Raw genomic sequence first — 106,529 nt, 5'->3', positions numbered from 1 at the left:
TGCTGCGCGAGAGCGGCAGGTGGTGCCACGTCGAAAGCAACAGCGAGATCTCGCCGAGCACGCGCTCCAGCGCGTCCTGGGCGACCAGCCCCATCGAGCCCGTCTGGAGCCCGAAGGCGAAGACGAGCGCGTGGAGGCCAGCGATCGCGACGGCGACGTCGACGCCGGCCCAGGCGAGTGCGGCGACGGCCGACGCCGACAGCGTCGCGACGACGACCGGGAACGCTGCGAAGCGCCAGCCGCCGAAGAGCCGGACGTGGAGGCGCCACTCCTCGCGGAGCATCGCACCGAACAGGGCGCGGTTGACCGACATGCTATCGCCCGCCGCCGTCGCCGTTGGTTGCGTCGGAATCCGTGCTGCTGGCCTGGGGCGTCGCGGCCGAGACGCCGCCCGCGCCGTCGGCCGCCGCGCTCGCTCCGGCACCGCTCCTGGCATCCGCGTCCGCCCCGACCGCAGCGGCGTGGCCGTCCTCGACGGCGTCGAGGAACTCGTCGAGCAGCGTCCGGTCAGGAGCGAGATCGCTGGGCGTGCGCTCGGCGACGAGCTGCCCGTCGTGGACAATCCCGACGGTCGTGCAGACCTCCGCGGCGACCTCGACGTGGTGGGTCGAGAGCACGACCGCGTTCTCGGCGGCGTACTCGACGAGCGCCTCCTTCACGCGCTCCTGGACGATCGGATCGAGGTTCGCGAGCGGCTCGTCGATGAACACCGCGTCGGGCTCGTGGAGGAAGGCGGCGGCGATCATCACCTTCTGTTGATTCCCACGAGAGAGGTCAGCTGCGAGCGTGTCGAGGTGTTCGGCCATGCCGAGTCGGCCCGCCCACTCCTCGACGCGGGCGTCGAGGACGCTGTCGTCGATTTCGCGCACTCGGCCGACGAACTCGAAGAACTCCCGTGGCGTGAGGAAGGAGGGCGGGGACTCCTTCTCGGGGAGGACGCCCACGCGCTTGCGGACGCCGATGGGTTCCTCGCTAGGATCGACGCCCAGCACGCTCGCCGAGCCGCCGTCGGCCTCGAGCTGGCCCGTCAGCAGTTCGATGGCGGTCGTCTTGCCCGCGCCGTTGGGCCCCAGCAGTCCGTAGAGTTCGCCGCTTTCGACGGCGATCGAGAGGCCGTCGAGGGCCGCCAGGTCGCCGAAGGACTTCCGGAGCTCCTCGGCCTGGATTGCAGTCATGGCCCGTGGTGCGTACTGACAACCGAAGAAACTCCCGGCCGCGGCGATCCACGACGGTAGCATGGGCAACGCCGTTCGAGTGACATCGATGGCGGAGCGACCGGTGAACTACCGGGTACGTTTCTCGCGCCGTGGCGAACACGACCACCGTTCATTGCTCGTCACCGAGATCGCCGCGATCGACGTCCGCGTCCGTTTCCGACACCTCGCCCGTTCCAGGCCAGAACGCGAGCACGACGAAACACGCATACCAGATGGCGACGCCAGCGATAACGGCCCAGCCGGGGACGTCGCCGATCGCGGCGGCCCTGACGATCGGCTCGTCCGCCCCGCCCAGCCGGAGCACCCATACGAGCAGGATACCGGTGAGTAGCGGGAGATACACACGGCGGAGTCGATGGGCCAGCGCGCCCCGGAGCGAGATCCCAGCAGCCGGATTTCTGTAGTCCTCGCTCAGCTGGCGTCGCCAGTCGCGGTGCTCGACGCCGCGGGAGGGGTCGAGCGCGTTCGCGAAGAAGTTCTGCTGCATCGAGCGGACCCGGGACCGCCAGACGTCGTATCGCTGGAACCGGCGGGCCTCGATTAGCAGGAACACGACGCCGATGCCGATACCGACGAGGAGAATCGAGTGAGAGACCTGGTCACTGGAGAAGGAGTACGCCAGGATCCCCGCGATGACCGTCACCGCCCAGTTCGTCGACGAGTCCATGCGCTGGCGCCAGGATGTCTCGCGGTCGACCTCGGCGCGATAGAGGTGCGTGATCGTCGAGCCGAGCCCATCGTCGCCCTCGAGGGAGGCCCGGCCGGACTCGCGTGCGTCCCCCGCCTCCGGGTCGAAATCGTCGCTCATGACGGCAGTGTTCGGGACTTCGGGAAATTGTTCGGAGGCGATTACCTGCCGAACGCGATCGATGTCGTCCGTCCTCGAACGTCGATCGGACCACGAATCGTTCCGCCAATCACCACGAAGTATTTAGCCCGACGCCGTGGCACGGAACGCATGAACCGGCGGTCGGCCCTCCAGGCGGCGGGGACAGCGACGCTCGCGATCGCGGCTGGCTGTACCGCACGGTTCGTCGAGGGCGAGAACGAGACGCTCGAGATCCGCAACGAGTACGAAACGTCGGTCACGCTCGACGTCTCGATCGAGAACGACGACGGGTCGACGGTGTTCGACGAGTCGATCACTATTCGCGCGAACGAGACGGTTACGCGCGACGTGCTCGGCGACGACCAGTTCTACCTCGACGTAACCTGGGACGAGCAGCGCCACGAGTTCGGAACGCGACCGATCTGTGACGACTCGTTCACCAGGATCATCGTCACCGAGGATGGCACGCTCGACAGTGAAATCGAGGACTGTGAGTGAGTTCGAACCTGCCGAACGTGCTTTGAGTTACCGGCCGATCGAACCACGAGCATCCGCGCTCGCTCCAACGGGAGCGAGCACGGTTCCGAGCGGTCGCTGTCGGGGGTAGCGGCACATTTCCCCCAAGTTTTTGCGAAGAGCGGGTCGCGAGCGACCCGCTGCTCGTAAAAAGTGGGTGCCGGACCGGATTTGAACCGGAGCAAGACGGTCGTGCTCACTCGCTTCGCTCGTTGCGCGCGCTACGACTTGCAGGGTTCAAACCGGCCGTACGTACCTGCCGCTCGCGAACGTTGCTCGCGGCAGGATATGCGTGGGACCGGATTTGAACCGGAGCGAGAAATGCTCGCTCCCGCTGGTCGCTGCGCGTTCCTCGCAGGTTACAAATCCGCTCGAACGACATTTTCGCAGAACAGACGCCTCGCTCCGCTCGGCGTGTCGTTCTGCGAAAAGTGCGTGGGACCGGATTTGAACCGGCGGACCCCTACGGGACAGCGCCCTCAACGCTGCGCCGTTGGCCTGGCTTGGCTACCCACGCGCAAGTGAATCGACGCATCCGAACCTTGCCGACCGGTTGGTAAAAGCACTTTCGTTTGCCCCCACGGCGGGATCACGAGACGGAGTGCTACCGCTCGCGGTCCGAAACGGCGTAGCCTTAAATACGGCGAGCCGATAGCGGTGGTCATGGCCAAGTACTCGACGGGAGGCTCCGGGGGCTCGGGCGACGGCGACGCCTGCGAGCTCTGTGGAGCGGAGACCGACTCGCTCCGGGAGGCAACGGTGGCCGGGGCGCAGCTGCTCGTCTGTCGGGACTGCGCGCCACACGACGACGCGGCGAAGACGCAGTCCCGGTCGAGCAGCGGCGGGCAGGAGGACAGTGGCGGCGGCCAGGACACCGAAACGGATCGGAAGCGGAAGGCCGCCCAGAACGCCGCGAAGGCGAGCAACGTCTGGGACGGCGACTCCTCGCACTGGGAGGAGGAGGGCACGGACTACGACGACGACCCGCTGCCCTACCTCGTCGCTGGCTACGGCGAGACGCTGACGGAAGCGCGCCAGGACGCCGGGCTCCAGCGCGAGGAGCTCGCCGAGGAGATGGAGATCGACGAGTCGGTGCTGCTCGCGATCGAACAGGGTCGGGCGACCCAGGCCGGCGTGCCGGGGTCGATCGTGCGGGCACTGGAGCAGCGACTCGACGTCGAACTCATCGAGGAGTAAGGACGGCCGTTCCGCCGGCGGACTGTCGAACGGCTCGAAGGTGGAGGGCGTCGTCGACGCGTCTGGAGGACCGTGTCAGCGGGCAGGGATCCGGCGGGCGTCAGCGACCCGCCGGTGGGAACGTCACTACTGCATTCGTATCGTGGGCAACCTGCCTCATAGTATTTATCATTCCACTTACCATAGTCTCCTCCGGGAAGGCTGGAGCGTTCCGGCGGCGTCGGAGCGAGGGCTCCGCCGGAATCGCGGCGGGCGGGCTGGCCGCTCCGGTGGACCTGCTCCCGTGCAGGGCCATCCCCCATAGCTATGTGCAACCGGTCGGAATCGATCGGTATGACTGGCGCAGTCTCGTTCGTCCTCGGGTCGGCGGCGCGACGCGAGGTACTCTCCCGGCTCGCCGACGGCGAGGACAGCGGGCGTGGTATCGTCGTCGCCGCCGACGCCAGCGAGTCCGCCGTCTACGACGCCCTCGGCAGGCTCGCCGACCGTGGCCTCGTCACGGAGACCGCCGACGGCACCTGGGGGCTGACGGGCGCGGGCCGGCTCGTGGCCGACACCGTCGAGCGCTGCGAGCGCCTCGACGGCGTGATCGGCGGCGACACCGACTACTGGGCGAGCCACGATCCGACCGGGCTGCCGGCGAGCTTCCGCCGGTCGATCGACCGCCTCGAGTGCTGTGAGGTCGTCCGGTCGCCGGATACCGACCCCTACCGGGCGGCGCGACGCGTCGAGCGCGCGATCGAGGACGCGCGGACGGTCGCGATCGTCGCACCGGTCTACAGCGATCGTCACGCCGAGGCGCTGCTGGAGAGCGACGCCGAGCGCAGCCGCCTCGTGATGACGCCGGGGATGGTCAGCCGGATCGTCGAGGACGAGCCGGCGGGTCCCGAGCCGAACCTCGACGGACTCTCGATTCGCGTCCAGCCCGCCGCGATCTCGATGACGGTGACCGACGGCTCACTGTTGTTCTCCTTGCCCACGCCCGCGGGGAGTTTCGACGCGACCACGGAGGTCGTCGCGGAGGGCGACGCCGCCATCGAGTGGGGCCGCAGTCTCTTCGAACATTATTGGGAGCGGGGCACGCCAGTCGGTCAGTGGCTCGCGAACGAACATCCCGACGCCGGGGATTCCGTCCACGTCCACGAACACGGAACGCTCGCCGAGACCGTCGAGGAGGGTGCCGATGCCGGGAGCGACGGTTCTGCGGGCCGAACCGAGACTCCGGACGGAAGTCGTCCGGTGGACGACGGATAGCACCACAGGGCAACGAATCGACCCACTGCCACCCAGTTTCGCCGTCGGTTCGCGCCTCAACGATTATCCCGGCGTCCGCGCAAGGAGACAGTATGCAGCTGACCGCGGAGCAGCGGGCCATGCGGGACGTCGTCCGCGAGTTCGCAGTCGAGGAGCTTCGACCGGCCGATCGCGAGGGCGACGAGACCGAGTCGTTCCCCGAGGACGTCTGGGACGACCTCGCCGAGCTCGACCTGACCGGGCTGGCGGTGCCCGAGGAGTACGGCGGGCTCGACGCCGACCGCGTCACTTACGCCGTCTGTAACGAGGCCGTCGCCTACGGCTCGCTCTCCGTCGCGACCGCCCTCTCCGTGCACGGCCTGGCCTGTGCCTGCATCGACGCCTTCGCCAGCGACGACCAGCGCGAGCGCTGGCTCCCGGAGATGGCGACCGGTCGGCCCGTCGGCGCGTTCGCGCTCTCCGAACCCGGCGCGGGATCGAACCCCGCAGAGATGAGCACGGTCGCCAGACGGGACGGCGACGAGTACGTCCTCGACGGCGAGAAGCAGTGGATCACCAACGCGACCCGGGCCGGCGTCGCGATCGTCTTCGCGAAGGCCGTTCCGGCGGACGCGACAGCCGACGGTCCGGACGGCGCTCCGTCCCCGGACGACGCCGACGAGCGTAGCTCGTCGAGCCCTGGCTCGCAAGCTCGCCAGGACGCCGAGGGCGAGACCGTCACCCAGTTTCTCGTGCCGACGGACGCCGAGGGCTTCGACGTCGGCGACCCCGAGTCCAAGCTGGGGCTCCGGGCCTCGGACACGGCACCGATCTCCCTAAACGGCGTCCGGATCCCCGCCGAGAACCGCCTCACCGAGGAGGGGCGAGGCCTCGCTGCAGCGTTCGAGATCCTGACCGGTGGCCGGGTCGGAATCGCGGCCCAGTCCGTGGGGCTGGCCGAGGCTGCCCTCGATGACGCCGTCGACTACGCCCAGGAGCGCGAGCAGTTCGACTCGCCGATCGCGGACATCCAGACGATCCGGCACAAGCTGGCGGAGATGCGCACCCAGCTCGAGGCCGCCCGGCTGCTGACCCGCGAGGCCGCTCGGAAGCTCGAGGCCAGCACCGACGACGCCGCGATGGCCGCGAGCATGGCGAAGTACTTCGCCAGCGAGGCGGCGATGACGGTGACCAACGAGGCCGTCCAGATCCACGGCGGCTACGGCTACGTCCAGGAGTTCGACGTCGAGCGCTACTATCGCGACGCGAAGGTCACCGAGATCTACGAGGGGACGACCCAGATACAGAAGGAGATCGTCGCCCGTCACGTGCTCGGCGAGCAGTGATCGCACGGCCCCGCGGTCGGGCCGTCCCCACGCGTCTGCCCGCCGTCTCGTCCAGCGGTCTCGGGTGCGTCACCGTCCGTTCTGTCGTTCTCCGTCGGCGCCGCGGGGACCCCGACGACCGTTTCGCCAGCGTCGACGTCGTCGACGACCACCGCACCGGCACCGACGGTCGCGTCATCGCCGACGGTGATCGGGCCGAGCACCGTCGATCGGGCGCCCAGCGTCACGCCGTCGCCGACCCTGGGATGGCGCCGTCGACGCCCGCTCCGTCCGCGGTCGGACTCGGGATCGCCGCTCGCTCGCGCACCGAGAGTCACGCCGTGAAAGCAGAGCACGTCGTCCCCGACGATCGCGGTCTCGCCGATCACGACGCCGTGGCCGTGGTCGATGACGACGCGCTCGCCGATCTCGGCGCCGGGGTGGAGTTCGACGCCGGTGACCAGCCTGGCGATCGTGCTCAGGACGCGGGCGAGGAGCCGTCGATCGCGGGCCCAGAGCCAGCTCGCGAGGCGATGCGTCCAGCGGGCCCACAGTCCCGGCGAGGTGAGAAGCGCCTCGAGCGCCCGCTCCGTGGCGGGATCGCGCTCGAGAATCGCCCGGACGTCGGCCCGAAACCGGTCACGGCGCGCCATCGCTCCGGCGGCCGCCGCGGGAGCTCCGGCGCTGGACCGTCGCGGAGCACTGCGGACAACACCGGACCCCGCGCTCGCGGGATCCTTGCGTCGCGGTGCGCCCGCCGGTGACGGTCCGGGGCATGGACTGGTGTTCGTGGAGCGAGCCCAAAATCGTTCGGCTTCGGATCGGCGGCGTCCGTTGATCGTCGGCACCCTTCGGTCGGCGATCGCTCTCCGGCCGGTCAACGCCACCCGCGACCGACAACGATTAGACCGTACTCGCGAGTTACTCGGACGTGAGCCACGAGTTCGAGGCCCGGGTGTACGACCTCGACGGGACGCTGGTCCGCCTCGACGTGGACTGGGACGCCGCCGTGAACGACGTCGTCGCAGTCTACGAGGACGCCGGCGTCGACGTCGACGCGGATCGCGGCCTCTGGGACCTCATGCGGAAAGCCAATCGTCACGGCATCCACGAGGACGTCGAAGCGGTGCTCTCCGAGCGGGAGATCGCGGGTGCGGAGGCGTCCGAACGGCTGCCGCTCGCCGACGAGGTCGACTCCACGCGGGAAGCCATCGGCGTCTGTTCGCTGAACTGCGAGGAGGCCGTCGAGATCGCTCTCGAGAAACACGGCCTCGCCCGCTACGTCAACACGGTCGTCGGCCGCGACACGATCCACGAGCAAAAGCCCGCGCCGGAGCCGCTGCTGGAAGCCCTCGATCGCATGGGGGCCACGCCCGTCTCGACGCTGTTCATCGGTGACTCGGAGAGCGACGAGGAGGCCGCCTACCGCGCCGGCATCCCTTTCCAGTGGGTCGAGGAGCGCCTCGACGCACGCCCGTAGCCGATTCGACTTGCACGAACGGCGATCCGGTCGATCACTCGGCCTCGACGCGGCGTCGCTCGAGCAGGAACGTCGCGATCGCGGTGAGGAACCAGACGATCGCGCCGATGCGGATCGCGAACGCGACGCGCTCGTTCCACGTCGGGAGGGCGAAGGGGATCGAGAGCAGCGCCACGAGCGGCGCACCGATCACGATGGTGTAGACGAACGTGAGCTGCATCACGCGCCCGTAGTCGACCCCCTCCGGATCGGTCGTCTCGACGGGCTCAGGCACGGCGAGTCGTTCGACCTGCCCGTATAAGGGCGGTGCGCTTCGGCGTCGCGGGCGTCGATCGCGAACACGACGTGTTCGTGGCCGGTCGGTCGTGATACGGCCGTTAGGGGCCACCTGCAGCGGACGGGCGCGCTGTGGGTGGCCCGAGCGACGCCGCGGCTACCGGCGCTGACGATCGGTGGCGGCGCTGACGGTGGGTTTTTGCGGAGGGAGCGCGAGGAGCCGACACATGACCGCGTTCGACCTCGACCTCCGGGCGGTCGAGGAGCACATCGACGAGGCCGAAGCGAACGAGGACGGCAACGGCGGCGGACGGATCGTTCTCGACGTTCTCGACGGCTCGACGCCGGACGAAGAGTGGCTCGACCTGATCCAGACGGGGAACGTCCTCGTCCTCCACGTCGCGGGAGACGTGAACGAGCTCGCGTCCGGCTTCGCTCGCGACGTCCGCGACGCCGGCGGCGAACTCGTCCACTTCCGCGGATTCCTGATCGTCGCGCCGCCGGGGATCGACGTCGACCGCGAACGGCTGCAGTCGGACTGATCGCGGTCGCGACGGTCGCTGCGACGGCACGCTCAAGTGTCGAGCCGCCCCAGCGACTGCCATGACGGCGACCCCGTACCTCGCGGATCCCTACCGACGAACGATCGAGGCCACCGTCGAGCGCAGCCTGGACGACAGGGTGGTGCTGGACCGTACGATCTGCTACCCCGAGGGCGGTGGCCAGCCCGCCGACCGAGGGACGCTGACGGTGCTCGAACCGAACGAGCCGGCCGAGGAGGACGGCGGCTCGGTTCCGTCGTCCCAGCGCTGGCTGATCACCGACGTGCAGAAGCAGGACACGATCTATCACCATCTCGAACCGGCCGGCGACGCCGATGCGGCGGCCGAAGCGGGGGCCACAGACGCCGAGGGCGCGCTCGAAATTCCCGACGAGGGCGCCACGGTCGAGATCGAACTCGACTGGGCCCGGCGCCTCGGCCACATGCGCCACCACACCGCCCAGCACCTTCTCTCGCGGGTACTGATCGACGAGTTCGACGCCGCGACGGAGGGCAACCAGGTGTACGCCGACGGTGCCCGGATCGACTGCGCGCGAGACCGCTTCTCGGAGGACGACCTCGCGACGATCGAGGACCGGGTTAACGAGCTGATCGCCGACGAACGTGCCGTCGAGTGGTACGAACTCGATCGGGCCGTCGCCGAGGAGCGACTCGATCCCGAGCGAACGCGGATCGAACTCCTGCCCGATTCGATCACGGAACTCCGGATCGTCGAGATCGACGGGTTCGACCGGACGGCCTGTGCCGGAACGCACGTCGAGAACACGGGCGAGTGCGGAAGCTTCGAGCTGACCGGCCGGGAGAGCAAAGGCGGCGACGTCGAGCGGCTGCGCTTCGAGCTGGCGTAGTCTTCGCGAGCGGAATCGAGGAGATCGGCTGCGCTACTGGAACGGCGTCCGATCGAGTGCGGTCCGCGCGTCGTAGTCGAGGTCGAACTCCACACGTCGTGCCGGCCCCACGGAGGACTGCTGGTCGTAGACGACCGCGTCGACGGCGACGTCCTCGGGTAGTTCCCGGCTCAGCAGGAAGGATCGCGCGGTCTCGCCGGGATCGAGTTCGACGTCGTCGCCGCGCCAGCGGTCGGGGAGCCGGCGCTGCTTGGGTCGGTACACCGACGGCAGGTAGCGCTCGCCCTGGGAGCCGACGAACCGGACGCGGCGGGCCTTCCAGGTCACCGGCCGCCCCGTCTCGTTGGTCACGCGAAAGGACGCGCCGACGCGGCGCCCGGGATCGACGTGGCTCGGGAGCAGCTCCTCCGTCGCGAGCCGATCCGTCAGCGCGGTGAGCCGAACGACGAGCCCGTCGGCCGTCGCGACGAGTTCGAGCCCGTCCTCGCCCCGGACCGTCTCGCCGGAGACTTCCACGCGCTGTCGCGTCGCGGTGACTGCCTCGCCGCCGTCGGAGAGCGGGTCGGTGACCGAGCCGCCCTCGACGACGCGCTCGTAGGCGTTCTTGATCTCGAGGAACCGCTCGGTGGAGCCGCCCTGGTCGGGGTGGTGTTCCATCAGCAGCTCCCGGTACGCCGAGCGGACGGCCGCCTCGTCGGCGTCGGGCTGCACGCCGAGTACGCGATGGGGCTCCGCCATCTACAGGACACGTGCTCCCACAGCGGCATATAATTTTCCTTCAGAAAGCAATGTATAATGGGGGATGATGTACTGATTCAGTATGGGAGTATCCGATAGAAAGTCGCGACGTGGGTACGTGCTGGGGCTCCCCTCCTGCTGGTGCGAGCGATGCGTCTCGTCGCTGACGACGTGACTGAGGGACGCTGAACGGACCGTAGCAAGCGGCCGCGGTTGCGGTTATCTTGGCGTGACCTTCCAGGTGGTCGAGCGCGCACGACCCCACTTCTCGATGTCGATATCCTCTGTCTTCTCGTCGAGCTCGGGGAGGCGAACGCCGACTTCCTTCGACGAGAGACCGAGCGCCTCGGCGATGTTCCGAGAACGGAAGTACCGCTCGCCGCGGGCGGCGCTGTCTTGGAGGTAGGCGACGATGCGCCGCTCGGCTTCCGTAAACTGTGCCATCGTTGGGTAGTTTGCAGCGGCAACGGCTTAACGCTTCCTTCCGCGGTGACCGACGAACGGCCGTGGTGGGGTTCTCCGGGCCGGCAGCTCCCCGGTCGTGATCGAACGGGGCCGATGACCGAGCGGCTGAGCGGCCGCCGGTACTGCGCTGCCACCGGCACTGCGCGGCCACCGGTACTGCATCGCCACCGGCACTGCGCGGTCGACGGCGCTACTCGGCGTGGGCGTGGATCGCGACGACCGCGAGGCAGCCCGCCGCGACCGCGCCGGCGAAGCCGGCCGCCGCGAGGTTCGTCGAGGCCTCCGCGCCGAGCATCGCTCCAGCGCCCACGATGGCGAGGAGGACGAAGAAGATCCCCAGGCCGACGCTCCTGTCCGTGCTCGTCGTCTCCATGCGCGTCGCTTCCGGTGGCGCCGACTTAGGTCTTGTCAGTGGCCGTTCCGGATACGGGCGCGAACTGTGGCGCCCGGATCGCCACTGCTGTCCGCCAGGCTACCGGAATCGGGATCCGAGTGCCGGAGGACGTCCGCCGACGACCGTCAGTTCCAGCGCCTCTGTGACGCAGATCGTCGACGCCGTCGCTCGACGTCCGGTCGCGGAAAAAACGGCGACTCCGCCGTGGAGCGATCGACGCCGTCAGTTCAGGACGGTCTGCGCCGCGGCGGCGATCTGGTCGGGCTCGGCGTCGCGGAGGCGCTCGTCGGCGAGGGTCAGCCGGAGTCGCGGGCGGCCCACCTCGATCGGGACCTTCTCCGTCTCGATGAGTCCGGCGTCCTCGAGCGTGGACTTCGTCCGGGAGAAGGTCGCTTTGCTCGCGACGCCGGTGTCCTCGCCCCACCGGCTGATGTCGTAGAGCAGCGCCTCGTTCTTGGCGGCGGCGAGCAGGCTGACGGTGACCTCGTCGAGGTCGTCGTCGTTACCGCGGGCGGTCTCGAGGGAGTCCAGCATCCCCGAGAAGTCGTCCTGCACGGGAGCGCCGAGGTCGCCCTCGAGCTCCTCGCGGACCGTGGACATCGGCGGCGTCCGGAGCGAGTACTCGTCGGCGCGCTCCCAGCGCTCCTGGACGTCGGTGCGCGCAGCGTCGACGAGATCGGCCTCCTCCGAACGGAGACCGCCGACGCGGGTTCCGGCGTCGACCAGCGACGTCACGCAGTCGTTCGCCACGATCGTCGGGTTCGCACCGGGGTCCGCGGCGACGTGGAGGGCGAGCCGGCCGGAGGCGACGTGATCGGCCGCCTCGCTCGCGACGAGGAAGTCCTCGAAGACCGTCTTGAACGCGTCTTCGACGGCGAGGAGCCGGATCTCCGGCACCGTCTCGCTCGACGACAGCGCGTCAACGACCGCCTCGACGACGCTCGCTGGCGCGTCGACGACGTACACCGGCCCGTCGTCCGCACCGAACACGCGTTGCAGTACACCGTCGATCCGGTCGTCGTATACGTTCCGTACCATTACACTACTTTGGTATCGGCCCATACATTTAATTTTTGTTGCCAATATGCAGGTGTTGGTACGTTCTGGTACTGAATTAACCCTGGAGTAATCGAACGAAAATCGAGGGACTGCAACCGATGACGGGCGCGAACGGTCGGGCTGGGTCGGCTCGTCGCGGCGCAGTCCGTGCGTCCCCGGTGAGGCGTCACCAGCGGCCGTCTGAACGGCGTCGATCCGGCGCGGTTCGCCGGCGGCGGTACTGCTCCTCCACTTGGATGCCGGCCGGACGGCGGTTAATATTTGTGGCCAGCGTACCGTTCGTGGGAGCGCTGCCGGCGGTTCGAGGGGCTGCGCACGGCTGGTGAATTCTCAGTTCGGGCCCCTCGGCGGACGCCGAGAACGAGCGTCGCTCCGGCGCTCCGTCAGTCCGCCGCCTGCGCACCGCCCGTCGCGTACTCCCGGGTCACGTCGACGAGCCGCTGCCGGTACTCGCGTGCCTCGGGGTCCGGCGTGAGCTCCCGGAAGTGGCGTTTGAACTGATCCAGCGCGACGCCGGGCGCGTCCTTCGCCGCCGCGTGCGCGAGATCGTAGAGCCGGTGGTCGGGGTCGACGAGGTCGTGGCGCTCGACGATCGCGAGCCCGAAGGCCGCGTTGACGGCCGTGAGTTCGGGGTCGGCGCCGCTGCCGGTGGGCCGGGCGCCGGCCCGAGGGGGATCCGGGCGGTCCACGACGCCCGCGGCGAGCTTGGACTCGAGGAAGGCGACCAGCCGGTCCGGCGGCCCGACGGCGAGGGTCACGTCGTCGGCGTAGATGTCCTTCATGTGGTTGGCGATCTGGTAGCAGTGGGCGACCTTCCGGCGCTCGACGGAGTGGCCCGAGAGGGCGAGAAAGAGCGCCTCGTCCGTCGATTGCGTGTGTGAGACGTGGCCCTCCTCGTTGCGAACCATGTGCGCGTACTCGTGGAGCGCGAGCGGGCGTGCCATCGCGCTCGTCGCGGCCTGGCGCGAAATGTTGAGCACATGGTGATCCTCGTCGTGGGCGGTCCAGGTGCGCTCGTCGGGGCTCTCCCGGACCCTGACCTCGACGGGCCGGTCGAGGTCGTGTTCGGTCTCGAGGAGGTCCCGCGCCGACAGGAACGGGCCGGGGGACGCCGGTCCGCGTACGCGAACGTCCATCAGACACAGGCACGGGAGCGAGGAACTTGACGGTGTTGGCGGTTCCGGGATCGGATCGGTCCCCTCTGAAACTCGTCCCGACGTTGAAGGCGCTACCGAGCAAATAGTGCCCCATGGCCAGACAGCAGCGCCAGGAGCCCACGGTCGCGGTTCACGAAGACCGGCCGATCACCGAGCCGGTCGTGGCCGGCTTCTCCGAGTTCGGGCTCGCCGGACTCACGGCGGTGGACTACCTCGCCGACCAGCTCGAGATGGACGCCGTCGGGCACGTCAGCACCGACGGGCTCCCCTCGATCACGCCGTTCACGGAGGGATCGCCGCGCCATCCGACGCGGTTGCACGCCGACGAGGCCGTGCCGGTGACGACGCTGGTCTCCGAGCAGTTCGTGCCCGCGTGGGCGGCCGAGCAGATGGGCGAGTCGTTGCTCTCCTGGATCGACGCGTCGGCGGTGGACGAGCTCTGCGTGGTCTCCGGCGTGCCCGTGCCCCACGGGCCGGACGACCACCGGACGTTCTGGATCGCGACGGAGGACTTCCGGGAGCGCCGGCTCGCCGGGACCGATCTCCCGCCGATGGGCAACGGGTATCTCGACGGCGTGAACGCGGCACTGCTCGAGCGGGGCATCGACTCCGACCTCGCGGTGGGCGTGCTCGTGACGCCGGTCCACCCGCAGGCCCCCGACGCCGAAGCGGCGATCCGGCTGCTCGAGGGGCTCGTCGACGTCTACGACCTCGACGTCGACACCGGACCGCTCGAGACGTTCGCCGAGCAGGTCGGACAGTACTACGGGGAGCTGGCTGCCAGACTGGAGGACGCCGCCGAGAACGACCTCCCCGACGATCGAATGTACATGTAGGCGCCGGGGGTGCACTGCCTGCGTGGGCGCTCGCTGCCGCGGCAGCCGCTCCACGGAAAATGAACGGCCTTACGGAACGGTGTTGTACTCGTTCCGCAATAAATACGTACGGGTAGCGAGAACGCCGTACAACCGCCATGGCCTCAGACGACCTCCGTGCGACGCTCGAACGGGTAGGGGAGCGCTTCAATCTCGGCGAGTACGGGACGGACGCCTACCTCGCCGTACTCGAACACGGCGAGCTGACCGCCAGCGAGATCTCCGAACGAACCGACATCCCCCAGCCACGGGTCTACGACACGGTGCGCAGTCTCAGCGACCGCGGGCTCGTCGAACTCCGCGAGTCCCGTCCGATGAAGGTCGTCGCGATCGATCCCGACGAGGCCTTCGAGGAGCTGGAGAGCTCCCTCGAGGAGATGATCGCCGAGCTCGAAGCCCGCTACACCGCCCCGACCCGCGAGACCGAGGCCGTCTCGCTGGTCCGCTCGCGAGCGACGATCCTCCGGTACGTCGAGGACGTCATCGAGTCCGCGGAGTACGAACTCTCCCTCTCCCTGACCCCGGCGCTGCTCGAGCGCTTCGAGACCCAGCTCGGGCGCGCCGTCGACCACGGCGTCAGCGTCGATCTCATCGTCACGCCAGGCAACGAGGCGCCCGATCCCGACGACTACGACTACACCCGGATCTGTACGAGCGCTCGGAGTCGCCGCGGCATCACCACGCCCGTCATCGCGGTCGCCGACGGCGAGTACTCCGTCTACGCCACCCAGGACGCGATTCGCGACGACAGCGAGCGCTACGGCGTGATCTTCAACCGCTCGGCGCTCGGCTTCCTGCTCTCGGGGTTCTACGGCACCGTCCTCTGGACGACCAGCGACGAGCTGGTCAGCGCCGGCACCGACCGCTCCTTCCCACGGACCTACGCCTCGATCCGGCGGTGCGTGAAGGACCTCCAGACCGTCGAAGGGCCGCTCTACGCGACCGTCAGGGGGCGCGACGTGCTCACCGGCGAGCCCCGCGTCGTCCGCGGCCGCGTCATCGAGATCACGTTCGAGCACACCGAGGAGGTCGCCGGGCTGACCATCGAGTCCGAGTCCGGCGAGACGATCACCGTCGGCGGCCAGGTCGCGACGCTCGAGGACATCGAGAGCCACGAGCTCTGGATCGGGAAGGAGGCGCCCCCGGAGATCGAGTGATCGGTCTGTCTCGCCCGTCTCCGCGGCAGCAGTAGCGCAGTGAACTACGCCGACCGATCCAGCGCGGTCAGCACGCCCCGGACGTTCATCCGGGTCTCGGCGGCCGCCTTCTCCTCGCTCCAGACGTCGCCGGTGTCGATCGCCGCGACGAACCGCTCGACGACTTCCGCCTCGTCGGCGTCCGGCCCGCCGAGCTCCTCGCGCGTGGCCGCAACCGTGTCGACCCACTCGGAGAGCACGGTCTCGTACTCGTCGAGTCGATCGGCCGTCCGCGCGGGCCCGAAGTGTGCATAACACAGCACCGACGGCTCCAGCGACCGGATCGTTTCGAGGTCGTCGATCGCCTGCTCGGGGTCGAAGTTCGGCGGCGGCGAGGTCGGCTCGACCGCGTCTCGCTGGGGCACGTAGATGCCCGCCGCGTCCGCGGTGAACACCGCGTCGTCCGCAACGGAGTGGAAGACCACCTGGTGTGGCGCGTGGCCCGGGGCGTGGTGAGCGATCAGCTGCCGGTCGCCGAGGTCGATCGCGTCGCCGTCCTCGAGTTCGACGATCCGCTCGTCGGGGATCGGCACGGGATCGTCGTAGTGGCGCCACTGGTCGCCGACGGCCTGCTTGGTCCCCTCGATCAGTCGCGACGGATCGACGAGGTGGGTCGCGCCGATCTCGTGGACGTACACCGTCGCGTTCGGGTAGTCACGCACGAGCTTGCCCGCGCCACCGGCGTGGTCGAGGTGGACGTGCGTGAGCGCGATCACCTCGAGGTCCTCCTCGCCGATGCCGACGGCGTCGAGGGCTCCCTGGACGGCGTCGTAGTCGGCGCCCAGGCCCGTGTCCACGACCGCCGGTCGGTGGCCGTCGAGGACGTAGACCGAGCCGTAGCTCGCGACGTCGTACATCCCCGTGTCGACGTAGTGGATCGACTCGCACTCCCCGATCTCGACGCGTGCGACGTCTCCGGGTTGCATAGGGTGACTGGGGCCTCCGATCGGCAAAAGTTCCGGGGTGCCAGCGGCGAGATGCGTGCGCCGGTCGTGAGGCGGGCCGGATTCGGCGGCGGTCGTTCCGTGATTCGTCCACTGCTGAACGGTCCTTGCGAGCCGTATTCGTCGCTGGCGTCCACCACTCACCGGTCGCGGTCGAGGGCGTCTCCGGTGGACGGCGACCTCGTCGCTCCAGTGATCCCCCGGAGCGTGAGGACCAGCACGCCACCGAGTACGACCAGTCCGCCGGCGACCGCGAACGCGACCGCGTACCCGAACGTGGCAGCCCACCCGCCCAGGACGCCGCCGACGCCGCCGGCGATCGCCCCCAGGGCCGTGTGGACGCCGAGGATCTCACCGCGGATGCTCGCCGGGGCCAGCCGGGTGACGATGACCGTCCCGACGACGGCGATGACGGCCCACGTCGCGCCGATGAGAACGAGGGCGACGCCGGCAGTACCCAGCTCCAGTGGGACGGCTCCGATCACCGGAACGAGCGCCACCAGTGGGAAGAGCACCCCGCGACCGCCGAGCGCGGCCGATTGGAGCACCCGGACGTCGTAGCGCGTGGCGAGCGTTCCCGCCCAGTCGTAGAGCACTGCCGACCCCAGACTGGAGACGAGATACAGCGCAAACACCTGTCCCGAGCCGAACCCGGTCTCCGTGAGAAACAGCGGAAGCGGTGCCCAGAAGGCAGCGAATCCAGTGAAGAACAGTCCCGCCGCGACGAGGTAGATCGCGAGCGTCGGAGTGAGGCGCGCGGCGATCCGGCGCGGACGAAGCTGCCGAGTCGTCCAGAACAGTCGGTTCGGCGAGAACGCGAAGGTGGCTCCCTTGACGCCCCGTCGTGACCGTGCGAGGATGCGGGCGATCCGGCGGGCGTCACGCCCGTCAGTCACGCCCGCTCCGGGGGCGGGGCGGGGAAGGGTCCGTGCGGCACCGACTGCGCTCGCCCCGGCACAGAGCGCCAGTACCCAGAACAGCGTCCGCGTGGCCTCCGTCGGGTCGAAGATCTGACCACCCACGAGCGGCCAGACCGTTCCCAGCACGAGCCCACCCGCCCATCCGTACCCCTGGTACGTGTTGAGACGGCCGATCCGCTCGGTCCACGTTCCCTCCGGCGCGCCGTCGACGACGAGCATGGTCAGCACCGGTGCGACCGACGCCGAGACCAGCCAGAGCGCTGCGTTGGCGACGATGACCGTAGCGACACTCGTCAGCAGCGGGACGACGGCGAGCGCGAGTCCGACGGTCACCAACGTCACGACCACCAGCAGTCTCCGGTGGCCGACGTCGTTCGCCAGCCGGCCAAACAGGATCGCACCCGGCGCGCCGATCACCGCTGCCGTCGATGCCAGGATGCCCAGGTCTACCGGTGAGGCGCCCAGTCCGACGGCGTAGAGGGGGATCAGCAGTGAGGCGCCACCGAAGGCGACGGAGCCGAGTCCCCACGCGTAGAGCCAGCCATCCCGCACGGGCGGCCCGTTGGACCAGACGGCATAAACGATGCCGGTTCACCGCTCGGCTCAGGATTCTCGGCGCTGGTGTCGTGCCGACACGAGCTTCCCCTGGCGAGTGAGCGCGTGGAAGCGCAGGACGGGGACGCTCGCGAGCACGCGTTTCTCCACGTCCCCGGCGACGAGCCGGCGATCGCGACCGGATCGCCGGACGAGCGCTGGCGCTCCACGCCCATCGACCGTCTTCGACCGGCCGCTCCACACCTTTATGACCGATTCCGCGGCGACGCCAGTGCATGTCCCAGGACGACCTCGCGGAGCGACTCGACGCCGTCGAACGCCGGCTCGACGCTGCCTACCCCGACGCCGACGCGGACGGTGCCGATCCCGAGACGACCGAGCGCGTAGAATCGTTTGCGGAGCGGCTGGCTGACCTCGAAGCGGCCGTCGAGGCGGTGGAGGGGTACGTCGGCGAGATCGAGCGGGTCGACGAGGCGCTCGAGGCCCGCACCGACGCGGCGCTCGCGACCGCCGACGGGCTGCAGGAGTCGATCGACGCTGTCGACCAGCGCGTCGACGGGCTGGCAGCCCGCACCGACGAGATCGAGGCCAGCACGACAGCGATCGACAAGCGGCTCACTGCAGACCGCCAGCAGACAGCGGATTTCGACGATCGCCTGGCCGAGCAAGCCGCCGCACTCGACGACCTCCGATCCGACGTCGACGCGCTCGGGGATCGGATCGCCACCGACGGGCCGATGGCGACCGACGAGGCAACGCAGTCGCCTGCGAGTGAATCGTCCGGCGACCAGCCCCGGTTCGAGTTCGCCCCCGACCGGGCGCCAGCGGACGGTCGCGAGCGCACAGTCGGCCGAGAGCACCCGACCGACCGGGCCGACACTCACCGGTGCACCTGCGATGACGGCGACGCCGAGCCAGTAACGTTCGAGGCCGAGCCAGACCCCGCAGACGGCGGCACGGCCAACGCCAGGCCGTCCCGAAAACGGTCGGCCCCCGACGGCGGCGTCGAGCCGTTCGGTACTGCATCGGCTGGTGCGGTGGACCAGCATCGCCCTGCAGGAACCGATTCGGCGGCCGACCGGCGCTCCTCGTCGGCGCCAGCGACCGACGAGCCTCGCACGAACGATTCGATCGAACGAGCGTCGTCGAACCGACGCCCCGCTGCCGGTCCCGGACGCTCCGGAGCGACCGCTGCCGCTCAGACGGAACGCACCCGGGCCCAGGCCGGCGACGGCCCGGCCGTTTCGGGCTGGGGTGATCCAGCGGCGGACGCGCAAGCAGACGGGAACGAGGACGGCCAGCGATCGTCGACCGCCAGCGACCGGTCGCCCCGGTCGAACGGCGACGCCACCGGCGCCGACCAGCGCTGGACGGACTCGAACAGCGAGACGCTGCTGGACCGGCTGCGCTCGATGCTGTGATCCGCGTCGTCGTCACGGTCCTGCTCGCGATCGCACTCCTCGCGGCCTCGATGCCGGCCGTCGAGCACGCCGGGGCGGACCGCAGCGAAGAACAGCTCCGTTCGGGCGTCCGGAACCTCGACGCGGCCGCGACAGCGCTCGCCGAATCGGAGGAGGCCGTGCCGGGCACCGTCGGCGCGCGCCGGACGGTCGCGGTCCGGATTCCGGCGGCAGACATCGGCGCCGCGGGGGTCGAACGGTTCGCGATCTCCGGGTCGGACCGTCGCTACGCGTTCCGGGTCGAGGGCAGGGACGAAACCGTGCGCTTCGGCACCGTTCCCGTCCACACGCTGGACGGCGAACCGCTCGTCCTCCGTGAGCCTGGCACGCACGAGCTCGTCCTCGCACTGGTCGAGATCGGGGGCGATCGTCGCGTCGTCGTGGCCCGGCTGGAGCGGGTCCGGGACGGTGCACTCGGTGGCAGCGCCGGTGCCGAGGTTCAAGACCCATGACGCGGCGATCGGCGTCCATGCACGCGCTACTGGATCGCGTTCTGGGGACCGACGACGGCCACGCCTGTGAGTGCACCGCCGAGACAGCCGGCCAGACGCTCGCCGTCGACGCGACCGACTGCGACGGCGCGCTCGAGAGTGCGCCGGACTGTCGCGCCTTCGTCGCCGAGCAGCTCCCCACCTGCGACGTCGAGCGCCTTCGCGTCCGCTCGGCGGGCGAAGATCGCTACTACGGCGCGGACGCCGTCGATCTACTGTCCGCCGCCGGGCGCTTCGCCGCGCTCGCTCGCGACGCCGACCCGACCATCGCCGACCGAGCGCGGACGGAGCCCCTGGCCACCGCGGACGATGCCGCCGCGAGAGCGCCGCCGATCTCGGAGATCGCAGACGACGTGGGGCTCCTCGACGCGGCATCGGGTGCCCCCGCCGAGCCGTTCCAGCCCGCGATCGCGCCGACCGTCGCCGACGCGCGCCTTGAGACGTCGATTCCAGCCGACGCCAGACTGCGGACCGCCAGAGAGCTCTCCACCGGTGCCACTGCACGGATCTACGACGCACCCGGCGAGGGCGCCCCACGGTACCACCTCGATCCCGTCGAGACGGCACTCGATCCTGCGGCGCTCGCGGTCCTCGCGGACGCCTACGACGAACTCGCCGAACGCAGGGACGAGCCGGCGCCGGTGACGGCGGTCCGGGCGGTTCTGGACGACGGCGACGGCGGGGATCCCGGCGGATCCGGCGACAGCGCCGAAGCCGACCGAACGGACGGCGGTTCGCCGGCCACTATCGGCGACGGCGACGTCCGCACGCTCGCAGCAGTCCTCCGGAAACACACGCGTGGCTTCGGAATCCTCGAGGACTGCTTCGCCGATCCGGCGGTCTCCGACGTGTACGCCAGCGCACCCGCTGCGGGAACGCCGCTGTGGGTCGTCGCCGGCGGCGAGCAGCTCCGGACGAACGTCCGCCTCGGCGAGGACGGCGTCGGCGCGATCGCCTCGACGTTACGGCGCCGGAGCGGCCGCTCCTTCTCCCGGGCGAGCCCGACGCTCGACGCGACCGCGACCATCGCCGACCAGACGGTCCGCGTCGCGGGCGTGCTCGATCCGGCCACCGAGGGCCACGCCTTCGCCTTCCGCTCGGGCGGCGAGACGGCGTTCACGCTCCCGGCGCTCGTGGCCAACGGCACCCTGCCGCCCGCGGCAGCGGGGCTGCTCTCGATCGCGGTCCGTCGAAGCGCCGCCGGGCTCTTTGCCGGGACCCGTGGGGCCGGCAAGACGACCGCGCTCGGTGCCGTGATCTGGGAGCTACCGGCGACGACCCGTTCGATCGTCATCGAAGACACGCCGGAGCTGCCGGTCGCGACCTATCAGGATCGCGGGCGGGACGTCCAGCCGCTGCACACCACGCTGGAGGACGGCCCCGGCGTGACGCCGACCGAGGCGCTGCGAACTGCCCTCCGGCTGGGCGAGAGCGCGATCGTCCTCGGCGAAGTCCGCGGCGAGGAGGCTGCGGTGCTCTACGAGGCGATGCGCGTCGGCGCCAGCGGCGAGACCGTCCTCGGGACGATCCACGGCGACGGCGGCGAGGACGTCCGCGAGCGCGTCGTCGGTGACATCGGCGTGCCCGAATCCTCCTTCGGTGCGACGGACTTCGTGGTCACCTGCGAGCAGTATCGCACTGCCGAGGGGGAGCGGGCGCGTCGGGTCGCCGCGATCGAGGAGGTGATCGCGGGCGAGGACGGCGTCCGGTTCGCGCCGCTGTTCGCGCTCGAGGCGAGCGGTGACGGCAGCGGCGGCGACGAGAACGCGGCCGCCGCGGCCCGCCTGGCCCCGACGGGCCGGATCGAGCGTGGCAACAGCCGGCTGCTCCAGGGGCTCACGCGCCCGGGCGAGTCCTACGCTGCCCTCCGCGACCGTATCGACGACCGCGGAACCTTCCTCGGCTCACTCGCCGATCGCGGGACGACGGCGCCCGACGCCGTCACGACTGCCTACGCGCGTCGCGGTGATCGACCGTGTTGAGCAGTGCGATCACCGAACTCGCACGGCTCTACCCGGTCGACGTGGCGGCCAGCGACGAGCTGTCCCGGGCGCTGGCATTTCTCGAGGTCGACGTTCCACCGGCGGAGTTCGTCCGCGCGGGCTACGGCGCCGGGGGCGTGGTCGGGCTGGCCTGCGTCCCGCTGGCGGTCCTCGCGCCGGCGACGTATCGCCCGCTGGTCCTCGTGCTCGCGATCGGGCTGGCGCTGGGCGTGGTTCACGCCGTCCACCGTGGACCGGTCGCCGTCGCTGCACTCGGGCGTTCCCGGGCGCTCGGCGCGGCACCGGACCTGATCGGCCGCGCGATCCTCCGGATGCGCGTCGATCCGGCGACGGAGGCGGCAGTCGCGTTCGCGGCGGACTCCGGCGATGGCCCGCTCGCGGCAAGCCTCCGGCGCCACGTGCGAGCGACAGCGGGTGCCGCTGGGACGGGGCTCGACGGGTTCGCCGCGGAGTGGCGCGAGTGGTTTCCCGCGCTCGCTCGCGCGAGTCACCTGCTCGCTGCCGCCGGCTCTGCAGGCGCGGCACGACGCGAGCGCGCCCTCGAGCGCTCGCTGGAGGCCGTCCTCGAGGGGACCCACGCCCGGCTCCAGTCCTTCGTCACGAACATGGGCGGCCCGATCACGGGACTCTACGCGTTCGGCGTCTTGCTTCCGCTCGCACTCGTGGCGGTGTTGCCCGGCGCGCGGGCCGCTGGGGTGCCGGTGACGCTCCCGGTCGTTGTCGTCATCTACGACCTCGCGCTGCCCGGGGTCTTGCTCGTCGCAGCCGGCTGGCTGCTCGTCCGCCGGCCCGTCGCCTTTCCGGCGCCCGACCTCGACCGGTCCCATCCCGACGTTCCGGATCGGTGGTGGCCCGCACCGCTCGCCGGCACCACCGCTGGCTGTTCGGGGGCGCTGGCGGCCGACGTGCTGATCGGTCGCTGGGCGGCGCCGATCGCGCTGCTCGGCCTCGGCGCCGGGGTCGCGCTCGTCGTCCACTACCGGCCGATCGTCGTCGTTCGCGAGGAGATCAAAGCCATCGAGGATGGGCTACCGGACGCGCTCTATCTCCTCGGCCGCCGGGTCGACGACGGCTACGCCGTTGAGCGGGCGATGGAGCTCGCGGCGGACGAACTCCCCGACGCGACCGGCGACGTGCTGGCCGACGCCGCACGGCGCAGTCGCGTCCTCGGCGTGGGCCCCGACGAGGCGCTTCGGGGCGACCACGGCGCGCTCGCGACCGTGCCGAGTCGCCGGGTCCACTCGACCGCACAGCTGCTCACGCTCGCGACCCAGGAGGGGCAGCCCGCCGGACAGGCGATCGTCGCGATGGCTGGCCACCTCGAGGACCTCCAGTCCGTCGAGCGCGAGGCCCGCCACTCGCTGGCGCGGCTGACCGGCACGCTGCGGAACACGGCGGCGATCTTCGGACCGCTCGTGGCCGGCGCGACCGTCGCGCTCGCCGACGGCATGGCCGACTTCGGCGGCGAGACGGACGCGATCGGGACGATGCCGACCGCGGGGCTGGGGTTGGCCGTCGGCACCTACGTGCTGTTGCTGGCGGTCGTACTGACCACGCTCGCGACCGGCATCGACCACGGGTTGGATCGGCCGCTCACGGGCTACCGCGTCGGGCTCGCGACCGCGACCGGCACGCTCGTCTTCCTCGGCGGGTTCCTCGGGGCGGGGATGCTGTTCTGAGCGGCCGTCGTCCGTGCTGGTGCCGCCATTCCTCGCAGTCCAGCCAGCCGTACGCTCCACACCTTAAGGTACCATGCCGCGGCGACCTGCTGCCATGCTCGGTCCCCCGATCGACGCCTGGTACGTCTGGATCGGCGTCTCGATGGTCTCGCTGGCGGTACTCGGCGTGGCCGTCGTCGCGACGCCGGAACCGCCCTCGACGGCGACGGCCGCCGCGGAGACGATTGAAGAGGTCGCGGCGAGTCGCGTCCCCGCGAGCGCGACCCACCCGATCGACGCCGATCGGATTCGCGTCGGCGAGTACCGGCTCGTGATCGAGGGCGATACCGTCGAGACGGCGACGATCGATCACGGACGGATGACGCCCGCCCAGCGCGACACGAAGCTACGCCGCGTCGCGATGGGGGCGTCGCCAGCCGACGTGTTCGAGTCGGTCGAGGCGTTCGCCGACGCGATCGAGGCGGCGCGGGAAGCACAGCGAATCGTCGAACCGGTCGGCGACGAACTTATCGTCCGGAAATGCAGCTACGGGGGAGAGAATGTCCTGCTCGTTACGGCGTAGGGCCACTGCCTGGGTCCGCGATCGCCGCGGCCAGGCGGAGCCGATCGCGGCGATCGTCGCCGTCCTCGCCATCGGAATGGGGCTCGCGATGTACGCAGGCGTCGCTGCGGACCGGTCGCCCAGCACCGACCCGACCGACGCGGAGGCGACGATGGCGCAGGTGACCGCGAAACTCGCCCCCGACGGCGTGGTCGCCAACGATGCCGATCTCGCTCCCGAGCAGTTCACGCGACCGGGTGAGGCCGGCAGGATCGAACTGGCCTATCGCAACACGACGGACGCCAGCGGCCCGACGCCGCCGCCCGACGCGGACGTCGCAAGCAGGCCGGTGACCGTGCAGATCGCGCCGAGCTGGCAGGTGGCTGGCAATCTGACCCTGTGGGTGTGGGAATCGTGACCCGCGATCGTCTCCGGAAGTTCGGCTCCGCTCCCAGCGTCGATCGCGCCGTCAGCACGGTCCTCGACGCGGCCGTGTTCCTGCTGCTCGTCAGCGCCGCGATCGGCCTGCTCTACACCGTACCGCAGTCCGGCACCGCTCCGGAGAGCGACTCGGACGTCGCTGCCACCTCGACGACAACGCTCGCGACCACGACGGCGACGATCGAGTACGCGCCTGCGCCGGACGGCGACGCCGGTGACGGTGGTGCGACCAGAACCGACCGCGGAACGGTCGCGGAGCTGCTCGCGGAGACGACGGTCGCGAACGCCGACTTCGACGGCGAACCGTTCTCGCGGGCGCCGAACCACGAGGCCGCCGTCAGGGAGGTAACGCGGCTAGCGATCGCCAGCTTTGACGGCGACGTCGAGATCCAGGTGCGGACTCACTGGCGGCCACTGCCTGGCTCCGGGCTCCGTGGCGGGCTCGTCGTCGGCCCGTCTCCGCCCGACGACGCCGACGTCCACGCCGCGACCGTTGCCGTTCCGATCGACGCGGCACCCGGCACCGCCCCGGCGACGCCGAACTGGACGCTGCCCGTCTCGGACGGTGACGCCGGTGGCGAGAACGCGTCGTCGATCGCTGGCGAATCCCGAGCCACGCTGCAGACGATCGCCGCCGAGGGCGGGTGCGACACGCTTGCTCGCTCGATCGCGGTCCGTACGATCGGTGCCGTCTTCCCGCCGGAGCGAACGGACGCCGCACTGCTCGCCGGCGGCGACGTGACCGCTGCGACGGAGCAACGCTACGCGACGGCCGGCTCCGCCGCCGGCCTCGACGCCGGGATCGTCCCCGACGACGCTGGCGCGCGGACGCGAAACTCGCTGCTCGTCCAGGCGCTGACCGACCGGATCGAGCCGACCGCCTGTGAGGGGTACGCGGACACTGCGGCAGCTGCGAACCGGGCCGCGCCGACCACCGTTTCCGTGTCTATCAGGACGTGGTCGCCGTGAGACTGGCCGACGACGAGCGCGGTCGGGTGCCGTTCGCGCTCGTCGGCGTCCTGTTGTTGCTGGGTTCGGTCGCCATCGCGACGGTCTCCTTCGACGGCGGCCGGGTCGATCGCGACGCCGCGCTGGCTGGCGATCGCGCGGAGTCGGTTGCGGAGACGGCCCTGCGCGACGCGACGCGAGACGCCGGTGCGACGGCGGCAGCCAATCCCGTCGTTGCGCCCGCCGACACCGAGTTCGGGTCGCTGCTCGATGGGGATCGCCCCTACCGCTCCTACCTCGAGTTGCTGATCGCGATCCAGTTCCGCGAAGCGCTCCGGGGTGACGGCCAGCGAGTCGCCGACGCACGCGCGACGGTGAATCTCACGCCGATCACCGACGCCGACAGCGCCGAAGCGGCGATGGACCGGGTGTCCGTCGAGGCGACCAGCCGCGGGATCGTCGCGGTCGAGGTCACCGGGGTGCCGATCGAGATCACTCGCGACGGCCACCTCGTCGACACCCGCTATCGGACGATTACGGCGAACGTGACGACCCCCACGCTGACGCTCCACGACCGGACGACGACCTTCCAGGAGCGACTCAACGGCGAGACGCTCGAGCCCGGCAGTCTGAGCCGCGGGCTGACCGGCGGGCTCTACGGCCTCGGCTGGACCCGCGGCTACGGCCAGTACTCGGGGCTACCCATCGACGACGTGATCGCCAACCGCCACGTCGAACTCGTGACGAACCTCGCCGTGCTCGACGCCCAGCGATCGACGTTCGGGAACTCGAACCAACAGGCCGAGCAGGGGCTGGCTGCCGCGACGGCGCAGGTGGTCGCAAACGAGACCATCGGCGTCCAGGCCGGCGGGTTCCTCGACGCCGCGTTGCCCGGGCCGAACCAGGACGATCCGACCTTCGGCGACGTCGCCTCCCCGCCGACCAGGACGACCGTCGTCGGCGTCAACGGAACCGCCGACGCCGCACTCGCGGACCTCATCGACGAGGGATCGACCGCAGAGGGCGGCGTCGTCCCTCACGACGCGGAGCGTCCCTGGGCGTACCCCCTCGAGACGATCGTCCGGACCGGCATCTCGCTCGAGGCCGAACTGGAGACCACGAAGTCGGTCGGCGAGCGCGAACTGCACGAGCAGGCGCTCTCGACCGCTGGCGACTGGATGCGCGTCGAGACGATCGGGACCGAATCGGTCGAGGCCGTCGACGTCGGTCCCGGCGACGGCTCGCTCCCCAGCGAGACGTACGGCTGGTCGCGGACGCTGACGGAGCGCCGGACCGTCGTGATCGAGGAGACGGCGACCGCGAAGTACCGAAACGTGGTGAACGACAGCGTCCGGTACGGCCAGGTCACGTTCCGCCGACCGGTCGACGTCGGAATCGCCCTCGAGCACCAGCCGCTGGATCGCGAGTGGATCCCCTCCGCACTGGCGCCCGATACCGACGGCTGGCGCTACGAAAGCCTCGCCGAGAAAGCCGAGACGGCGCTGGTCGACGACGCCGGCGGCGTCGACGCGATCGCTCGCTCCGTCGCGACCGACGAATCGATCGCCCGATCCAGCGTCGTCTCGCCCGACGACCTTGCCGACGAGTCCGACACCGTCTACGAGCACCTCGCCACGCTCCGCGACGAGCTCCGAGACGTGCAGACGACGACGGAGCTCGCGATGTTGACGACGGACGCCGACCCCAGCGCCGAGCTTCGCGGGAAACTGAAGGCCGAGGGCGACAGCTATCGAAACGTCCCGACGACGTACGACGACCTCGACCAGCGGGCAGCCGTCGCAGCCCGCAACGTCTACTTCGAACGTGTCCTTCAGCGACTGAAAGCGCGCTCGCTGGGGATGGACGGAACCCAGAGCGCTATCCAGGACAAGGTCGACCAGCTCTCCACGTTGCCGAGCGTCGGGTTGAACACCCTGCTCGAGACGGGGCTGAACTACGCGCGCCCCGAGCCCGCGACGCTCGACACCGAGGCGCCGGCACCGGCCCTGGATCTCACCGTCGACGCCGACCCCGGCTACCTCGACCTCGACGAGGTCAACGGGACGGCGGTGCCCCCGCCGACCGACGAGAACGGATCCTACTACCCGCTCGCGGCGAAGACGACGACCGTCGACTCGCTCCCGACCGACGACATGGCCTCGAAGTTCGCAGGAATCGCGGTGAACCTCTTCGACTCGCCGACGAAGCGGGTTCCACTCGCGATGGCGGCGCGATCCCTCGACGGCGCGAACGCGATCCCCGGTTCCGCCGCGGGGAGCACCGGCTTCGTGGCGAAACGGGAGCAGCTTCGCGAGAAGATTCGCAACGGCGTCGACGCCGTCGACGAGGCCGCGGTCGAGGCGCTGCGATCCGAAACTGGGCTCTCCGAGGACGACGCAGCGGGAATCGTCGACGCCGCGACCGTCCAGTTCGGCGGGCCGGCCGAGCGGGCGCTGGCCTACGACGACGGCTCGGCGCTGACGGCCATCGGCGAGAAGGCTGCGCACCACGAGGACGTCAGCAACGTCACGGCCGATCGCGCCGAGATGGTGGTCCGCGAGCGCGTCACGGCGCGCCTGGGCGACGACGCGGCCCAGGTGAAACTCTCCGTCGTCGAGTCCGTCACCGATCGCGCGAAGACGATCGCGGAGGACGCGATCGCCACGAAGACCGAAGCAGCGGCGGACTCCGTGAAACAGCGTCTCGCCGATCGCTTCGGTCGCGCTCCGGTGATCGGCATGCGGGGGATTCCGCTCGTCCCCTTCCCCGGCTGGTGGGCCGCGACTGGCAACGTCTGGCGCGTGGAGGTCGCCGGCACCTACGCCGGGTTCTCCGTCCGCGCCGCCCAGGGTGGCCCCAGCGGTGGCGGCCACGTCAGCTACGTCCGCGACGGCCAGCCGGTCGCCGTCGACGTGACCGGCGACGGATCGCCGGAGCTGCTGGGTAACGCGAGTCGGATATCATTCGAGGCTTCCACGACGGTCGCGGTCGTTGTCCCGCCCAGCGGCGGTGGGGTCGGCAACGGGAACACCGGGTTCAAACAGACGTCCGACGGGTGGGAGTAGCGTGCGACCGACTGGGAAAGGCACTTGCCCGCACACGAGGAACTCAGCCGCAATGTTACACGAGGAGCGAACCTCGGTCGACGAACCGACGGCCGAGGCGCTCGCCGACGAGTACCGCGGCGAACTCGCAGCGATCGTCGAGGAGCACGGCGTCGAGGCGGTCGCTACCGAGACCGGGATCGAGACCGAGACGCTCCACTCGCTGGTGGACGGCGACGCGCCGGAGCTCTACCTCGAGGACGCCGCCGCGATCCAGGCGCTCGATTCGGCGCTCGACGCGGCGACGATCCACGCCGAGGCGACCGACCACCTCCTGCTCGGCATGTCGATGGCGGTGCTTGACGTCGACACGATCGCCGCGGAGTACGAGGGCGACAGCTCCGGCAAGGGGATCCAGCAGCGCCTCGAACGCCGGGCGCCGGTGACGCTCGCGGAGTTCGCGCGGATCGAACACTTCGTCGCGAGCCGGCGGTAACTCAACGGAGCTGCCACTGACGGGCCGCCGGCCCGTCGATCGTCGCGGTTTTCCACGCTGGCGTGTATCTTCGAACCATGCAGGTCGCGATCCTGGGCTGTGGCTACGTCGGCCTCGAACTCGGCCGCCAGCTGACGGCGGCGGGCCACGAGGCCGTCGGCGTCCGTCGGTCCGCAGACGGCGTGACGGCGATCGATCGAGCCGGCTTCGAGGCGGTGCAGGCCGACGTGACCGATCCCGAAGCGCTCGCGGCCGTCCCCGACGTCGACGCCGTCGTCTTCGCGGCGAGCTCCGGCGGCCGCGGCGCGGAGGCCGCACGCGAGGTGTACGTCGAGGGGCTCGAGACGGCGATCGAGCAGTTCGCTGGTCGGGACGATCCCCCCGACCAGCTCGTCTACACCTCCAGCACTGGCGTCTACGGTGACCACGATGGCGACTGGGTTGACGAGACGACGCCGATCGATCCGACGACGGAGAAGACCGTGGTGCTGGCCGAGGCCGAACGGGTCGCGACCGAAGTCGCTGGCGAGCACGGCATCGACGGCACGGTCGTCCGCTTCGCCGGCCTGTACGGCCCGGATCGCTACCGTCTGGAGCGATACGTCGAGGGGCCGGTGACGGAGGGCTACCTGAACATGCTCCATCGCGACGACGCGGCCGGCGTCGTGCAGTTCGTGCTGGAGCGCGCCGCCGAGTCCTTCGGGACGCTTCCCGGCGACGCGCTACTGGCCGTCGACGACGAGCCGGTCGCGAAGTGGGCGTTCGCGGACTGGCTGGCCGAGCAGTGCGGCGAGGCGGCGCCCGAAAAGCGGACGATCGAGCAGCGGCTGGCGGCAGGTGACCTCTCCGCCCCGGCAGAACGTCGACTGCGCACGAGCAAGCGCTGCTCGAACGAGCTGCTCCGGGAGCTCGGCTACGAGTTTTCGTTTCCCACGTTCCGGGAGGGATACCGGGCGGCGATCGAAGCGTATCGGTCTCGATAGCGCAGAAATAGACGTTTTTGCGGCCAGATACTTCGCCAGGTCACCGATCGAATCTGGGGCAACGGTTTAGTTCATTGGCTCTCTCGGAGGAGTATATGCAGGGCGTCCCCGCCGACGGCGTCGTCGGGCAGATCGACACGCTGACCGGCACCGACCCGCTCCTCCTCGCGGCCATCGTCGTCGGTCTCCTCCTCGTGATCGGCGGAACGGCGTGGACGTTTCTCCGACTCCGCCGGACGCCCGGCGAACGGTTCCAGAAGGCACTGGCCGGGAGCGACGAGGTCGCCATCCTGACCCACCCGAACCCGGATCCGGACGCGATGGCGTGTGCGATGGGCGCGGCGCAGATCGCCGAGGCCGCTGGCGTCGAGCCGACGATCCAGTACGCTGGGCAGATCCGCCACCAGGAGAACCGTGCGTTCCGGACCGTCCTCGAGTTCGAGGCCGAGCAAATCGAGTCGAAGGCCGACGTCGCCTGCGACGACGTCGTGCTGGTCGACCACAACGTCCCCCGGGGGTTCCCTGGCGCGGAAGGCATCGAGCCGATCGCCGTCGTCGATCACCACCCCGGCAACGGCGTCGGGACGAAGTTCACCGACGTTCGCCCCGAGCGCGGGTCCTGTGCGAGCATCGTCGCGGATTACTTCGATCAGCTCGGCGCCGACCGGTACGGTCCGGACGACCCCGCGCCGGAGGGCGAAGGTCTCGCGCTCGACTCGCCGCTGGCGACGGGGCTGGTCTTCGGGCTGCAGTCGGACACGAACCGGCTCACGGAGGGCTGTACCCAGGCAGAGTTCGACGCGTGTTCCTATCTCTTCCCCGCGATCGACAGCGACCGGCTCGAGCGCATCGCCAACCCCGAGGTCACCGCGGAGACGCTGGAGGTCAAGGCCCGCGCGATCCAGAACCGCACCGTCGACGGCTCCTTCGCGGTGAGTCACGTCGGCGAGATCAACGACGCGGACACGATCCCCCAGTCGGCGGACGAGCTCGTCCGCCTCGAGGGCGTCGGCGCCGTCGTCGTGATGGGCGAACGCGACGGCGTGTTGCACGTCTCCGGCCGATCCCGTGACGACCGCGTCCACATGGGCGAGGCGCTCGAGACGGCCGTCGCGGAGGTCCCGATGGCCAGCGCCGGCGGCCACGCGCGGATGGGCGGCGGCCAGCTCTCGATCGACCACATGGAGGGAATCGGCCCCTCCGACGGGATGGACGTCCCCGAGTTCAGCCAGCGTATCTTCCAGTGTCTGCGCGGAGACGTCTGAGGCGCCGCCGAGATCGGGTGCGCGATCGCGGTCGACGACCGATCCCGACGCCGGCGTCCTGGCGGGAGAGCGTACCTTTTTCCCGCGGTGGGCGAGTAGCCCATGATATGCCGACCCGGGTGGTGCTCGGGTGTGGGCCGGAGTACCGGGTGCTGCTGGCGCGTCTCGCAGCCGCTGGCGACCTCCTCGTCGTCGTGGACGACGGGGACGAGGCCGAGTGGCTCACGGAGCGCGACGTGCCGGTCGTCGAGGCGGATCCGACGGATCCCGAGACGCTCCGGTCGCTCGACGCCGATCCGGAGAGCGTCGTCGTCGCGACCGGCGACGCCGACGAGACCTCCCGGATCGCCGTCGCCGCACGTGAGGTGTTCCCCGACGCCAGACTGCTCTCCCAGCCGGGCGTCCAGCGCGAGGGCGGCGAACTCGCGGCTGCCGCGGGCACGACGGACCCCGCCGGCGTCGTCGCCGACCGGGTGCTGGAGTACGTCGCGTCGCCGGGTGGCGACCGATCGCTCCGGCTCCGGGCAGCGCTCCGGAACGCCGAGGAGCCCATCGCCGTCCTCGCCCACGACAACCCCGATCCCGACGCCATCGCGAGCGCCGTCGCCCTCGTCGAGATCGCGGCGGGCGTGGGCGTCGCGGCCGAGGCCTGTTACTTCGGGACGATCGCACACCAGGAGAACCGCGCGCTGGTCAACCTCCTCGACCTCGACCTGCGCACGATCGACGATCCCGCGGAGCTCGAGGAGTACGGGGGGATCGCGCTGGTCGATCACGCGCGCCCGGGCGTCAACGACCAGCTACCCGACGACACGCCCGTCGACGTGGTGATCGACCACCACCCGACGCACGGCCCCGACGAGGCCGGCTTCGTCGATCTGCGCAGCAGCGTCGGCGCGACGAGCACGCTGCTCTCGGAGTACTTCGACCGACTCGGCCTCGAGCTGACCGAGCAGGTCGCGACGGCGCTGCTCTACGGTCTTCGCGTCGACACGGACGACTTCACGCGGGAGGTCGCCGTCGCGGACTTCGAGGCCGCCGCGCGGCTCCTCCCCCGCGTCGACGAGAGCGTCCTCGAACGCGTCGAATCGCCGAGTCTCAGCGGCGAGACGATGGACGTCCTCGCGCGGGCGATCGACCGGCGGAAGCGACACGGGACCGCGCTCACGGCCTGCGTCGGCGAACTCAACGATCGCGACGCGCTCGCGCAGGCTGCGGACCTCCTGCTCGACCTCGAGGACGTCACCACGACGCTCGTCTTCGGCGTCATCGAGGACACCGTCTACGTCTCCGGCAGGGCACGCGCGACCGACCTCGACCTCGGCGAGACGCTCCGGGCGGCGTACGGACAGCTCGGGAGCGCCGGCGGGCACGCCGACATGGCCGGCGCGCAGCTCCCCGTGGGGATGCTCGTCGAACCCGACGAGGAGGATCCGATCACGATCGTCGAGGAGGTCTTGACGAACGCCTTCGTCGAGGCCCTCGAGACGGACCGGTCCTCGCCCGGAGGCGGCTACGCGCTCGCCGGAGACGGGCTCTCTTTCCTGCCGGAGCTCCGCGGGGGCGTCTCGCGTGTCGGCGAGGAAGATCGTCGTGCGCCTCGGGACGAGTTCGGCCGGAGCGTCGACCGGGAGGATCGCGACGTGGAGGGCGGGGCTGCCGAGGATGCCGGGGACGCCGAGGGGCCCGCGAGGGACTGAGGCGCCGGGAACGCGCGGGCAGGGAACCCTTTTGCCGCCGCCGACCGTCCGTTCGTCCATGACCGTCGCGGAGGGCGCTCCCAACGCTCGCGTCGCCGCCTACATGACGAAAGACGTCGATACGGTCGATCCCGAGGAGACCGTCGAGGCCGTCTCGCGACGGATCGTCGAGTCGACCGACCACAGCGGGTTCCCGGTCGCCCAGCGCCGGCAGGTCGAGGGGTTCGTCAGCGCCTCGGACCTCCTGCTGGCCGACCCGGACGCGCCGATCTTCACGGTGATGACGACCGACACCCTCGTCGCCCATCCCGAGATGAACATCACCGACGCCGCCCGGGTGATCCTCCGTTCGGGGATCCAGAAGCTCCCCGTCGTCGACGACGCCGGGACGCTCGTCGGGATCATCTCGCACGCCGACGTGATCCGCAGCCAGATCGAGCGTGCGACCCCCGAGAAGGTCGGGAAGCTCCGCCGGACGCTCGAGGGGATCCACGACCTCGAACTCCGGGAGGAGCGACGGGAGGTATCGCTCGACGAGCTGATCCCCACCCAGGGGAAGGTCTACGCCGACGAACTGGAGGGGCGACGCTACGAGCTCGAACGCGGGCTCGCCGAGCCACTGGTGGTCATCGACGACGGCGGCACCCTGCTACTCGCCGACGGCCACCATCGCGTGCTGGCGGCCGACCAGCTCGACGTCGAGCAGATGGAGGCCTACGTCATCGTCGTCGACGAGTTCGTCGAGCTGGGCATGCTCCGGACTGCCCGGCAGGAGGGGCTCGAGGACATCGCCGACATCGAGGTCGTCGACTACGCGCGCCACCCGCTGATCGAGACGACGAAGCGGCTCCAGGAGTAGGTCGGGCGGCGATAGTCCCGTTCGCGTCGCTCAGTCCGCACCGTCGAGTATCGACCGTACTTCTTCGCGCGTCTCCGCGGCGAGTGCACGCTGCGCGAGTGACTCGGCGGCGTCGATCTCGGTCTCCTGGATCCGCGCTTTCACCGCCGGGATCGTCACGGCGCTCGCGGAGAACTCGTCGAGCCCGAGCCCGAGGAGTAGTTCCGTCAGCGCGGGGTCGCCCGCCATCTCGCCGCACATCCCGACCCACGCGTCGCGATCGTTGCCGCCCTCGATCGCGTCGGCGATCGTCCGGAGCACCGGCGGGTGGAGTGGATCGTGGCGATCGGCGACGCGCTCGTTGTCGCGGTCGGCGGCCATCACGTACTGCGTGAGGTCGTTCGTCCCGACGCTGAGAAAGTCGACCCGTTCGGCGAGTTCCGGGGCCATCCGGGCCGCCGCCGGCGTCTCGACCATGACGCCGAGTTCGGGAACGGCGTGGGGTTCGCCCTCCTCGTCCAGTCGCCGCGCGACCGCGTCGACCCGTTCGAGCGCGGCGTCGAGTTCGGCGACGTCCGCGACCATCGGGAACATGACGGCGAGATCGCCGGCCGCAGCATCCGCCGCGTTCGCCGTTCCGGCCGCCCGGAGCAACGCCCGGAGCTGCGTCTCGAACAGCTCGGTGTCGACGCCCAGCGAGCGCCGGATCCCGCGATCGCCGAGGAACGGGTTCGCCTCGTCCGGTTGATCGAGGTAGGGAACCGGCTTGTCGCCGCCGACGTCGGCGGTCCTGACGACGATGCGTTCGCCGGGGAACGAACGGAGCGCCTCGCGGTAGGTCTCGAGCTGTTCGGCCTCCTCGGGCGGCCCTGGGCGATCGAGGAAGAGGAACTCGGTGCGGAACAGCCCAATCCCGTCCGCGCCGGCGTCGGTGGCTCCCGCGAGCTCGCCCGGGCGGCCGACGTTGGCGGCCACCTCGACCGGCGTCCCGTCGGCGGTCTCGACGTGCTCTTCGATTACGGTTACTTCACGCTCGGCGCGTGCGGCGGCCCGCGTTTCCTCGTCCGGATCGACGATCACGGTCCCGGCCTCGCCGTCGACGACGAGCGTGGTTCCCGTCTCGACGCTCCGGAGCGCCTCGCCGACGCCGACGACGGCCGGGAGCCCGATCGCCCGCGCGACGATCGCAGCGTGGGCGGTCCGGCCCCCGACGACGGTCGCGAGCCCGGCGATTCGGTCGGGATCGAGCGCGGCGGCGTCGCTCGGAGCGAGCCGCTCGGCGAGGAGGATCGTGTCCGCGGGAAGCGCGTCGAGATCGGCGGCCGCACGGTCGGTGGCGTCGCTGCCGGCCAGCGTCCGGAGTAGCCGGTCGCGGACGTCCCGGAGGTCGTCGGCCCGCTCGGCGACGCGGCCGCCCGTGGCCTCGTACTGCTCGATCGGGTCGGCGAACGCCGCTTCCACCGCGGCCTCCGCCGTCGCGCCGCCATCGATCTCGGCCTCGACGGCCGACTCGATCTGTGGGTCGTCGAGGAACTGCCGGTGCGCGTCGAGAATCTCGGCTTCCTCCTCGCCGACCCGCTCCGCGACGCGTTCGCGCTCCGTCTCGATGGCGGCGCGGGCGACGTCGCGTGCGCCCGCAAACCGTTCCCGCTCGTGCTCGGGATCGTCGCTCTCGCGGTCGAACTCGGGGACCGACGGCTCGTACCAGTGGGCGGTGCCGACGCCGGAGAGCGGGGTCGCGCCGACGCCCTCGAGCGTTCTCGTCATGGCTCGGGCTGGGCGAGCAGGTCCGCGAGGGCGTCGAGAGCCGCCTCGGCGTCCGGCCCCTCGGCCGTCAGCCGCACCTCGTCGCCGTGTTCGATTCCAAGCCCGGTGACGGCGAGCATGCTCCCGGCGTCGACGGCCGACGCTCCGTTCTCGGCCCGCCCGACGGTGATCTCGCTGTCGAACTCGCTGGCTGTCTCGACGAACACCGACGCGGGCCGGGCGTGGAGCCCCGCCTCCTGCTCGACGGTCACCACGCGTTCCATCGGGTGTCACCTCGGCAACGGGAGTGGTTGCTTGCCGTGTCCATGGCTGTCATTCACTCTCGGACCTCATGAGGATGCGGGTCGCCGATGCCGCCGTCCGGACTGTTCGTCATCCCGCCGGGCGCCGTCGTTCGTTGAACGCTGACGCCAATCTCGCCATCGAACTGTCACCAAGGGAATGTACCGATTTATTGTCTGGGGCGTGGTAGCGTCTGCCATGAAGAAACTGATCAACGATCCGTCGGACGTGGTCGACGAGATGCTCGAGGGGATGGTATCGGCACACCCGGACAGGCTCCGCAGACTCGACGGGACGGAGGTGCTCGTGCGTGAGGACGCGCCGGTCGACGGCAAGGTCGGTATCGTCTCCGGCGGCGGCAGTGGCCACGAGCCGACCCACGCCGGCTACCTCGGCGAGGGGATGCTCGACGGCGCCGCCGCGGGCGAGATCTTCACATCGCCCACAGCCGACCAGCTCGAGGAGATGGTGGCGGCCTGCGACGCCGGCGAGGGCGTGCTCTGCGTCGTGAAGAACTACGAGGGCGACGTGATGAACTTCGACACCGCCGCGGAGATGGTGGAGATGGACGACGTCGACGTTCGGCAGGTCGTCGTCGACGACGACGTCGCGGTCGAGGACTCGCTCTACACGAGCGGCCGCCGGGGCGTCTGTGGGACGATCCTCGTCCACAAGGTCGCTGGGGCGGCCGCCGCCCGCGGGGACGACCTCGACGAAATCGTCGAGCACGCCGAGGGCGTCGTCGAGAACGTGGGGACGATGGGCACCGCGTTGACCTCCTGCACCACGCCGGAGAAGGGCGAGCCCACCTTCGACCTCGGCGAGGACGAGATCGAACTCGGCATCGGCATCCACGGCGAGCCCGGCACCGAGCGGGTCGACCAGATGCCCGCCGACGACGTCGCCGACCACCTCACGGAGGCCGTGCTCGACGACCTCGAGCTCGATGCCGGCACGGAGGTCGTGACGATCGTCAACGGCATGGGCGGCACGCCGCTCTCCGAGCTGTTCGTCGTCCAGCGCCGCGTCGACGAGCTGATGGACGAACACGATCTCGACGTCTGGGACGCCTGGGTGGGCGACTACATGACCTCCCTGGACATGGAGGGCTGCTCGATCACGGTCTGTGCCCTCGACGAGGAGCGCAAGGAGCTGCTCGCCGCGCCGGCGGACACGCCCGCGATGACCGTCCTGGAGTGAGCGGCCTGTCGTCGTTCGCGGCCTGCGAGTCCTTCGCGACCTGCGGTGATCGCTTCCTGCCCTCTGGTCGGCGCAATACCCAAGCACCTTGCGAACGACCCCCACGTATGGTCGACGAGTCGATCCAGCGCGAGGCGATCGTCGCGGCCGTTCACGCGGTCGCCGACCGCATCGAGGCGGAGAAGGACCACCTGACGGAGCTCGACTCGGCGATCGGTGACGCCGACCACGGGGCGAACCTCCATCGGGGGATGCAGGCCGCCGTCGAGGCGGTCGAGGACGCCGACGACGAGGATCCGGCGACGCTCGTCAAGCTCGTCGGCCGGACGCTCGTCTCGGAAGTCGGCGGGGCGGCGGGCCCGCTCTACGGCGGCTCGATCATGAGCGCGAGCACGGAGCTCGAGGGCGGACTCGACGCCGAATCCAGCGTCGCGTTCGCGGAGGCCTACCTCGCGAAGGTCGAGGACCGCGGCGGTGCCTCCGTCGGCGACAAGACGATGGTCGACGCGCTGACGCCGGCGGTTCACACGTACAAGAAGTCGATCGAGCAGGACGACCTCCCGCCGCTCGCCGCACTGGCGAAGGCCGTCGACGCCGCCGAACGCGGCGTCGAATTCACCACGCCGATCCGCGCGTCGAAGGGCCGGGCCTCCTACCTCGGCTGGCGATCCGTGGGGCACCAGGACCCCGGCGCGACGTCGACGCTGTTCTGTCTCGAGGCGGTACTGGCGGTCGCTACGGAGTACCTCGACGGCGAGATCGACCGCGACGCGACGTCGCCGACGGTGCCCGAGGAGTCCCCGGAGGAGGACGACTGATGGAGCAGTTCGAATCGCTCGGTGGTGGTCTTCCATGATCGGACTCGTGGTCGTCTCCCACAGTGAGCAGGCCGCGCGCGGCATCGCCGAAGTCGCCACGGAGATGGGCGGCGACGCGCGGATCGTCCCCGTCGGCGGCGATCCCGACGGCGGCATCGGCACCAGCGCGCCCGACATCGAGGCCGCGATCCTGGAAGCGGCCGGGCGTGGGCCCGAGGCGACCGACGCGGACGAGGCCGACGGCGTCGTCGTGCTCGTCGATCTGGGCAGCGCCGTGATGAACGCCGAGCTCGCGATCGAGATGATCGACGGCGACACGCCGGTCGTCATCGCCGACGCGCCGATCCTCGAGGGCGCGCTCAACGCCGCGGTCTCCGCGAGTTCTTCGAAGGCGACGCTCGAGGACGTCGTCGAGCGCGCGGAAGAGGCGCGGGACTACCGCAAGCTGGACTGAAGCCGGCTGGCGCGCTCCGAACCGACTACCGGGTTCCGCAGTAGCCAGTGCATCCACCGGGTCTCCGACGTGCTGTGAGCAAACGAAGTAAAGTAGTCCGCAGGGAGAAAAAAATCGGTCGCAGAAGCCCCGCTCAGATGCCGAGATAGCCGGGGCTCTCCAGGATGTCCAGCATGTAGAGCACGCCGATTCCGACCGTGTAGATGACGATCGACATCGCGGGCGGGTCGACGTGGGTGCCGCCGTGTGCGTAGAAGATGCGCTGGGTGGCTTCCGCGAGCAGCGAGCCGATCAGCCCGCCGGCGATCGCGGCGAGCATGACGGTGAGCTCGCTGTTGGTGCTCGCGGCGGCGACGACGGCGAACGTCGAACCACCGAGCGTGATGTGGTGGGTGACCGGGAACTTCTCGATCCCGAGATTGAGGAAGAGCAGGCTTGCGGCGGAGATGCCGTAGGCCATGAAGACGCTGCCGGTCATGATCCAGGTCCAGCCGCCGAGCGCGCCGCCGACGAGGCCGATCGCGGCGACGCCGGACCACTTGTACTGCTGTGGGAGCCACGGTTCGACGGCGAGGCGACCGCTGCCGTCGCCGCGTTCTTCCTCGCGATCGAACGGCCCCATGTCGAAGTAGCCGTCACCTTGCGGGCTGCCGATGACGGAGTAGCCGAACACCGGCCGTGCGATCACCGCGGTCGCGAATACGGCGAGTGCGATGCCGTCGACGGGGAGTTCGAGCGCGCCGGAGAAGCGAGCGATGAGCATCCCCATGACGCCGAACACCGCACCGACCGCGAGGATGTCGGGTTTCGTCCCGAACGCGTAGAGGATGTCCTTCCCGAAGTGGTAGTCCCAGTCCTCCGGTTCCATCTCGCCGTAGCGCCAGCCCGCGTAGGCGGTCGCCGCCACGCCGCCGGCGAAGGCGACGTGGGGACCGGTGACGGGACCGAACCCGATCGTGCCGGTGACCCCCGACGCGAGGTTCGCGCCGCCGAGCTCCGTGAACTCGGTTCCTTCACCGCTCAGCGCAGCGAGCCCCTCGCCCAGCAGGACGACGAACCCGGTGAAGACGAAGGAGGGGAGCGCGCCGATGGATGCGCCGAACGCGCCGCCTGCTGCGGCAGCGAGGACGAGCACCGCGAAGTGCTCCCAGGGCATGTCGAGGATCGGGACCTGGAGGAGCACGTCGGCCATCGCGATCGCCATGCTCACTCACCCCCGTCCTGGGCCCAGTCGAGGGAGCGCTCGACGGCGTCCTCCCACCGGGCGTACATTCGATCGGCGGTCGAGGCGTCCATCTCCGCGGCGAACTCGCGGTCGACCTGCCAGTTGTCCCGCAGACTGTCCACGGTGTCCCAGTAGCCGACGGCGAGCCCGGCGGCGTAGGCCGAGCCCAGCGCGGTCGTCTCGTCAACCTCCGGGCGCGCGATCTCGGTGTCCATGATGTCCGCCTGGAGCTGACAGAGGAAGTTGTTCTTGACTGCGCCGCCGTCGACGCGCAGCGTGCCCATCTCGATGCCGCTGTCGGCCTCCATCGCCTCGGCGACGTCGCGGGTCTGGTAGGCGATGGACTCCAGCGTCGCGCGCACGATGTGCTCCTTCTGCGTGCCGCGCGTGATGCCGACGATGGTGCCCCGCGCTCGGCCGTCCCAGTGGGGCGCACCGAGTCCGGTGAACGCCGGGACGACGTAGACGTCGTCCGTCGAGTCGACCTCGCGTGCGAGGGACTCCGTCTCCGCGGCGTCCTCGATCAGGTCGACGTCCTCGAGCCACTCGATCGCCGCGCCGGTGATGAAGATCGACCCTTCGAGGGCGTACTGGACCGGCTCGCCGGAGCGCTGGAACCCGATCGTCGTGAGCAGCCCGTGCTCGGACTCGACGGCCTCGTCGCCGGTGTTCATGAGGAAGAAACTCCCCGTGCCGTAGGTGTTCTTCGCGTCGCCGGCGTCGAAGCAGGTCTGCCCGAACAGCGCGGCCTGCTGGTCACCGAGCGCGCCGGCGACCGGCACCTCGGCGCCGAGGAACCCGTCGGGATCGGTCGTCCCGTAGGTGTCCTCGTCGCTGGAGGGCCTGACCTCCGGAAGCATCTCCCGCGGGACGCCGAACTCCTCCAGGAGGTCGTCGTCCCACTCCATCTCGTGGATGTTGAACAGCATCGTCCGGGAGGCGTTCGTGACGTCCGTAATGTGCTCGCCCGTGAGATTGTAGATCAGCCACGAGTCGATCGTACCGAAGAGGACGTCGCCGTTGACCGCCCGCTCGCGGACGTCTGCCGGCCGCGCGCGCTCGGTCTTGACCGGGTCGGCGTTCTCGAGGAGCCACTCGGCCTTCGTCGCCGAGAAGTAGGCGTCTGCCTCGAGCCCGGTCTTCGCGCGGATGTCGCCGACCTTGTCGGCTGCCTCCAGCTCCTCGACCCGGTCGGTCGTCCGGCGGTCCTGCCAGACGATCGCCCGGTGGACCGGCGACCCAGAGTCCGCGTCCCACAACAGCGTGGTCTCGCGCTGGTTCGTCACCCCGATCGCCTCGAGCTGGTCGGCCTCGATGCCCGCGTCCGCGAGCGCCTGCGTGACGACGTCCTTCGTCGTCTCCCAGATTTCCATCGCGTCGTGTTCCACCCAGCCCGGTTCGGGATAGTACTGTTCGTGCGTCTCGTATGCGTTCGCGACGACCTGACCGCCGTGGTCGAAGACCATGAAGCGCGTGCCGGTGGTCCCCTGGTCGATCGCGCCCACGTAGGTGCGTGCTGACATTGTCCGATACCCGCATCGTTTTGGTATCGATGCAGGCCTAGCGGCGATAACAATCCCATCTCTCATAAAAGTTTGCCAGCTATTGGCACGGAACCACGGCGCGTCGACCGGCGTGCGATCGCCCTCGTCTCGGGTCCACCGGCGCCGCCTGCTGGCGTCGAACTTCCGGGCGCCCCCACTGACAACGGCGCTCGTACGCTGCTGTAGGCGCCGTTTAACCGAAGTTTGGGCGGTCCTACTCCTTCGGAATCCTGACAGTCTCTCGGCGAATCCCGTGAGATTCTCCTCGACCGTTCGGCACCCTCCGGGGCCACCGCGCCGCGGGGCGGGTCAGCGACCGCCGCCCGTATCTAACACGGTCGACCCCATTCTATACTGCTATTTTGGGGGTGGCGATACTCTAAAGTGCGGGGGCGCCGACACTGTTCGTAGCGAATGGAAACGAACACCGGGGTTCTGGTAATCGGCGGCGGATCGACCGGCACCGGCGTCGCGCGGGACCTCGCGATGCGTGGCATCGACGTCACGCTCGTCGAGAAGGGAAACCTGACCCACGGCACCACTGGACGGATGCACGGGCTGCTCCACAGCGGCGGCCGCTACGCTGTCTCCGACCAGGCCAGCGCCGTCGAGTGTATCGAGGAGAATCGGATCCTCCGCGACATCGCGAGTCACTGCGTCGAGGAGACCGGCGGCCTGTTCGTGAAGCGCCCCGAGGATACGGAGGAGTACTTCGAGGAGAAGCTCGAGGGTTGTCGGGAGTGTGACATTCCGACGGAGGTGCTCTCCGGCGAGGAGGCCCGCCAGATCGAGCCGTACCTTGCGGAGGACGTCGATCGGGCGATCCGGGTCCCCGACGGCGCGATCGACCCGTTCCGGCTCTGCGTCGCCAACGCCGAGAGCGCGGAAAACCACGGCGCGCGCATCGAGACCCACGCCGAGGTCGTCGACCTGCTCGTCGACGAGCCGACGGCCACGGACGGTGTACAGGTCGTCGGCGCCGAGATCCGCCACGAAAGCGGGACCGGCTCGCGGACCCACGGCGCGCCGACGGAGACCGAAACGATCCACGCCGATCACGTGATCAACGCGACCGGCGCCTGGGCGGGCCAGCTCGGCGAGATGGCCGGCGTCGACGTCGCCGTCCAGCCCGCCAAGGGTGCGATGACGGTGACGAACGTCCGGCAGGTCGACACCGTGATCAACCGCTGTCGACCCAAGGGTGACGCCGACATCCTCGTTCCCCACGAGACCACGGCGATCCTCGGCACGACCGACGAGGCCGTGGAGGATCCCGAACACTACCCCGAGGAGCAGTGGGAGGTGGATCTGCTGTTCGAGCAGCTGACCGAGCTCGTACCGATCCTCGAGGACGCCCGCACGCTGCGAACGTTCTGGGGCGTCCGCCCGCTCTACGAGCCACCGGGGACGGGCACGCAGGACACCGGCGACATCACGCGGGATTTCTTCCTCCTCGACCACGCGGATCGGGACGGCGTCGAGGGGTTCACGAGCATCGTCGGCGGCAAGTTCACGACGTTCCGCGCGATGGCCGAGGAGATCAGCGACCACGTCTGCGACAGGCTCGGCGTCGCCGCCGACTGCCGGACCGCGGACGTCCCACTGCCCGGTAGCGAGGATTCGGGACGGCTCGACGACGCGATGGACCGCTACGGGCTACGTTCGCCGATCGCCCGCCGGAGCGCCGAGCGACTCGGCTCGAAAACCGACGACGTGCTCGGCACCGACGAGCCTAACCCCGTCGTCTGTGAGTGCGAGGCCGTCACGCGCGCGGAGCTCCAGCACGCGATCGGCGAGGCGGGCTCCGACCTCAACGACGTCCGCATCCGCACGCGGGCGTCGATGGGGAACTGTCAGGGCGGGATCTGCGCTCACCGGATGGCCGCGGAGCTCGCGCCGGTGTACGAGCCCGATACCGTCCGCGCGGCCCACGATGAGCTGCTCCAGGAGCGCTGGAAGGGCGAACGCCACGCGCTCTGGGACGAACAGCTCGCTCAGGCCGCGCTCAACTACGCGCTCCACGCGACGACGATGAACCTCGATCGCGATCCGGCGCGGACCGATCACGACCCCGACTACGCGGCGTTCGACAGCGGGCCACCCGGCGACGCGAGCGCTGCTTCCGTGTCCGACGACGGCGAAACCGCCGCGGACGGCGGCCTGCCACGTGCGGACCACCCCAGCGATTCCACGGAGGGGAACGATGGCGATTGAATCCGACGTGATCGTGATCGGCGGCGGGCTCGCCGGCCGGTTCGCCGCGATCGCCGCCGCGGACGCGGGCGCGGAGACGCGCCTCGTCACCGCCAACCAGAGCACGCTCCGGCAGGCCAGCGGGCTGATCGACGTGCTGGGCTACCCGCCGACGTCCGCGGCGGGCAGCGCCGACGCCGGCCCGGAGGCGGCCGCCGCGACCGGCGGGCAGGAACGGGCCGACGACACCAGCGCTCCGGACGACCCCCGGCCCGAGGACATACCCGGTGACGGCGGGCCGATCGTCGATCCGTTCGCGGTCCTCCCCGACCTCCCCGAGGGCCACCCCTACGAGCGAGTGGGGGCCACGGCGGTCCGGGACGGCCTCGCGACGTTCGACGACGTCGTCGAGGGGTACGCGGGGGCGCACACCGACGCGAACGCGCTCGTCCCGACCCACGGCGGCGTCCCCAAGCCGACGGCCCGGTATCCCGAGAGCGCCGCGGCGGGGCTGGCCAGCGACGACCGCGACGCGGTGCTCGTCGGGTTCGAGACGCTGACGGACTTCGACGCGCCCGTCGCTGCGTCGAACCTCGCGGCGGCCGGCGTCCCCTTCGACGTCGCCGGGATCACGGTTCGGTTCCCCGGCGAACTCCGTGCGGACGCGAAGGCCACGCGCTACGCCGAGTTGCTCGAGGACGACGAGGTCCCGCGATCGAAGGGAAGCGACGGCGCGGCGGACGCTGGCGGCTCCACGACCGACGCCAGCCAGGGCCGATCCTGTCGCGCCGCGATCGTCGAACGGATCGGGCGGGCCGTCGCCGATCTGGACTTCGACCCAGAACGGGTCGGGTTCCCGGCGGTCCTCGGCGAGGAGGAGTCCGCCGCGGTGCGGGCGGACTTCGCCGATCGACTCGGCGTCCCCGTCTTCGAGGTTCCCGCCGGCCCGCCGAGTCTGCCGGGCATCAGGCTGGAGGGACAGCTCCGGGACGCCCTGCGCGATCGCGGGGTTCGGGTCGCCGACGGCCGGCCCGTCGTGGACTTCGCCGCGGCGGACGGCCGCGTCGAGCACCTGATCGTCGAGTCGGCGGGCGGCTCCACCGTCCCGATGGCCGCAGAGCGCTACGTGCTCGCGACCGGCGGGCTGGTCGGTCGCGGGATCGATAGCGACCGCGACGGCGTCCGCGAGCCGATCTTCGACTGTCACGTACCACACCCGGCGGACCGGTACGAGTGGTTCGCCGACGACGCCTTCGGCGACCACCCGTTCGCCTACTTCGGCGTCGACGTCGACCGCGAGCTGCGGCCGCTCGACGCCGACGGCTCGGTAGCACACGAGAATCTCCACGCGGCGGGCGCGGTGCTGGGCGGCTACGACTTCGCCGCCGAGAACTCCGGCGCCGGGGTCTCGATCGCGACCGGCTACGCGGCGGGCAACGCGGCAGCGGAGGGGAGCTGATCATGTTCGGACACGCACCAGACGACGACACCGACGACGCCGAGAACGGCACCGGATCCCGGAACGACCACGCCGACGAGCGAACCGACGGATCCGCGAACGGCGAGCCCCCTCGCGATGTGCAGGGCGGCTGTGGCTGTGGCGATGACCACGCCGACGCCGGATCTGCCCCCACGGCGACGGACGGCGGGATCGACGCCGACGCGCCTGGCGACCCGGGCTCCACCGGCGGAGCCGGGGCCGGTCCGGACGCGGCGTCGGGCGGCACCGAGGGCGACTTCGAGCCGGTGCAGGTGTTCCCCGAGAGCGACGAGATGGATCTCCGGCCGGGCGCGGACAGCTGCTACAAGTGCTCGACCTGCGACACGAACTGCCCCGTCGCCGAGGTCGACGACGAGTTCCCCGGGCCGAAGTTCCAGGGCCCCGAGCAGTGGCGCCTCTCCCGGGACGACGCACCGGAGATCGACGACTCGATCGACAAGTGTTCGAACTGCATGCGGTGTGACCACGCCTGCCCGACGGACGTGCCGCTCTCCCAGATGCACAACACCGCCCGGGGGAGGTACGTCGACGATCAACTCTCGAAGTTCTCGATCACGTACCTCCGGAAGAAGCTCCTCTCGAACTACGGCCGGCTCGGCAAGCTCGGCTCGATCTTCCCACGGACGACGAACTTTATGATGGGCAACCGCGTCGTCCGGTGGCTCGCCGACCGCACGCTCGGCGTCACCGACGAGCGGGAGTTCCCCGAGTTCGCCACGGAGACCTTCCGATCGTGGTGGGACGATCGCGGCGGCGCGCAGGTCCAGAGCGAAGAGAAGCGCGTCGCCTACTTCCACGGCGACTACGCGAACTACAACACGCCCGAGGTGGGGAAGGCGCTCGTCCGCGTGTTCGAAGACTTCGGGTACGAGGTCGCTGTGCCCCGCCAGCGCTGCTCGGGAACGCCGATGTTCGCCAACGGGATGCTCGACGACGCGCGGCGGGCCGCCGAGGTGAACGTCGCCGAGTTCGACGCACTGATCGAAGAAGGGTACGACGTCGTCTGCTCGTGTACCTCCTGTTCGATGGCGCTCCGCCAGGAGTACCCGGAGCTGTTCGACATCGACGGCATCGACCGGGTCGCCGCGAACACCTACGACGCCGTCGAGTACCTCCGCATCCACGAGGACCTCCGCGACGAACTCGGCGGGGACGCGGCTGCGAGCGACGAAGCCGACGGGGCGACGGAGGGAGCGAACGGGACCGACGTCGACTTCCCCGACATCGCCTACCACGCGCCGTGTCACGCCCGGAACCAGGGGCTGGCCGAACAGGCCCTCGAGGTCGGCGACGCCGTCGACGGCGTCGAGATCCAGGACGTCGGCGACTCGTGTTCGGGCATCTCGGGCACCTACGGCTGGAAGTCCAAACACTACGACACCTCGATGGCGATCGGCGAGGAGATGTTCGAGCACATGGAGGCCGCCGACGCCGACACCGGGATGACGGAGTGTCCCACCTGCGCGATGCAGATGGAACACGGCACCGGCTACGACGTTCGCCACACGCTCGAGCTGCTCGAGGCGAAACTCGTCGGGGAGGGCGAGGCGTGACCCGCCCCGGCGCGAGTTCGGGCGACGAGACCGTTCGCCACCGGCCGGAACGGTCATCACGGCCGACTGGAAACGTGGGATCGAACCCGTAGCACTCGCGAAACGATGGATATCAGCGAACGCATCGAACGACGGCAGCTGCGGACCCGGGACGACAGCCGGATCCTCCTCGATCGCTCGGAGTTGAGTCCGACGGTCCACGTCGAGGAGCCCGTGGGCCGCGCCCCGGTGTTGGAGGCGATCCTCGACGCCGTCGAGCCGGCGTTCGAGGGTCGGCTGCCACCGGAGCTCCTCATCGAGGGGTCGGCGGGCGTCGGCAAGTCCGCCGTCGTCTACGCGCTCTACCGTGCCCTCGGCGACGGGCTGGGAACGGCCGGCTCGATCGCGACGAGCACCCGCGCCGGGCGGCCAGAGCGCTGGTTCGCGCTCGTCGACTGCAGACGCGCCGGCACCGACTTCCGATTCTACCGGCAGCTCCTCCTCCAGCTCGGCGTCGAGGAGGTGCCCGCCCACGGCGTCGGCACCGATCGCCTTCGCGAGCGCGTCGCCGATCACGTCTCACAGCACGGTCAGTGGGCAGTGATCGCCGTCGATCACGTCGAGGAGGCCTCCAGCCTCGACGTCGAGGCAGTCCGGGAGCTCCTGGCGCCGATCGCCGACGACACGTCGGTGACGTGGATCGGGCGGTCGCTGGACGTCGACGTCGAGCAGTCGCTGACGATCGAGCCCTACCGCCACCACGCGCTCACGGACCTGCTCTCCCAGCGGTGCTCCCGTGCCGTCCGGACCGACGCCTTCGAGCACGAGGACCTCCGGGCGGTCGCGGCCCAGCGGGAGGGCAACGCCCACGACGCCCTCGCGGTCGTGCTCGGTGCCGCGCTCCTGGCCGATCACGAGGACGCGACGGCGATCGACCGGCACCACTTCGTCGCTGCGGGCACGGCCGTTCCCGACCCCACAGTACATCTCGATCGCGTGCTCGCGCTGCCCGAGAATCGGCGTCGCGTGCTCGCCGCATTGCTCCGGATCGAGCCGGACCCGACCGTCGCGGAGGCGGCCACCGCGATCGCCGAGCGGACGTCGCTCACGGAGGGAACGGTCCGACGATTCTGCTACGAACTCGCGGACGCCGGCGTGCTCGCCCGCCACGGTGGCCACGCCGACGCGCGCGGCAGGGATCCCAGCCACCTGCGGCCGGCGTTCCCGTGGCTGGCGTTCGCCGGTCTGGACGACGTGGCGACGGTGGCGGACGTCGTGGATCGCGTCCGCCATCACGCCGAGCCCGCGATCTCCTGGTAGCAGTGTCGACGCCGGTGATTCGCTCCGTCCGACAGCACACCATCGCGGCGCCCCAGCCCAGTGCGGTCAGTCGTCGCCGTCCTCGCTCGCGCTCGGCGCTGGCATGGCGGCGGCGCCCGAGGAGAGCTGCTGGCGCGTCGACACCGAGAACTGTCCGACGACGTCGGTGAGGCGGTCGGCCTGACTGTCGAGCGAGCGCGCCTTCGCGGAGACCTCGCCGATCTCGACGGCGGTCGATTCGGAGGCGTCCGCGACCCGGTCGGCTTCCCGGGAGGTTTCCGCGGAGACGGTCGCGACCCGTTCGATGAGCCCGGCGAGCGACTCGACGGTCTCGGCCTGGTCGTTGCTCGCGCGGTCGATCTCCCGGACGCTGTCGGAGACGTGCTCGACGCGGTCGGTGACGGTCACGAGTTCGGCCTCGAGGTCGTCGACGGCGTCCGTGGCGCCGGCGATCCGCCCCTCGACGGCCTCGATCTCGACCGCGCTCTCGGTCGCACGGGAGCGCAGCGACGCGATCGTCCCCTGGATCTCCTCGACGGCCTCCTGGATCTCCGCGGAGAGCTCCTGGACCTCGTCGGCGACGACGTCGAACCCGCCGTCGTCCCCCGCCACGTCGCGATCGGTGCGGGCGCTCTCGATCGCGGCGTTGAGCGCCAGCATGTTCGTCTGCTGGGCGATGTCGTCGATCAGTTCGATCGACTCGGCGATGCGCCGCGCGTCGTCGTTGAGGCGGTCGATGGTCTCGGCGACCTCGGCGGTGTGTTCCTCGGCCTCGTGCATCTGGTCGGCGGCGTGGGTCGCCGTCGAGACGCCGTCGTCGGCGAGGCCGGCGACTCGTTCGGACTGCTCGGCGATCGTCCCCGTCGTCGCGGCGACCTCTTCGATCGTGGCGGAGAGCTCCCGGACCTCGCCCGCGGCGGTCTGGAGGTCGTCGGTCTGGCGGCCGGAGCCCTCCGAGATCTCCCGGACCGCCTGACTTACCGACTCGCTGGCCTCGCCGATCTCCTGGGCGCTGGCCTGGAGGTCGCTGCTGGCGTCGTCGACGACGTCGGTGAACCGCTTGACCTGGACGACGGCGCGTTCGAGTTCGGAGAGCATCCGGTTGCAGGAGGCCGCGATCTTGGCCATCGCCTCGTGGTCGGTGCGGGCGTCGAGGCGCTGGGTCAGGTCGCCGTCGGCGACCGCGTCCATCACCTCGCTGAACCGCTCGGCCTCCGCGAGCAGTGCGTCGTTGTCGCCGGCGAGCGTCTCACGGGCCGCTTCGACGGACGCGCGCTCTTCCTCGAGGGACTCGATCCGGGACTCGGTGGCGTCGCGCAGGCCGTCGACCGCCGCGTAGGCGTCCCCGACCTCGTCGATCCGATCGGTCTCGAACTCCGTCGCGTCGTCGCCGTCGGCGACCGACTCGGTTCGGTCTGTGAGCCGTTTCAGGGAGCGGCTCGTTCCGCGGCCGAGGACGACGCCGAGGAGCCCCAGCGTGAGTGCGACGGTCACGCCGATCGCTGCGAACGCGAGATAGAGATCGTCGGTGGCGACGGCGCCGTCCTCCGCGTTCGTGAGGAGCCAGTAGCCGGCGCCCGCCTGTACTGCCGCGATCGGTGCGCCCGCGAGGAGACACAGGGCGAGGACTTTCGCGCGGAGTCGGCTGCGGATCGCGTCCGGAATGACGGTGTGAGCTTGCATGGAGAGGCGGCTGTCGTTCCCTTCGTTGCTCGGGCTGCCGTATAATGGTTTGCCGTCGGCTCTACCCGATCGTCTGCGTCGAACTGGGTGCCGAACCCGTACTGAGAAACCGGGTGAACGCACCGGCCGCGCGACGCCACCCGAGCGTCGATTGTGGGTCGATCCCGCGCCGTTACAGCAGGTCTTCGATCGCTGCGGCGACCTGCTCGGGCGTCTCGCCGACCTCCGCGCCGGCCGCGTTCAGCGCGTCGATCTTGGACTGGGCGGTGCCCGTGCCGCTGCCGGAGACGATGGCGCCAGCGTGGCCCATCCGCTTGCCCGGCGGTGCCGTGCGGCCCGCGATGAATCCGACGACCGGCGTGTCCATGTACTGGCCGATGTAGTCGGCGGCCTGCTCCTCGTCCTCGCCGCCGATCTCGCCGCACATCACGACGGCGTGGGTCTCGGGGTCGGCCTCGAACGCCTCGAGGGCGTCGACGAACGTCGTCCCGATGATCGGGTCGCCGCCGATGCCAATCGCGGTGGACTGGCCGAGCCCGCGCTCGGTGAGGTTGTCCACGACCTGGTAGGTGAGCGTCCCCGAACGGGAGACGAGCCCGACGTTCCCCGAGGAGAAGATGTTGCCCGGGAGAATGCCGAGCTTCGACTCGCCGGGGGTGATGATCCCCGGACAGTTCGGGCCGATGAGGTTCGTCTCGACCTCGGTGAGGCGCTTGCGGACCCGTGCCATATCCTGGGTCGGAACGCCCTCGGTGATCGCGACCGCGAGGTCGATCGGCGCGTCGAGGGCCTCCATGATCGCGTCGCCCGCGAACGCGGGCGGGACGAAGATGACGGAGGCGTCGGCGTCCTCCTCCTTCGCGGCCTGGTCGACGGTGTCGTAGACGGGGACGCCGTGGACCTCCTGGCCGCCGCGGCCGGGGACGGCGCCGGCAACGACGTTGGTGCCGTACTCGATCATCTGGCCGGCGTGGAACTTCCCTTCGCCGCCGGTGATCCCCTGGACGATGACCTTCGTATCGTCGTCGACGAACACGCTCATGCTTCCACCTCCTGGGCGTACTCGACGGAGCGCTGGACGGCGTCCTCGAGCGTCTGCTCGACGGTGACGAGGCTCTCGTCGAGGATCTCCATGCCCTCCTCCCAGTTCGTGCCCGCGAGGCGGACGACGACGGGCTTGGGGATCTCGTCGAACTGCCCCAGCGCCTCGTTGATACCGCGGGCGACCTCGTCGCCGCGGGTGATGCCGCCGAAGATGTTGAACACGACGGCGTCGACGTTGTCGTCGGAGAACACCATGTCGAGCGCGTTGGCGATCCGGTCGGCCTTCGCGCCGCCACCGACGTCGAGGAAGTTCGCGGGCTTGCCGCCGTAGTGGTCGACGAGGTCGAGCGTCGTCATGACCAGCCCGGCGCCGTTGCCGATGATGCCGACGTTGCCGTCGAGGCGGACGTAGTCGAAGTCGTACTCGTCGGCCTTCTGCTCGAGGGGATCGTCGCTCTTCGTGTCCTCCTCGTACTCGGCGATCTTCGGCTGGCGGAACAGGGCGTCCTCGTCGACGTTGAAGACGGCGTCCGCGGCGATCACGTCGTCGTCGCTCGTGACCATCAGCGGGTTGATCTCGGCGTCGGCGCCGTCGTTGTCGTCCCAGAGCTGGTAGAGCGTCTGGAGGACGCTCGCTACGTCGGTCGCGATCTCGCGATCGACGCCGGCCTCGAAGGCGGCCTTCCGGGCCTGGTAGGGATGCATGCCGAAGGCGGGGTCGACGTGCTCGCGGACGATCGCGTCGGGATCCTCCTCGGCGACCTCCTCGATGTTCACGCCGCCGCGCGTCGAGACCATCGCGACGGGCTTGCCCTCGCCGCGGTCCATCGTCACGCCGACGTAGAGCTCGTTGACGAAGTCGACGGCTTCCTCGACGAGCACGCGGTCGACGTGGATGCCCTTGAGGTCCATCCCGATGATGGACTCCGCTGCCGCGCGGGCCTCCTCGGCGTTCTCGACGAGCTCGATGCCGCCGGCCTTCCCGCGGCCACCGACCTGCACCTGGGCCTTCACCGCGACGGGATAGCCGATTTCGTCGGCAGCTGCGACGACCTCGTCGGGCGTCGACGCGAGCTGGGAATCCGGCGTCGGGATCCCGGCGTCGGCGAAGAGCTCCTTCGCCTGGAATTCGTGAAGTTTCATCGTAAGCGTGTGCGGGATTCTCCCCCGAGCGCAGTTAACGCCACCGAAACGAGGGACCGCGTGGCTCGATCCGAGCGGGTTCGTCTGGACGTTTGTGGGGTTGTGGCCTCGCAGTAGCTACCGCAGCAGCTGCCACCTCGGAAGCCCCCTCCCGTTGGCGTCCGCTGACTCGCTGTGGTCCTCGGCTTCGCTCACATCGTTCGCTCAGCCTGCGGTCCTTACTTCGTCAGCGAACGCCAGCGAGCTTTTCGGAAACAAGCACTGGACCGAGCGACCAGCGGGAGCGAGGGAAGCGCATGGTTCGAGAGAGCGGGGCTCTCTCGTCATCTCGAAAGACGCGGTGCATCTTTCGGCGACAGCGAGATAGAACGGTCCAGCGGGAGGGGGCTTCCGAGCGGTTCGCTGTCGCTGACGAGGCGATCGATCTCGAAACGCCACCTACCACAGACTACTCTGCTTTCTCTTCGGCCTGCGGCGCCACGCTGCGAACGAACCCGAGCGTCGCGGGATTGAACTCGTAGCCGGCGCCACACTCCGGGCACTCCGCGCGCAGGAGCTTGCCGTGCTCGAAGCGTTGCCAGAGGTCCTTCTGGAGCCGATCAATCTCGAGCTGGACTTCGGCGTTGCACTGGCCGTTGTTGCAGGGGAAGGCGACGTACCAGTTCGGGCTGGAGAGCGTGCCGATGGGTTCGAGCTCCGAGCGCAGCCGGCTGAGGAGGTTGAACACCGTCACCTCGGGGTTCTCTGCGTCGTACTGCACGCCGTCGGTGCCCTCGACGTAGCCCCGGAGATAGTCGTCGTCCTCGACGATCGGGATGATCGGGAGCCCCTTGGCCTTCGCGTAGCCGAGCTCCTGGTTCACCCAGTAATCGTCGGCCGCGTCGTCGGTCAGCAAGACGATCACGAGGTCGCTGTTCCGGAGCTGGCCCTCGAGATTGCGCCGGGCGCGTCCGGGCTCGACCTCCTCGCCCGCGAGTGCGACCGTCAGCGGGAGATTCCGGACCGAGGACAGCAGGTTCTGCGCAGCGTCGAGATCCGCCGTCGCGTGGGACACGAAGACGCGGGTTTCCGCCATGGCAGTGGTCTGGACCCCCGCGCAAATATTTCTTCCGTCGGTGGCCTGAAACGTTCGGCCCGTGCGGAGGGGGCCGCTGCTCTGCGTGGCGAGACGCTTATGCCCGGCCGTGTGAATCTCCACCTATGGGCACGAGGCTCCGGACCCCCGAAGATCGCACCTGCGAGCGCTGCGGCCGCGAGGAGTACTGGGACCAGTCCGACCGCGTGTGGCGGATCGCCGCGGACGAGGACGACGAAAAGCAGGTCGGCGACCCCTACTGCATCCACGAGTGGGATATCACGGGGGAGTTCACGCCGATCGAGGAGTACTGACGCGGCCGATTGCTCCGTTGGCGGTCCGTCACAGCTTCCCCGCGAGCACCTTCGCCGCCACCAGTACCGGGTCCCAGACCGGGCTAAACGGCGGTGCATAGCCCAGGTCGAGCCGCTCTACCTCGCCGACCGTCAGGTCGGCCTCCAGCGCCGTCGCGATCGTGTCGATCCGGATCGCGGCGCGATCCTCGCCGGCGATCGTGCCGCCGAGGAGCCGCCCGCTCTCGCGATCGGCGACGAGCGTGACGACCGTCTCCTCCGCGCCGGGGTAGTAGCCCGAGCGCGAGCCGGCGGTGATCGTCTCCGAGACCGGGTCGAAGCCGGCGGCCCGTGCCCGATCGTGATCGACGATCCCCGAGCGGCCACACTCCAGGTCGAACGCCTTGAGCATCGCCGTTCCGGCGATCCCGCCGACCTCGGTCAGCTCGCCGGCGACCGTCGCGCCGATCGCTCGCCCGGCGCGGTTCGCCGTGAGCCCCAGCGGCACCCACTCGTCCCCGTCAGCGACGACGTGGGTCATCTCCGCGCAGTCGCCCGCCGCGTAGACGTCGTCGACGCTGGTCCGGCCGTACTCGTCCGTTCGGACCGCGCCCGAGTCCCCGAGTTCGACGTCGGTGTCGGCCACCGGCCCGACGTTCGGGGCGATGCCGATGCCGAGCAGGGCGGCCTCGATGGCGAGCGTGCTGCCGTCGCCACAGCGCAGCCCGCTCACCCGCCCGTCCGTTCCGGTCAGCCGCTCGACCTCGGTTCCGAGGTGGAGCGTGACGTCGTTAGCGCGGAGTGCGTCGGCCACCTCCTCCGCAACGGCGTCGCCGAACTGCGGCACGAGGGCGTCCCCGCGCTGGAAGAGGTGCACGTCGAGCCCGTGGGCGTCGAAGGCCTCGGCCATCTCGATGCCGACGTAGCCGCCGCCGACGATGGCGACGGTCTCCGGCGGCGCCAGGTCGCCGTACTCCGCGGCACGCGCTTCGTCGAGGTAGGGGTCGCCGCCGAGGTCCGCGACGGTGAACGCGTCGGGATCGGCGAGCGTCGCCCGGATCGCCGCGGCGTCGGGGAGCCCGTGGAGCGAGAACGCGGCGTCGAGCGACGCGCCGGGGATCGGGTCGGTGACGGCGTGGGCGCCGGTCGCGAGCAGTAGCTCGTCGTAGGGCTGCTCGAACGCGCCGTCGGGGCCGCGAACCGCCACGGTCCCTGCGTCCGCGTCGACGGCCGTGACCTCGTGCTCGCGCCGGAGGTCGATGCCACGTTCCGCGGCGTCGGCAGGCGAGAGCGAGAGCAGATCGGTGAGTCGCTCCACTTCGCCCTTCACGAAGTAGGGCGTGCCACAGTGGGCGTAGGAGATCCAGTCGCCGCGCTCGAAGACGATCACGTCCCGCTCGGGCGCCTCGCGTTTGCACTTGCTCGCGGCGGAGAGGCCGGCGGCGTCGCCGCCGATCACGACGAAGGGATCGGGCATACTGCGTGTGTATCGGGAGCGAGCCTCAAAGGTTTCCGGTCGTGGAGGGGCCCCGTCCAACCGGGGGAGTGCGGCGCCGTTCGGCGCTCCGCTGACTCACCGCGACCCCTCACACCTCGTCGATCTCTCGGGCGAGTTCGACGATCTCGACCTTCCAGTCGTGCGTGGATCCTCGCGTCTGGAACTCCCACGCGCCGCGAACGTCGACGTCCGCTTTGATCGCTTTCTCGACTGTGGCTGCGAGCACCGACTCGAACTCCTCTGCCGTCGTAATCTGCGAAAGTGATTAGGAAAATTCAGCTTCGAGCGCTGCAGTTAGCGTTTCTATCTCTAAAACGTCTGACCCGTTGAACATCGACAGCGGGAACGATTTATGGCTATGATCGATCGATTCTCTCCAGAATCGAGCCAACTCCAGAAAGTCCTCTGATCGAACGAGTCGGTTTTGACCTTGTATCGTCGTTTAAGAAGCGCTTCTGTTCATACGAGTTCCAGTCGGCTTCGAATAGCTCCCCAAGGTGCATGTTGACAATCCATAAATCCAATCACAATAACAATTTTGCCAGAACTGATGTCACGTCCGATACACCGACACCCGATTCTCCTCTCCCTTTGATCGCTCCTGGATCTCTCTGAGTTTGAGCCCCTGCCCAAATGGAGGCCTCTACTCAACTCCTGACCGAGCCCAGCCGCGCTAGCTGGAGGACGGACTCACACAAGAACATCTCCTTTTCACACAAGGAGTACGGCAGACAGGTTCATCTCGTTCCACAGCTGATTTTGAGCGATCTGGCACCCGACGAGGTGTTCTTGAAGCTGATTGGGAAAAAGCAACCCTTAACTCCCGGAGGCCGGTTTTCCCGTGCATGGCTGGAACTATCGACGTACTGGTCCCTGGCGGCCAGGCGAATCCGGGACCGCCGCTCGGGCCCGAACTCGGCCCGACGCCGGTCGACGTGCAAGCGGTCGTGCAGGAGATCAACGACCAGACCGAGGCCTTCGACGGCACCGAAGTCCCCGTCACCGTCGAGTACGACGACGACGGCTCCTTCGAGATCGGGGTCGGCGTTCCGCCGACCGCCGAGCTCGTGAAGGACGAGGCCGGCTTCGAGACCGGCTCGGGCACTCCGCAGTCGGAGTTCGTCGCCGACATCTCCGTCGAACAGGTCAAGCAGATCGCCGAGCAGAAGCTCCCCGACCTGCTGGCCTACGATCTGAAGAACGCCTCGAAGGAGGTCGTCGGGACCTGCACCTCGCTGGGCGTCACGATCGAGGGCGAGAACCCTCGTGAGTTCAAGGAGAAGATCGACGCTGGCGAGTACGACGACGTGTTTGCGGAGGAGGCGGCGGCGTAAGCCGCAGACGACGAAGCAAACGCTCGAAAACCGACCGCAGGGAGTTTTTCGGTGTCTTCGCCGAAGAAACTCAGCGTAGCGAGGCTTCGAGCCGAAAACTCGTCAGCAGTGCGAAGCGATTCTGCCGGTATTTCGCTGCGACGGCGAGCGACGCGAGCCGTCGAAGCGAAGAACGCGCGTTGCTCCCTCGACGCGAACGACGTGAGGCCCTCTGGACCCTGTCGTCCACTGGACGACGGATCTCCTCACCAGGTTCGACGATCGGTGGAATTCACGTCGTGCTCCGTCGAACGCGGCGCCGCCGCCGGGTTCTCCGGCGGGCAACGGCCCACGCTCACCGCCGAATCGCACCGACAATCCGTCGCCGTCTATCGATTTCGACGATCGACGTGCAGGAGTTTTAATATCGTCGAAGTAGTCGACGGGAGTAGTGATGGCAGTCGTGGAATCCGAGGCACGCAGCGCGTTGCGTTCCGAGATCGAGTCGCCGACAGCCAAACTGGTCTACCTCTCCCTGGCCGAACAGGGCCGGGCGTCCGTGGCCGAGCTCCAGGACCGCCTGGGCGAGCCCCGACTCACGCTCTACGGCGTGCTGGACTCGCTCGTCGAGACCGGCGTCGTCGAGGTCGATCGCGACGGGAGTGGTTCGGTGTACTCGCCCGCCTGAACGACGGGCGCGATCGGGTCGAGCGGGCTCCTGTCGGCGTCGACCTGCCGCTCTGAGCGCTCCACTGCGGTGGCTTTTTCCAGACGGACGCGGTCGGTTCATCCGATCGCCGTGAAACAGTACTACCGTCGCGTCGACCGGTGGATTCGCGGTCTCTCCCGCGGCGCTCACGCGCTGTTGCTCGGGATCTGCGCAGTCGTCGGCGTGCTCGTCGCCGGGCTCGTCGTGAGCGCGGAGCTGCTCGTGTTGCAGGCGCTCACGACGGGTCTCGTGATCGGCGGTCTCCAGTACGTCTTCGGGCAGTGGTGACTCCCGGGTCGAGACTGCCCCGCCGGTCGTTCCCAGCGCGTTCCTCAGAGTTCGATCCGTTCGACGAGCTGGTCGTCCGTGTCCTCCTTCGCGTTGATCGCGACGATCCGGACGTACTCCTCGAGCCCGGAGTCCTGCAGCTTCGCCTTCAGGAGATTGTCGACCTGGAAGACGCCCGCCGCGTTGGTCATCTGGATCTCGACCATGACCGCGGCGTCATCGCCGGGCATGAGTGACACTTGCTTGATCGCCTGGCTAGAGATCGTGTTGATCCCGCGACCGCCGGTCTCGTAGGGGATCCGCGAGCGCCCCCGCTCCATGTCCAGCGCGTCGGCGACGCGAATGACGCCCGCCTCGAGGGTCAACGGCTCCTCCTCGATGTGGTGACAGAGGATCGCGTGCAGGGTCTCGCCCTTGACGCGAACGGCGTCCCCGACGTCGTAGAACTGCGGGAGGATCTCGTCGAGGATGTCCGCCGCCAGCGGGATCGAGTAGTAAGGATGGTCGTCGCGATGGACGACGTGGCCGATGTCGTGGAGCGTCGCCGCGAGCGCGACGATCACCGCCTCGTCGGCCTCCTCCAGGCCCTGGTCGGCCGCGCCGTTGAACTCGACGCCGGCCTCCTTCAGCAGGTCGTAGAGACAGAGCGCGCGGTGGCGGACGATCTCGACGTGTTTGCGCCCGTGATCGTTGTACCGCTTGCGCTTTACGGGATTGACGTTCTGGGCCTCGAGATACGCCTGTACCTCCTCGTCCTCGTTCACCAGTGCCAGCACCTCGTTGACGCGCTCGTCCGGGAAGGAGTGGTCGGCGTCGGGATCGTACACGTGGCCGCCGTCACCGGTGGCTGCCTGTTCGCTCATAGTAGACGTGCGGCCGGAAGCCGCAAAAGGGCAGCGACCACCAGCTTCCGCCGCCGGCAGTACTTCTCCGCGATCGGACGTAGCGCCCGCGCCCGTCGTCAGTCCAGGGCTTCGACCGCCGCGAGCACCTCGTCGTAGTCGGGCTCGACGCCGGGATCGTCCGAGACCCACTCGTAGGCGACCTCGCCGTCCTGGTCGACGACGAACACCGAGCGCTTGGCGACGCCCTCGACGCCCAGCTCCGCGAAGTCCATCGGAATCCCGTAGTCGTCGACGATCTCGCGGTTCAGGTCGCTCGCGAGGTCGACGTCGACGCCGAGATCGTCGCGGAAGGCGTTCAGCGAGAACGGCGAGTCCCGGCTGACGCCGACGACCTGTGCGCCCGCCGCCTCGAACTGATCGAGCCGGTCGTCGAAGGCCTCGATCTCGTGGCTGCAGACGCTCGTGAACGCGCCCGGGAAGAAGGCCAGCACGACCGGGCCGTCCTCCAGCGCCTCGGTGAGGGAGAACGTCTCGACGTCACCTGTCGCGAGCGGTGCAGTAAAGTCGGGGACTGCGTCGCCGTCTGTTGGCATCGGGCGAGCGTTTGGGGCTGCGTCGGAAGGGGGTTTCGAGTGCGGCGAGGTACGCTTATGGGAGCTTGCACGCAACCGTCGCGCATGGCGGCGTCGGACTCCACGCAGGCGGGGAACGCTCGTTCGCGGACGCCTGCCGGGATCGTCATTCTCTGCCTGCTGTTGACCCTGTACAGCGTCCTCTGGTTCGTTACGGCGGCATTCGGTACCGGAGCGATCGCTGCGATCGCGATACCCGTCGCCGTGAGCGTGCTGGTTCTCGTGTACCTGTTGTACACTGGAAGCGCCGTCGGGTGGTGGCTGGCACTCGTCGCTCTCGCCGGGAGTACGCTCTGGCGATTCTCCCTCGTCGCGCGTGGCAGCGCCGATAATCTCTCGAACGCGCTCGTCGGCCTCGGTCTCCTCGCGTACCTCATCAGCAAACACGAGTTCTATGGGGCGTTTTCAGCGGGCCGGTAGCGAGGTCTGTCGTTGGTGGAGGGTGCAGTCCTCACAGTGAACAAGCGTCGCTAGCGCGCTAAGGCTTGTCAGTCGAGCGAAGCAAGTCTGACGGTGTCCTGCCGAGCGGGGTGAGGCAGGGCTCTTCGAAGCTCACAATTGCTAGCGCCTGTCGTTCTCCTCGCCGATCGACTCGCTCCGCTCGTCGATAGATCTCGGAGAACGACGGTGGGGATGGGATTTGAACCCATGAGTCCGTGAAGACACCTGCTCTCAAGGCAGGCGCGTTGGGCCGCTCTGCCACCCCACCTACCAGTCGATTCCACTGCCTGCCAGTAATTCCTGTCGGTCCAGACGACTCACTCCACGCCGAGGCCCAGCTCCGACACCACGTCCGCCGTCGCTTCCGGCACCAGCCCGCCGGCGCGCATCCGCGCCCGGAGCATCGGCAGCAGATCCTCGACGTCCGCGGCGGTCTGGAGGAGCGGCTGCATCGCCTCGAAGTTCGTCCCGAGCCCGGCGTCGTTCGCGCAGTCCGTGAGCGTCTCGACGGCGGGGTGGTCGAGCGCGTCCTCGAAGTCGATCGGCTCGCCGAAGCCGGCGTAGTAGACGCGGCCGCCGGGCGCCGGGCCGATCACGACGGGATCGCTGCGGAGCTTCATCGCCGCTGCGTCGATCGCGGTGCGGCCCGCGAGCGGCGTTTCGGGCCGGAGCATCGCAGCGGTGTCGACGCCGTCCTCCTGCAGGAGGTGCGTGATCGTGTTGCCGACCCGCGCGGACTCCGTCGACCCGACCTGGACTTCGAAGCGCACGTCGTCGACGTCGTCGCGAACGCCACCAACGACCTCTCGGAGTGCGGCCTCGGGATCGACGTCTCCCTCGAACGCGTCCGGATCGGGGTAATTGACGAGCAGCTCGCCGCCGCTGCGGGTGACTGCCACGACCGTGTCCTGGATCATCGCGGCGTAGAGGTCGGCGGCAGCCTCGGCGGTGCAGACGTCCGCTTCGACGAGGTCTGTCAGGACGTGCCCCGGACGCGGCGGCTCGGCCAGCAGCGCGACGACTGTCATGGCCGCGGCTCGGTCGCCGACGGCCTTGAACGTTGAGACTCGGCGGTGGAGTGCCGGTCGCGCTCGGATCGCCGACGCCCGCGCTTTTCTGCCTGGCAGTCGTCAGCCCTGGACATGGCAGCCACGTTCCTCGCGTTCGTGATCCAGATCGGTACGCAGTTCGCGGACGTCGGCCTCGACGCGCTCACCGACCGCTGGTCGCTGCTCGTGCGCGCAGGCTGGTTCTGTGGAGCCTTCCTGCTCGTGGTGGTTCCGGGCTGGTACCTGCTCGTGCCGGCCGTCACGCGGATCGTCCGCAACCGGAATCGCAACAATCCGACGCTGGAGGAGGCGATCGCGCGCTATCTCTCGCTGTTCCTGTTCCTGCTCGCGGTCTTCCTCGGGGCGGCCGTCGCGGGCTACACCGGTTTCCTGACCAACTCGGCGATCGTCATCGCGGCAGCGACGCTCGCGCTCGGCGTCGCCGGCCAGTCGGTGATCGGCTCGCTCGTCAGTGGCACCGTCCTCGTGCTCGATCCCCAGTTCAACGTCGGGGACTACATCGAGTGGGAGGGCGGGCAGGGGACCGTCCGCTCGATCACGTTGCGGGTGACGCGGGTCCAGACGCTCGACGGCGAGATGGTGACGGTCCCCAACGAGCTGCTGACGAACCAGTCGGTCACCCGGCCCTTCGGCCACGGCCGGTTCCAGGTCGTCCAGCGCGTCAGCCTCTCCTACGACGACGACCTGGAAGCGGCGCTCACACAGCTCGAAACCGCGGCCGTGGAGCTGGAGGCGAGTCTCGACGCGCCGGACCCGCAGGTGTTCGTCGAGGAGTTCGGCGGCGACGCCGTCGTCGCGCGCGTCCAGTTCTGGATCGAGGACCCCGACCGCAGGGACGTGGTGCAGGTCCGCTCGCAGTTCGCGCGGACGGTCAAGCGCCGCCTCGACGCCGCCGGACTCACGATCGCGCCGGCTGCCAAGCGCGACCTCCAGGGCGAGATCGAGGTCGCGGAGCCAGCCTGACACCTGTCAGGAGGCGGGCCGCGACTCGTCTCGGCGCTCCACAGGGACCGCCACGCGGAACGAAGGGCTTTCGCCGGCCCGATTCGAAGCCAGCGTCGATGGACGACGAGCCGCCCTCGGCCGACGAGCTGGCCCGACTCCGGCGCGTGGCGAACTTCCAGTTCGGTCGCGGCGGTGCGGACGCGCTCTTCGCGCCGGGAGGCCACGCAGCGCCGCCGACGGACGGCGACGGCGTCGGCTCGATCACGGTCACCCGGACCGCTTCCGGCCGGGTCGAGCAGTGTTTCGACGACGGCACGCGCCTGTTCACCATGGAGACCAACGGCCGCTTCGTCTGCTCCGTCGCTGCCGGTCGGCGGCTCGTCGCGGGACTCGACGCACCGCGACACCGCGTCGTCGTCGGCGAGGAGAGCGTCGAGTTCGTCCGCGACGGCCGGAACGCGTTCGCGAAGTTCGTCCGATCGGTCGATCCCGGCCTCCGCCCCGGCGACGAGGCCGTCGTCGTCTACGACGACGGCGGGACTCCCGAGGTGCTCGGTGTGGGCCGCGCGGAGCTCTCCCCGGCGGCGATGACGGATTTCGACACCGGCGTCGCGGTGTTCGTGCGCCACGGCGCTGGCGACGAGTAGCGCTGCCCGGGTTCCCCGTTTCTCCGGTTTCTCGGCTCCTCGATCCCCGGTTCCACAGCTCCACAGCCGCCGAAGCGCCCCGACCAACGGTGGGCATCGTGGTACCTGTTCACGAGACTTTAAGCCAGATCCCCACGATCGTTCGTGATATGGATTGGCGGGAGGCGGAACGCGAGTACGACGGACCGGGCATCGGGGAGACGACGATCCCGGAGCTGTTCGAGGAATCGGCCGACCGGAACGAACACCGACCCGCCCAGCGCTACAAGGGCGGCGTCTACGACCGGACGCTCACGGAGACCGTCATGCCGGCGGCGCCAGCGGGCGAGTTCCGATCGATCTCCTACGACGAGATGCGGGACGTCGTCCACAATCTCGCCGCAGGCTTCCGGGAACTCGGCGTCTCGGAGGGCAAGCGCGTCGCGATCTACGCCCACACCCGGATGGAGTGGGCGCAGACGGACTTCGGCGTACTGGCGGCGGGCGGCGCAGTCACGACCGTCTATCCGTCGTCGTCCCAGCGACAGGTCGAATACCTGCTCGCCGACCCCGACGCGACGGGCGTCGTCCTCGAGGGCGACGAGCACCTCGAACGGGTCCTGGCGGTGGAGGACGACCTCGACCTGGAGTTCATCGTGCAGATGGATCGCCCCGGCTCGGGCACCGCCGCGACCGACGGTGGCCAGGCCGAAGCCACCGCGGACGCCGGGGGGCAGGGCGCAGCCGGCGGCGACGACGCGTCGACGTTCGACGCCGAGGCGGTCCACCGCGAGCGCGACGACGTCTACACGCTCGCGGAGGTCCACGACCGCGGCGCAGAACGGTACCATCCGGACGACTACCAGGAGTGGATCGACGGTCGCGACCTCGACGACCTCTGTAGCCTCATCTACACCTCCGGGACGACCGGCCAGCCCAAGGGCGTCCAGCTGACCCACTCGAACTTCCGCGCGAACGTCAACCAGGTGCTCGCCCGGTACGGCGATCGACCGGACAAGGACGTGCCCGCACTCGACGAGACGACCCGGACAGTCTCCTATCTCCCGCTGGCCCACGTCTTCGAGCGCCTCGCCGGCCACTACGTCATCTTCGCTGCCGGTGGCAGCGTCGCCTACGCCGAGTCGCCGGACACCCTCAGGGAGGACTTCGGGCTCGTCGAGCCCACGAGCGCGACGAGCGTCCCCCGCGTGTACGAGAAGATCTACGACGCGATCCGCGAGCAGGCCGCCAGCTCCGAGCGCAAGGAGCAGATCTTCGAGTGGGCCGTCGAGGTCGGGCGGGCCTACCACGAGGCGGAGGCGGCGGAGGGCGAGTCGGCCGGGATCGTCCTGCGGGCCAAACGCGCGATCGCCGACAAGCTCGTCTTCTCGAAGGTCCACGACGCGCTGGGCGGCGAGATCGACTTCCTGCTCAGCGGGGGTGGCAGTCTCTCCGCGGAGCTCTGCTCGCTCTACCACGGCATGGGGATGCCGATCCTCGAGGGCTACGGGCTGACCGAGACCTCCCCGGTGGTCACGGTCAACCCGCCGGAGGATCCGAAGGTCGGAACGATCGGCCCACCGACGATCGATCAGGACGTGTGGATCGACGAGTCCACGGTGCCCGACGGGCAGTTCCCCGAGGACGAGGGGCAGGTCGGCGAGCTGCTCGTCCGCGGCCCGAACGTCGCCGAGGGGTACTGGAACAAGCCCGAGGAGACCGAGGAGGCGTTCGTCGACGCACTGCCCGACGGCGCGTCCCCGGCGCCGGGCCACGACTGGACGGAGTCCGGCAAGTGGTTCCGCACCGGCGACATCGTCCACCAGCGCCCCGACGGGTACGTCGAGTTCCGCGAGCGCGCCAAACAGCTGCTCGTGCTCTCGACGGGCAAGAACGTCGCGCCGGGGCCGATCGAGGACGGGTTCGCCGCCAGCGACGTCGTCGAGCAGTGCATGGTCGTCGGCGACAGCCGGAAGTTCGTCGCCGCGTTGCTGGTCCCCAACGTCGAGAACCTCCGGAGCTGGGCCGACGCCGAGGGGATCGACCTGCCCGACGATCCTGAGGCACTGGCCGACCACGATGCCGTCCGAGAGCGGCTCCAGACGGAGGTCGATCGCGTCAACGAGGACTTCGAGGAGTACGAGACGATCAAGAAGTTCGCGATCGTCCCCGAGGAGTTCACCGAGGAGAACGACCTGCTGACGCCGACGATGAAGAAGAAGCGCCGGACGATCCTCTCCCGCTACGAGCAGGCGGTCGAGGGGCTCTACGAGGACGCCTGAGACTCCGACGGCGACGATTCTTGCGAGACGGACGGTACACGCTTTTGGCGGGCCCGGTGACGGCGATCAAGCGTCGGGTCGTGCTCACTCCTTCCGAGGAACACCGAGCCGGTGTAACTCCGCTCCGCACCGATTTAGTGCTACTCTGCAGAGATTATGACTATCGTATGATGTGATGGATATTTGAGTAGAATCTGTGCCGTCGGTAGTAGTGCCGATCACCATTGCCAAATCTATCAATCATAGTAGAGGATCTCTGACACACTCGTGAGACGAACGCGAAATATTTCGCTACATCCGGAGCAGGCGACCGAATTCAAAATTACTACGTGACGAAGTAATTTTATGTTTTAAATATGGTTGGTAACCAAAGAAATTTTGTTCCGTGGGTGGATGTGGCACAGTCGCCGACGACGAAGCTGCCACACGCTACCACACCACGCCGGTCGGCGCAGGCGAACGCTGCCGGCCGACGAGGGGTACGCGGCGGGGGATCCGGTGGAGTGGTGCTCGACAGTGGCGACCACGCCGTCGGCGGACCAGACACTGCGACCAACGCGACCATCGATCACCCCATGAACGAAACACGACGCAGCATCCTACGCAAAGCATCGGCACTCTCCGCACTCGCGGTCGGCGCGAGCGGAGTCGCATCCGCAGCCACCTGTAGCGACGCCCCCGACTGGGACGCGACGACGCTGTACGAGACGGGCGACCAGGTCGCCCATCCGGACGGCGACGGCGTGAACGCGCTCTGGGAAGCGGCGATCGCCTCCCGGAACGCGGAGCCGTCTCGGTCGAGCGCCTACTGGGATTACGTCGGCGACTGCGGCTCCGGCGGCGGTGGCGGCAACGAGTCGCCGACCGCCACGTTCACCACCGACGTGAGCACGCCCGATCCCGGCCAGGACGTCACCTTCGACGCGAGCGGCTCGGCCGATCCCGACGGGTCGATCAGCTCCTACGACTGGGCGTTCGGCGACGGCTCCACCGGGAGCGGCGCGACGACCAGTCACAGCTACGCGAGCAGCGGGGACTACACGGTCACCCTGACTGTCACCGACGACGCAGGTGCCACGGCCACCGATTCCACGACCGTTTCGGTCTCCAGCGGCAACGCCGCACCCGACGCGTCGTTCACCGTCTCGCCGTCAGCGCCCGATCCAGGCGAGTCGGTCACGTTCGACGCGGCCGATTCCTCGGACGCCGACGGCTCGATCGCGTCCTACGACTGGGACCTGGGAGACGGCTCCACGGCGGCCGGCGAGAGCGTCTCCTATAGCTTCGGCTCCACCGGCGACTACACGGTGTCGCTCACCGTGACCGACGACGACGGCGCGACCGATACGAACGCGACGACGGTGACCGTCGAATCCGGCTCCGGTGGCGGCGGCACCACCGACAACCGCATCGTCGGCTACTGGATGCAGTGGGCGCAGTACGATCGCGAGTACGTGCCCGCCGACATCCCGACCGATCAGGTCACTCACCTGCAGTACGCGTTCATGGCGCCCGAGCCGGACGGCACCATCTCCGGGCTCGGCGGGACGAGCGCACAGAAGTACCTCTTCCCGCAGTCCTGGCACGACGTCACGACGTTCGGCGACATCTCCGCGAACACGGACGTCACTTGCCTGATCTCGATCGGCGGCTGGAGCGACTCCGAGAACTTCTCGGACGTCGCCCTGAACGAGTCGAGCCGGCAGAAGTTCGCCGACGAGTGCGTGCGGATCGTCCGCGAAGCCGGCGTCGACGGCGTCGACATCGACTGGGAGTATCCCGGCGGTGGCGGCCACCCCGACAACACCGTTCGCGAGGGCGACCAGGAGCGGTTCACGAAGCTCATCCAGGCATGCCGCGACGCGCTCGACGCCGCGGGCGCCGAGGACGGCAAGGACTACAAGCTGACCGCGGCGGTGGTCGCGGATCCGGCGAAGGCCCAGGGGCTGGAGCACGGCACGCTCTCGAACCTGTTCGACTTCGTCTCCGTGATGACCTTCGACATGCGCGGCGGGTTCAGCGACTACACCGGCCACGCCTCGCCGCTCTTCCAGAACCCGAACGACCCCTCGAGCAAGGCCGACACGTACAACGTCGACCACGCGATGTCCTGGTGGGTCGATCAGGGCTGGGACCCCGGCCAGCTGAACATGGCGACGCCGTTCTACGGCCGCAGTTTCGCCAGCGTCCAGCCGCCGAGTGGCGGCCTCGGCAACGGCACGGACGACGGGCTGTTCCAGAACTTCACTGGCACCGGCGAGGGCTCGTTCCCGCCGGACACGTCCTCGAGTGGCATCTACGACTACTGGGACCTCTCGACGGTCGGCACGGCGCGTGCGACCAGCCAGGTCGACCTCTCGTCGTCGGCCTGGACGACCAGCTACGACGACACCGCGAACGCTGCCTGGAGCTACAATCAGGACGACTCCCTGATGATCAGCCACCCGACGCCGGACTCCGTCGCCACCCGGGCGAGCTGGCTGGCCGGGACCGACTACGGCGGCACGATGATCTGGGCGCTCTCTCACGACTCCGTCGAGCACCACCTGCTCGGCGAGCTCAGTAACGGACTGCTCTGAGCGCCCCGGGCAGCCGCTCCCTCTCGCTCGACGCGAGCCGGCCGGCGTTCCAGTCCCTGGGACTGCGACGCAGCCGCTCGCCCGACCGGAGCGGAGCGACCGACGTCGAACAGCACGCACACCGATCGATCGACCACACAGTACACGACACATGGACCTCAACAGACGGAGCGTACTACGCAAGGCATCGGCACTCTCCGCGCTAGCGGTTGGCGCGAGTACGACGGCGAGTGCAGCGGACTGCAGCGGCGTCCCCCAGTGGGACGAGACGACGCTGTACGCTGGCAGCGACCGCGTCCAGCACCCGGACGCGGACGGCGTGAACGCGCTCTGGGAGGTAGCGGTCAACTCCCGGAACGCGGAGCCGTCCCGCTCGAGCGCCTACTGGAACTACGTCGGCGACTGCGGCTCCGGCGGCGGTGGCAACACGGCGCCAACGGCGTCGTTCACGACGAGCATTTCGACGCCGTCCCCAGGCGAGAGCGTCGACTTCGACGCGTCGGGCTCTTCCGACGCCGACGGCTCGATCGCCTCGTACAGCTGGGCGTTCGGCGACGGCGCCTCGGCGTCGGGCCAGTCGGTCACGCACAGCTTCGGCTCCGCCGGCGACTACACGGTGACGCTGACGGTGACCGACGACGACGGGGCGACGGCCACCGCTTCGCAGACCGTCTCGGTGTCGAGCGGCACGTCGAATCAGGCACCGAGCGCCTCCTTCACCGTCGCGCCGTCCTCGCCGGAGCCAGGCCAGTCGACCACCTTCGACGCGGCGGACTCCTCGGACGCCGACGGCTCGATCGCGTCCTACTCCTGGGCGTTGGGTGACGGCGCTTCGGCGTCGGGCCAGTCGGTCACGCACAGCTTCGGCTCCGCCGGCGACCACACGGTCACGCTCACAGTGACCGACGACGACGGGGCGACGGACACGAATTCGACCACCGTGTCCGTCGAATCGAGCACCGGCGGCGGTGGCTCGGGCGACACGACGTTCGCGCCCTACTGCCACATGACGACCCAGCCGGGGACGAGCCTGGTCGACCACTACAACCAGGCGGACAACGACGCGTTCACCCTGGCGTTCGTCCTCTCGGACGGCAACGGCAACGCCGCGTGGGACGGCGCGCCGGACCAGCTCGTCGGCGACTTCGGGCTGGCTCCGGAAATCCAGGCCTACCAGGACGCCGGCGGCGAGGTGATCGTCTCCTTCGGCGGCGCGGTCGGGACGATGATCGCACAGGACGCGACCGACGTCGCGAAAATCAAATCGGAGTACGAGACCGTGATGGACACCTACGGCGTCACCCACCTCGACTTCGACATCGAGTCGGTGGACCAGGACGCCGTCGATCGGCGCAACCAGGCGCTCGCGGAGCTACAGTCCGAACGCCCGGAGCTGAAGGTGTCCTACACGCTGCGCTGTCGGACGACCGGTCTCACCAGCCACGGCACCTACGTCGTCGAGAGCGCACGCGACGCCGGCGTCGACCTGCAGTACGTCAACGTCATGACGATGAACTACGGCTGGGTCGAGCCGACGGCGGCCACGGTCAAGGACTCCGCCAACGGCACCCACTCCGACCTGATGAGTATCCTGGGTATCTCCAGCGAGGAGGCCTGGGGCATGGTCGGGATCACGCCGATGATCGGCACGAACAACGTCGGCGGCGAGCACTCCCTGGCCGCGGCCGAGGCGGTCTCGACCTTCGTGGAGGACAAGGGCGTCGGGCTCGTCTCCTTCTGGTCGATCGACCGCGACAATGGCGGCTGTCCCGGCGGCACGGTCTCCGCGACCTGTAGCGGGATCTCGCAGGCTCCCTACGAGTTCTCGGAGATCTACAACGACGTGCAGTAGCCGGCTGTACGACCGACGTCCGCGTGCGATTCCACATTTTTCCGCGACGATCCGGCCAGCCGCCGGCTACGACGAGGGGCCAACCGCCGGAATCAGCCGACCGATCAAACCACAGCCCTGGCGGAATGAATGGGCGAGGGCTTTCGAAGTGGATGCTGGGCGGCCCTGTCCAATCGTTCCCCAGCATCACCGCCTCGCGACTGCACCAACCACTATCACGCATCGCTTCGAATCCCACGAACGATATGGACCGATCGGTGCGGATCCTCGGCGTCCCGACGGACTACGGCGCGAACCGCCGCGGCGTCGACATGGGCCCCTCCGCGATCCGCTACGCCGGGCTCGCCGACGCGATCGCACGCGCCGACGCCGACTGCATCGACGACGGCGACCTCTCGGTGGTCCGCGCGGAGAGCACTGACCCCGACCGCGCGCCGATGAACGACCGCGCGAAGTTCCTCTCGGAGGTCGCGGACGTCTCCGAGCGACTCGCCGACGTCGTGGCTGGAGTCTGCACAGACGGCGAGCTCCCACTCGTCCTCGGCGGCGACCACTCGATCGCCATCGGTTCGATGGCCGGCGCAGCTCGCGACGCCGAGATCGGCGTCGTCTGGTTCGACGCCCACGGCGATTTCAACACGCCCACGACGACCCCCTCGGGCAACGTCCACGGGATGTCTCTCGCCGCCGCACTGGGGCTGGACGAGTTCGGCGATCTGCCGTGGGCGCAGGCTCCCGGCCTCGCCCCCGAGCGGGTCGCGCTCGTCGGCCTCCGGAACCTCGATCCGGCGGAACGCGAGGCGATCCGCGATTCGCCGGTGTCGGCGTATCCGATGTCCGATATCGACGAGCGGGGGATCGTCGACGTCGTCGAGGACGCGCTGGCGAGTGCCAGCGACGGCGCCGACGGCCTGCACGTCAGCCTCGACATGGACTGGCTCGATCCGAAGGAGGCGCCGGGCGTCGGGACGCCAGAGCGTGGCGGCGTGACCTACCGCGAGGCCCACGCCGCGCTGGAGCGGGTCGCCGCCGCGGACACGCCGACGCGGTCGCTGGAGGTCGTCGAGGTCAATCCGGTGCTGGACTCGCACAACGAGACCGCGGAGCTGGCCTGCGAACTCGTCGCGAGCGCGCTCGGCGAGCGAATCCTCTGAGCGTTGCTCGGGTGTGGTACGATCGCGACGGACTGCCAGAACCCTGCCGCTATAGCTGCTCGACGCTGCCCTCGGCCTCGCGCTCGCGGAAGACCTCGCCCTCGAAGAGCGTGACGACGACGTCCTCTTGCTGCCAGGCGTTCGGCGGGAGCCCCGCCTTCCGGCAGGTTCGCTGGAGGTACTCTTCTTCGGTCCAGCGCTGCTGGAGTGGCACCGTCGGGTAGAGCCAGCAGTGCTCGGCACCGGCGTCGACGGCGACGCCGTGGGTGCCGAGTTCGAGGTCGGCGAGCGGGTCGTCCGTGAGCAGGACGTTGGTCACCGCACAGACGGAGACGGTGAGGTTCGAGAGCTCCGGCGGGGAGACCTCCGAGCCCGCGGAGTCGCCGGAGGCCGCCTCGATGGCGGCGTCGACGATCACGTGGCCGAGCCGTTCGCTGGCCTCGTACCCCCCGGCGCAGCCACGGAGACTGCCGCGGCCGCGGGTCGATTCGAGCCGGACGAACGCGCCGGTGCGCTGGTAGAAGGCGTCGCGCATGCTGCCGGGCTGTTCTCGCTGGCCGTTCTTGACGTAGAGTTCCACGGCCTCTCGGGCGAGCTCCACCGCCCGTGCCCCGTCCTCGTAGGAAAGATCGACGGTCTGGGCGTCTGCCATACACTTCCCCAAGGGAGAATCGCCCTTCAAGGTGTCCCTTCTGATCGTTCGTGAGACTGTGGCAGGAACGGCCCCAGTCGGGCGGTCGGTGGGAACCCCATGGAAACGTCTTTGCATCCGGCTCGCAAGTGGCGGATATGGCCCTCGACGACTTCACCGAGTACGATCCCGACGAGGACGACTCCTCAGACGAGGACGGTCCGTCGGGGGACGCTGTCGAGGACGGAGCAGTCGACGGCGACGCGCCGGCCACGTCCCAGCCGGCGGACGACGGCGCTGCCGGCGGGGCTGCGACTGACGCCGACGAGAGGCTCACCTTCCAGTCCGCCGACGGCGCGGCGCCCGAGCGCGTCGATGGACTCGGCATCCTCTCGACGTCCCGCGGACTCCGGATCGACGAAACGGGCGACGAGACGCAGCTACAGGCCTACGTGACAGCGCCGAACCGATCCGACGTTCGCGTGGGCACGTACGTCCTGGTTCCCTATCCCGACGGCGAACGGCTGTTCTGCCGTGTGGCGGGATTGGAGTACGCCCAGGAGTTCCAGAGCGACGACGCCACGGAGCTCCGGGCTCGCCGCGCGATGCGCGACGGATCGATCGACGAGACCGACTACAAGTTCCTCGCCGAACTGGACCCGATCGCGGTCATCTACGAGGATGGCGACGGTTCTGGCGACGGTTCTGGCGACGGCAGCGGCGACGGCGACGGAGATGTCGAGCAAAAACGCCGCGCGACCGACCGCGTGCCCAAGCCCGAGGCCACCGTCCACCGCGCCGCGGACGCCGACGAGATCAAGACCGGGCTCAAGATCCCGGGCGACGGCATCTTCCTCGGCCACCTCGCCGTCGGCGGCGAGCGCGTCAAAACGGCCGCGACCCCGCCGACGATCGACTACCGACTCGACGACGATTACGACGCCGGCGATCCGCTGCTCTTCCGGCACACGCTGGTCGCGGGCGGCACGGGCTCCGGGAAGACCCACGCCGCGAAGAACGTCCTCCGGCAGGTGCTCGCCGAAGAGCGGACCTACCCGATGGGCGACGGTCGATCAGTTCAGGCCGCCGTCGTGCAGTTCGACCCCCAGGACGAGTACGCACAGCTCCACGACGACAACCCCGATCTGGGCACCGAGGCTGCGCGGCAGTACGAGCGTGAGGGCGTCGCTCACGGCGGCCACGACGACACGCTCGCGTTCGTGCCGAAGGTCGGGGCGGCGAGCTACGAGGGCGGCGGCCACCGCGCCGAGCAGGTGGAGTTCACGATCCCCTTCTCGATGGTGCGGGGCAACCCCTGGCTGGTCGCGGGCAGCGGGCTCAACGACAACCAGTACCAGGCGCTCTACGAGCTGCTCGATCGATTCTTCGACCAGTACGGGAGCGATGGCACCTACGACCAGTTCGAGAGCTTCATGGACGACCCCGCGCTCCGGGAGGAGCTCGACGAGTCCGGCCGCGTCCACGAGGCCACCTTCGACGCCGTCTTCCGGCGCATCCGCGGCTTCGGCCACGTCTTCGATCAGGACGCCCGTCCGATCACCGATCAGGTCCGGGACCTCGTCCGGCCGGGCGGACTCTCCGTGGTGCCGACCTACCACATCTCCGATTCCCGCGCCGCGGAGGTCGTCGTGCTCGCCGTCGCGAGCCTGCTCGTCGACGAGAAGCTCTCGAGCGATCCGACCTACGACCGGATCAAGGAGACGCCGCTGGTCGTCGGGATGGACGAAGCGCACAACTACCTCACCGACGCCGAGAGCGTGCAGGCCCGCCACGTCATCGGGAAGTTCACCGACGCGGCCAAGCAGGGCCGCAAGGAGCGCCTGGGCCTGTTTCTCGTCACCCAGGACCCCCAGGACATCGACGACGCCGTCTTCAAGCAGATCAACTCCACCGTCGTCCTCAATCTCGGCGACGACGACGCCATCTCGGCGGTGAACATCCCGACCGCGCTGGAGCAGAAGGTCCCTTACATGGAGCAGGGCCAGATGGTCGTCTACTCGCCGGACAACTCAGAGCCCGTCGAGCTCGTCGGCCTCGATCACTGCCTCGTGAAACACGAGTAGGACGGCGGCGGACGGCGTGTCGCGGTCCGGGGCCGTTCTGTCGGTCGCGTTCGCCGCCCCACTCCCGCGATCCCGGAGCCGGCGCCTGGTTTTATCCCGCCGGCGACCCATTCTTCGGGTATGAAGCGCATCCTCGTCGCGTACGACGGTTCGAAACAGGCCCACGCCGCACTCGACCACGCGCTGGCGGAGTTCCCCGACGCCGAACTCCACGTCGTCACGGTGCTCGATCCCGCGGAGGCGACCTACGCCTCGACGGAGGAGATGCCCGCCGTCGCCGACGGCTGGCACGAGGAAGCCACCGCGGAGGCCGAACGGATCCTCGCCGAGGCCGAAGAGCGGGCCGGCGATCGCGAAATCGTCACCGCGCAGGTCGTCGGCCGCCCCGGCCCGTCGATCGTCGAGTACGCCGAAGAGTACGACGTCGACCAGGTCGTCACTGGCAGCCACGGCCGGACCGGCGTCGCGCGCCTCCTCCTCGGCAGCGTCGCGGAGACGATCGTCCGGCGCTCCCCAGTGCCAGTGACCGTGGTCCGGTAGGGACGGTACAGGTCCGCCTCGACGAACGCTGTTCTACGATCGATTCGACTACTGGGGAATCCAGTCGCTCTCGAACGTCGAACCGAGACGGTCCGCATCGACGGTGCCCAGGCGTCAGTGCGGCGAGTAGCCGTCGATGACGCCGTCGCAGTCGGGGCAGGAGACGAGCGACGCGCCCGTTTCCTTCGCGCCGGGGTTCCCGGACTTCCTCGCGCCGCTGGATCGCGTTTGCCGGACGGTGCCGTTGCCGAGCAGGTCGGAACCGCAGTAGGGACACTCGTTCATGAGGATGATCTCTCCACGTGTTTCGTGGTAACGATACACATGACGAGAGGAATCAGCATAAGCATTGTGTCCACCTGTCACGCTCCATCGAGATCGAGGGGATCTGTCCGTATGCAGCCGATTTCGACGATCCACTAACGGCGCTCGGACGGCAGCCGTTTCGTCTGGAGAACGCCAGCGGTCACCCCTCCATCGCTCCAGACGCACAACTGCTATCGAGAAGATACGTTGCGATCGCTCGACCGATCGGCGCGGTCGAGCCGTGGCCGTACGCGATCGTTGGGATCGCGCGGGGACGCCAGCCGCCGTCAGTCCGAGGCCTCGAACTGCGCGAGCGCCTCCGCGGCGTTCTCGACGGCAGCCTCGCGCTTGGCCGGGTATGCCTCGACCTTGGCACGGAGCGTCATTCCGTCCCCGAGGCGGGCCTCGCCGCCGAAGGCCGCCTGCTTGTCGAGACTGACGAACAGCTCGCAGTTCTCGGTGACGCGGTCGTCGAGTTCGCTCTCGAGGGTGCCGAAGTCGTCGCTCTCGGCCACGACGGAGAGCACGTGCCGGACGTCGTCTGCCGACTCGAGTCGCGTCGAGAGGACGAGGATGCGATCCCCGTGGTGCCCGGTCGTCTCCTGTCGTTCGAGTTCGGTATCCTCGGGCAGGAACAGTCGGAGGGCGTCCTCGACGCGTTGCTCGTGCTCCGTGGCGTAGACGAACGTCCGCAGGTCCACGTAGTGGAACGGGACGCTCGCCATCGACTTACTCCTCGTCGGCGTCGTCCGCGTCGTCGCTCTCCTCGTCGACGTCCTCGGCGGCCTCGAGGTTGTCCTCGGGAACGCCGGTCTCCTGGCCGTCCTCGAAGCTGACGGTGTAGTTCGCGTCGCCGAACATCGTATCGACGATCTGCGTGACCGTCCCCTGCTGGCCGTCGTACTCGCTGTGCTCGTCGTGCAGGACAACTGCGTCGTCCTCCTCGTAGCTCATACGATCGCTACCGCCGTCCGGGGCAAAAAGGGCGCGATTCCGAACCGGAACTGCGTCGCCTCCCCTCCCGGCCACCGGCGGTGCGTGGCGCTCCGTCGCAGCCGCTGCGTCTCTCGGGTTCCGATCCCGGGACCACGACGCACCAGCGCCGATCCGGCCGTCCCGGCGCGTCAGACGTTTGTTGTAGATATTTTCAAGTAAAAATTTTATGCGTGGGATCCGTAGCTAGACCACGTCATGCCCCGCTCACCGGATCGCACGACGGACACGTACCTCGACGTCCTCCGGACGCTCGACGTCTCCGACGCCGCCCTCCGCCGGCACCACGACGCCGGCCCGGAGACGCCCCTCCGCGTCGCGATCGACGGCGACCGCGGCGCGCCAACCGCCGATCTCCTCGCCGCGCTTGCCGGCGTCGGCCGCCTGCTCGATCTCCGGGACGGACTCGCTCCCGACGACGGCGACCGGCTGGCCGCTGCCTTCGGTCGCTTCGGCGTCCGGCTCGACTGCGAGCCGGCGAGCGCGGACGACGCCGACCTCGACCTCGTCGCTATCGACCTCGTCACCGGCGACGTCGATCGCGCGTCGACTGCGGCCGACCCGGCGTCCGTCGAAACTGCCATCGAGTCGCTCCTCCTCGAGGGCACGCCGGTCGAACTCGTCGAACTGCTCGACGGCCGCCACCTCGTCGCCGAGTCCCGCGACCTCGACGCGCTCGCGGCGAGCTACGGCCCGCGGATCCAGCCCTACGACGATCCGCTGCTCGTCCCCGACGCGGCCATCGAACGCGACGACGCCGACTCGGCGTCCGGGGCCGAGGCCGCTGTGGCACCGGACGACGCGCACTTCGATCCCGCCGGCTCCTCCGCGGCAGACGCGCCCGCCAACGACGCAGCCGACGCGCCCACCAACGACGCAGCCGACCCCACCGCCGGCGGCGACGCCATCGGCGACCCCGTCGTGGGGACAGACGCCGACGACGCCGAGTCGATCGAGGCGGCGCTCGCCGACAGCGGCCCGAGCACGCACACGATCGAAGACGACGACGCGCTGGCTGCCGCGTCCTCGACGACCGTCAGCGGGGGCCCGCGACGCACCGTCTCGACGAACGGCATCGACGAGGTGTTCGAACAGCTCGAGTCGGCGAGTGACGACGACACCGCGGCAGGCGCCAGCGACACCGCGGCCGCTGACGGCATTGCGGCCTCCGACAGCACCGGGGCTGCCGACAGCACCGCGGCCGCCGACAGTCCTGCCCCAGCGACCCATCGCTCCACCGATTCGACCCCACGAACCATGTCAGAGTCCACCGATTCGCTCTCCGACGCCAGCGCATCGTCCGACGACGCTACCACCACGCCGAACGGGCTCACCGGGGGCCCGACGCGGACCGTCTCCTCGACCAGCGCCGACGACATCCTCTCGCGTGCGACCGGCGACAGCGACTTCGAGGCGATCGCCGCCGAGGAGGACGGCGCCGATCCGGACGCGGTACTCGCCGACGCCGAGGACGTTCCGCCGGCGCTGGCCGACGCCGAGCCGTCCACCCAGTCCGAGGCTGCGCCGGATGCCTCCGGTGTAGACGACCCGGACGAGTCCGATCGACCAGCCGACGGCCACGCCGACGACGCCTCCGAGGAGCCAGCGACACCGACGACAGCGACCGGCGCGACGTCCGCCGACGCCCCCGACCCGGCAGCACCGGCCGACGTGGAGCCCGCATCGCCGGACGACGCCGAACCGCCGTCCTCCACCGATCCGGAGCCAGCGCCTCCTGCCGATGCTTCTTCAGACTCCGAGCCGACGGCTGCCACCGACGCCGAGTCGGCGCCAACCCCGCCCGAACCGACGACGCCGACGCCATCCGGTCCCACCGAGGTGGGCGCGGACGGACGTACGGAACTCGAGAGCGACCCAGCGGACGGGGAGCGGGACGCGGAATCCGCGACCCAGGACGAGGCCGCCGAGGACGACCAGATCGACGCCCCTGCGACTGCCGAAGACGACCAAATCGACGCTCCCACGTCCGCCGAAGACGGCTCAGCCGATGCCCCAGCGACCGCCGAGGAGAGCGAGGCGGACGACGGCCTCGGCGACGCGCTCCTCGAGGAGGACGCCGAACTCCACCGCGGCACCGAGACCGTCGACGGACCGACGACGCCAGCGCGGGCTCCGGCGCAGGCTCCGAAGTCGTCACCGGCCAGCCAGGACGGCGCCGAAGACGCGGCGGCTGACGCGTCCGCTGCGGCCGATGCCGCGTCCGCGGATCCCGCGGCGGCCGACGGGCCGCTGGCAGCCGCTGGTGGCGTCGAGCCAGCCCGATCGAGCGGCGACTCGACCGAGGGGCGCGAATCCACGGCGACCGACGCGGCCACCGGGGACGACTCCGTTGGCGATGCCGGCACCGACGAGACCGACGCCGACCCGGAGACCGAGGCGGAGCCGGGACTCGTCGGGCGGATCACGTCGACGATCTTCGGCCGCTGAGCACCACTGCGACGGCCCCGTTGGGGCGGCCAGCTACTCGAGGAACGTCTCGATCCGGTTCGTCGCCTCCTTTAGCTCGTCGAGCCCGGTCGCGTAGGAGACTCGCAGGTGGCCAGCGCCGCCCTCGCCGAACACGTCGCCGGGGACGGCCGCCACGCCGGCCTCGGTCAGCAGATCCTCCGCGAACGACTCCGCGTCGCCGCCGGGCACCTCCGGGAACACGTAGAAGGCGCCCTTGGCTTCGAAGCAGTCCATCCCGAGCTCCTCGAACCGCGAGAGGACGAACCGCCGGCGGCGGTCGTACTCCTCGACCATCTCCTCGACCTCGTCGCCGCAGTTCCGGAGCGCCTCGATCGCCGCGTGCTGGGCGGTCGTCGGCGCCGAGAGCATCGTGTACTGGTGGATTCGGTTGAGCGCGCCGATCACGTCGGCGGGGCCCATGGCGTAGCCGAGTCGTAGCCCCGTCATCGCGTGGGCCTTCGAGAAGCCGTTGAACACGACCGTCCGCTCGCGCATCCCGGGCAGGGTCGCGATCGAGACGTGCTCCTGGCCGTAGGTGAGGTCGGCGTAGATCTCGTCGGCGAGGACGACGAGATCGTGCTCGCGGCAGAACTCGGCGACGGCCCGGAGCTCCGTCTCCGGCATGATCGCGCCGGTGGGGTTGTTCGGGTAGCAGTAGAGGAGGACGTCGGCCTCGTCGGCGCCGGCCTCGGCCATGGCCTCGGGGGTCAGCCGGAAGTCGTCCTGGCCGGTGGGGATCGCACAGACTTCACCGCCGGCGAAGTTCACGCCCGGTTCGTAGGAGACGTAGGTCGGGTCCGGGACTGCGACGGTGTCACCGGGATCGACGACGGCGCGGAGCGCGACGTCGACCGCCTCGCTGACGCCGGTGGTGACGAGGATCTCATCCTCGGGATCGTACCGGAGGTCGTAGGCGTCGTCGACGTGGCTCGCGATCTCCTCGCGGAGCTCCCGCTTTCCGCGGTTCGCGGTATAGGAGGTCTGCCCGCGTTCGAGGGAATGGATCGCCGCGTCGCGGGCTGCCCAGGGCGCGGAGAAGTCCGGCTCCCCGACCCCAAGCGAGATGACGTCCTCGGCCTCCTCCGCGAGCTCGAAGAAGCGGCGGATGCCCGACGGCGGCGTCTCCCGGACGCGCTGGGAGATCGAGAACTGGTGGTCCGCTGGCTCGTCGGCTGGCTCGTCCGCCGGCTGGCCGGCTGGCTGGCCCGACGTCGCTTCAGCGGGCTCCGCTCGCTCCTCGCCGGAGGATCGCTCCCGATCGCTCATGGCGAGACGGAGAGGCGATCGTCGTCGTCGCCGTCGCCGAAGTCCACGCCGCGGTCCTTGTACGTGTCCATGACGTAGTGGGTGACCGTCTGCGTGATCTCCGGGACGGGGGCGACCTTGTCGCTGATGAAGCGGGAGACTTCGCGCATCGAGTCGCCCTCGACGCGCATGTCGAAGTCGTAGTCCCCCGAGACCAACTGGAGCGTCTGGACTTCGGGAAAGCGTGCGAGCCGCTCGGCGATGTCGGCGTAGCTGGTCTCCCGGTCGAGCGTGACGTTGAGTTCCACGAGCGCCACGACGCGCTCCTCGTCGACCTCGCCCCAGTCGACGACCGCCTGGTAGCCGCCAATGACGCCACTCTCCTCGAGGCCTTCGATGGCGTCCTCGACCGCTGCCTCGTCGGCGTCGAGCATCCGCGCGAGGTCCTCCGTCGATCGACGCGCGTCGGCCAGCAGCAGGTCGAGCAGCTCCCGCTCGTTCATACCCGTTGTGGGTGCCAGCGCGTGCATAAGGGTTTCCACGCTCGTCGGTGTGGTAGCGAGGACCGTGGACCGGCGAGTCCGTCGCCGGCGCCGTCGATCCTGTCGCCGATGCCGCCGATCGCGTCACCGTGGCCGTCGAGACCGTCTCGGAAACGGGCGCGGTCCGTGAACCGTGAGAACACACTTCAGTCTCCCGCGTGAACCGCCGGCCGATGACGGAGCCCGATCGCGACGCGACGGGCGGGTCGCCGGGGAACGACGGGAACGCCGATCTCGACGCGGCGAGCGGTCCCGGTGCGGCGAGCGGTCCAGACGCGGTAACCGATCCGGACGACGTGGCGGAGACGGACGAGGCGACGTACACGAAGGAGGGCGAACTCGAGCGAACGATCGGACTCAGCGGTGGGCTCTCGATCGGTATCGGGACGATGATCGGCGCGGGCATCTTCGTCTTCCCCGGGATCGCCGCGGGCGAGGCCGGGCCCGCTGCCGCTGCCTCGTTCGCGATCGGCGCGGTCGTGGCACTACTCGTCGCGCTACCGGCCTCCGAGCTGGCGACGGCGATGCCCCGTAGCGGCGGTGGTTACTACTTCATCTCCCGGGGGCTCGGCACGCTGGCCGGGTCGATCGTCGGGCTCTCCCTCTGGCTGGGGCTGGTCTTCGCGACCGCGTTCTATCTCGTCGGCTTCGGCTACTACGCGATCGACTCGTTCGCCGAGATCGGGATCGTGCTCGACGCCGGGCTGGTGGTGCCGATCGCGCTCGTGTTCGGTGTGGGGTTGACCCTGCTGAACGTCACCGGGACCGAGAACGCGGCGAAGCTCCAGAACGGCGTCGTCGCACTACTGCTGTCCCTGCTCGTGGTCTTCCTCGGCGCCGGGATCGTGGACGCCGTCGGGATCACGGGCCAGTCGAGCACGCCCGAGACGTTCGCGCCCTTCGGCACCATGCCGATCATTTCGACGGCGGCGCTCGTGTTCACCTCCTACCTCGGGTTCGCCCAGGTCGCGACCGTCGCCGGCGAGATGAAAGCGCCCGGGCGGAACCTCCCGCTCGCGATGGTCGGATCGGTGGTGATCGTCGGCGTGCTCTACGTCGCGACTGTGTTCGTCGCAACAAGCGCGTTCGGCAGCGCGCGGCTCGCGGAGCTGGGCGAGACCGCGATGGTCGAGGTCGGACGACACTACCTGGGGGCCGCCGGCGCGATCGCGATCCTGCTGGGTGGACTGCTCGCGACGATGTCGAGTGCGAACGCGTCGATCCTCAGCACCTCGCGGGCAGTCTACGCCGTCTCCCGTGACGAGATCATCCCCAAGTGGGCGAGCCGGATCAATCTCCGCTTCGGCACGCCCCACGTCGCGCTGGGGCTCGCCGGTGGCCCGATCCTCGTCCTGACCGCGACGGGGCAGGTGACGGTGCTCGCGGAGGTGGCCTCCTTCCTCCACCTCGTGATGTACGGCCTGCTCTGCGTGGCGCTGCTCGCGTTGCGCCGCGACGAGCCCGAGTGGTACGATCCGTCGTTCCGCGTGCCGGGCTATCCGGTCGTGCCGATCGTGGGCGCGCTCGGGAGCTTCGCGATGATCGGTTTCATGCAGCTGGCCTCCCAACTCATCGGCGTGGCGATCATGCTCGCGACCGCAGGCTGGTACGGCTACTACGCGCGGGACGTCGAGCTCAAGGGGGTGCTCTGAGCCGTGCCCCGCGTCGTCGTGCCGATCGAGATTCTGGAGAACGACGCAATCTCCTCGGGGCTCGCCGGTCTCCTCGCGACTGCTGACGTGACCGTCCTCGGCTACCACGTCGTCCCCGAGCAGACCACACCCGAGCAGATGCAAGAACAGTTCGGCGATCGCGCGACGGCCGCGCTCGAGGACCTCGTCGAGGAGTTTCAAGCTGCGGGGGGTGACGCCGACTACCGACTCGTGTTCACCCACGACCGCGAACAGTCCGTGGACCGCGTCGTCGACGAGGTCGGTGCCGATGCGGTCGCGATCACCGGCACCACCGGCGAGGTGACGCGCCTGCTCGTCTCGCTGTCGGGCGACGTCGCGCTCGACCGGATCACCGCGTTCGTCGAGGCGGTCGCGGCCGATCGACCGATCGAGGTAACACTGCTCTCGGCGACCGAGGATGAGACCGCCGACCCCGGCCGGATCGAGGCCGTCGCCGACGCGCTCGCGGACGCCGGCGTCGACGTCGTCGCGGTCACAGCCGTCGACGACTCGCCGCTGGACGCGCTCGTCGACGCGGTTCCGGGCCACGACGCGGTCGTCCTCGGCGAGCGCTCGCCGTCGCTGTCCTCCGTCGTCCTCGGCGAGTTCGAGGAGCGCGTCGCGGCCGCGACCGTCGGCCCGGTACTCGTCGTACAGCGGCCCACCGCTGCGGCGGAGAGCGTGGATCCGGACGCTGCCGACGCGGAAGCTGCAGACACTGCAGACGCTGTCGACGCTGCCGACGCTGCCGACGCTGCCGATGCCGACGCCGACGATTCTGCCGAGTGACTGCACGATCCGCGAACACGGCGGTTTCGACTCACGGGGCTCGCGGTCGCATCGCGAACGCATAAGCGACCCCCGGTGTAAAGACGGGGTATGAGCGACGAGACGGCCGGATCGGGCTGGTTCGCCGGCCTGGACGATGGTGATCGCGACGCGGCTGCGAAGCGAATCCGGGAGGGGAGCGCCGAGGAATCTGCCGACTGGCCGGCAGCAGCGATCGACGCTGGCGTCGTCGACGACGAGGGCGCGTACTACGACTTGCTCCGCGACGCGACCATCGCCGCCACGCGCGCCGACGTGCAGGCCGCCGAGCGCGCCGACGACCAGCAGCTCGCCCACCTCGTGCGGGCGATGGACGACTGCAACCGGACCGCCAACGAGCTCGCCGAGCGCGTCGCGGAGTGGGCCGGCAGCCGTCTCGACGAGTCCGGCAGCGGCGTCGGCTTCGCACGGCGGATTTCGAACCGGGATGTCGAGGAAGCGGATCCGGGAGAGCGTCGGCTCGTCGGGCTCGCCCAGCGCGTCGCGGACCTCGACGACGAGGGCGAGGAACTCCGCGGGGAGATCGAACGCGCTGCGCCGGAGGTCGCGCCCAATCTCGCAGCGCTCGCGGGGCCGGTGCTCGCCGCGCGACTGATAGCGCTCGCTGGCGGACTCGGCGACCTCGCGAAGTCACCTTCGAGCACCGTGCAGGTCCTCGGCGCGGAAGACGCCCTCTTCGCACACCTCCGCGGGCAGGGCCCCTCGCCGAAACACGGCGTGATCTTCACCCACGAGTACGTCCGCGGCACCGCGCGCGAGCACCGGGGATCGGCCGCCCGCGCGCTCGCCGGGAAGCTCACCCTCGCGGCCAGAGTAGACCACTACTCCGGCGAGCGCAAGCCCGAACTCGACGAGCAGCTCGAAGGGCGTATGGAGCGGATTCGCGCCCGGACCGGGGATGGGGACGGCGGCAGTGGCAGTGGCGCGAGCGACGACGCCGCGGACCCCGACGGAGGTGAGGGACAATGAGCCTCCCCGACGGCGTCGAGCGTCGCACGTTCGACGACGAGGAACGGCTCGCGACCCGCGGGCCGACGGTCTACGGCGAGCCGACCGACGGCGAGTGGCGCGCCTGGGACGCCCGGCGGTCGAAGCTCGGCGCGATGCTCGAGAAGGGCATCGACACGGGGCTGGCCGGCGGCGACGCCGTTCTCTATCTCGGCGCGGCCAGCGGGACGACGGTCAGCCACGTCGCGGACTTCGCCGGGCCCACCTACGCCGTCGAGTTCGCCGCGCGGCCCGCCCGTGATCTCCTCTCCGTCGCCGAGGATCGCGACCGGCTCTTCCCACTGTTGAAGGATGCCCGAAAGCCCGAGCACTATGCCCACGTCGTCGAGTCCGACCTCGACGCGCTAATCCAGGACGTCGCGACGCGCGGGCAGGCCCGGGTCGCACTGGAGAACAGGCAGTTCCTGGCCGAGGACGGCCGGCTCGTCGCCGCGATCAAGGCCCGGAGCGAGGACGTCACCGCCGAGCCCGCCGACGTGTTCGAAGACGTACTCGCCGACCTCGAGGAGGGCTACGAGATCCTGGCGACCGAGCGGCTGGAGCCGTTCCACGACGACCATCTCGCGGTCGTCGCGACGCCGAAGTGAGCTGCGGCCGGCACTGCGGATCTGCCGCCGCACCGCCGCGATCGGTCCTCAGAAGTAATCCGTGTAGTCGACGGTGCCCGCACTGGGCTCTCGATCGCCGACGATCGCGGCCCTGATCTCGGCGGCGACCTCGGCGGGCGAGCGGTCCGTCGTCTCGATCTCGTAGACGGCGTCGCGGCCGTGGCGGTCGACCGCTTCCGCGAGGATCACGTCGAGGGCCTCGCTCTCGGCGTTCTCCGCGATGCTCGCTGCAGACTCGGCCTTCTCGGGGTTCGCTTCGCCGCGCTCCTCCAGTCGGCGTTCGAGTTCCGCCGGTGCACAGCGCAGGACGATCACCCGGTCCACGTCGAGGTGGTGGGCGAGATGTGATTCGACGAGTACGTCGTCCTGGCCGTCGAGATACTCGGTGATGGCCTCGAAGTCGACGACGTAGCTGTCCCGTTCTTTGTCGAGCTCCTCGTAGAGCCCCTCGGGTTCGATCAGCTCGTTGAGGTGGATCACGTCGAGATCCATCGGCACGCTGGGACCTGCTGTGTCGTCGGAGTCGCCCGATTCGAGCGCTTCGACGGCACTGGTCTTGCCCGTACCGGGCGTGCCGGTGACGGCGACCCTCATCGCTCGGTGGCGGCCTCGGCCTCGTTCTCGGATCGGCGATCGAGCACCCCGTTCACCGCCTCGACGGCGGCTTTCGTCCCCCCTTCGGTGCCACAGGTGATCCGGATGCACTCGGGGAGCCCGAAGCTCGTGCAGTCCCGGACGATGACGCCCTCGTGCTTGAGCGCCTCCGCGACCTCGGTGGCGTCGCCGACCTCGACGAGGAGGAAGTTCCCCCCGCTCTCCCACGTTGGCGCGTCGAGATTCTCGGCCATGTACTCGCGTGCCCAGGCGACGGTCTCGACGGAGCGCTCGACGTGGTCGTCGGTCTCCATCGCGGCGAGGCCGGCCCGGCAGGCCAGTTCGCTGACCGCGAAGGGCGTGTTGACCTTCGCGTAGGCGTCCGCCCACTCCTCGGGGACGAGCGCGTAGCCCAGCCGGAGCCCCGCGAGCCCGTAGGCCTTCGAGAACGTCCGGAGGACGGCGACGTCGTCGCGATCCTTGAGGAGCGTCCGGGCGCTCTCGACGTCGGCGAACTCGCCGTAGGCCTCGTCGACGACGACCAGCGCGTCCTCGCCCGTGCGGTCGGCGATCGCCTCGACGTCGTTGAGATCGATCGTCGCGCCCGTGGGATTGTGCGGGCTCGTCAGGTAGACGACCCGCTCGCCGTCGTAGGCGTCGAGGACGGTCTCGGGCGTGACCTGGAAGTCGGCGGCCTTCGCGACCGGATACGTCGCCACCTCGCCGTGGTGGTAGCGGGCGCTCATCGGGTAGTAGGCGAAGCCCGGTTCGGGGGCGAGAATCGACTGGTCGGGTTCGATCGTCGCGCGGTGGAGGAGATCGATCGCGCCGTCGGCGCCCGCGGAGAGCCAGACCTGCTCGTCGTCGAGGCCCCAGCGCTCGGCGATGGCGTTCGTGAGGTCCGAGTGCGCCGAGGTCGGGTAGGCGCTGATCCGATCGGCGTGCTCGCGGAGCGCGTCGACGGACGCCTCTGGCGGGCCGAGCGGGTTCTCGTTCGAGGCGAGTTTGATCAGCGAGTCGGGATCGACGCCGAGTTCGCGGGCCACCTCCTCGATGCCCTCGCCGGGGACGTACGCCGCGTGCGAGGACAGGTCCCGTGGTTCCATGCGCGAATCGTGGCGGTGTCGGCACTTAACGGCGTTCGTTCCGTGGGAGTGGTGGGCAGGGTGTTCGTGATGGAAATCGGGTGCGAATCTGCGCAGGGCCTTCTACGCGCGCTACTTCCGGAACTATCAGAGGCCCGACCGCAAGGCGGGTGAAAGCCCTCACCCGCTCGCGGCCGCTGAGCGACATATCCTCGCTCGCATTGCTCGCTCGGATAGGGGCCGCTCAGCGACGCGCGAACCGGGTTCGCCCTTTCAGTCCACCAGGCAGGGTGTGGGTGGAAGCCCACTGAGCAGCCGCCATTCCTGGCGGAATGAAAGGGCGAGGCGGGCTCGCGCTTGCCTTGGTCGTTCGGCGGCCCCTATCGCGCCGCGGGCGGTGCGGAGAGCGGCGCGATATGTCGCCGAACGGCCGCGAGCACGTCGAGGGCTTTCGAGGCTACTCCGGAGGTTGCTATTCACTGAATAATCCCCGCGACCGTCACCAGTCCGGGGCATTCGCTCACTGTCGAACGTAATACCGAGATGAATGGGTGGACGGCCCGAGTTGCCCGATCGTTCCCGTCCGGGTCAGCCCGGTCGCCTCCTCCACCCCGCGACCCGGCGAGCGACGACTGTCCGGCGGTCCGCTGCTCGCTTCCGCGCCTGACGGCTGCCACCGGTTAACCGCGACGGCTCGCCCCTGCAGGCGATCGCCGCGGACCGTCGTCCCCGACGGACGAGGCTTCGACGTCGGCTTCCGGGGCCCGGTCGGGGGTGACCAGACGCCCCGGGCGTTCGGCCCCCGCTGAAGACCATTTCGCGGGCGGGGAGCAGGGCCTAGCTGCCCGGCCTAGTCCATTCCATCCTTTCCCCCTGTAGGGGAAGTACCTTTCGGAGCGCAGGGAGGGAAATCGACACACGCAACGGGGGCGATTCGCATCGAGCCACGCACTCAGAACAATCGGAGCGCGTAGGCGTACCAGACGCCACACAGCGCCACTGCGGCGGAGCTCCCGACGACCGCCCAGCGATGGAACTCGAACCACTCCTCGGCGGTGATCCCGAGGACGACGTCGAGTGGCACCGCCAGCGCCCACGTCGCCGCGAGCGCCGTTCCCACGACCCCGAGGCCCAGCGCCGCCCCGGCAGCGGTGGCCGGGTCCGCGCGGCCGCGCTGGCCCGACGCGAAGATCACCGCCGTCACGAACGCCACGATCAGGACGGTCAGCCCGCTCACCAGCCCGAAGTCGTAGTACGTCGCGATCGACTGCGCGCTGGCCTCGGGAAGGAGGTACGGCACCAGGATCACCAGTGCCGCGAGCAGCGAAACGACGGTCCCGACCGCCGCGGGGAGCCGCTGCCAGTCCATACCGACGACTGGGGTCGACGGGCGCTTAAGCGCGACGTTCGGCGTAGCGGCCCCGGCCCCAGTAGTGGGGCCGCCCGGGCAGTGACCGTGTCTGCTGGGGACGCGACTGCGACCGGAAGACCCTCAACCCTCGATCACGGACGGGAACCCATGGCACTGGGCGGCACCGCGAAGAAGATTCAGAAGCTCGCGGACACGGCGGAGAAGCTCTTCGAGCAGATCAAGGACCTCCAGCAGCGGATGATCAACGTCGAGGAGTCGGTCGACGAGTCCACGCAACGACTCGACGCGCTGGAAGTCGAGAGCGAGAAACAGCGCGTGCTGCTGGAGGCGATCGCCGAAGAGCACGGCATCGACGTCGAGCAGCTGCTTGCCGAGGCCGCGATCGACGAGGCCGAACCGGTGGGAGAGGATTCGAAGGCAGCCGACGACGGCACAACAGCCGAGGCGGACGGAGCGGAAACCGCCGCCGCGTCCACGGACGGCGCCACCGACGACGGACCGACGGTCGTCGACGACCAGGGCAACACCGTCGAGTAATCGCGGTGCAGGTCGGCCGGCGCGTCACCGTTTCCAGAACACCTCCATCGCGGGCAACTCGCGCGGAGCCTCACTCGCGAAACCCGTCGAACTCCCCAGCGGCGCGTCGCATCGCCGCGTACTCCTCGTCGCTGTAGGCGATCAGTCGAGCGTCCGCGAGACTCGTCGGCTCCCAGCCGTCGACGACGCCGGCGATGATCCGGACGCCATCCTCCAAATCGAAGCCTGCAACGCCACAGCCCAGCGCGGGGAGTACGATCGACTCGCAGTCGAGTTCCTCGGCGCGCTCCAGCGCGTTCCGGGTCGCGTCGCGGATGCTCCGTTCGGTCGCCTGCCCGTCGCCGTAGTGGGGCATCGCCGCAGCGTGGATCACGTACTCCGCATCGAGATCGAACGCGTCGGTGACCGCGACGCCGCCGAGATCGACGGGCCCCTGCTCGACGGCCGCCTCGTTGATTTGGCCGTTCGCGCCGCGGCGGAGCGCGCCGGCGACGCCGCTGCCCATCTGGAGGCTCGTTCCCGCGGCGTTGACGAGCGCGTCCGCGGACTGTGCTGCGATGTCGCCCTGTAGCACGCGGAACTCCATGGCCGTTCGTTCGGCGGAGTCGTCGAAAAACGTGGCGTCGAGTCCGCAGCGGCGCCGAGTCTGCAGCGGCACCGAGTTCGCAGCGGCGCCTTCGTCCAGCGCCGAATCGATTCAGACCAGCCGATCCAGCAGCGCGTCCCAGAGTTTCGGCAGGTGTTCCCACTCGAGGAACGCCTCGGGCGCCCAGTGGGGTGCACAGTCGGTCGCGTACGCGAGCGTCGTCCCCTCGCCGTGGTCGCCGACGACCACCAGCGGATCCTCGCGGACGGTCGCGAGCACCTGGGCGTCGGCGTCGGCGGTCAGGGCGTTGTAGCCCAGCACGTGGGGCCACTCCTCGGGAAGCTCCTCGATCCCGCGATTCACCGGCGTCGCGCCCTCGGGCGTCTCCACCCGGTCGTCGTGGTGGGCGATCTCGACGGGCAGGACGTCCGCGAGTTCGGTGCGGGCGTAGCCCGCCGCGCCGTGCTCGCCGGCGAAGCTCGTGTAGCCGCCGAGCATCCCGAGCGCGCCGCCATCGGCGACCCACTCACCGAGGAGCTTGCAGCGGTTCACGTCCGTCTCGCCGGCGGAGACCTGCGGCGTGAGAAGCAGGGTCTGGGCGCCGATGTCCGACAGCAAGACGAGATCGTACTGATCGAGGGCGGCTTTGCTCCTGGGGAACTCTCGCAACGCGACGTCGGCTGGCTGGTGCGTGACGGACGCGCCAATCGATTCGAGAGCCTCGACGAGACGGTCCGCGGGCTCCGTATAGTCCGTCCCCATCGACACGTCCCGACCTTTCACGAGAAGAGAGGTCGACGACCACGACTCGCCGGCGAGCAGGATCTCGGTCATCGTTCACTCGAACGTCCGCTACCGCACCCTTGAGTCTCCCGGCAGTCGGCGTTCCCTGCCGGTGTTTCCGAGGGATTTACTCCAGTACGTGTGAGCCCTTCGAGCGACGACGCTCCGGGAGTAGAAAAACGGGCGGTCGTGACGAAATCAGGATCACTCCTGATGGGAGGACGGCGTGAGGAGGGATGCACAACTGATCGGACGAGTCGGCCGAGGTCGAGAAACGGCGGTGGTTTCCGTCAGTCGTCGGCGACGGCCGCGGAGTCGGCCGGCGCGGCGTCGGTCATCCCGAGCACGTCGTCGAAGAAGGAAAGCGAGTCGTGGGGGCCGGGATGCGCTTCGGGGTGGTACTGGCGAGTGATGATGTCGTGTTCGCCGGATTCGAGCCCCTCAGGGGTGTCGTCGTTGACGTTGATCTGCGTGACCTCGAGGACGTCGCCGGGCTCGGCGACGCTGTAGCCGTGGTTCTGGGTCGTCATGACGACCTGGTCCGTCCGGAGGTCCATGACGGGCTGGTTCACGCCGCGGTGGCCGAAGGCCATCTTCTCGGTCTCGCCGCCGAGCGCCTCGGCGACGATCTGCTGGCCGAGGCAGATGCCGGCGATGGGGTACTGATCGAGGGCCGCGTCGACGAGCTCGATCGCGGCGTCGAAGTTCACGGGGTCGCCGGGGCCGTTCGAGATGAACAGCAGGTCGGGGTCGATCGCGTCGACGTCCTCGATCGTGGCGTCGTAGGGGAGGACGTGGACCGTCGCGCCGCGCTGGACCAGGGACTTCTGGATCGAGCCCTTCGCGCCGCAGTCGACGAGTGCGACCTCCGCACCCTCGCCGTCGGCGTTGTACGTGACTGGCTCGTCGATCGAGACCTGTGCGCCGATGTCGGTGTGGTCGCTCATCGGGACGCAGTCCTCGAGGGCGTCGAGTGCGTCCTGGGGCGTGACGTCGTCGCCGACCGCGATGCCACACTCCATCGCGCCCTCCTCGCGGATGTCCACGACGAGGTCGCGCGTGTCGATGTGGTCGACGGCGGGGACGTCCTCTTCGTCGAGCCACTCGACGACGTCGTCGGTGAGCTCGCGCGAGACGACTGCCTTGGGTTGGACCCGATCGGACTCGAAGCGCTCCTCCCGGACGCCGTAGTTCCCGATCAGCGGGTACGAGAACGTGAGGATCTGCTCGGCGTAGGAGGGATCCGTCAGGCTCTCTTCATAGCCCGTGTAGGCGGTCGTAAACACCACTTCCCCGTTCGTGACTCCCGGAACGCGACCACGTGCCTCGATCACCTGGCCACCTTCCACCGCGACGTAGGCGTCCATCGTTACGAGATCCGAACGTCGCCGCCGGTGTTAATGCTTGCGTTCGAAGGATCGTTACGAAATTCGTAATCTCCAAGTCCCCCCGGTGGGAAGCTACTGATCTCGATGGACGACCTCGACCGGGAGATCCTCTCGATCCTCCGCCGGGACTCGCGGACGCCCTACACCGAGATCGCCGACGCGGTCGACACCTCGGAGGGCACCGTCCGCAACCGCGTCGAGCGCATGCTCGAGAACGGCGTGATCGAACGGTTCACCGTCTCTACCCACACGGGGAACCTAAAGGCGATGGTCGAGATCGAGGTGGACGTTGACGTCGACACCCACGCCGTCACCGACCGCATGGCCGAATGGTCCCAGGTCGACTTCGTCTGGATGGTCAGCGGCGAGCAGGACATCGTCCTGGGCGTCGACGCGCCGGACACCCAGGGCGTCAACGACCTCATCACGCAGGCCAGGGAGCTTCCCGAAGTCGTGAACACGAAGACGCGCCTGATTCTCGACGAACAGCTCGGCTGATCGGGGTCGCTTCCAGCCGCCCGTGCCGAGCTGTCGAATGGATTGGGCTACCGGCGTCGCGTCGATCCGGTCAGTTTCCAGTCGCCTCGCCCTCCCTGGAGACCCCTTCAGTCAGTGGATCGCGGCGTACGCGGGCGTCAGTTTCCATCGAGCGAGTACTCGCGGACCGCTGGTTCGACCCGACCGTTCCGGATCGCCGCGACGACGCTCTCGGGCGTGAGTTCGTCTGCATCCCCGGGCTTCCGAACGACCGACTTCGAAGGGTAGAGCGCGTCGCTGCCGCCGATGGATGGGCAGTGACGCTCTTCAGCGAGCGGGGCGACGCGCTCGTGGTGGGTGTGCTCACAGTTGCCATCGACGGCGAGATCGAGTCCGCGATCGTGCTGACGGCCGCCGTCCGCCCGGAAACTCTCTGGCTCGCCGTCGGCGACGGCTACGTCGTCGACGCCGATGGGCCAACGAGTCGGCGTAGGGACGGGCCGAGGCGCTCGACACAGCCGCTCGATCGAGGCTGCGCCGTATCGAGTCGAAGCCGCTATCAGTACCCTCGCCGTCCTTCGCCACATGGGTACCACGGAGAACGACGCCGGCGCGTCGGAGCGGACCGACGTCGCGACGGGGGAGGACGCGGAATCGGAGGAGGGAACGCTCGACCACCCCAACGCCGGCCAGGACGTCATCGCGGTCGACGAGAACGACGAGCCCGAAGGGACCGTCAACCGACTGGACGCTCATACCGGCGAGGGCATCCGCCACCGCGCGTTCACCTGCCTGCTGTTCGACGAGGACGACAACGTGTTGCTCGCACAGCGAAGTCCCGACAAGCGTCTCTGGGACACCTACTGGGACGGCACCGTCGCCTCCCACCCCGTCGAGGGACAGACCCAGGAGGAGGCGACCCGGGAGCGCCTCGAGGAGGAACTCGGCATCTCACCCGACCAGTACACCGATCTCCAGGTCACCGACCGCTTCGAGTACAAGCGCTACTTCGAGGACCAGGGCGTCGAGCACGAGGTCTGTGCGGTCCTGCAGGCCACGCTGACCGACAGCGATCTCGACCCCGACGAGGCGGAGGTCGCCGGCGTCCTCTGGGCGCCCTACGAGCGGCTCCACGAGAACCCCCGCTGGTACCGCCAGCTCCGTCTCTGTCCCTGGTTCGAGATCGCGATGCGCCGCGACGTCGACTGAGCTGTCTGTCGTCTTCGCACACGCTCGCGATTTCGTTCGTCGTTCTAGTTCGCCCCGTCCCCGCCGTTCACGTCCCTCCCCCGCCGTTCACGCCCCCGTCGTCTCTCTCTCGTTCGATCCCGTCGTTCGCGCCATTCAGCCACGTCGTTTCGACTCCAGCCCCGCCGCTTCTTCCGATCGATCTCGTCGGTTCCACTGTCCGGCCTCGCCGTTCCTCCGGTTCAATTCCGATCCATGTTAACGTGCCACAAAGACTTTTACCACGACGCCCGAAGATCGACGTGAGGGACGACGAAACCCCTCGGTGCACAGATGAGCACGACCGCCACCCAACCCGCGCCCGACGGACTGGATCTCTCCCGAGCCGAACAGTGGGTGCTCCACCACGTGATGGTCGAGCACGTCGACCGGGCGTACGAGACAGACGACGCACCGCCGTGGTGGGCGGTGTCCATCGCGGGCAAGCTCGAAACGGGCGGCGACGCCGGCCCTTCTCCGGGAACTGGCGTGCAGCTCGGCGACCGCGTGACGACGTTCGAGGCCTGGCGGATTCGGCAGGCACTCGTCGCCTACGCGGATCGCTCCGACGTGCCCGAGGACGACGCGAAGCTGGCCTGGCGTATCGTCGAGCGGCTCGACGCGACCTTCGAGGCCGCGCCGCGAGCCATCCGGTAGCGAGCGGCGTTCTTTTGCGCGGCGATCGCGACGATCCACGGTCAGTAGCGACCGTCAGGGTCGCGTCGTCGCCCAGACGGCGACGATCGCGAGGAAGAGGCCCGGCAACATCGGCAGGATGAGCAGCCGCACCCGCCACTCGATCGCTGGCGGACGGAGGTAGACCACCAGCGGGGCGACGATCAGCGACAGGAAGAGGACGACGAGCAGCAGGTCACCGCGCCACCCGAAGTTACGGTTCGCGGCGTCGGGATGGACGACGTCGTCGCCCGGCCGGTGGGTCGTCGTGCGCGTGGGCTCACCGCTGTCCTCGGCGTCGTCGTCCGCCGTTTCGCCCTCGGTCGTCGCAGACACACCCGACACTCGGCGGTCATGGCTCATAGTGACTTCGGAGCGTCGGCGTCGTGGTCGCCGTCGGACTGTAGCGTTGCATCGTATCAGTCGGCGTGCAGCGACTCGACTCGTTGCTCGATCCGGTCGAGGACGGCGAACAGCACGTCGAGGTGATGATCGGCGTCGATTCCGGACTCGACGACCTCGGCGGACGCGTCCGGTGGCGGATGAAAGTGCGAACGCGGCTCGTCGGGCTTTGGATGTCGGTCCCACCGACACTGCCAGCCACCGTTTCCCGTTCCGTGCTCTGCCTCGTCATCGTCACCGTCTTCTTCCGTTTCGAGGTAGTGGAGGGCGTAATCGCCGCCCTCGAACCACCTGACGTCGAGTCTCGCGGTGTCGATCGACGAGGGATACTGCTCCGCGTCGAGCTCGAGTTCGAGCCGTCGCGGGGACATCGCGCCAGGCTGCAGCGTCCACCGGTCCACGAGCGGATGCGAGACCGCACGCCTGGCCAGTACGGTGAGCGTCGCCACGTCGAGCGGGCCGGTCGGACGCTCGACGTCGGTCACGCTCGCGCTCCGTCACCCAGCCGTGTCTCTGCCCGCTGGACCGCCTGCCGCAATACCCGCACGTCCCGACGGACGGTCCGCCACTCGGAGAGGTCCGTCCAGCGATCGTGGAGTCCGTCGTGATCGTCGACGGCCAGATCGTCGAGCGAGACGGCGTCGGGGTCGGGCACGCCGTAGCGCTCCTGGTAGGATTCGTCTTCGGCGATCAGTTCGTCCACGCGCTGGCGAAGCGTCTCCGGGTCGTGCTCGCGGGCGAGATCTTCGACGCGCTTCCACGTGAGGTAGGCGTCGTTCCGTCGGTACGCGGCGGGCCGGCCGTCACGCCGCTCGACGATCCCCATCTCCGCGAGCTGCTCGAGTGCCTCTCGTGCCCCGGAGTCCGAGCACTCGGCGAGGTCGGCGATCTCGGCCGCCGTCGAGAACGACTGGCGACCGAGGACGATGTCGTAGACGCGCTGGAACGTCGTTCGATTCTCGTGCCAGCGGTCGGCGGCGCTGGATCCGCTCATGGGCGTTCATAGGAGTGCAGCGAATATATAACTTCTGCAGCAGCGATATTCACTCCAGATCCGCGTTCACTCGAGCTCGCTATCGGGCACCAGCACCACCTTTCCCACGCCCTCGCGCTCTTCGAGTAGCTCGTGGCCCCGGGCGGTCTCGCTCATCGGGAGCGTCGCCCGCGTCCGGACCTCGAACGTGCCATCCCACACCAGCTCGAGCACCTGATCCAGTTCGCCGGGGCTTGCCATCGTCGAGCCGATCACCTGCAGCTGGTTCCAGAAGATCCGGTTGATCGACGTGTCGGGGTTCGGTCCGGTCGTCGCGCCGCAGGTCAGGACGCGGCCACCCTTCGCGAGGCTGGCCAGTGAGTCCTGCCACGTCGCCGCGCCGACGTGATCGACGACGACGTCGACGCCGCGCCCGTCGGTCAGCGACCGGATCCGATCCGCGAAGTTCTCGTGCTCGTAATCGATCGCGTGCGTGGCACCGAGTGCTTCTGCTGCCTCGAGCTTTTCCTCGCTCGATCCCGTGGCGTAGACCGTCGCCCCGGCGTAGTTGGCGATCTGGACTGCCGCGTGACCGACCCCACCGCTGGCACCGAGCACGAGCACGTCCTCCCCGGCGGTCACGTCGCCGCGTTCGATCAGCATCCGCCAGGCGGTGCCGAATACGAGCGACGCGCTCCCGGCGGTCTCCCAGTCGACGTGCTCGGGAACCGAGACGAGGTTCTCGGCCGGGACTGCAGCGTACTCCGCGTGCACGCCGGGCCGGTGCTCGCCCAGCAGCGAGTACTCGACGCACATCGAGGGCTCGCCGTCGCGGCAGAACTCGCAGTCGCCACAGCTGACGCCGGCCCAGACGGCGACTCGATCGCCGGGCGCGAACTGATCGACGCGATCGCCGACGGCCTCGACCACGCCCGCGGCGTCGCAGCCGGGAGTGTGCGGCATCGCGAGGTCGGTGCCGGGCAGTCCGCGGCGGGCCCAGACGTCGACGTGGTTGAGCGCGCCGGCCTTCACGTGGAGGAGAACCTCCTCGGGCCCGGGTTCGGGCCGATCGACCTCGGCGTACTCGATGACGTCGCTCTCGCCGTGCCCCGTGAACTGGACGGCCTTCATGCTCCAACAGTTGGGTCGACCGGGGCATAATGCTCGGGGCAGTCTGGGCCCGATCCGGTTGTGATCGCGTGTCTGACCACCAAATATTGATACGGGCCGGAGCGCTACTTGTCGGTATGTACGTCCGGGACGCGAAAAACAGAGAGGAGGTGTGGCTACTCGACTCCATCGAGGCCTTCGGCCTGGACGACGCGGCGTTCCGATCCCGGGACTACGTGGTCGCCGTCGACGAGCACAACGGCGACAAGGCGGGCTTCGGGCGGATCCGGATCCACAAGACGGAGCAGGGCGAGTTCTGCGAGCTGACGAGCGTCGGCGTCCTCCCGGCGTGGCGCGGCCAGGGCGTCGGTGCCCACGTCATCGAACGACTGATCGAACACGCCCGCGACGAGGGGTTCGAGCGCGTCTACCTGTTCACGCCCGCTGCGGACTACGCCACGCAGCTCGGGTTCGAGCCGGTCGAATCCGCCGACCTGCCCGCGCCGATGGCCGAGCGACTCGAGACCGTTCGCGCCCGGGAGGGCGAGAGCGACGCCGTCGCGCTCACGCTCGCGGTCGAGGCGTTCGCGGTGCCCGAGCGACTCCGCGAGCGGTTCAAGAACGCCGCGCCCGACGGCGACGACGGCCCGGACGGCGACCCCGATGAGCAGGCCGAGGACTTCGGCATCGATACCGACCAGGCGACGTACAAGTACGACGTGTAGCGGGACGGTGCGATCTGCTTGCCGCCCTTCTTCCGAAGTGGTGCGATATCGAAACCACGGATGGTTACACAACCACTGTCAGTAACCGGATGTTTATGCATCGCCCTCCCGCAGTTCGCACCATCGGATGCTCGAAGACGAGTTCGGTCGCGAGGTCAGCGGCGTGCGCGTCTCGTTGACCGACCGGTGTAACTTCGACTGCGTCTACTGCCACAACGAGGGGCTGGGCGACGTTCGCGGGCCGATGGAGCCAACCGACGACGAGATCGGCGCCGACGCCGTCGTCGACTTCCTCGAGATCGCCGCCGAGTTCGACGTCGAGGCGGTGAAGTTCACCGGGGGCGAGCCGCTGCTCCGCGCGGACCTCGAGGAGATCGTTCGCCGCACCCCCGACGAGATGGCGGTCTCCCTGACGACGAACGGGACGATGCTCCCCGATCGCGCCGACGACCTCGTCGACGCCGGCGTCGAGCGGGTCAACGTCTCCCAGGATGCCATCGACCCCGACGCCTTCGCCGAGGTGACGAACTCCGGCGCGTACGACCGCGTGATCGAGGGCGTGGAGGCTGCACTCGACGCCGGGCTCGCGCCGGTCAAGCTCAACATGGTCGTCTTCGAGGCGACCGCGGGCTACGTGCCCCAGATGGTCGAGCACGTCGCCGCCAGCGACGGCCTCCAGCTCCAGCTCATCGAGTACATGCCGGAGATCGCCGGCAACCCCGAGTGGGCGGTGGATATCGAGCGGGTGCACGACTGGCTGGCGGAGACGGCCCACCGGATCGAGCACCGCGAGATGCACGGGCGACGGCGGTACTTTCTCCGTGAGGGTGCGACGGAGGCGGCTGCGGCTGGGGATGCCGAGGCCGTCGCCGCGGACGGTGGTGGGGCGGCTGCGACGTCGGCGGACGAAGCAGCGCCCGGCGAGGGGATGGTCGAGATCGTCGATCCCGTCGAAAACGAGGAGTTCTGTGCCAACTGCCACCGGGTCCGGCTCACCCACGACGGGAAGCTCAAGGGCTGTCTCAACCGTCACGACGATCTCCGATCGATCGGCGAGACGAAAGCGGATATCCGGGAGACGTTCCGCGAGACCGTCGCCAATCGGGTGCCCTACTACGGCGAGTACATGATCCAGGAGGACGGCGAGTGGGTCGTCAATCCGGAGTACATCGGCTGAACGTTGGAGTGCTACTCGATCGATAGGGGTAGCAAACCGCTTGGAAGCCCCCTCCCTGCCTGGGTGTCCCAGGAGCTACGATCTGTGGAACGTCCTCCCCGGCAACGTCACAGTACGAGTAGGGACGAAATCGCCCGATTTCCGCTCAGAACGCCGATCCAGGGAAGCCCGTTGGGCGAAACACTATCAGCCGGTAGGCCAAATACGCTGGTATGAGTGGGGACGTTCGGAACGAGCCGGACGACGCCGTCCTCGAGACGTGTCGTCGTATTCTCCGGAGACACGACGTCTCGACCGCGCTGCTGTTCGGCTCCGCCGCCGATCCCGAGCGGGCGGAGTGGCGCGATCTCGACCTCGTGGTCGAGTTCGCGAACGACCGTCCTGGCGACGACGGGTACAGTGCTACGTATCTCGGACTCCTGACTGACCTCGACGATGCGCTGGACGCCGACGTCGACGTCGTCGACGTTCACAGCGCCTCGCCGTCCTTCCTCGGTGTGACATTCAAGAACGGGCGATTGCTGGTCGGGAGCGAAGAACGACGACAGGAACTCCTCGACGAGCTCGGTGACGAACCGCCGACGATCGAGGACGCGCGACGCCGAGTCGCCGACGCGGCGAACAGGCTTCGCCAAGGCACGCATGGCGGATGAGGAGCTTCGACCGGAGGATGCCGCCCGTATTGCGGACGCCGTCGAGTCGATCGAGCGGACGATCGCTCGACTACGATCGGCTCAGTCACTCTCCAGAGCGGAGTACGGCAGCCAGGAGAACGTCGAGACGAGAGAAGCAGTCGAGCGTCGGTTCGAGACGCTCACAGCTGCGATGATCGATATCGCCGAGACGATCTGCCGGGTCGAGCGAGGACGCGTCCCCGATTCGCGGAAGGCTGCGATCACGGCGCTCGAGAACGACGGCGTGCTCCACGTCGATCTCGCCCGGCGGCTCCGAGAAGCAGTCGGATTTCGCGACGTCCTGGCACACACGTACGGTCCGGTCGTCAACGACGACATCGTCTACGACGCCCTCCAAAACGCACTTGACCGCTACGTGGAGTTCGTCGAGGCGATCCGTCAGTATATGGAGCCGGCGTAATTCCGGCCCGGGTTCACGGCCGCTGCTCCCCGTTCGTACCGATGCGGCTTCGGTGTGCTTAAGTAGCCGACTCCGGAAGCTAACACCGCGACACACCTGCAGGGGGACGAGCCCCCGAGTCCGCGAGGGCGCGAGTGACAGAGAGAGGCAGGTCGTGGTAGCCTAGCCTGGCCCAAGGCGCAGGGTTGCTAACTCTGTGGCGCAAGCCTCCGGGGTTCAAATCCCCGCCACGACGCTCTACTGACTCGCCGCCCGCTGTCTCGGCATCGGCCGAGCGCGGTCGGCAGGTCCCGTGTGGCCGAAGTGATCGGCCTCACACGACAACAGAAGCGGGACGCCACAAGCGTCCGAGGCTTCACCCAACACATGAGCGCAGAAGACACACCAGACGACGAAGACGAGGACCTTCGATACTTCGTCCGCATCGGGCAGACGGACCTCGATGGGACGAAGTCCGTCGAGCGGTCCCTTTCGGAGATGAACGGCATCGGCCGTCGAACGGCCCGCATCATCGCCGAGGAGGCAGGCGTCGACCGCCGCGCCACCTTCGGTGCTCTCGACGACGACGTCATCGAATCGGTCGTCGAGCTGGTCGAGTCCATCGACGAGGAGGTTCCCGACTGGATGGTCAACCGCCCCAGCGACTACTACACGGGCGAGGCCACCCACGAGATCGGGAACGACCTCAGCATGACCCGACAGCACGACATCAACCGCATGAAGAAGATCGACTCCTACAAGGGCGTCCGCCATCGCGGCGGCCACAAGGTCCGGGGACAGCGCACCAAGTCCACCGGCCGTACCGAGGGGACGATCGGCGTCAACGTCGAGGAGATCAAGGAGGACATGGCAGCCGAGGCCGCCGAAGAGGCCGAGGAAGAAGAAGACGAGGGGGGACTGTAGATGCCCCTCGGAAGCTCCACCAAGCGATACGAGACGCCGAACCATCCCTGGCAGGGCGAGCGCATCGCCGACGAGCACAACCTCGTCGAGCGGTACGGGCTCTCCAACAAGGAAGAGCTCTGGCGCGCCCAGTCCGAGCTTCGTGACTACCGACGAGAGGCCCGGAAGCTGCTCGGTCGCGCCGGCGGCGACGCCGAGGCCGCGACCCAGGAGGGTCGCGAGTTCCTCGCGCGCCTCAAGCGCTACGGCGTCCTCGACGAGTCCGAAGCGCTGGACGACGTCCTGTCCCTGGAGATCACCGACGTGCTCGAGCGTCGCCTACAGACCGTCGCCTACCGGAAGGGCATCGCGAACACGCCCCAGCAGGCGCGACAGTTCATCGTCCACGGCCACGTGACGATCGACGGCCAGCGCGTCCAGCGCCCGTCCTATAAGGTCGAAGTCGACGAGCAGGCCGACGTCGAGTTCGACGAGGCGAGCCCGCTGTCGGACGAGCTCCACCCCGAACGAGCGGAGGACCAATAATGGCAGACAACGACGACAAGTGGGGCATCGCCCACGTGCACGCATCGTTCAACAACACGATCCTGACGGTGACCGACCTCACCGGCGCCGAGACGATCGCGAAGTCGTCCGGCGGCGCGGTCGTGAAGCAGAACCGCGACGAGGCGTCTCCCTACGCCGCGATGCAGATGGCCGAGGAGATCGGTGAGGAGGTCCAGGAGGCCGGCTTCGAGGGCGTCCACGTTCGCGTCCGTGGCCCCGGCGGCAACCTCCAGAAGAGCCCCGGTCCGGGTGCGCAGGCGACGATCCGAGCGCTCGCCCGCGCCGGTCTCGAGATCGGTCGGATCGAGGACGTCACCCCGATCCCGCACGACGGATCGCGACCCCCGAAGGGCAAGAGCGGCTTCTAACCCATGACACAGGACTACGAGGTCGAGTACATCGAACGCGAGGAACGCGAAGCACGCGTCCTCGTCCGGGGCATCAGCCCCGCCTTCGCCAACGGCATTCGCCGGGCGATGGTCGCCGACGTGCCGACGGTGGCCATCGAGACCGTGCGGATCGTCGAGAACGAGTCGGTGATGTTCGACGAGCAGATCGGACACCGGCTCGGGCTCGTGCCGCTGACGACGCCGGTCGACGACTTCGAGATCGGCGAGGGCGTCACGCTGTCCCTGGACGTCGAGGGGCCGGACACGGCCTACTCCGGGGACATCGTCTCCAGCGACGAGCTGGTCCAGCCCGCCGAGGACAACGTGCCCATCATCGACCTCAAGGAGGACCAGCGGATCGAACTCGAGGCCGAGGCCGTTCTCGATCGCGGGCGCGAGCACGCGAAGCACCAGGGCGGCGTCTCCGTCGGCTACCGACACCTCCAGTACGTCGAGGTCGTCGGCGACCGCGGCGAGTACGAGGACGACGAGCCCCACGTCCTGCGCGGCGTCATCGAGGAGCGTGCACCCGAGCACGCTGCCGACGACGACGCGGCGGAGGGCGATCTCATCGCCACCGACGAGTTCGACAACGACCTCACGAACCGGTATCCCGACAAGGAGCTCGAGGTCCACGACGTCCCCGAGGCGTTCGTGTTCCACGTCGAAACCGACGGCTCGCTCGACGTCGAGACGCTGGTCACCGAGGCCATCGACTCGCTGGGCGATCGGGCCGACGCACTCGAGGAAGCCGTCCAGCTCTGAGGACCGCGAACGAACTACCAACTATACAGCACAGATGACCCTTCGAACCCACCACACGCGGCTCGCTCGCGGCTCGCCTGAAGCCGCGGCCACCGGGAGCGGTGCGCCTGGCCGAATGGCCGGTGGCACCGCTACCGGCGCCACCACATCGGTGGCAGATCGCCGCACCGAAAGGGGTTTGAAGGCCTGCGATCAACGGACGGATGCGCGCAGGGATAGCCAAGTCAGGTCAACGGCGCAGCGTTCAGGGCGCTGTCCCGTAGGGGTTCGCAGGTTCAAATCCTGCTCCCTGCATCCGTCCGCTTCTCACCGAATTCATCCATGAGCAAGACGAATCCACGTCTCACCAGTCTCGTCGCCGACCTCAAGTCGGCGGCACGCGAGACCGACGCCGACGTGTGGAGCGACGTCGCCGACCGTCTCCAGAAGCCCCGGCGTACCCACGCCGAGGTCAACCTCGGCCGCATCGAGCGGTACGCCAACGAGGAGGAGACAGTCGTCGTGCCGGGCAAGGTGCTCGGCAGCGGCTCGCTGCGCAAGGCGGTCACGGTCGCCGCGGTCGACTTCAGCTCGTCCGCGGAGACCAAGATCGAGCAGGTCGGCGAGACCACGACACTCGAACAGGCAATCCAGAACAACCCCGAGGGATCCAACGTGCGGGTGATCCGATGAGCGCCGCCGAGTTCGAGGCGGACCTCGTCGTCGACGCCCGCGACGCCATCCTCGGTCGCGTCTCCAGTCAGGTCGCCGAACGCGCCCTGGACGGCGAGACGGTTGCGATCGTCAACGCCGAGGACGCGGTCATCACGGGCGGCCGTGAGGACATCCTCGCCAAGTATCGCAAGCGCCGCGAGATCGGGAGCGACCGTGGCCCGGCCTACCCCAAGCGGCCGGACACGATCATGAAGCGCACCGTGCGCGGCATGCTCCCCCACAAGAAGCAGCGAGGTCGCGACGCCCTCTCCCGGGTCCGCGTCTACGTCGGCAACCCGAACGACCAGGAGGCCGAGCGCCTCCCCGACACCTCGCTGGATCGACTCTCGAACATCCGCTTCGTCCACCTGGGCGAGGTCAGCGACGAACTCGGAGCCAACGTAACATGGTAACGAACACCAGCGGCAAGAAGAAGACCGCCATCGCTCGCGCGACCGTTCGCGAGGGCGATGGGCGCGTTCGCATCAACTCGGAACCCGTCGAACTGCTCGAGCCGGAGACGGCCCAGCTCAAGGTGCTCGAACCGTTCCGCGTCGTGGACGGCATCCGCGACGACGTCGACATCGAGGTCGACGTCGAGGGCGGCGGCGTGATCGGCCAGGCCGACGCGGCCCGGACCGCAATCGCACGCGGCATCGTCGAGCACAGCGGCGACGCCGAGCTCCGGGACGCCTACATGGAGTTCGACCGGACGCTGCTCGTCAACGACGTCCGTCGCTCCGAGCCCAAAAAGTGGGGCGGCCCCGGTGCACGGGCCCGCTACCAGAAGTCCTACCGGTGATTCATCCATGATGGTCCCAGTTCGCTGTTTCACGTGCGGTAACGTCGTCGGCGAGCACTGGGAGGAGTTCAAGGCTCGCACGCGAGAGGCAGACGATCCGGAGGACCCGGAGAAGGTCCTCGACGAGCTCGGCGTCGACCGACACTGCTGCCGACGGATGCTCGTCTCGCACAAGGACCTCGTCGACATCGTGGCCCCCTACCAATGAGCGGGCAACAGTTCACCCGCTACGAGCGGGCACGAGTGCTCGGCTCCCGGGCGCTGCAGGTCTCCTACGGCGCACCGGTGTTGATCGACACCGACCAGACGGAGCCGATCCTGGTTGCGGCCCAGGAGTACGACGCTGGCGTCCTGCCGTTCACCGTCGACCGGGGTGACGCCTGATGGTCCTGATCACCGACGTTCGGCTGCGCCGGATCCTCGACTCCCGCGGGAACGCGACCGTCGAGGCCGACGTGCTGACCGAGACCGGTGGCTTCGGTCGGGCGGCAGCGCCATCCGGCGCTTCCACCGGCGAGTACGAGGCCATCGAGCTTCCGGCGGCGGAAGCGATCGCCGCAGCCCGCGAGCACGCGATCCCGCGGCTCGTGGGCGAGGTCCACGTCGGCGACCAGCGATCCGTCGACGGGACGCTGCGAGCCGCCGACGGCACCGACGACTTCTCGGAGATCGGCGCGAACTCCGCGGTCGCCATCTCGATGGCCGCCGCGAAGGCCGCCGCCGACACGCTCGGTGCACCGCTGTACCAGCACCTCGGCGGTGCTTTCCGCGGCGACTCCTTCCCGACGCCGCTGGGCAACGTCGTGGGCGGCGGCGAGCACGCCGCCGACGCGACGCACATCCAGGAGTTCCTCTCCGCACCCGTCGGCGCGCCGAACGTCCAGGAGGCCGTCTTCGCGAACGCAGCGGTCCACGCCCGCGTCGCGGAGCTCCTCCACGAGGACGGTATCGCCGCCGGCAAGGGCGACGAGGGCGCGTGGGCGCCGTCGATCGACGACGCCGACGCGTTCGACCTGGTCGAGCAGGCCGTCGACGACGTCTCCGACGAGGTCGGCTTCGAGATCCGCTTCGGCCTCGACGTCGCCGGCGCGGAGCTCTACGAGGAGGGCGAGTACCACTACGGCGAGGAGACCCGCTCCACCGCCGAGCAGATCGACTACATGGTCGATCTCATCGAGGAGTACGACCTCGTCTACGTCGAGGATCCCCTCGACGAGGACGACTACGAGGGCTTCGCGGAGCTGACCGACCGCGTCGACGGCGACCGGACGCTCATCTGTGGCGACGACCTCTTCGTCACGAACGTCGAGCGCCTGCAGACCGGCATCGATACCGGCGCCGCGAACTCCATCCTCATCAAGCCCAACCAGATCGGGACGCTGACCGACGCGGTCGACGCCATCGAGCTCGCGGGCCGGAACGGCCTCGACTCGGTGGTCTCCCACCGCTCGGGCGAGACCGAGGACGCGACGATCGCACACCTCGCGGTCGCCACCGACGTGCCGTTCATCAAGACCGGCGCCGTCGGCGGCGAGCGGACCGCGAAGCTCAACGAACTCATCCGGATCGACGACGACGCAACATGAGCAACAACGACAACGACCTGGAGGGGCTCGACGCGGAGGATGCCGAGGCCGAGGAGGCCGCGGCCGAAGCCGCCGAGGAGCCCGCTGACGCACAGGACGCGGCGGACGCCGAGACCGAGGCCGAGGCGGCCGAGGGCGAGGCGGCCGACGACGAACCACGCCTCGACGACGACGTGCTCGGCGACGAGGAGGCTGACCTGCTGATCCCCGTCGAGGAGTACCTCGGCGCCGGGGTCCACATCGGGACCCAGCAGAAGACCTCGGACATGGAGCGGTTCATCCACCGCGTCCGCACCGACGGTCTCTACGTGCTGGACGTCGCCCAGACCGACGGGCGCATCCGCACCGCCGCGGACTTCCTCTCGGGCTACGATCCCGAGCAGGTCCTCGTGGCGTCCTCCCGACAGTACGGGCAGTTCCCCGCCGAGAAGTTCGCCGAGGCGATCGGCGCGCGGGCCCGCACCGGCCGGTTCATCCCCGGCACGCTGACGAACCCGAAGTACGACGGCTACATCGAGCCCGACGTGGTCGTCGTCACTGACCCGATCGGCGACGCACAGGCCGTCAAGGAGGCCATCACCGTCGGGATTCCCGTCATCGCGATGTGTGACTCCAACAACGCCACGAGCAACGTCGACCTCGTGATCCCCACGAACAACAAGGGTCGCAAGGCCCTCTCCGTGGTCTACTGGCTGCTCGCCAACGAGACGCTCGACCGCCGCGGCGCGGAGCCGACCTACGCCCTCGACGACTTCGAGGGCGGCATCTGAGCCGTCTTTTCGAGTTCTGACCGCCGATATTCGTTCGAAACGGTTTCGCTGCTACCACCTCCGTTCGTGAGCGACTGCACAGCCAGCCTGCCGAGGCGTGAGCGGTCGCCACAGGTCTAAATACGACCGGGACCCAACCTCCGTCCACGATGGCACAGGCGTCCCGCCGGATCGTCGCCGCCACGGACTCCGACGTCCACGACGAGCCCCACATCGCCGACAGTCGGCTCACCGTACGGCTGGTCTATGAACGGGTCGAGCAGGGGGATCTCGAGCCGCGGGAGTTCGCCGACAGGTACGACGTCGATCTCGCGGACATCTATCATGCGCTCGCGTACTATCACGACCACCCCGACGAAATGCACCGCGTCGAGGAGCGTCGTGAAGCGACGGTCGAGGCCAATCGAGACGACGCGATCACCGGTCCCGACGACGTGTGAGGTATCGGATCCTCGCCGACGAGAATATCGACCGTCAGGTCGTTGATGGGCTCCGAGCCGAAGGCCACGATGTCGAACACGTCGACGATCACGAGTCACTGCAGAAGGGCGTCCGAGACGAAACGATCGCGGCACACGCGATCGAAACCGACCGAGTGCTGCTCACTAACGACGACGATTTCCTCCGGGAGTTCGCACCCGACGACCGACTGCCGCTCCTCTTTCTCGAGTCGGACCATCTTCCGAGTTCGACTGTCGTGGCGATCGTCGACACGATCTCTGTCACCGTTCCACAGTCTCGTATCGACCGGGCGCTCTACGTCAGCCGGAACTGGCTCTGACTACACCACGATCGGCAGCCACTCGAACCAGCCCGCCGTCGTCTCCGGATCGAGCAGCGGATCGTGGAGCACCAGCCAGTCGAGCAGCACGAGTCCGAGCCCGTGGGCACAGACCGAGGGCAACAGCGAGTTCGCGTGGTAGTCCGAGAGTCCGAACAACACGTCGGTCGGCCCAGAGAGCAGGAGCTCGATCGGCGGCTTGTTCGCGTGGAGGAGCGCGTAGATCACGGGCGAGATGAAGGCCACCCAGGGCCCGCGGTCGCGGAGGCCGACACAGAACAGGCCGCGGAAGAACGTCTCGCCGGCGAGCACGAGCAGGAACTGCTTGCTGGCGTGGATCAGAAACGGGACCGGCGCGCTGCTCTCCAGGCCCCACATCGGATAGAACTCGCGGACGCCGGGGAGCGTCGAGCCGACGACGTAGAACGGTGCGACGAACGCCGAGAGGAGGAGCGCGTCCTTCACGGCGCGGCGATCGACCCGCCAGCCCAGCCGGCGCTCGTGCGCGAGCGCGAACGCCATCGGGACTGCAAAGAAGAGGAGGCCGTCCCGGAGCAGTCGTCCGTGCAGTGACGTCCACGGGACGTTCATCCAGACGATCGTGCACAGCCCGCCCAGCACGACCGATCGTTGATACCAGCTCGTCGCGCCCAGCCGGCGTCGGAGGATGGCGAGTCGGTCGCCGGCGGCCGTGGACACGGGCTACTCCGTCGGGACGGGCCCGGTACCGATCACGTCCTCGATCTCGCTCCGGAACTCGTCGTCGGTCGCGAAGTAGGTCGTCTCGACGTCCGCGAGCACGTCGGTGATCGTCCGGGGACCCGAGGGCGTCCGGATCGTCGAGCCGCCTTCCCGGCGCTGGATCTCGCTCTTCTGGAGCGGGAAGTGCAGTCGGGCGGTTACCTGGGCGAGCGGTGCGCCCTCGACGGGCGTCTCCTCGCCGAGTTCGACGGCGGGCTCCTCCGCTTCTTCCGCTTCCTCGGCGTCGTCTTCGCTCATGGTCGGGGATTCCTCGGGACGGCAATTGTGCCTTTCGTTTCGACGGGTCGCCCGTTTCGGACGTCCTTCGCTTCGCGGCTCCGTCGCTCCGCTCCCGCATCGGCGCTTCCCCGGCGGCTGCGGCGAAAGCGGGTAGCCCCGCCGCGGTCGGAATACTCAAGCGAGGCAGGCGTCCCAGTTCGAGCGAGTCGATGACGCCGACGGTGCAGGGGTCGAGTCGGGGGTCGCTGCCAGCCGCGGGACCGGCCGCCGACCCGCCGACGGTCGCGCATCCGGTGGGGGTCCGCCGATGCTGAGCGAAGAACGCGGGTTCAAGCTGTTCTACTTCCTGCTGTTTGCTTCCTTCAGCGGCTACGTGATGTTCCGGAACGTGTTCCTCGATGAGATCGGCCTCTCCGGGACGCAGATGGGGCTGATCGGCTTCCTGTTCCCGCTATGTGGCATGATCGCCCAGCCGATCTGGGGGCTGATCGCCGACTGGAAGGGTGCGAGCAAGCCGATCCTCTACGTCTCCGCGATCGTTGCGGGGGCGGCGGCGTTGCTCTACCCGCTCGCACCGATGGTGGGCGCTACGTTTCTCGCCGTCGTCGTCGCGACGGTGATCTTCGCGCTGTTCCGCGCGCCGGCCGTCCCGATCTCCAACGCACTGGTGCTCTCCTCGGGGATGTCCTACGAGGGCGTGCGCGCCTACGGCTCGATCGCTTTCGGGATCGCCGGGCTGGGCTTTGGCTTCCTCATCGGCGTCACCGCCACCGAGGCGGTGTTCTACGCCTACAGCGTCGGGATGGTGCTCCTCGTCCTCCTGCTCACGCGGCTCCCGATGGGCGACACGGACGCGCTCGGCGAGGACCTCGACGTGGCGTCGGTGCGTCGACTGCTCGACCGGCAGTTCGTACTCTTGCTCGGTGCTGCCTTCTTCCTCGGCGTGATGACGCCGGCAAGCGCGGCCTTCTTCTCCGTGTACGTCCGCGCGATCGACCAGCCGGACTCCATCACGGGGTTCGCCTGGCTGATCAAGACGCTCGCGGAGGCCGTCGCGTTCGTCTACGTTGCGCGTCGCGGGGCCGGCTCCTACCGCTGGCTGATGGCGACCGCGGGCGTGTTCTACCTCGGCACGTACGCGCTGTTGGCGACGACCGGCGCCCTCGCGGTCGTCGTCGCCTCGCAGGTGCTGCTCGGGCTCGGCTACGCCCTGTTCAACCTCGCGTCGGTGAACCTCGCGCACTCGCTGTCGCCGTCGGCGCTGAAATCGACGGCCCAGAGCCTGCTGATGGTCGGTGGCGTGAGTGCGGGCCGTGCGGTCGGGGAGCTGGTGACCGGCGTACTTGTCGACGTCGTCGGCGTCCAGGCGATGTACGGCTACGTGGCCGTCCTGGGCGTGCTCGTGGTCGCCTTCTCGCTGGCGATCTCGAAGTCCGCGGCCGCCGACGCCGAGCAAGAAGCGGCCGCGGGGACTTGAGCGGCCGGTCCCCTGCGTCGTCCGGCCGGGCGGATCCGCCACTCTCCGGCGGGTGGGTTCGAGCCGTCCCGTGGAAATGGGACGGTTTGAAGGGCTCCGCGCACCGAATTCGGCTACACGATGGATCCACGCGATCACTTCTCCGACGTCGAGCTTACCGGGATCGCCGTCATCGTCACCGTCGTGGCCGTCCTCGCGTGGTTCACGACCGACACGACGGGCGTCGGTCGGATCGTCACGGTCGCGCTCGCCACGCTGTTCTGTGCGGCTGCGGCTGCTGTCAGTCTCTGGGTGACCGAGGGGAACTTCTGACCGGTCGTCCGGGCGGCTGCACGACGGTTGTCGGATCGGCGGCCCCGCTTTCGTCGGTGAACGGGGCGACGGCTCCGATATTCCTTTACCACACGGCTGCCAATAGCCGTCAAATGCCAGTCGAAGCGACGAGCGCCGGCGCCATCCTCTACCGGGATACCCGGGGCCGGCGGGAGTACCTGCTCCTCAAGAGCCGCCCGGGGGACTGGGAGTTCCCCAAGGGCGGCGTCGAGGGCGAGGAGGAACTCCAGCAGACCGCGATCCGCGAGGTCGAGGAGGAAGCTGGTATCGCAGACTTCCGGCTCCTCGACGGCTTCCGCGACGAGTACGACTACGTGTTCGAGGCCAACGGCAACACGATCCACAAGACCGTCCACCTGTTCGTGGCGAAGTCCTTCGAGGCGTCCG

Annotated in this window: 116 protein-coding genes, 4 tRNA genes and 1 other RNA gene (2 of these 121 cut by a window edge); 73 read left to right on the top strand and 48 right to left on the bottom strand. The window is 69.1% G+C overall.

The genetic code is table 11. From position 1 onward, the window contains the following. The 3 genes from ACZ5KP_RS05570 to ACZ5KP_RS05560 form a co-directional block, all read right to left on the bottom strand. On the bottom strand, nucleotides 1–313 hold the 5' end (the start) of the coding sequence (locus ACZ5KP_RS05570; protein WP_460920768.1) for a hypothetical protein. 1,124 nt of this gene lie to the left of the window's left edge; the window shows 313 of its 1,437 coding nt (coding positions 1–313); its start codon is at nucleotides 311–313; its stop codon lies off the left edge, out of view. A gap of 1 nt (nucleotide 314) precedes the next feature. Continuing rightward, on the bottom strand, nucleotides 315–1,175 hold the full coding sequence (locus ACZ5KP_RS05565; protein WP_460920766.1) for an ABC transporter ATP-binding protein: 861 nt from the start codon (nucleotides 1,173–1,175) through the stop codon (nucleotides 315–317). Between the two features lie 151 nt (nucleotides 1,176–1,326). Continuing rightward, nucleotides 1,327–2,025, bottom strand: a complete 699-nt coding sequence (locus ACZ5KP_RS05560) for a DUF2270 domain-containing protein (RefSeq protein ID WP_460920764.1) — start codon at nucleotides 2,023–2,025, stop codon at nucleotides 1,327–1,329. Nucleotides 2,026–2,175: 150 nt separating this feature from the next. Here ACZ5KP_RS05560 and ACZ5KP_RS05555 point away from each other — a divergent pair, with 150 nt between their 5' ends. Further along, nucleotides 2,176–2,544 (top strand): hypothetical protein, encoded by a 369-nt coding sequence (locus ACZ5KP_RS05555; RefSeq protein WP_460920762.1) that lies wholly within the window; start codon nucleotides 2,176–2,178, stop codon nucleotides 2,542–2,544. 450 nt (nucleotides 2,545–2,994) lie between these two features. On the opposite strand, the gene ACZ5KP_RS05550 is transcribed toward ACZ5KP_RS05555, so the two are convergent. Next, nucleotides 2,995–3,079 (bottom strand) — tRNA-Leu (locus tag ACZ5KP_RS05550). Nucleotides 3,080–3,225: 146 nt separating this feature from the next. Between ACZ5KP_RS05550 and ACZ5KP_RS05545 the strand changes: the two genes are divergently transcribed. The 3 genes from ACZ5KP_RS05545 to ACZ5KP_RS05535 all read left to right on the top strand — a co-directional run bounded on the left by ACZ5KP_RS05545 (nucleotide 3,226) and on the right by ACZ5KP_RS05535 (nucleotide 6,338). Then, entirely contained in the window at nucleotides 3,226–3,759 is a 534-nt protein-coding gene (locus tag ACZ5KP_RS05545) for a helix-turn-helix domain-containing protein (protein ID WP_460920760.1), read from the top strand. Between the two features lie 333 nt (nucleotides 3,760–4,092). Further along, nucleotides 4,093–5,013 carry a helix-turn-helix transcriptional regulator gene (locus ACZ5KP_RS05540; RefSeq protein WP_460920758.1) on the top strand — a complete coding sequence of 307 codons (921 nt, stop codon included), beginning with the start codon at nucleotides 4,093–4,095 and terminating at the stop codon, nucleotides 5,011–5,013. Between the two features lie 92 nt (nucleotides 5,014–5,105). Next, nucleotides 5,106–6,338, top strand: a complete 1,233-nt coding sequence (locus tag ACZ5KP_RS05535) for an acyl-CoA dehydrogenase family protein (protein ID WP_460920756.1) — start codon at nucleotides 5,106–5,108, stop codon at nucleotides 6,336–6,338. Here the strand turns inward: ACZ5KP_RS05535 and epsC are convergent. Together epsC and ACZ5KP_RS05525 are read right to left on the bottom strand one after the other, a co-directional pair. Further along, nucleotides 6,317–6,970, bottom strand: coding sequence for a serine O-acetyltransferase EpsC (gene epsC, locus ACZ5KP_RS05530; protein ID WP_460920754.1), 654 nt, complete (start codon nucleotides 6,968–6,970; stop codon nucleotides 6,317–6,319). The two genes, ACZ5KP_RS05535 and epsC, sit on opposite strands and share 22 nt — an antisense overlap. After that, nucleotides 6,957–7,094: a hypothetical protein gene (locus tag ACZ5KP_RS05525; RefSeq protein WP_460920753.1), complete on the bottom strand. Its 138-nt coding sequence runs from the start codon at nucleotides 7,092–7,094 to the stop codon at nucleotides 6,957–6,959. The genes epsC and ACZ5KP_RS05525 overlap by 14 nt, the downstream gene beginning before the upstream one ends. A 154-nt stretch (nucleotides 7,095–7,248) precedes the next feature. On the opposite strand from ACZ5KP_RS05525, the gene ACZ5KP_RS05520 reads away from it, so the two are divergent. Beyond that, nucleotides 7,249–7,797 (top strand): HAD family hydrolase, encoded by a 549-nt coding sequence (locus ACZ5KP_RS05520; RefSeq protein WP_460920751.1) that lies wholly within the window; start codon nucleotides 7,249–7,251, stop codon nucleotides 7,795–7,797. A 34-nt stretch (nucleotides 7,798–7,831) separates the two neighbouring features. On the opposite strand, the gene ACZ5KP_RS05515 is transcribed toward ACZ5KP_RS05520, so the two are convergent. Further along, complete coding sequence (locus ACZ5KP_RS05515) at nucleotides 7,832–8,071, bottom strand: DUF5822 domain-containing protein (protein ID WP_460920749.1); 240 nt, start codon at nucleotides 8,069–8,071, stop codon at nucleotides 7,832–7,834. A 229-nt stretch (nucleotides 8,072–8,300) separates the two neighbouring features. Here ACZ5KP_RS05515 and ACZ5KP_RS05510 point away from each other — a divergent pair, with 229 nt between their 5' ends. Then, the gene (locus tag ACZ5KP_RS05510) at nucleotides 8,301–8,615 is read left to right on the top strand and encodes a DUF5779 family protein (RefSeq protein WP_460920747.1); all 315 of its coding nucleotides are present in this window, start codon (nucleotides 8,301–8,303) and stop codon (nucleotides 8,613–8,615) included. A 61-nt stretch (nucleotides 8,616–8,676) separates the two neighbouring features. Continuing rightward, nucleotides 8,677–9,483 (top strand): alanyl-tRNA editing protein, encoded by an 807-nt coding sequence (locus ACZ5KP_RS05505; protein WP_460920745.1) that lies wholly within the window; start codon nucleotides 8,677–8,679, stop codon nucleotides 9,481–9,483. Between the two features lie 33 nt (nucleotides 9,484–9,516). On the opposite strand, the gene ACZ5KP_RS05500 is transcribed toward ACZ5KP_RS05505, so the two are convergent. From ACZ5KP_RS05500 to ACZ5KP_RS05480, 5 genes are all read right to left on the bottom strand, one after another. After that, a complete protein-coding gene (locus tag ACZ5KP_RS05500; RefSeq protein WP_460920743.1) occupies nucleotides 9,517–10,221 on the bottom strand; it encodes a J domain-containing protein in 705 nt (234 codons plus the stop codon). Nucleotides 10,222–10,440: 219 nt separating this feature from the next. Beyond that, entirely contained in the window at nucleotides 10,441–10,665 is a 225-nt protein-coding gene (locus tag ACZ5KP_RS05495) for a DUF7123 family protein (RefSeq protein ID WP_460920741.1), read from the bottom strand. Between the two features lie 211 nt (nucleotides 10,666–10,876). Further along, nucleotides 10,877–11,059, bottom strand: a complete 183-nt coding sequence (locus ACZ5KP_RS05490; RefSeq protein WP_460920739.1) for a DUF7525 family protein — start codon at nucleotides 11,057–11,059, stop codon at nucleotides 10,877–10,879. 243 nt (nucleotides 11,060–11,302) lie between these two features. Further along, nucleotides 11,303–12,118, bottom strand: coding sequence for a transcriptional regulator TbsP (tbsP, locus tag ACZ5KP_RS05485; RefSeq protein ID WP_460920737.1), 816 nt, complete (start codon nucleotides 12,116–12,118; stop codon nucleotides 11,303–11,305). A 404-nt stretch (nucleotides 12,119–12,522) separates the two neighbouring features. Continuing rightward, nucleotides 12,523–13,275, bottom strand: a complete 753-nt coding sequence (locus ACZ5KP_RS05480; protein WP_460920735.1) for a DUF5781 family protein — start codon at nucleotides 13,273–13,275, stop codon at nucleotides 12,523–12,525. Nucleotides 13,276–13,388: 113 nt separating this feature from the next. Between ACZ5KP_RS05480 and ACZ5KP_RS05475 the strand changes: the two genes are divergently transcribed. Continuing rightward, nucleotides 13,389–14,132 carry a proteasome assembly chaperone family protein gene (locus ACZ5KP_RS05475; RefSeq protein WP_460920733.1) on the top strand — a complete coding sequence of 248 codons (744 nt, stop codon included), beginning with the start codon at nucleotides 13,389–13,391 and terminating at the stop codon, nucleotides 14,130–14,132. A 137-nt stretch (nucleotides 14,133–14,269) separates the two neighbouring features. Further along, a complete protein-coding gene (gene trmB / locus ACZ5KP_RS05470) occupies nucleotides 14,270–15,328 on the top strand; it encodes an HTH-type sugar sensing transcriptional regulator TrmB (RefSeq protein WP_460920731.1) in 1,059 nt (352 codons plus the stop codon). Nucleotides 15,329–15,372: 44 nt separating this feature from the next. Here the strand turns inward: trmB and ACZ5KP_RS05465 are convergent, their stop codons facing one another. After that, nucleotides 15,373–16,293, bottom strand: coding sequence for an MBL fold metallo-hydrolase (locus ACZ5KP_RS05465; protein ID WP_460920729.1), 921 nt, complete (start codon nucleotides 16,291–16,293; stop codon nucleotides 15,373–15,375). A gap of 158 nt (nucleotides 16,294–16,451) precedes the next feature. After that, the gene (locus tag ACZ5KP_RS05460) at nucleotides 16,452–17,783 is read right to left on the bottom strand and encodes an MFS transporter (RefSeq protein ID WP_460920728.1); all 1,332 of its coding nucleotides are present in this window, start codon (nucleotides 17,781–17,783) and stop codon (nucleotides 16,452–16,454) included. A 278-nt stretch (nucleotides 17,784–18,061) separates the two neighbouring features. On the opposite strand from ACZ5KP_RS05460, the gene ACZ5KP_RS05455 reads away from it, so the two are divergent. The 13 genes from ACZ5KP_RS05455 (at nucleotide 18,062) to ACZ5KP_RS05395 (ending at nucleotide 33,696) form a co-directional block, all read left to right on the top strand. Further along, nucleotides 18,062–19,207, top strand: coding sequence for a DUF7310 family coiled-coil domain-containing protein (locus ACZ5KP_RS05455; RefSeq protein WP_460920726.1), 1,146 nt, complete (start codon nucleotides 18,062–18,064; stop codon nucleotides 19,205–19,207). Further along, nucleotides 19,204–19,698, top strand: a complete 495-nt coding sequence (locus ACZ5KP_RS05450) for a DUF7311 family protein (RefSeq protein WP_460920724.1) — start codon at nucleotides 19,204–19,206, stop codon at nucleotides 19,696–19,698. The genes ACZ5KP_RS05455 and ACZ5KP_RS05450 overlap by 4 nt, the downstream gene beginning before the upstream one ends. After that, nucleotides 19,695–21,719 (top strand): ATPase, T2SS/T4P/T4SS family, encoded by a 2,025-nt coding sequence (locus ACZ5KP_RS05445; protein ID WP_460920722.1) that lies wholly within the window; start codon nucleotides 19,695–19,697, stop codon nucleotides 21,717–21,719. The genes ACZ5KP_RS05450 and ACZ5KP_RS05445 overlap by 4 nt, the downstream gene beginning before the upstream one ends. Further along, on the top strand, nucleotides 21,713–23,419 hold the full coding sequence (locus tag ACZ5KP_RS05440; RefSeq protein ID WP_460920720.1) for a hypothetical protein: 1,707 nt from the start codon (nucleotides 21,713–21,715) through the stop codon (nucleotides 23,417–23,419). Before ACZ5KP_RS05445 ends, ACZ5KP_RS05440 begins: the two co-directional genes overlap by 7 nt. Nucleotides 23,420–23,513: 94 nt before the next feature. Continuing rightward, entirely contained in the window at nucleotides 23,514–23,981 is a 468-nt protein-coding gene (locus ACZ5KP_RS05435; protein ID WP_460920718.1) for a DUF7283 family protein, read from the top strand. After that, entirely contained in the window at nucleotides 23,959–24,378 is a 420-nt protein-coding gene (locus ACZ5KP_RS05430; protein ID WP_460920716.1) for a DUF7285 family protein, read from the top strand. The genes ACZ5KP_RS05435 and ACZ5KP_RS05430 overlap by 23 nt, the downstream gene beginning before the upstream one ends. Then, nucleotides 24,375–25,370 (top strand): DUF7284 family protein, encoded by a 996-nt coding sequence (locus ACZ5KP_RS05425; RefSeq protein ID WP_460920714.1) that lies wholly within the window; start codon nucleotides 24,375–24,377, stop codon nucleotides 25,368–25,370. Before ACZ5KP_RS05430 ends, ACZ5KP_RS05425 begins: the two co-directional genes overlap by 4 nt. Then, complete coding sequence (locus ACZ5KP_RS05420) at nucleotides 25,367–28,414, top strand: DUF7286 family protein (protein WP_460920712.1); 3,048 nt, start codon at nucleotides 25,367–25,369, stop codon at nucleotides 28,412–28,414. Before ACZ5KP_RS05425 ends, ACZ5KP_RS05420 begins: the two co-directional genes overlap by 4 nt. A gap of 52 nt (nucleotides 28,415–28,466) precedes the next feature. After that, entirely contained in the window at nucleotides 28,467–28,889 is a 423-nt protein-coding gene (locus ACZ5KP_RS05415; RefSeq protein WP_460920710.1) for a DUF5791 family protein, read from the top strand. A gap of 77 nt (nucleotides 28,890–28,966) precedes the next feature. Beyond that, the gene (locus ACZ5KP_RS05410; protein ID WP_460920709.1) at nucleotides 28,967–29,872 is read left to right on the top strand and encodes an SDR family oxidoreductase; all 906 of its coding nucleotides are present in this window, start codon (nucleotides 28,967–28,969) and stop codon (nucleotides 29,870–29,872) included. Nucleotides 29,873–29,967: 95 nt separating this feature from the next. Beyond that, nucleotides 29,968–31,137 carry a DHH family phosphoesterase gene (locus ACZ5KP_RS05405; RefSeq protein ID WP_460920708.1) on the top strand — a complete coding sequence of 390 codons (1,170 nt, stop codon included), beginning with the start codon at nucleotides 29,968–29,970 and terminating at the stop codon, nucleotides 31,135–31,137. A gap of 107 nt (nucleotides 31,138–31,244) precedes the next feature. Next, the gene (locus tag ACZ5KP_RS05400) at nucleotides 31,245–32,837 is read left to right on the top strand and encodes a DHH family phosphoesterase (protein ID WP_460920706.1); all 1,593 of its coding nucleotides are present in this window, start codon (nucleotides 31,245–31,247) and stop codon (nucleotides 32,835–32,837) included. Nucleotides 32,838–32,895: 58 nt separating this feature from the next. Then, nucleotides 32,896–33,696, top strand: a complete 801-nt coding sequence (locus tag ACZ5KP_RS05395) for a CBS domain-containing protein (protein WP_460920704.1) — start codon at nucleotides 32,896–32,898, stop codon at nucleotides 33,694–33,696. Nucleotides 33,697–33,726: 30 nt separating this feature from the next. On the opposite strand, the gene ptsP is transcribed toward ACZ5KP_RS05395, so the two are convergent. Then, entirely contained in the window at nucleotides 33,727–35,442 is a 1,716-nt protein-coding gene (gene ptsP, locus ACZ5KP_RS05390) for a phosphoenolpyruvate--protein phosphotransferase (RefSeq protein ID WP_460920702.1), read from the bottom strand. Continuing rightward, entirely contained in the window at nucleotides 35,439–35,705 is a 267-nt protein-coding gene (locus ACZ5KP_RS05385) for an HPr family phosphocarrier protein (protein WP_460920700.1), read from the bottom strand. The genes ptsP and ACZ5KP_RS05385 overlap by 4 nt, the downstream gene beginning before the upstream one ends. Nucleotides 35,706–35,922: 217 nt before the next feature. Between ACZ5KP_RS05385 and dhaK the strand changes: the two genes are divergently transcribed. From dhaK to dhaM, 3 genes are all read left to right on the top strand, one after another. Beyond that, nucleotides 35,923–36,924 carry a dihydroxyacetone kinase subunit DhaK gene (gene dhaK / locus ACZ5KP_RS05380; protein ID WP_460920698.1) on the top strand — a complete coding sequence of 334 codons (1,002 nt, stop codon included), beginning with the start codon at nucleotides 35,923–35,925 and terminating at the stop codon, nucleotides 36,922–36,924. A 107-nt stretch (nucleotides 36,925–37,031) separates the two neighbouring features. Beyond that, nucleotides 37,032–37,742: a dihydroxyacetone kinase subunit DhaL gene (dhaL, locus tag ACZ5KP_RS05375; protein ID WP_460920696.1), complete on the top strand. Its 711-nt coding sequence runs from the start codon at nucleotides 37,032–37,034 to the stop codon at nucleotides 37,740–37,742. A gap of 34 nt (nucleotides 37,743–37,776) precedes the next feature. Next, nucleotides 37,777–38,196: a dihydroxyacetone kinase phosphoryl donor subunit DhaM gene (dhaM, locus tag ACZ5KP_RS05370; RefSeq protein ID WP_460920694.1), complete on the top strand. Its 420-nt coding sequence runs from the start codon at nucleotides 37,777–37,779 to the stop codon at nucleotides 38,194–38,196. Between the two features lie 133 nt (nucleotides 38,197–38,329). On the opposite strand, the gene ACZ5KP_RS05365 is transcribed toward dhaM, so the two are convergent. Both ACZ5KP_RS05365 and glpK read right to left on the bottom strand, forming a co-directional pair. Continuing rightward, nucleotides 38,330–39,388, bottom strand: coding sequence for a DUF7973 family transport facilitator (locus ACZ5KP_RS05365; protein ID WP_460921130.1), 1,059 nt, complete (start codon nucleotides 39,386–39,388; stop codon nucleotides 38,330–38,332). Between the two features lie 14 nt (nucleotides 39,389–39,402). Next, a complete protein-coding gene (gene glpK / locus ACZ5KP_RS05360; protein ID WP_460920692.1) occupies nucleotides 39,403–40,944 on the bottom strand; it encodes a glycerol kinase GlpK in 1,542 nt (513 codons plus the stop codon). Nucleotides 40,945–41,379: 435 nt separating this feature from the next. On the opposite strand from glpK, the gene glpA reads away from it, so the two are divergent. The 4 genes from glpA to ACZ5KP_RS05340 all read left to right on the top strand — a co-directional run bounded on the left by glpA (nucleotide 41,380) and on the right by ACZ5KP_RS05340 (nucleotide 47,511). Next, a complete protein-coding gene (glpA, locus tag ACZ5KP_RS05355; protein ID WP_460920690.1) occupies nucleotides 41,380–43,179 on the top strand; it encodes an anaerobic glycerol-3-phosphate dehydrogenase subunit GlpA in 1,800 nt (599 codons plus the stop codon). Then, nucleotides 43,169–44,617 (top strand): glycerol-3-phosphate dehydrogenase subunit GlpB, encoded by a 1,449-nt coding sequence (gene glpB, locus ACZ5KP_RS05350; protein ID WP_460920688.1) that lies wholly within the window; start codon nucleotides 43,169–43,171, stop codon nucleotides 44,615–44,617. The genes glpA and glpB overlap by 11 nt, the downstream gene beginning before the upstream one ends. A 2-nt stretch (nucleotides 44,618–44,619) precedes the next feature. After that, entirely contained in the window at nucleotides 44,620–46,212 is a 1,593-nt protein-coding gene (locus tag ACZ5KP_RS05345; RefSeq protein ID WP_460920686.1) for an anaerobic glycerol-3-phosphate dehydrogenase subunit C, read from the top strand. Nucleotides 46,213–46,317: 105 nt separating this feature from the next. Further along, nucleotides 46,318–47,511, top strand: coding sequence for a Cdc6/Cdc18 family protein (locus ACZ5KP_RS05340; RefSeq protein ID WP_460920684.1), 1,194 nt, complete (start codon nucleotides 46,318–46,320; stop codon nucleotides 47,509–47,511). A 66-nt stretch (nucleotides 47,512–47,577) separates the two neighbouring features. Here the strand turns inward: ACZ5KP_RS05340 and ACZ5KP_RS05335 are convergent, their stop codons facing one another. The 4 genes from ACZ5KP_RS05335 to ACZ5KP_RS05320 all read right to left on the bottom strand — a co-directional run bounded on the left by ACZ5KP_RS05335 (nucleotide 47,578) and on the right by ACZ5KP_RS05320 (nucleotide 52,456). Then, nucleotides 47,578–49,194 (bottom strand): methyl-accepting chemotaxis protein, encoded by a 1,617-nt coding sequence (locus tag ACZ5KP_RS05335; RefSeq protein WP_460920682.1) that lies wholly within the window; start codon nucleotides 49,192–49,194, stop codon nucleotides 47,578–47,580. Between the two features lie 172 nt (nucleotides 49,195–49,366). Continuing rightward, nucleotides 49,367–50,236, bottom strand: coding sequence for a succinate--CoA ligase subunit alpha (gene sucD, locus ACZ5KP_RS05330; RefSeq protein ID WP_460920680.1), 870 nt, complete (start codon nucleotides 50,234–50,236; stop codon nucleotides 49,367–49,369). After that, complete coding sequence (gene sucC / locus ACZ5KP_RS05325) at nucleotides 50,233–51,381, bottom strand: ADP-forming succinate--CoA ligase subunit beta (protein WP_460920678.1); 1,149 nt, start codon at nucleotides 51,379–51,381, stop codon at nucleotides 50,233–50,235. The genes sucD and sucC overlap by 4 nt, the downstream gene beginning before the upstream one ends. A gap of 448 nt (nucleotides 51,382–51,829) precedes the next feature. Next, nucleotides 51,830–52,456: a toll/interleukin-1 receptor domain-containing protein gene (locus ACZ5KP_RS05320; RefSeq protein WP_460920676.1), complete on the bottom strand. Its 627-nt coding sequence runs from the start codon at nucleotides 52,454–52,456 to the stop codon at nucleotides 51,830–51,832. 125 nt (nucleotides 52,457–52,581) lie between these two features. On the opposite strand from ACZ5KP_RS05320, the gene ACZ5KP_RS05315 reads away from it, so the two are divergent. Next, nucleotides 52,582–52,770, top strand: a complete 189-nt coding sequence (locus ACZ5KP_RS05315; protein ID WP_460920674.1) for an HEWD family protein — start codon at nucleotides 52,582–52,584, stop codon at nucleotides 52,768–52,770. Nucleotides 52,771–52,798: 28 nt separating this feature from the next. Here ACZ5KP_RS05315 and ACZ5KP_RS05310 read toward each other — a convergent pair whose 3' ends face one another. Together ACZ5KP_RS05310 and ACZ5KP_RS05305 are read right to left on the bottom strand one after the other, a co-directional pair. Beyond that, nucleotides 52,799–54,226: an FAD-dependent oxidoreductase gene (locus ACZ5KP_RS05310; RefSeq protein ID WP_460920672.1), complete on the bottom strand. Its 1,428-nt coding sequence runs from the start codon at nucleotides 54,224–54,226 to the stop codon at nucleotides 52,799–52,801. A gap of 109 nt (nucleotides 54,227–54,335) precedes the next feature. Further along, a complete protein-coding gene (locus ACZ5KP_RS05305; protein ID WP_460920670.1) occupies nucleotides 54,336–54,473 on the bottom strand; it encodes a hypothetical protein in 138 nt (45 codons plus the stop codon). 619 nt (nucleotides 54,474–55,092) lie between these two features. Here ACZ5KP_RS05305 and ACZ5KP_RS05300 point away from each other — a divergent pair. The 3 genes from ACZ5KP_RS05300 to ACZ5KP_RS05290 all read left to right on the top strand — a co-directional run bounded on the left by ACZ5KP_RS05300 (nucleotide 55,093) and on the right by ACZ5KP_RS05290 (nucleotide 56,557). Then, on the top strand, nucleotides 55,093–55,581 hold the full coding sequence (locus tag ACZ5KP_RS05300) for a 50S ribosomal protein L11 (RefSeq protein ID WP_460920668.1): 489 nt from the start codon (nucleotides 55,093–55,095) through the stop codon (nucleotides 55,579–55,581). 433 nt (nucleotides 55,582–56,014) lie between these two features. Then, nucleotides 56,015–56,248: a helix-turn-helix domain-containing protein gene (locus tag ACZ5KP_RS05295; protein ID WP_460920666.1), complete on the top strand. Its 234-nt coding sequence runs from the start codon at nucleotides 56,015–56,017 to the stop codon at nucleotides 56,246–56,248. Between the two features lie 111 nt (nucleotides 56,249–56,359). Continuing rightward, entirely contained in the window at nucleotides 56,360–56,557 is a 198-nt protein-coding gene (locus ACZ5KP_RS05290) for a hypothetical protein (protein ID WP_460920664.1), read from the top strand. Nucleotides 56,558–56,601: 44 nt separating this feature from the next. On the opposite strand, the gene ACZ5KP_RS05285 is transcribed toward ACZ5KP_RS05290, so the two are convergent. After that, nucleotides 56,602–57,420 carry an HD domain-containing protein gene (locus ACZ5KP_RS05285; RefSeq protein ID WP_460920662.1) on the bottom strand — a complete coding sequence of 273 codons (819 nt, stop codon included), beginning with the start codon at nucleotides 57,418–57,420 and terminating at the stop codon, nucleotides 56,602–56,604. 98 nt (nucleotides 57,421–57,518) lie between these two features. Beyond that, nucleotides 57,519–57,995: a redoxin domain-containing protein gene (locus tag ACZ5KP_RS05280; RefSeq protein WP_460920660.1), complete on the bottom strand. Its 477-nt coding sequence runs from the start codon at nucleotides 57,993–57,995 to the stop codon at nucleotides 57,519–57,521. An 84-nt stretch (nucleotides 57,996–58,079) separates the two neighbouring features. Here ACZ5KP_RS05280 and ACZ5KP_RS05275 point away from each other — a divergent pair, with 84 nt between their 5' ends. Beyond that, nucleotides 58,080–58,454 carry a hypothetical protein gene (locus tag ACZ5KP_RS05275; RefSeq protein WP_460920658.1) on the top strand — a complete coding sequence of 125 codons (375 nt, stop codon included), beginning with the start codon at nucleotides 58,080–58,082 and terminating at the stop codon, nucleotides 58,452–58,454. Between the two features lie 205 nt (nucleotides 58,455–58,659). Here ACZ5KP_RS05275 and ACZ5KP_RS05270 read toward each other — a convergent pair. Together ACZ5KP_RS05270 and ACZ5KP_RS05265 are read right to left on the bottom strand one after the other, a co-directional pair. Beyond that, nucleotides 58,660–58,743: transfer RNA gene (locus tag ACZ5KP_RS05270), tRNA-Ser, on the bottom strand. Between the two features lie 49 nt (nucleotides 58,744–58,792). Continuing rightward, entirely contained in the window at nucleotides 58,793–59,503 is a 711-nt protein-coding gene (locus ACZ5KP_RS05265) for a hypothetical protein (RefSeq protein WP_460920656.1), read from the bottom strand. Between the two features lie 114 nt (nucleotides 59,504–59,617). Between ACZ5KP_RS05265 and ACZ5KP_RS05260 the strand changes: the two genes are divergently transcribed. From ACZ5KP_RS05260 to rocF, 6 genes are all read left to right on the top strand, one after another. Further along, on the top strand, nucleotides 59,618–60,508 hold the full coding sequence (locus ACZ5KP_RS05260; RefSeq protein ID WP_460920654.1) for a mechanosensitive ion channel family protein: 891 nt from the start codon (nucleotides 59,618–59,620) through the stop codon (nucleotides 60,506–60,508). 98 nt (nucleotides 60,509–60,606) lie between these two features. Beyond that, entirely contained in the window at nucleotides 60,607–61,137 is a 531-nt protein-coding gene (locus ACZ5KP_RS05255) for a PUA domain-containing protein (protein WP_460920652.1), read from the top strand. A 149-nt stretch (nucleotides 61,138–61,286) separates the two neighbouring features. Continuing rightward, on the top strand, nucleotides 61,287–63,398 hold the full coding sequence (locus tag ACZ5KP_RS05250) for an AMP-dependent synthetase/ligase (RefSeq protein WP_460920650.1): 2,112 nt from the start codon (nucleotides 61,287–61,289) through the stop codon (nucleotides 63,396–63,398). Between the two features lie 575 nt (nucleotides 63,399–63,973). Next, on the top strand, nucleotides 63,974–65,977 hold the full coding sequence (locus ACZ5KP_RS05245; RefSeq protein ID WP_460920648.1) for a glycosyl hydrolase family 18 protein: 2,004 nt from the start codon (nucleotides 63,974–63,976) through the stop codon (nucleotides 65,975–65,977). Nucleotides 65,978–66,128: 151 nt separating this feature from the next. Next, nucleotides 66,129–67,829 carry a PKD domain-containing protein gene (locus ACZ5KP_RS05240; RefSeq protein ID WP_460920646.1) on the top strand — a complete coding sequence of 567 codons (1,701 nt, stop codon included), beginning with the start codon at nucleotides 66,129–66,131 and terminating at the stop codon, nucleotides 67,827–67,829. A 245-nt stretch (nucleotides 67,830–68,074) separates the two neighbouring features. Continuing rightward, a complete protein-coding gene (rocF, locus tag ACZ5KP_RS05235; protein ID WP_460920644.1) occupies nucleotides 68,075–68,983 on the top strand; it encodes an arginase in 909 nt (302 codons plus the stop codon). Nucleotides 68,984–69,032: 49 nt separating this feature from the next. Here the strand turns inward: rocF and ACZ5KP_RS05230 are convergent, their stop codons facing one another. After that, nucleotides 69,033–69,635 (bottom strand): TIGR00296 family protein, encoded by a 603-nt coding sequence (locus tag ACZ5KP_RS05230; protein ID WP_460920642.1) that lies wholly within the window; start codon nucleotides 69,633–69,635, stop codon nucleotides 69,033–69,035. Nucleotides 69,636–69,772: 137 nt separating this feature from the next. Here ACZ5KP_RS05230 and ACZ5KP_RS05225 point away from each other — a divergent pair, with 137 nt between their 5' ends. Together ACZ5KP_RS05225 and ACZ5KP_RS05220 are read left to right on the top strand one after the other, a co-directional pair. Next, the gene (locus tag ACZ5KP_RS05225) at nucleotides 69,773–71,698 is read left to right on the top strand and encodes an ATP-binding protein (protein WP_460920640.1); all 1,926 of its coding nucleotides are present in this window, start codon (nucleotides 69,773–69,775) and stop codon (nucleotides 71,696–71,698) included. 120 nt (nucleotides 71,699–71,818) lie between these two features. After that, the gene (locus ACZ5KP_RS05220) at nucleotides 71,819–72,238 is read left to right on the top strand and encodes a universal stress protein (protein WP_460920638.1); all 420 of its coding nucleotides are present in this window, start codon (nucleotides 71,819–71,821) and stop codon (nucleotides 72,236–72,238) included. A 114-nt stretch (nucleotides 72,239–72,352) separates the two neighbouring features. On the opposite strand, the gene ACZ5KP_RS05215 is transcribed toward ACZ5KP_RS05220, so the two are convergent. From ACZ5KP_RS05215 to ACZ5KP_RS05205, 3 genes are all read right to left on the bottom strand, one after another. Then, on the bottom strand, nucleotides 72,353–72,523 hold the full coding sequence (locus ACZ5KP_RS05215; RefSeq protein ID WP_460920636.1) for a hypothetical protein: 171 nt from the start codon (nucleotides 72,521–72,523) through the stop codon (nucleotides 72,353–72,355). A 308-nt stretch (nucleotides 72,524–72,831) separates the two neighbouring features. Then, nucleotides 72,832–73,269: an RNA-binding protein gene (locus ACZ5KP_RS05210; RefSeq protein WP_460920634.1), complete on the bottom strand. Its 438-nt coding sequence runs from the start codon at nucleotides 73,267–73,269 to the stop codon at nucleotides 72,832–72,834. A 4-nt stretch (nucleotides 73,270–73,273) separates the two neighbouring features. Next, nucleotides 73,274–73,498, bottom strand: coding sequence for a DUF1918 domain-containing protein (locus ACZ5KP_RS05205; RefSeq protein WP_460920632.1), 225 nt, complete (start codon nucleotides 73,496–73,498; stop codon nucleotides 73,274–73,276). Between the two features lie 237 nt (nucleotides 73,499–73,735). Here ACZ5KP_RS05205 and ACZ5KP_RS05200 point away from each other — a divergent pair, with 237 nt between their 5' ends. Continuing rightward, nucleotides 73,736–75,985, top strand: a complete 2,250-nt coding sequence (locus ACZ5KP_RS05200) for an MSCRAMM family adhesin (RefSeq protein ID WP_460920630.1) — start codon at nucleotides 73,736–73,738, stop codon at nucleotides 75,983–75,985. A 33-nt stretch (nucleotides 75,986–76,018) separates the two neighbouring features. Here the strand turns inward: ACZ5KP_RS05200 and ACZ5KP_RS05195 are convergent, their stop codons facing one another. Together ACZ5KP_RS05195 and ACZ5KP_RS05190 are read right to left on the bottom strand one after the other, a co-directional pair. After that, on the bottom strand, nucleotides 76,019–77,272 hold the full coding sequence (locus ACZ5KP_RS05195) for a pyridoxal phosphate-dependent aminotransferase (RefSeq protein ID WP_460920628.1): 1,254 nt from the start codon (nucleotides 77,270–77,272) through the stop codon (nucleotides 76,019–76,021). Next, a complete protein-coding gene (locus ACZ5KP_RS05190) occupies nucleotides 77,269–77,754 on the bottom strand; it encodes an Lrp/AsnC family transcriptional regulator (protein ID WP_460920626.1) in 486 nt (161 codons plus the stop codon). Before ACZ5KP_RS05190 ends, ACZ5KP_RS05195 begins: the two co-directional genes overlap by 4 nt. A gap of 212 nt (nucleotides 77,755–77,966) precedes the next feature. Here ACZ5KP_RS05190 and ACZ5KP_RS05185 point away from each other — a divergent pair, with 212 nt between their 5' ends. The 4 genes from ACZ5KP_RS05185 to ACZ5KP_RS05170 all read left to right on the top strand — a co-directional run bounded on the left by ACZ5KP_RS05185 (nucleotide 77,967) and on the right by ACZ5KP_RS05170 (nucleotide 81,889). Beyond that, on the top strand, nucleotides 77,967–79,445 hold the full coding sequence (locus ACZ5KP_RS05185; protein ID WP_460920624.1) for an APC family permease: 1,479 nt from the start codon (nucleotides 77,967–77,969) through the stop codon (nucleotides 79,443–79,445). Between the two features lie 3 nt (nucleotides 79,446–79,448). Next, complete coding sequence (locus tag ACZ5KP_RS05180; protein ID WP_460920622.1) at nucleotides 79,449–80,255, top strand: universal stress protein; 807 nt, start codon at nucleotides 79,449–79,451, stop codon at nucleotides 80,253–80,255. Nucleotides 80,256–80,345: 90 nt separating this feature from the next. Next, complete coding sequence (locus ACZ5KP_RS05175; RefSeq protein ID WP_460920620.1) at nucleotides 80,346–81,263, top strand: NOP5/NOP56 family protein; 918 nt, start codon at nucleotides 80,346–80,348, stop codon at nucleotides 81,261–81,263. Beyond that, nucleotides 81,260–81,889, top strand: coding sequence for a fibrillarin-like rRNA/tRNA 2'-O-methyltransferase (locus tag ACZ5KP_RS05170; protein ID WP_460920618.1), 630 nt, complete (start codon nucleotides 81,260–81,262; stop codon nucleotides 81,887–81,889). The genes ACZ5KP_RS05175 and ACZ5KP_RS05170 overlap by 4 nt, the downstream gene beginning before the upstream one ends. A 48-nt stretch (nucleotides 81,890–81,937) precedes the next feature. Here ACZ5KP_RS05170 and ACZ5KP_RS05165 read toward each other — a convergent pair whose 3' ends face one another. From ACZ5KP_RS05165 to ACZ5KP_RS05150, 4 genes are all read right to left on the bottom strand, one after another. Further along, nucleotides 81,938–82,504: an adenylate kinase family protein gene (locus ACZ5KP_RS05165; protein WP_460920616.1), complete on the bottom strand. Its 567-nt coding sequence runs from the start codon at nucleotides 82,502–82,504 to the stop codon at nucleotides 81,938–81,940. Beyond that, complete coding sequence (gene hisC, locus ACZ5KP_RS05160; protein ID WP_460920614.1) at nucleotides 82,501–83,610, bottom strand: histidinol-phosphate transaminase; 1,110 nt, start codon at nucleotides 83,608–83,610, stop codon at nucleotides 82,501–82,503. Before hisC ends, ACZ5KP_RS05165 begins: the two co-directional genes overlap by 4 nt. Nucleotides 83,611–84,138: 528 nt before the next feature. After that, nucleotides 84,139–84,450: signal recognition particle sRNA (ffs, locus tag ACZ5KP_RS05155), an RNA gene on the bottom strand. Nucleotides 84,451–84,541: 91 nt separating this feature from the next. Next, the gene (locus ACZ5KP_RS05150) at nucleotides 84,542–84,958 is read right to left on the bottom strand and encodes a DUF7548 family protein (RefSeq protein ID WP_460920612.1); all 417 of its coding nucleotides are present in this window, start codon (nucleotides 84,956–84,958) and stop codon (nucleotides 84,542–84,544) included. Between the two features lie 150 nt (nucleotides 84,959–85,108). On the opposite strand from ACZ5KP_RS05150, the gene ACZ5KP_RS05145 reads away from it, so the two are divergent. Continuing rightward, on the top strand, nucleotides 85,109–85,498 hold the full coding sequence (locus tag ACZ5KP_RS05145; RefSeq protein ID WP_460920610.1) for a DUF5798 family protein: 390 nt from the start codon (nucleotides 85,109–85,111) through the stop codon (nucleotides 85,496–85,498). 70 nt (nucleotides 85,499–85,568) lie between these two features. Here ACZ5KP_RS05145 and ACZ5KP_RS05140 read toward each other — a convergent pair whose 3' ends face one another. The 3 genes from ACZ5KP_RS05140 to carA all read right to left on the bottom strand — a co-directional run bounded on the left by ACZ5KP_RS05140 (nucleotide 85,569) and on the right by carA (nucleotide 88,234). Next, nucleotides 85,569–86,084, bottom strand: a complete 516-nt coding sequence (locus ACZ5KP_RS05140; protein WP_460920608.1) for a macro domain-containing protein — start codon at nucleotides 86,082–86,084, stop codon at nucleotides 85,569–85,571. A gap of 111 nt (nucleotides 86,085–86,195) precedes the next feature. Further along, a complete protein-coding gene (locus ACZ5KP_RS05135) occupies nucleotides 86,196–86,918 on the bottom strand; it encodes a glutamine amidotransferase (RefSeq protein ID WP_460920606.1) in 723 nt (240 codons plus the stop codon). Between the two features lie 239 nt (nucleotides 86,919–87,157). Next, complete coding sequence (carA, locus tag ACZ5KP_RS05130; RefSeq protein ID WP_460920604.1) at nucleotides 87,158–88,234, bottom strand: glutamine-hydrolyzing carbamoyl-phosphate synthase small subunit; 1,077 nt, start codon at nucleotides 88,232–88,234, stop codon at nucleotides 87,158–87,160. Nucleotides 88,235–88,339: 105 nt separating this feature from the next. On the opposite strand from carA, the gene ACZ5KP_RS05125 reads away from it, so the two are divergent. Continuing rightward, nucleotides 88,340–88,753, top strand: a complete 414-nt coding sequence (locus tag ACZ5KP_RS05125) for an Lrp/AsnC family transcriptional regulator (RefSeq protein WP_460920602.1) — start codon at nucleotides 88,340–88,342, stop codon at nucleotides 88,751–88,753. Nucleotides 88,754–88,890: 137 nt separating this feature from the next. Here the strand turns inward: ACZ5KP_RS05125 and ACZ5KP_RS05120 are convergent, their stop codons facing one another. Continuing rightward, a complete protein-coding gene (locus ACZ5KP_RS05120; RefSeq protein ID WP_460920600.1) occupies nucleotides 88,891–89,319 on the bottom strand; it encodes a hypothetical protein in 429 nt (142 codons plus the stop codon). Here ACZ5KP_RS05120 and ACZ5KP_RS05115 point away from each other — a divergent pair. Beyond that, a complete protein-coding gene (locus tag ACZ5KP_RS05115; RefSeq protein WP_460920598.1) occupies nucleotides 89,318–89,941 on the top strand; it encodes an NUDIX hydrolase in 624 nt (207 codons plus the stop codon). The two genes, ACZ5KP_RS05120 and ACZ5KP_RS05115, sit on opposite strands and share 2 nt — an antisense overlap. Nucleotides 89,942–90,253: 312 nt before the next feature. After that, complete coding sequence (locus ACZ5KP_RS05110; RefSeq protein WP_460920596.1) at nucleotides 90,254–90,616, top strand: DUF7853 family protein; 363 nt, start codon at nucleotides 90,254–90,256, stop codon at nucleotides 90,614–90,616. Between the two features lie 54 nt (nucleotides 90,617–90,670). On the opposite strand, the gene ACZ5KP_RS05105 is transcribed toward ACZ5KP_RS05110, so the two are convergent. The 4 genes from ACZ5KP_RS05105 to ACZ5KP_RS05090 form a co-directional block, all read right to left on the bottom strand. After that, nucleotides 90,671–90,970, bottom strand: coding sequence for a hypothetical protein (locus ACZ5KP_RS05105; protein WP_460920594.1), 300 nt, complete (start codon nucleotides 90,968–90,970; stop codon nucleotides 90,671–90,673). 83 nt (nucleotides 90,971–91,053) lie between these two features. Then, on the bottom strand, nucleotides 91,054–91,521 hold the full coding sequence (locus tag ACZ5KP_RS05100) for a toxin-antitoxin system TumE family protein (protein ID WP_460920592.1): 468 nt from the start codon (nucleotides 91,519–91,521) through the stop codon (nucleotides 91,054–91,056). After that, nucleotides 91,518–92,030: a DUF7342 family protein gene (locus ACZ5KP_RS05095; RefSeq protein WP_460920590.1), complete on the bottom strand. Its 513-nt coding sequence runs from the start codon at nucleotides 92,028–92,030 to the stop codon at nucleotides 91,518–91,520. The genes ACZ5KP_RS05100 and ACZ5KP_RS05095 overlap by 4 nt, the downstream gene beginning before the upstream one ends. A gap of 66 nt (nucleotides 92,031–92,096) precedes the next feature. Continuing rightward, nucleotides 92,097–93,140: a zinc-binding dehydrogenase gene (locus tag ACZ5KP_RS05090; protein WP_460920588.1), complete on the bottom strand. Its 1,044-nt coding sequence runs from the start codon at nucleotides 93,138–93,140 to the stop codon at nucleotides 92,097–92,099. 116 nt (nucleotides 93,141–93,256) lie between these two features. Between ACZ5KP_RS05090 and ACZ5KP_RS05085 the strand changes: the two genes are divergently transcribed. The 19 genes from ACZ5KP_RS05085 to ACZ5KP_RS04995 all read left to right on the top strand — a co-directional run bounded on the left by ACZ5KP_RS05085 (nucleotide 93,257) and on the right by ACZ5KP_RS04995 (nucleotide 103,351). After that, nucleotides 93,257–93,844 (top strand): GNAT family N-acetyltransferase, encoded by a 588-nt coding sequence (locus ACZ5KP_RS05085; protein WP_460920586.1) that lies wholly within the window; start codon nucleotides 93,257–93,259, stop codon nucleotides 93,842–93,844. A 127-nt stretch (nucleotides 93,845–93,971) separates the two neighbouring features. Next, complete coding sequence (gene moaA, locus ACZ5KP_RS05080) at nucleotides 93,972–95,021, top strand: GTP 3',8-cyclase MoaA (RefSeq protein WP_460920584.1); 1,050 nt, start codon at nucleotides 93,972–93,974, stop codon at nucleotides 95,019–95,021. Between the two features lie 212 nt (nucleotides 95,022–95,233). Further along, nucleotides 95,234–95,674, top strand: coding sequence for a hypothetical protein (locus ACZ5KP_RS05075; RefSeq protein ID WP_460920582.1), 441 nt, complete (start codon nucleotides 95,234–95,236; stop codon nucleotides 95,672–95,674). Then, a complete protein-coding gene (gene hepT, locus ACZ5KP_RS05070; protein WP_460920580.1) occupies nucleotides 95,664–96,116 on the top strand; it encodes a type VII toxin-antitoxin system HepT family RNase toxin in 453 nt (150 codons plus the stop codon). Before ACZ5KP_RS05075 ends, hepT begins: the two co-directional genes overlap by 11 nt. Nucleotides 96,117–96,267: 151 nt before the next feature. Beyond that, nucleotides 96,268–96,351: transfer RNA gene (locus tag ACZ5KP_RS05065), tRNA-Ser, on the top strand. A gap of 131 nt (nucleotides 96,352–96,482) precedes the next feature. Beyond that, nucleotides 96,483–97,019 (top strand): 30S ribosomal protein S13, encoded by a 537-nt coding sequence (locus ACZ5KP_RS05060; protein ID WP_460920578.1) that lies wholly within the window; start codon nucleotides 96,483–96,485, stop codon nucleotides 97,017–97,019. Next, nucleotides 97,020–97,544 carry a 30S ribosomal protein S4 gene (locus ACZ5KP_RS05055; RefSeq protein WP_460920576.1) on the top strand — a complete coding sequence of 175 codons (525 nt, stop codon included), beginning with the start codon at nucleotides 97,020–97,022 and terminating at the stop codon, nucleotides 97,542–97,544. It begins immediately after the preceding gene. After that, nucleotides 97,544–97,933, top strand: coding sequence for a 30S ribosomal protein S11 (locus ACZ5KP_RS05050; protein ID WP_020445891.1), 390 nt, complete (start codon nucleotides 97,544–97,546; stop codon nucleotides 97,931–97,933). Before ACZ5KP_RS05055 ends, ACZ5KP_RS05050 begins: the two co-directional genes overlap by 1 nt. Nucleotides 97,934–97,936: 3 nt before the next feature. Continuing rightward, nucleotides 97,937–98,719: a DNA-directed RNA polymerase subunit D gene (locus tag ACZ5KP_RS05045; protein WP_460920574.1), complete on the top strand. Its 783-nt coding sequence runs from the start codon at nucleotides 97,937–97,939 to the stop codon at nucleotides 98,717–98,719. A 209-nt stretch (nucleotides 98,720–98,928) separates the two neighbouring features. Further along, nucleotides 98,929–99,013: transfer RNA gene (locus ACZ5KP_RS05040), tRNA-Leu, on the top strand. 27 nt (nucleotides 99,014–99,040) lie between these two features. Next, nucleotides 99,041–99,391 carry a 50S ribosomal protein L18e gene (locus tag ACZ5KP_RS05035; RefSeq protein WP_460920572.1) on the top strand — a complete coding sequence of 117 codons (351 nt, stop codon included), beginning with the start codon at nucleotides 99,041–99,043 and terminating at the stop codon, nucleotides 99,389–99,391. Then, nucleotides 99,388–99,825, top strand: coding sequence for a 50S ribosomal protein L13 (locus tag ACZ5KP_RS05030; RefSeq protein WP_460920570.1), 438 nt, complete (start codon nucleotides 99,388–99,390; stop codon nucleotides 99,823–99,825). The genes ACZ5KP_RS05035 and ACZ5KP_RS05030 overlap by 4 nt, the downstream gene beginning before the upstream one ends. Then, a complete protein-coding gene (locus tag ACZ5KP_RS05025) occupies nucleotides 99,819–100,214 on the top strand; it encodes a 30S ribosomal protein S9 (protein WP_460920568.1) in 396 nt (131 codons plus the stop codon). Before ACZ5KP_RS05030 ends, ACZ5KP_RS05025 begins: the two co-directional genes overlap by 7 nt. 7 nt (nucleotides 100,215–100,221) lie before the next feature. Beyond that, the gene (locus ACZ5KP_RS05020) at nucleotides 100,222–100,422 is read left to right on the top strand and encodes a DNA-directed RNA polymerase subunit N (protein ID WP_460920566.1); all 201 of its coding nucleotides are present in this window, start codon (nucleotides 100,222–100,224) and stop codon (nucleotides 100,420–100,422) included. Beyond that, complete coding sequence (locus ACZ5KP_RS05015) at nucleotides 100,419–100,598, top strand: DNA-directed RNA polymerase subunit K (protein WP_460920564.1); 180 nt, start codon at nucleotides 100,419–100,421, stop codon at nucleotides 100,596–100,598. Before ACZ5KP_RS05020 ends, ACZ5KP_RS05015 begins: the two co-directional genes overlap by 4 nt. Then, nucleotides 100,598–101,800, top strand: coding sequence for a phosphopyruvate hydratase (eno, locus tag ACZ5KP_RS05010; protein ID WP_460920562.1), 1,203 nt, complete (start codon nucleotides 100,598–100,600; stop codon nucleotides 101,798–101,800). Before ACZ5KP_RS05015 ends, eno begins: the two co-directional genes overlap by 1 nt. Beyond that, nucleotides 101,797–102,570 carry a 30S ribosomal protein S2 gene (gene rpsB / locus ACZ5KP_RS05005; RefSeq protein ID WP_460920560.1) on the top strand — a complete coding sequence of 258 codons (774 nt, stop codon included), beginning with the start codon at nucleotides 101,797–101,799 and terminating at the stop codon, nucleotides 102,568–102,570. The genes eno and rpsB overlap by 4 nt, the downstream gene beginning before the upstream one ends. 149 nt (nucleotides 102,571–102,719) lie before the next feature. After that, nucleotides 102,720–103,010: a DUF433 domain-containing protein gene (locus tag ACZ5KP_RS05000; protein WP_460920558.1), complete on the top strand. Its 291-nt coding sequence runs from the start codon at nucleotides 102,720–102,722 to the stop codon at nucleotides 103,008–103,010. Beyond that, on the top strand, nucleotides 103,007–103,351 hold the full coding sequence (locus tag ACZ5KP_RS04995) for a DUF5615 family PIN-like protein (RefSeq protein ID WP_460920556.1): 345 nt from the start codon (nucleotides 103,007–103,009) through the stop codon (nucleotides 103,349–103,351). Before ACZ5KP_RS05000 ends, ACZ5KP_RS04995 begins: the two co-directional genes overlap by 4 nt. On the opposite strand, the gene ACZ5KP_RS04990 is transcribed toward ACZ5KP_RS04995, so the two are convergent. Both ACZ5KP_RS04990 and ACZ5KP_RS04985 read right to left on the bottom strand, forming a co-directional pair. Beyond that, nucleotides 103,352–104,050, bottom strand: a complete 699-nt coding sequence (locus tag ACZ5KP_RS04990; RefSeq protein ID WP_460920554.1) for a CPBP family intramembrane glutamic endopeptidase — start codon at nucleotides 104,048–104,050, stop codon at nucleotides 103,352–103,354. A 3-nt stretch (nucleotides 104,051–104,053) separates the two neighbouring features. Next, nucleotides 104,054–104,350 carry a DUF5789 family protein gene (locus tag ACZ5KP_RS04985; RefSeq protein WP_460920552.1) on the bottom strand — a complete coding sequence of 99 codons (297 nt, stop codon included), beginning with the start codon at nucleotides 104,348–104,350 and terminating at the stop codon, nucleotides 104,054–104,056. 289 nt (nucleotides 104,351–104,639) lie between these two features. Between ACZ5KP_RS04985 and ACZ5KP_RS04980 the strand changes: the two genes are divergently transcribed. The 3 genes from ACZ5KP_RS04980 to ACZ5KP_RS04970 form a co-directional block, all read left to right on the top strand. Continuing rightward, a complete protein-coding gene (locus ACZ5KP_RS04980; RefSeq protein ID WP_460920550.1) occupies nucleotides 104,640–105,809 on the top strand; it encodes an MFS transporter in 1,170 nt (389 codons plus the stop codon). 120 nt (nucleotides 105,810–105,929) lie between these two features. Continuing rightward, nucleotides 105,930–106,121 carry a hypothetical protein gene (locus tag ACZ5KP_RS04975; RefSeq protein WP_460920548.1) on the top strand — a complete coding sequence of 64 codons (192 nt, stop codon included), beginning with the start codon at nucleotides 105,930–105,932 and terminating at the stop codon, nucleotides 106,119–106,121. A 113-nt stretch (nucleotides 106,122–106,234) separates the two neighbouring features. Further along, nucleotides 106,235–106,529, top strand: the 5' portion of a protein-coding gene (locus ACZ5KP_RS04970; RefSeq protein WP_460920546.1) for a bis(5'-nucleosyl)-tetraphosphatase. It continues 143 nt past the right edge of the window; only the first 295 of its 438 coding nucleotides appear in the window; the start codon lies at nucleotides 106,235–106,237; its stop codon lies off the right edge, out of view.

The organism is Salinarchaeum chitinilyticum, from assembly GCF_055390775.1.
The sequence above is the reverse complement of the archived record's forward strand: the minus strand, read 5'-3'. Positions and strand labels throughout refer to the sequence as shown.

What these genes read in the sequence shown, in the direction of transcription:
- ACZ5KP_RS05240 (WP_460920646.1), top strand. Translation starts at nt 66,129, where the DNA reads ATGGACCTCAACAGACGGAGCGTACTACGCAAGGCATCGGCACTCTCC.
- ACZ5KP_RS05315 (WP_460920674.1), top strand. Translation starts at nt 52,582, where the DNA reads ATGGGCACGAGGCTCCGGACCCCCGAAGATCGCACCTGCGAGCGCTGC.
- glpB (WP_460920688.1), top strand. Translation starts at nt 43,169, where the DNA reads ATGGCGATTGAATCCGACGTGATCGTGATCGGCGGCGGGCTCGCCGGC.
- ACZ5KP_RS05200 (WP_460920630.1), top strand. Translation starts at nt 73,736, where the DNA reads ATGCCCCGCTCACCGGATCGCACGACGGACACGTACCTCGACGTCCTC.
- ACZ5KP_RS05115 (WP_460920598.1), top strand. Translation starts at nt 89,318, where the DNA reads ATGGGTACCACGGAGAACGACGCCGGCGCGTCGGAGCGGACCGACGTC.
- ACZ5KP_RS05250 (WP_460920650.1), top strand. Translation starts at nt 61,287, where the DNA reads ATGGATTGGCGGGAGGCGGAACGCGAGTACGACGGACCGGGCATCGGG.
- ACZ5KP_RS05020 (WP_460920566.1), top strand. Translation starts at nt 100,222, where the DNA reads ATGATGGTCCCAGTTCGCTGTTTCACGTGCGGTAACGTCGTCGGCGAG.
- sucD (WP_460920680.1), bottom strand. Translation starts at nt 50,236, where the DNA reads ATGAGCGTGTTCGTCGACGACGATACGAAGGTCATCGTCCAGGGGATC.
- ACZ5KP_RS05060 (WP_460920578.1), top strand. Translation starts at nt 96,483, where the DNA reads ATGAGCGCAGAAGACACACCAGACGACGAAGACGAGGACCTTCGATAC.
- ACZ5KP_RS05430 (WP_460920716.1), top strand. Translation starts at nt 23,959, where the DNA reads ATGTCCTGCTCGTTACGGCGTAGGGCCACTGCCTGGGTCCGCGATCGC.
- ACZ5KP_RS05405 (WP_460920708.1), top strand. Translation starts at nt 29,968, where the DNA reads ATGCAGGGCGTCCCCGCCGACGGCGTCGTCGGGCAGATCGACACGCTG.
- ACZ5KP_RS05260 (WP_460920654.1), top strand. Translation starts at nt 59,618, where the DNA reads ATGGCAGCCACGTTCCTCGCGTTCGTGATCCAGATCGGTACGCAGTTC.
- ACZ5KP_RS05545 (WP_460920760.1), top strand. Translation starts at nt 3,226, where the DNA reads ATGGCCAAGTACTCGACGGGAGGCTCCGGGGGCTCGGGCGACGGCGAC.
- sucC (WP_460920678.1), bottom strand. Translation starts at nt 51,381, where the DNA reads ATGAAACTTCACGAATTCCAGGCGAAGGAGCTCTTCGCCGACGCCGGG.
- ACZ5KP_RS05185 (WP_460920624.1), top strand. Translation starts at nt 77,967, where the DNA reads ATGACGGAGCCCGATCGCGACGCGACGGGCGGGTCGCCGGGGAACGAC.
- ACZ5KP_RS05280 (WP_460920660.1), bottom strand. Translation starts at nt 57,995, where the DNA reads ATGCCAACAGACGGCGACGCAGTCCCCGACTTTACTGCACCGCTCGCG.
- ACZ5KP_RS05230 (WP_460920642.1), bottom strand. Translation starts at nt 69,635, where the DNA reads ATGGCAGACGCCCAGACCGTCGATCTTTCCTACGAGGACGGGGCACGG.
- ACZ5KP_RS05295 (WP_460920666.1), top strand. Translation starts at nt 56,015, where the DNA reads ATGGCAGTCGTGGAATCCGAGGCACGCAGCGCGTTGCGTTCCGAGATC.
- ACZ5KP_RS05415 (WP_460920710.1), top strand. Translation starts at nt 28,467, where the DNA reads ATGTTACACGAGGAGCGAACCTCGGTCGACGAACCGACGGCCGAGGCG.
- ACZ5KP_RS05030 (WP_460920570.1), top strand. Translation starts at nt 99,388, where the DNA reads ATGAGCGCCGCCGAGTTCGAGGCGGACCTCGTCGTCGACGCCCGCGAC.
- ACZ5KP_RS05565 (WP_460920766.1), bottom strand. Translation starts at nt 1,175, where the DNA reads ATGACTGCAATCCAGGCCGAGGAGCTCCGGAAGTCCTTCGGCGACCTG.
- ACZ5KP_RS05285 (WP_460920662.1), bottom strand. Translation starts at nt 57,420, where the DNA reads ATGAGCGAACAGGCAGCCACCGGTGACGGCGGCCACGTGTACGATCCC.
- ACZ5KP_RS05210 (WP_460920634.1), bottom strand. Translation starts at nt 73,269, where the DNA reads ATGGCGAGCGTCCCGTTCCACTACGTGGACCTGCGGACGTTCGTCTAC.
- ACZ5KP_RS05190 (WP_460920626.1), bottom strand. Translation starts at nt 77,754, where the DNA reads ATGAACGAGCGGGAGCTGCTCGACCTGCTGCTGGCCGACGCGCGTCGA.
- ACZ5KP_RS05560 (WP_460920764.1), bottom strand. Translation starts at nt 2,025, where the DNA reads ATGAGCGACGATTTCGACCCGGAGGCGGGGGACGCACGCGAGTCCGGC.
- epsC (WP_460920754.1), bottom strand. Translation starts at nt 6,970, where the DNA reads ATGGCGCGCCGTGACCGGTTTCGGGCCGACGTCCGGGCGATTCTCGAG.
- ACZ5KP_RS05540 (WP_460920758.1), top strand. Translation starts at nt 4,093, where the DNA reads ATGACTGGCGCAGTCTCGTTCGTCCTCGGGTCGGCGGCGCGACGCGAG.
- ACZ5KP_RS05150 (WP_460920612.1), bottom strand. Translation starts at nt 84,958, where the DNA reads ATGGACTGGCAGCGGCTCCCCGCGGCGGTCGGGACCGTCGTTTCGCTG.
- glpA (WP_460920690.1), top strand. Translation starts at nt 41,380, where the DNA reads ATGGAAACGAACACCGGGGTTCTGGTAATCGGCGGCGGATCGACCGGC.
- ACZ5KP_RS05255 (WP_460920652.1), top strand. Translation starts at nt 60,607, where the DNA reads ATGGACGACGAGCCGCCCTCGGCCGACGAGCTGGCCCGACTCCGGCGC.
- ACZ5KP_RS05135 (WP_460920606.1), bottom strand. Translation starts at nt 86,918, where the DNA reads ATGACCGAGATCCTGCTCGCCGGCGAGTCGTGGTCGTCGACCTCTCTT.
- ACZ5KP_RS05175 (WP_460920620.1), top strand. Translation starts at nt 80,346, where the DNA reads ATGAGCGACGAGACGGCCGGATCGGGCTGGTTCGCCGGCCTGGACGAT.
- ACZ5KP_RS05275 (WP_460920658.1), top strand. Translation starts at nt 58,080, where the DNA reads ATGGCGGCGTCGGACTCCACGCAGGCGGGGAACGCTCGTTCGCGGACG.
- ACZ5KP_RS05145 (WP_460920610.1), top strand. Translation starts at nt 85,109, where the DNA reads ATGGCACTGGGCGGCACCGCGAAGAAGATTCAGAAGCTCGCGGACACG.
- ACZ5KP_RS05165 (WP_460920616.1), bottom strand. Translation starts at nt 82,504, where the DNA reads ATGAGGGTCGCCGTCACCGGCACGCCCGGTACGGGCAAGACCAGTGCC.
- dhaK (WP_460920698.1), top strand. Translation starts at nt 35,923, where the DNA reads ATGAAGAAACTGATCAACGATCCGTCGGACGTGGTCGACGAGATGCTC.
- moaA (WP_460920584.1), top strand. Translation starts at nt 93,972, where the DNA reads ATGCTCGAAGACGAGTTCGGTCGCGAGGTCAGCGGCGTGCGCGTCTCG.
- ACZ5KP_RS05475 (WP_460920733.1), top strand. Translation starts at nt 13,389, where the DNA reads ATGGCCAGACAGCAGCGCCAGGAGCCCACGGTCGCGGTTCACGAAGAC.
- ACZ5KP_RS05085 (WP_460920586.1), top strand. Translation starts at nt 93,257, where the DNA reads ATGTACGTCCGGGACGCGAAAAACAGAGAGGAGGTGTGGCTACTCGAC.
- ACZ5KP_RS05455 (WP_460920726.1), top strand. Translation starts at nt 18,062, where the DNA reads ATGTCCCAGGACGACCTCGCGGAGCGACTCGACGCCGTCGAACGCCGG.
- ACZ5KP_RS05340 (WP_460920684.1), top strand. Translation starts at nt 46,318, where the DNA reads ATGGATATCAGCGAACGCATCGAACGACGGCAGCTGCGGACCCGGGAC.
- ACZ5KP_RS05225 (WP_460920640.1), top strand. Translation starts at nt 69,773, where the DNA reads ATGGCCCTCGACGACTTCACCGAGTACGATCCCGACGAGGACGACTCC.
- ACZ5KP_RS05320 (WP_460920676.1), bottom strand. Translation starts at nt 52,456, where the DNA reads ATGGCGGAAACCCGCGTCTTCGTGTCCCACGCGACGGCGGATCTCGAC.
- dhaM (WP_460920694.1), top strand. Translation starts at nt 37,777, where the DNA reads ATGATCGGACTCGTGGTCGTCTCCCACAGTGAGCAGGCCGCGCGCGGC.
- ACZ5KP_RS05215 (WP_460920636.1), bottom strand. Translation starts at nt 72,523, where the DNA reads ATGAACGAGTGTCCCTACTGCGGTTCCGACCTGCTCGGCAACGGCACC.
- ACZ5KP_RS05025 (WP_460920568.1), top strand. Translation starts at nt 99,819, where the DNA reads ATGGTAACGAACACCAGCGGCAAGAAGAAGACCGCCATCGCTCGCGCG.
- ACZ5KP_RS04980 (WP_460920550.1), top strand. Translation starts at nt 104,640, where the DNA reads ATGCTGAGCGAAGAACGCGGGTTCAAGCTGTTCTACTTCCTGCTGTTT.
- trmB (WP_460920731.1), top strand. Translation starts at nt 14,270, where the DNA reads ATGGCCTCAGACGACCTCCGTGCGACGCTCGAACGGGTAGGGGAGCGC.
- ACZ5KP_RS05310 (WP_460920672.1), bottom strand. Translation starts at nt 54,226, where the DNA reads ATGCCCGATCCCTTCGTCGTGATCGGCGGCGACGCCGCCGGCCTCTCC.
- hepT (WP_460920580.1), top strand. Translation starts at nt 95,664, where the DNA reads ATGGCGGATGAGGAGCTTCGACCGGAGGATGCCGCCCGTATTGCGGAC.
- ACZ5KP_RS05075 (WP_460920582.1), top strand. Translation starts at nt 95,234, where the DNA reads ATGAGTGGGGACGTTCGGAACGAGCCGGACGACGCCGTCCTCGAGACG.
- ACZ5KP_RS05555 (WP_460920762.1), top strand. Translation starts at nt 2,176, where the DNA reads ATGAACCGGCGGTCGGCCCTCCAGGCGGCGGGGACAGCGACGCTCGCG.
- ACZ5KP_RS05535 (WP_460920756.1), top strand. Translation starts at nt 5,106, where the DNA reads ATGCAGCTGACCGCGGAGCAGCGGGCCATGCGGGACGTCGTCCGCGAG.
- rocF (WP_460920644.1), top strand. Translation starts at nt 68,075, where the DNA reads ATGGACCGATCGGTGCGGATCCTCGGCGTCCCGACGGACTACGGCGCG.
- ACZ5KP_RS05300 (WP_460920668.1), top strand. Translation starts at nt 55,093, where the DNA reads ATGGCTGGAACTATCGACGTACTGGTCCCTGGCGGCCAGGCGAATCCG.
- ACZ5KP_RS05525 (WP_460920753.1), bottom strand. Translation starts at nt 7,094, where the DNA reads ATGCCCCGGACCGTCACCGGCGGGCGCACCGCGACGCAAGGATCCCGC.
- ACZ5KP_RS05055 (WP_460920576.1), top strand. Translation starts at nt 97,020, where the DNA reads ATGCCCCTCGGAAGCTCCACCAAGCGATACGAGACGCCGAACCATCCC.
- ACZ5KP_RS05435 (WP_460920718.1), top strand. Translation starts at nt 23,514, where the DNA reads ATGCTCGGTCCCCCGATCGACGCCTGGTACGTCTGGATCGGCGTCTCG.
- ACZ5KP_RS05345 (WP_460920686.1), top strand. Translation starts at nt 44,620, where the DNA reads ATGTTCGGACACGCACCAGACGACGACACCGACGACGCCGAGAACGGC.
- carA (WP_460920604.1), bottom strand. Translation starts at nt 88,234, where the DNA reads ATGGACGCCTACGTCGCGGTGGAAGGTGGCCAGGTGATCGAGGCACGT.
- ACZ5KP_RS05095 (WP_460920590.1), bottom strand. Translation starts at nt 92,030, where the DNA reads ATGAGCGGATCCAGCGCCGCCGACCGCTGGCACGAGAATCGAACGACG.
- ACZ5KP_RS04985 (WP_460920552.1), bottom strand. Translation starts at nt 104,350, where the DNA reads ATGAGCGAAGACGACGCCGAGGAAGCGGAAGAAGCGGAGGAGCCCGCC.
- ACZ5KP_RS05265 (WP_460920656.1), bottom strand. Translation starts at nt 59,503, where the DNA reads ATGACAGTCGTCGCGCTGCTGGCCGAGCCGCCGCGTCCGGGGCACGTC.
- rpsB (WP_460920560.1), top strand. Translation starts at nt 101,797, where the DNA reads ATGAGCAACAACGACAACGACCTGGAGGGGCTCGACGCGGAGGATGCC.
- ACZ5KP_RS05125 (WP_460920602.1), top strand. Translation starts at nt 88,340, where the DNA reads ATGGACGACCTCGACCGGGAGATCCTCTCGATCCTCCGCCGGGACTCG.
- ACZ5KP_RS05000 (WP_460920558.1), top strand. Translation starts at nt 102,720, where the DNA reads ATGGCACAGGCGTCCCGCCGGATCGTCGCCGCCACGGACTCCGACGTC.
- ACZ5KP_RS05015 (WP_460920564.1), top strand. Translation starts at nt 100,419, where the DNA reads ATGAGCGGGCAACAGTTCACCCGCTACGAGCGGGCACGAGTGCTCGGC.
- ACZ5KP_RS05385 (WP_460920700.1), bottom strand. Translation starts at nt 35,705, where the DNA reads ATGGAACGCGTGGTGACCGTCGAGCAGGAGGCGGGGCTCCACGCCCGG.
- ACZ5KP_RS05335 (WP_460920682.1), bottom strand. Translation starts at nt 49,194, where the DNA reads ATGCAAGCTCACACCGTCATTCCGGACGCGATCCGCAGCCGACTCCGC.
- ACZ5KP_RS05170 (WP_460920618.1), top strand. Translation starts at nt 81,260, where the DNA reads ATGAGCCTCCCCGACGGCGTCGAGCGTCGCACGTTCGACGACGAGGAA.
- ACZ5KP_RS05110 (WP_460920596.1), top strand. Translation starts at nt 90,254, where the DNA reads ATGAGCACGACCGCCACCCAACCCGCGCCCGACGGACTGGATCTCTCC.
- ACZ5KP_RS05395 (WP_460920704.1), top strand. Translation starts at nt 32,896, where the DNA reads ATGACCGTCGCGGAGGGCGCTCCCAACGCTCGCGTCGCCGCCTACATG.
- tbsP (WP_460920737.1), bottom strand. Translation starts at nt 12,118, where the DNA reads ATGGTACGGAACGTATACGACGACCGGATCGACGGTGTACTGCAACGC.
- ACZ5KP_RS05045 (WP_460920574.1), top strand. Translation starts at nt 97,937, where the DNA reads ATGACACAGGACTACGAGGTCGAGTACATCGAACGCGAGGAACGCGAA.
- ACZ5KP_RS05465 (WP_460920729.1), bottom strand. Translation starts at nt 16,293, where the DNA reads ATGCAACCCGGAGACGTCGCACGCGTCGAGATCGGGGAGTGCGAGTCG.
- ptsP (WP_460920702.1), bottom strand. Translation starts at nt 35,442, where the DNA reads ATGACGAGAACGCTCGAGGGCGTCGGCGCGACCCCGCTCTCCGGCGTC.
- ACZ5KP_RS05220 (WP_460920638.1), top strand. Translation starts at nt 71,819, where the DNA reads ATGAAGCGCATCCTCGTCGCGTACGACGGTTCGAAACAGGCCCACGCC.
- ACZ5KP_RS05195 (WP_460920628.1), bottom strand. Translation starts at nt 77,272, where the DNA reads ATGAGCGATCGGGAGCGATCCTCCGGCGAGGAGCGAGCGGAGCCCGCT.
- eno (WP_460920562.1), top strand. Translation starts at nt 100,598, where the DNA reads ATGGTCCTGATCACCGACGTTCGGCTGCGCCGGATCCTCGACTCCCGC.
- ACZ5KP_RS05245 (WP_460920648.1), top strand. Translation starts at nt 63,974, where the DNA reads ATGAACGAAACACGACGCAGCATCCTACGCAAAGCATCGGCACTCTCC.
- ACZ5KP_RS05480 (WP_460920735.1), bottom strand. Translation starts at nt 13,275, where the DNA reads ATGGACGTTCGCGTACGCGGACCGGCGTCCCCCGGCCCGTTCCTGTCG.
- ACZ5KP_RS05495 (WP_460920741.1), bottom strand. Translation starts at nt 10,665, where the DNA reads ATGGCACAGTTTACGGAAGCCGAGCGGCGCATCGTCGCCTACCTCCAA.
- ACZ5KP_RS05205 (WP_460920632.1), bottom strand. Translation starts at nt 73,498, where the DNA reads ATGAGCTACGAGGAGGACGACGCAGTTGTCCTGCACGACGAGCACAGC.
- ACZ5KP_RS05090 (WP_460920588.1), bottom strand. Translation starts at nt 93,140, where the DNA reads ATGAAGGCCGTCCAGTTCACGGGGCACGGCGAGAGCGACGTCATCGAG.
- ACZ5KP_RS05490 (WP_460920739.1), bottom strand. Translation starts at nt 11,059, where the DNA reads ATGGAGACGACGAGCACGGACAGGAGCGTCGGCCTGGGGATCTTCTTC.
- ACZ5KP_RS05445 (WP_460920722.1), top strand. Translation starts at nt 19,695, where the DNA reads ATGACGCGGCGATCGGCGTCCATGCACGCGCTACTGGATCGCGTTCTG.
- ACZ5KP_RS05365 (WP_460921130.1), bottom strand. Translation starts at nt 39,388, where the DNA reads ATGGCCGACGTGCTCCTCCAGGTCCCGATCCTCGACATGCCCTGGGAG.
- ACZ5KP_RS04975 (WP_460920548.1), top strand. Translation starts at nt 105,930, where the DNA reads ATGGATCCACGCGATCACTTCTCCGACGTCGAGCTTACCGGGATCGCC.
- ACZ5KP_RS05035 (WP_460920572.1), top strand. Translation starts at nt 99,041, where the DNA reads ATGAGCAAGACGAATCCACGTCTCACCAGTCTCGTCGCCGACCTCAAG.
- ACZ5KP_RS05505 (WP_460920745.1), top strand. Translation starts at nt 8,677, where the DNA reads ATGACGGCGACCCCGTACCTCGCGGATCCCTACCGACGAACGATCGAG.
- hisC (WP_460920614.1), bottom strand. Translation starts at nt 83,610, where the DNA reads ATGGAACCACGGGACCTGTCCTCGCACGCGGCGTACGTCCCCGGCGAG.
- dhaL (WP_460920696.1), top strand. Translation starts at nt 37,032, where the DNA reads ATGGTCGACGAGTCGATCCAGCGCGAGGCGATCGTCGCGGCCGTTCAC.
- ACZ5KP_RS05410 (WP_460920709.1), top strand. Translation starts at nt 28,967, where the DNA reads ATGCAGGTCGCGATCCTGGGCTGTGGCTACGTCGGCCTCGAACTCGGC.
- ACZ5KP_RS05510 (WP_460920747.1), top strand. Translation starts at nt 8,301, where the DNA reads ATGACCGCGTTCGACCTCGACCTCCGGGCGGTCGAGGAGCACATCGAC.
- ACZ5KP_RS05400 (WP_460920706.1), top strand. Translation starts at nt 31,245, where the DNA reads ATGCCGACCCGGGTGGTGCTCGGGTGTGGGCCGGAGTACCGGGTGCTG.
- ACZ5KP_RS05050 (WP_020445891.1), top strand. Translation starts at nt 97,544, where the DNA reads ATGGCAGACAACGACGACAAGTGGGGCATCGCCCACGTGCACGCATCG.
- glpK (WP_460920692.1), bottom strand. Translation starts at nt 40,944, where the DNA reads ATGTCAGCACGCACCTACGTGGGCGCGATCGACCAGGGGACCACCGGC.
- ACZ5KP_RS05500 (WP_460920743.1), bottom strand. Translation starts at nt 10,221, where the DNA reads ATGGCGGAGCCCCATCGCGTACTCGGCGTGCAGCCCGACGCCGACGAG.
- ACZ5KP_RS05140 (WP_460920608.1), bottom strand. Translation starts at nt 86,084, where the DNA reads ATGGAGTTCCGCGTGCTACAGGGCGACATCGCAGCACAGTCCGCGGAC.
- ACZ5KP_RS05120 (WP_460920600.1), bottom strand. Translation starts at nt 89,319, where the DNA reads ATGTGGCGAAGGACGGCGAGGGTACTGATAGCGGCTTCGACTCGATAC.